This window comes from Auritidibacter ignavus (assembly GCF_003703835.1).
Taxonomy (GTDB): domain Bacteria; phylum Actinomycetota; class Actinomycetes; order Actinomycetales; family Micrococcaceae; genus Auritidibacter; species Auritidibacter ignavus.
This window is the reverse complement of sequence record NZ_RDQR01000003.1, coordinates 1-109,153: the sequence shown is the minus strand read 5'-3', so window position 1 is coordinate 109,153 and position 109,153 is coordinate 1. Positions and strand designations below refer to the sequence as shown.

Genomic DNA, 109,153 nt, shown 5'->3' with positions numbered 1-109,153 from the left:
GGCTTGTCGGTGGAGAGGTTGATGACGCAGTTGGAGATCACCACATCCACCGACCCGCCCGAAAGCGATATGTCCTCGATGGTGCCCTTGAGGAACTCGACGTTCTCCGCCCCGGCCTCGTTCTTGTTCTTCTCGGCCAGCGGGAGCATCTCGTCGGTCATGTCCACCCCATAGGCGAACCCCGACTTACCGACCCTGCGGGCGGGGAGCAGCACATCGAGGCCGCCACCGGAGCCGAGGTCGAGGACGCGCTCACCCTTGTGGAGTTCGGCGACCGCCGTGGGATTGCCGCAGCCCAGGCTGGCCTCGACCGCCTCCAATGGGAGTCCGGCGGCGGTCGCCTCGTCGTAGAGGCCCGCGCCGAAGCTCCGCTCGGTCGGAGCACAGCACGAACCCGAATCCGGCTCAGTGCCCTCGGCGGCAGTCGTGCTGGAACAGCACGAGGAGACGGGGGTCTCCTCGGTGAGGAGGTCGGCGTTGCAGGTGCCGGTGGTGACCGCGGTCGCGGCCTGGGCGTAGCGGGCGCGGACCTGCTCACGCAGCTCGGTATTCTCGTTCTCGCTCATTGCCTGCTCCATTTCCCGCGGGTACCCCGACTACATATTGATGCTCGTCGATGTATCGACAGTTGTCAATGCATGGCGTAGGGTCGAGGGCATGCCGATCTCACTGTCGCTGGTCGCGACCGACACGGGAGGATGTTGCGCCCCCGTCACGGGTGGGGTGCTCGCGGTCGAGGATGCGCAGCAGTTGGCGCGGATGTTCAAGGCCCTCGGTGATCCCACGAGGGTGCGGTTGGTGTCGATGATCGCTGCGCAGTCCGGCGGGGAGGCGTGTGTGTGCGATCTGACCGAGCCTGTCGGCCTCTCCCAGCCCACGGTCTCGCATCACATGAAGCAGCTCGTCGACGCCGGCCTGGTCACGCGTGAGCAGCGCGGCAAGTGGGCCTACTACGCGGTCGTTCCCGAGATCCTGGGGATGCTCTCGGCCGCGCTCGACCCGCAGACACTGAGCACTGACACTCCCGCGTGCTCCTGCTGAGGAGATTCGGGGTTCAGCGGCGCAGGGCGGCGTAGCGGTTCCACGCTGCTCCCGCGAGGGTTCCAGTTCGTCGGCCTCATGCTCAAGGCAGGGCTACTGGTGCTGCCGGAGGATGACGGCCCGACTTCCGCGAGACGAAGGGTGCCCTGCGCACGGCATGGCGCGAGTTCCAGGCGTTCCAGGCCCGCTCGCCCATCTGGCGGCTCGCGCTCATGGCGGCGCTCTACACCGTCGGCTTCATGGTCGTGCGGCTGCTGTTGACGCAGGCGATGGGGATCTTCGAGAACGTCTGGATCGCAGGCGGCATCTCGGCGCTCGTCGCCTCGGTGATCGTCGCCCCGACGCTCATCAGCAACCTCATCAAGGGGGTCGGCTCCAAGATGGGCGTGAAGGTCACAAGGGACAAGAGCTGTGGATGTGATGGCTTGGTGGCGGGTTTCTGTGATCTCTCAGTGGCGGTGCAGGCGCGATCAGGTGGCGGCCGTGGTGCGGCGCAGCTCGCGGTAGATGGTGGTGCGGGAGACGTTGAACAGCTCGGCGAGCTCGGCTTGGGTGTGTTCGCCGGCGGCGTGCAGCGTCAGCAGGTGCTTGCGCTGAGAGGGCGAGAGCTTGGGCTTCTTGCCTTTGAGTTTGCCCTTGGATCTGGCGATGGCCATGCCCTCGCGGGTGCACAGGCGGATGAGGTCCGCCTCAAACTCGGCCACCATGCCGAGCACGTTGAACAGCAACCGGCCGACGGCATCGTTGGGGTCGTAGACGCTGCCTCCGAGACTGAGCGCCACTCCCTTGATGGTGAGCTCGTCGGCGGTGTCCCTCGCGTCCGGGAGCGAGCGCGCCAGTCGACGTACGGTGAAGGATCCCCTTACGGGCATGCGATCTGGGCTGACGCCTGTGACCGAGTGTTCAGTACCTGCTGTATAGTTAAGTTCATGCTGACTATTGCTTCGCGTCTCGACGTGATGAACCGCCTGGGTCGTGCACTGGCCGACCCCACTCGATCCCGGATCATCTTGACCCTGCTCGACCATCCCGCTTACCCGGCGGAACTGGCCCGAGATCTGGACCTGACACGCCCGAACGTGTCCAACCATCTGGCATGCCTGCGCGATTGCGGGATCGTCGTCTCCGAGCCCGAGGGTCGTCGGACACGATATGAGATCGCCGATTCGCACCTGGCGCAGGCGCTAACGGCACTGGTCGATGCCACCCTGGCAGTGGACGAAGACGCCCCGTGCATCGATCCCGCCTGCTCGCTTCCCGGATGCGACGCAGCTGGGGAGGGCGCATGATCCTCACCTCGGTCTTGCAGGCGATGGGCCTGTTCGCAGCGACCAACATCGACGACATCATCGTGCTCTCCCTCTTCTTCGCGCGAGGGGCAGGCCAGCGCGGCACTACCGCCCGCATTTTGGCCGGCCAGTACCTCGGATTCGCCGGCATCCTCGGTGCCTCGGTCCTGGTGACCATCGGCGCCGGAGCATTCCTGCCCTCGGCAGCCATCCCGTACTTCGGTCTCATTCCTCTGGGCCTCGGCCTCTGGGCCGCATGGCAGGCCTGGCGCGGAGACGATGACGACGATGACGACGAGGCCAAGGTTGCCGGCAAGAAGGTCGGCGTGTGGACAGTCGCAGGCGTCACCTTTGCCAACGGCGGCGACAACATCGGCGTCTACACCCCTGTCTTCCTCAGCGTGGAACCTCTCGCAGTAGTCGCCTACTGCATCGTCTTCCTCGCGCTCGTCGCGGTCCTGGTGGCCCTGGCAAAGTTCGTCGCCACCCGCCCCCCGATCGCCGAAGTGCTCGAACGCTGGGAGCACATCCTCTTCCCCATCGTTCTCATCGGCCTCGGCATCGTGATCCTCGTCAGCGGCGGAGCCTTCGGACTCTGACGTAGCGGCAGCGCTCCAAACGGCCCCGACCGGGCGCACCCCTCTCGGTTCAGACCGCGACACCTACCTGCAGCCAGTCCTGGGTGATCGCGGCAACAAGACCGCCACGGAGCGTTGCAAAAACCCCGCCACGAAGCGAACGAAGCCACAACCACACCTCCCGATGCCCGGTGATCCGACGGAGGAGGATCGACGGGCGCCCCGGTCTGCGTGGAGGACCTCAGCCCTCCTCGAGTCGACGCAAGATGTTCGCCAGCAGGATCACGGCATCCGCGGTGATGCCGGTCGTGGTCCGGTCGGCCTTCGGTGAGTGCTTCATCTTGTGGGCGAGAGCCGACGCCTTCTTGGTCAGCCCCCGCAGCTCCTCATTGGACTTGCCGGGCAGACGGTGGTCGATGTACGCGCCGATGCGGATGTCGGTCTTGTCGACCGGAGGCTCTGAGAGTACCGGAGGGCAGTGCACCTCAGGATCGTAGACGTGGGCGCTGAGCGCCTCGAGGACGCCGACGCAACGGTTGCCCACATCCTTGTAGTCGACAGGCGTGGAGGCTGACCTGAAGCGCTGCCGTAGCTGTGAGATGTGATCGTCGACGTCAGTCCAGCCGAGATCGCCGTGCGGCGAGATGCCTTCGGCCAGTTCGCCAAGGAACTGCCACTCTTCGGCCTCCTCAAGCTGATCCTGGATTGGCCGAAACACCTTCTCGATGATGTCGCGGCGGGCTTGCCACTTCCCATAGGCACCTTCAGCGATCCAGTGACTGTGGAAGGACGAGAAGTCACGCCATGGAGGGTCGAAGACGATGCCCCTCCGCTTGAGGAGCATGCGGAGCGCCTTGAGTGCGGCCCTCGCCTCGTCCTCGTCGGTCCGCAGGTGCGACTTCTCGGTGCCGTAGGACTCGTACTCTGCTCGGACGAGCCTGGTGAGCTCGAGCGCGGTCTCCAGCGGGTTCGGGTCGTAAGCGGTGCCCTGTGCGAGCTGGGTGATCAGGTCGGCGTTGAGAACCGGCTTCGATGAATCCCAGGGGTTGTCAGTCCCCGCTGGCTCCTCGAAGAAGTCTTTGATGCGCATGCTTCATTATCCCACGACTCCTGCATTCACGCAGATCAAGAAAGAGACCCTCGAGGAGCGAGCGGATGCTCCCCGGGGGTCTCGTGATCACGCTCAGCTCTCCTGCTTCTGCAGTAGCTTCGAGCTGACGTGGTTCTGGTGCGGGATGGTGATCGAGCCGTCGTCGTTGACCGTGCCGTAGACGTTGTAGCTCATGAGTCCGACGAAGGTCAGCTCATCGCCGTTGCGGGTCCAGGAACAGTCATCGTCGATCTCGGCCTGCGGGTTGGTCCGCTCCTGGTGGCCGCAGGTGCTGTCCTCGCCGAGGACGAGCATGTATCGGCCCTCCTTGGCGTCGAGGTAGGTGCCCTCGAGGCTGTCGCCACTACAGCCGGTGAGCAGGGCGCTGGCGGCGATGGCGAGCGTGGTGGCGGTGATCAGGTGGCATCGCATGGTGGGGCTCCTATGGGAGGCAGAGATCTGTCAGACATGCTATGCCCGATTAGATGCTGCGTACGTGTGCGCAACTATGCTGCCAAGACAGGTTGAAATGCAGTCCATAATAAAAGGACAAGGCGAGCAAGACCCCGCTCCGGACCGAAGAAGGTCACCGTGATAGACCGTGCTGAGATCACCGTTGGATATCTGCACGCCTGTGGCGATCTGGAAACCTTCCTCGCGCTGGCTGGTGACGCCGAGTTGCGTAGCCGAAGCGCCGGTACGCGCTGGACCAACGAAGAATTGTTGTTTCACATGGTGTTCGGTTACATGGTGACCCGACGCCTGCTGCCCCTCGTCAAGTGTTTCGGTCGGTTGCCACCGTCCGTGGGGAATGCCTTTGCTGGGTTGCTCGATGCCGGGACCAAGCCCTTTGATTGGGTCAATTACTGGGGGTCTTGGGCGGCATCGCGCGTGTACAATCGTCACCGGATGGCCCGGAAGTTGCGTCGGGTCACGACCACGCTGGCCGCCAACCTGGAAACCGAGTCCCACGCCTCCTTGGGGCTGCAGATGGCGTTTCCCACCCGGTGGGATCCATTTTTTCGGCCGGTGATGACCGTGGCCGACCTCTACGCCTACCCCACGAAACATTTCGCCTTCCACGCCCAGCAACTGAGTTTCCTGCCCCACACCCCCGAATAACAAAGGGTCAGGCACAACAAGACGTGGGCAGCTCGTCATGGAAGGTGCCTGCCACCAGGCGCAGTGCTTCGGAGGTGGTCAGATAGGGTGCCCAGGTGTCGGCGAGGTGGCGGGTGGTCATCCCCGCGGTGATCGCATAAGTTGCCGGGAGCAGGAGCTCTGCTGCGTGATCGCCGATAGCGCTGATGCCCAGGATTTTGTCGGTTCTTGTTTCGGCGACCATCTTCAGCGCCCCGCAAGTGTCGTGATTGACTAAGGCGCGCGGCAGGTCTTGGAAGCTCAGCACCCGGGAGTGACACCGGTACCCGGCTCTCCGGGCCGCGGCTTCGGTCAGTCCGGCCGTGGCCAGTTGGGGGCGCGAGAAGATCACGGCAGGTAGGCCGGTGTAATCGACTTTCGTGGCCGGCACTTGCGGATCGGTGCGCAGGGCATTGGCCGCGGCAGCTTTGCCGGTGGCCGCGGCGACGTAGACATATTGCGGGGCCGCCGTAACGTCACCGGCAGCAAAGACCCGCGCATTGGTGGTGCGCTGGTGGTCATCGACGAGGATGAATCCCTCCTGGTCGGTGGTGATACCTGCGGCGGGCAGGTTGAGATGCTCGGTGGACGGGCGGCGGCCGGTGGCCACCAGCAGGCGCTCAGCACACAGGCTGCGTCCCGAGGCGGTGGCCACCTGGATCTGGTCATGCTCCTGGGTCACCCCGGTGGCGTGCTCTTCGAGCACCGTAATCCCATCGAGGGTCAGGGTTTGTCGGAGGATGGCGGTCATTTCTGGCTCGGCGGTGGGGGCTATCCGGCCGATGATCGTCACCCGGGTGCCCAAGTCGGCAAAAAGCTGGGCTTGTTCGATGCCGACGTAGCCGCCGCCGATAATAATCATGGACTCGGGCAGCTCGGTCAGTGCCATGGCCGTGGTCGAGGTCAGATAGTCCACCTCGTCCAACCCGGTCACGTCCTGTGGTAAGGCTGGCACCGCGCCGGTGGCCAGCACAATCGAACCGGCTGTCACCGGGGTCCCATCCACCACCAGGGTGTCGGGATCAACAAAGGAGGCCTCCCCGGTGCGGATCTGGAACCCATGCGCGGCCGCGACCTCAGCGTATTTGGTGTCTCGCAGCCGGGTGATTAGCTGGTCTTTTTGTCCGACCAGCGACCCCAGATCCACGCCCGCGGCGGAGGTGGGGACCCCGGGGAACGGGTTGGTCAGGGCGGCTTGCCGGGTGCCGGCCGCGGCCAACAGCGTTTTGGACGGGACGCATCCGATGTTCACGCAGGTGCCACCGAGGGTGTCCCGCTCGATCACCAACACCTCTTTGCCGGCCCGCCGGGCTGTAATGGCTGCCGCCATGCCAGCGCCACCGGAGCCCACCACCACCAGATCAACGTCGAAACCTTGTACCATCTGTTTGCCTCTTTCTTTGGTCTGCACCCAGTATGAACCTTCCAGTACACTGGAAGGTCAAGTCCGACGATCATAAAGGAGCCTTGAGTTCAATGAGGATTGGCGAATTGGCAGACGCTGCCGACACCACCACCAAAACGCTGCGCTATTACGAAGCCATCGGGCTGCTGCCACCCCCGGATCGGGCCCCGAACGGCTACCGAGACTACCCCGAAGCGATGCTCTGGCGACTCGATTTCATCCGTCGAGGCCAACGCGCGGGACTGTCCCTGGCCCACATCGGTGAGATTCTGCGGATGCGCGATACCGGCCAGCCGCCTTGCGCCCACGTCGACGCGCTGCTGGCCAACCGTCTGACCGAGCTCGACCAGCAGATCGCTGACCTCATCCAATTACGCCAGACCGTCACTGCCCTGCACCACACCAGCCGCGCAGCGGACCCCGCCACGTGCCACGCCGAGGCCATCTGCACCAACCTCTGACCGCCAGAGCTGATGACTGCAAGAACTGTTCAACCGCTGTGGCTTAGAGACCGAAGGCTCCGCCGCTGATGAGGATCACAATGCCCAGCCCAATGAGGACTGCTGGAAACAGAATGTGTTCCCACCGTTCCAGGGCTTCGGCGATAGGTTTCCTGGACGTAATCCATCGAGCCACAAACACCAGGACGGCGACGAGGAGTAAGAAGACGATGCAGTAGGCCAGGATTGTGCTCCAGCTAACACTGACGAACACTGGCACATAGACCCCGATATTGTCGCCACCATTGGCGAAGGTCACCGCGGCCACGGTCCAGACCGAGACTCGCTTGCCTTCCAGCTGTGCTGCGTCGTCATCGTCGTCGTCGCGATTGCGCCACGCCTGCCATGTTGCCCATAGGCCTAGCCCCAGTGGGATCAGGCCAAAATAAGGCAGCACTTGGTCAGGTAGCAGCGCTTGGGCGCCCAGGGCCGCAAGCACGGCAGCCCCGAGAATGCCGAGGAATCCGAGATATTGTCCCAGCAGGATACGGCGGGTGGTGCCGGGTTGTCCTTGGCCTCGGCCGAAGAACAACGACAAGATAATGATGTCGTCGATATTGGTGGCGATGAACAGCCCAACTGCTTGCGCAATGGAGGACAGGATCACGCACTCACCTCCGCAACGTCACTACAGTCCCCCACAGTGCAGGCCGGGTCGATGCACGGTGCGGCCTCATCGACGGCCAGGGTCGTGTCCACCAGCGCCGTCAGTGCCCGAGTCAGGTGTGGGTCGGCGATCTCATAGCGCGTCTGGCGTCCCTGGTGGTGCGCCACCACAATCCCACAGTCCCGCAGACAGGCCAGATGGTTTGACACGTTCGACCGCGTCAGCTCAAGGTTCTGGGCGAGTACCGCCGGATACTCTGGCCCACGCAACAGGGTCAACAGGATGCGGGACCGCGTGGGGTCAGCCATGGCTCGACCCAAGCGGTTCATCACATCAATACGTGCATCATTCGTCAGCATGCGCTGAACTATACAGCAGTGACTGAATAGTTCTTCTGGGTTTTACGAGAAGTGGAGTAGATCGATGCTCACCCTAAAGAATTTCCACCACGACAACAGTTGAGTACTGTCAAAGAGGGTATAGGCGCGTTTACGTGACAGTGCAGTAAACGCGCCTATAGCTCAGAGGTTGCGGAAGACGAGGACGCCGCCGTCCTCGGCGACGTAGCTGCCGGACCGCACCCAGGCGAAGAGGGCCTCCTGCTGGTGCTCCGGCACCGAGGTGAGGACGCGGCCCTACTGGGCCGCGGTCATGGGGTCCATCTCGCCGGTGACAGGGATGCCCTCGTGGTCCATCACCCAGAGTTCCTCGTGGTCGGTCGCGTGACCGTGCAGCTGGGCAGGCGTGACCTCGTCGCAGTCCTCGGCGTCGTACCACCTGCCGACGAGATCGCCGTCGTTGTAGCAGGCCAGACAGCCAAGCCACGCGCGGGGCTCGGTGTGACGGATGATCTTGTGCATGATGGCCATGTGGGTCCTCCTCGTCCGCGAGCAGGCTGATCACCTACTCCTCAGGAGGTCTCCCGGCCACGCCTCGCGTGGCGTGTCAGCGGCCGCTGTGCCGCCTCGACGTCACGACCGTCATGAAGCTAAGTGCTCGTAGCGCAAGTCGATCACGCCGGTCCCGAGTTCAATGGTCGAGGTCCGCGCCGCCATCGCAGCCAGCGTGGGGAACGGCGCTGAAAACATCGACTGAAAATGATGCGAGCGAATCCAGGCGGCATCCAGCCCAACCTGCTCGCCAGCGACAGTCATCTGAATCTGGTCGTGCAGGGCTTGGCGCGCGCCACCAGTCCCGTTTTGTCCTTGGGTCCAGTGTCCAAAGTTCAGAAACCCGAGTTTCTTCTTCATGCTCGGTTCAACAATTGATCATCGGGCTTCATTCCTGGTGATTATTCCAGGTGATGTTGCTTGCTTTACGCGCTGTGGACCGCCTGCGGTGGTCCCTGCCGGCCAGGATCTGGGATAATTGAGCAATCATGACAACTACTGTGACTTCTTCTGTGCGAGAACAGCGCATCGCGACTGGTACCGGAGATCAAGGCCGTCCGCACCACACCACGGAGAAAACCACCCTGACGTTGCCCCCATTGCAGATCGGACCGTTGACCATTCCGGTCCCGGTGGTGTTGGCACCGATGGCCGGGATCACCAATACCGCGTTTCGTCGTCTGTGCCGCGAGTACGGTGGCGGGCTCTACGTCAACGAAATGGTGACCGCCCGTGCCTTGGTAGAACGCAAACCGGAGTCGATGCGGATTATCTCCCACGACCCCGATGAGGTACCGCGGTCCGTGCAACTGTACTCCGTGGACCCGGTCACCACTCGCGCTGCTGTGCGCATGCTGGTCGAAGAAGATCACACCGACCATATCGATTTGAACTTTGGCTGCCCCGTCCCGAAGGTCACCCGCAACGGCGGGGGATCGGCGCTACCGTGGAAGATCGATCTGTTCACCTCCATCGTCAAGGGCGCCGTGGACGAAGCCGGCGATATTCCGGTCACGATCAAAATGCGTCGCGGGATCGACGAGGAGCACCTCACCGCCCTGGAAGCGGCCCGTCGGGCTGTGGATCTGGGGGTCTCGGCGATTGCACTCCACGGGCGCACCATGCGCCAGCACTACTCCGGTCAGGCCAACTGGGACTCCATTGCCGAACTGAAAGCAACCGTCAGCGAGGTTCCGGTGCTGGGCAATGGTGATATCTGGTCTGCCGAAGATGCCATCGCGATGGTCGAATACACCGGTGTCGACGGGGTGGTCGTCGGTCGCGGGTGCCAGGGCCGCCCCTGGTTGTTTGGGGATTTGCAGAATGCCTTCACCGGATCGGAAGAGCGCTTCCGGCCCGGACTGGGCACCGTTGCCGATGCGCTCTACCGCCACGGCGAACTACTGGTCGACACCTACGGCGATGAGCTCAAAGCCATGCGCGATATTCGCAAACACGTCTCCTGGTATTTCAAGGGCTACCCGGTCGGCGGAGAAATTCGACGCTCGATGGTTACCGTGGAGACCCTGGACCAGTTGCGTGAGCTCCTGGACACCCTGGACCGGTCGATCCCGTACCCCGGTGCGGTCGCTGAGGGCCCCCGCGGTCGAGCCGGTGGCCCGAAGAAGCCCCACTTGCCTGAGGGTTGGCTGGACTCGCAAGAACTCAATACCGAACAGCAGGCGATGATCCACGCTGCAGAACTGGATATCTCCGGTGGTTAGACAGCAACCCCTCTTCGGCCCCGAAGACCGTCCACCCTATGCCGGCCAAGCGGTACAGACACCCGGGTATACCGATTGGGACCGACAACGCTGGTTAGCTGAACCGCCGAAGTCCTCCTACCGCTCCGACTATGAGCGTGACCGGGCTCGCGTGGTGCACTCGGCGGCACTGCGTCGGCTGTCGGCCAAAACCCAGGTGCTCTCACCCGGAGATGATGATTTCACTCGCACCCGGTTGACGCACTCACTGGAGGTTTCACAAGTGGGACGCGAGCTAGGCCGCTCGTTGGGATGTGATCCTGATGTGGTCGATACCGCCTGTCTGTCACATGATCTCGGGCACCCACCGTTCGGACACAACGGCGAAAAGGCCCTGGACACACTGTCTCAGCACATCGGCGGATTCGAAGGCAACGCTCAAACCCTACGGTTGCTGGCCCGATTGGAGCCCAAAAAATCCTTCGCAGACGGTACCTCTGCCGGGCTGAACCTCACCCGGGCCAGCCTGGATGCCGCTTGCAAATACCCCTGGACCCGTCAACCCGGTGTGCGGAAATTTGGGGTCTATGAAGACGATCTGCCAGTGTTCACCTGGTTCCGACAAGGTCTGACCGGCACCAGGAAATCCATGGAAGCCCAAGTCATGGATCTCGCCGATGATATTTCCTACTCGGTGCACGACATCGAAGACGGGGTGGTCTCCGGGCACTTCCAACTGCATTGGCTCAAAGACCCCGAACAGCGCGCCCGTGCGGTGTCCACAATCCAGGCCTGGTACCTGCCCGACACCGATGAAGCCACCATCGAGGCCGGGCTCGACCGGCTGGAACACGCACCAGAATGGGTCGGTCGGATCGACGGGTCCCGCCAAGCCCGCTCACAGCTCAAGGACATGACCTCCCAACTCATTGGGCGATTCTGCACCTCAGCGTTCAACGCCACCCGTGAGGTCTACGGCAATGACCATCTCACCCGACACAACGCCAACGTGGTGGTTCCCGAAGACACCGAGGTCGAAATCGCGGTCATGAAAGGAATCGCGGCCACCTACGTGATGGAATCCGAAGAACGGCAACCGTTTTACGCCCGACAACGCGAGATCCTGAGTGAATTGGTCGAGCTCTTGGCTGAGAACGACGACCGCTATCTGGAGCCGATCTATGCCCGCGACTGGCAGCGGGCCGACGATGCCGGCAAATTCCGAGCTGTCATCGATCAGGTGGCATCACTGAGCGACTACGCGGCGCTACAGTGGCACGGCAATCTGGTGGCGGGTAACGCCGAACCCACTCGCATTAACTAGTGGTCTCCTGAAACTACTCGGCTACGCAGCATGGTCTAGTCGTGGGCCGGAACCAGCTGTGGCATGACCTCAGCTGCTGGCGCTCGCAGAATAATATCGGCCATTTCCGACAGCTCGGTTGGGGCCGGGTTGATCTCGATCAGCGTCGCCCTTGAGGCCGCCAACGGCAAAGACGCTGCTGGTTGCACCACCGAGGATGTTCCCACAGAGATGACGGCGTCGGCCTGTTGCATGGCGGTCAGAGCGTTCGCGAAATCTTGCTGGGGGAGCACCTCGCCGAACATCACAATGTCGGGACGCAAATACCCGGTACAGATCTCACACTCGAGAGGCTGGGCGAGTCGCTCGGGATCAGTTGGTGCCTGGGTGATTTGCTGTTGGGCCAGGATCTGCTCTAACGAAAACGGCGAGGGACGCTGACAGTCATGGCACCGGAATGTGGCGATTTGGCCGTGTAAGTGCGACAGAACCGTGGCACCCCCGCGTTCGTGGAGGTCATCAACGTTTTGGGTGATGACCCGAACATCGTGGAGCCGGCGTTGCATTTCGGCCACGGCTTCGTGGGCGGGATTCGGAGTAGCCTGGCGCATGGTCACTGCCTGATGCATCATCCAGGTCCATACCAGCTCCGGGTTGTAGTACATGGCCTCAACGGTGGCTAATTCTTGGGGGTCCCACTTCTCCCACAGGCCTTCCAATGGCTCACGGTAGGTGGACAGGCCGGATTCCTTGGAGATACCGGCACCGGAGAAAACGACGATGTGCTCGGCATCGGCCAGGACTTCACGTGTTTTTTCCATGACTAATTCTTGCACCTCTCCATGCTATCCACAGATGCTCAGCCGGTGGAGAACGCTGTCGGTCGTTGCTCCTAGACTGGTGCTATGGCAGGACTGATTAAGCGCGACACCATCGATGCGGTACGGCAAGCCACGGACTTGAAAGCCGTGGTGGAAGACTATGTCACGCTCAAGTCCGCCGGTGTGGGATCCTTCAAAGGCTTGTGTCCTTTCCATGACGAGCGGACTCCGTCATTCCACGTGCGGCCATCGGTGGGTACCTACCATTGTTTCGGATGTGAAGCCTCCGGGGATGTCTTTAGTTTCCTCATGGAGTTGGAACACACCTCATTTACCGAAACGGTGGAAGCGTTAGCGGCTAAAGCTGGCATCGAAGTCGCCTATCAGGACGGTCAGGGTCCAGACCGTCGCGAGGTCGGACAGCGCCAGCGTCTATTGGAAGCCCACAAGATTGCCGACGAGTTCTATCAGAAAACCCTGCAAACATCCCAGGCAACATTGGGACAGCAATTCCTCCAATCCCGGGAATTCACGGCTGAGGATGCCCAACGTTTCGGGGTTGGCTACGCCCCGGCCGGGTGGTCGAATCTGCTCGACCACTTGCACCGCCACGGATTTACCGACCAGGAATTGAAAGCCACCGGGCTGTTCTCAGAAGGACGTCGCGGTCTGTATGACCGGTTCAGAGATCGGCTGACCTGGCCGATCCGGGATCTGACCGGCGCCACCATTGGATTCGGGGCGAGGAAAATGTCAGACGAAGACCCCGGACCGAAATATCTGAATACCCCGGAGACTGCGTTGTATAAGAAGTCCCAAGTCCTCTACGGGCTGGATATCGCCAAACGCCAGATCTCTCAGCACCGTCAGCTCGTGGTGGTGGAGGGCTACACCGATGTGATGGCAGCTCACCTTGCCGGCGTGGACACCGCTGTCGCCACCTGTGGAACCGCATTCGGGTCGGGCCATACCAAAATTGTGCGCCGGCTGATCAGCGATGACCGCAGTGGTGCCGAAGTGATCTTCACGTTTGACGGCGATGAAGCCGGTCAGAAAGCAGCGTTGCGGGCCTTTGAAGAAGACCAACAGTTTCAAGCCCGCACTTTCGTGGCCGTAGAACCCTCGGGTATGGATCCTTGTGACCTGCGTGTTAACAAAGGAGACCACGCTCTGCGGGAGCTCATTGACTCGAAGCGGCCATTATTCGAATTTGCCCTCAACACGACGCTGAAGCGGTTTGATCTTCAGAGCGTGGAGGGTCGTTCCCAAGCATTGCGAGCCACAGCCCCCATTCTGGCTGGCATTAAAGATCCCATCATGAAAAAGGAGTACGCTCGAGATCTTGCTGGAAAACTGGGGCTAGAACTCACCGATGTCGACCAAGCGGTTCGTACCGAAGAACGTCGCCTCCAACAACACCAAAAAGAACACTCGGCCAGAGTATCCCAGCCGGGGCAACAACGGCAGGTAGGTGCGAACCTCCCGGTAGCAAGTCACCCCGATCTTAGGGATCCTGTGGCCAGAATGGAAAAAGGCGCGCTAGAGGTCTTGCTCCAGTACCCGGAGATGCTCTCCCAAGAGCAATGGGAAGCGTTCTACTCCTCTGTCTTTAGAGTGCCGGTCTTCGCAGCGATCCAGGCGGCCATCATTACCACAGGATCAACGACCGAGAGTTTGAACGGCTGGGTTGAAAAAGTCTCTGAGGAAGTGCCCGCTGCCTTGCGTCCCATGGTCGCTGAGCTGGCCGTGACAGCCTTACCTGCAACGAATGAACACGATGTCGTTCTCTACTGCCGCGACATCATGAACAGTCTGTTTGAATTACAGATCACCCGTCGCAAAGCTGACCTGCTAGCCCAGCTAAATCGAGTGGGCGACAATGACGACGAGTTCCTGAAAATCAATCAGGAACTGATGCAACTCGAACAGCGTCGCCGGGCCATCAGAGGCCACTAAGACCCCCAGCCTCACAGATTAGCCGATGTCACCTCGATTTCACACTTCGGATTTCTTCTGCTAAAGTGATTATCCGTTGCTTTCCTCCATAGCTCAACGGCAGAGCATTCGACTGTTAATCGAAGGGTTGCTGGTTCGAATCCAGCTGGGGGAGCTGTGAGGAAACGTCCCCGTTCGGAACTCCCGGGCGGGGACGTTTTGCGTTAAAGGTTCCCTCCCCCAGTAACTGGGCACAACCAATGCCGTAAGCAACTACTAGCACCCTGCAACCGTCTGAGACGCTATCTTGAGACCGAACAAGGTGGGCTAGTGCGCCTTAACTGTTTATATCTCGAGTTCTCAGGGGGCGGGCTAGGTATTCGGCCACCGACGATGGCGTGCCTTCTCACGAGGTCGTTATCGGGGTGCGGACGCCTCTGGCCCCAGGCCAAGCCAGATCGATTTGAGTAGTACCTCACAGTGCTGGCAGTAATTATCCGTACCACGGTAGCAGGAACTAGAATCAGACGTCGTCGAGGTCCGTGGAATCGTGTGGTTCAGTGCCCCTGATTCTTCAGGACCTCGAAGTCTCTCAGGATACAAATACACCCACTGCGAAACCCGATCTCGCCTCACACCCATTCCGAAGAGCGGCGTTTCGTCATGGCATAGAGGAGTTATATGATGACGCGTCGATATGCGAAACCGTGGAAGGCGGGACCGTTTGACGTTCGGCTACCCTTCTTGCACTACCGATTTGAATGGCGAGACTACACGCAGGGTCTCGTAATGTGTGCGGTTGACCTCTCCGCCATTCCGTTGATGACCGAGCTGCTCGAAATGCCGTTTGAGGCTGCGCTTGCGATCGTGATTCTCAACGGCTTGCTCTACCTCACCCATCACATGCTCGGTGACCCGGTCGTCCCTGGCTGGATCACCCCAGCGATTCCACTGTTGGCGCTATATCTTGAATCGTTCCCAGTGGAACAGCGGGTCCATGCGCTGGTTTCGTTCCAGCTGGTGTTGGGGGTGCTGTCGCTGACGCTGGGTGTCACGGGGCTCGCCTCAAAGGTGGTGCGATTCGTGCCGAACGCACTGCGCGCCGGCATCGTCGTCGGTGCTGGACTAGCAGCCGTGCAGGGAGTCTTCTCCGCGGGCGGGCAATTTGAGGACTTCCCTTGGACGATCACTATCTGCGTCGGTATCGCATTTTTCTTGTTGTACTCAAAACACTTCCAGATGTGGCAACGTAAATCCGGGGTCCTGGCTTTCATCGGTAGCCTCGGCATTCTGCCCGCCATGCTCCTGGCTGTGGTTATCGCTCCGCTGTTTAACGAAGTACCTTGGCCTGAAGTCGAGTGGGGTTTCAGCACCCCTGATTTCAACACGCTATTCACTGAATACACGGTGTTTGGTCTGGGTATGCCACCGATCGGGATGTTCCTCACTGCAATTCCCACGGTGCTGGCTGCCTACATCGTCGTCTTCGGCGATGTCCTGCAGGCACGCGCTGTGCTGGACGAAGCAAACGTGGTGCGTACCGATGAGAACGTTCGCTATAACCCCAACCGTGGGCACCTGATTTTCGGTGGTCGAAACGTTTTGATGAGTATCTTCGGGCCCGACACCGCGATGTGTGGTCCGCTTTGGGCTGCCATGCACGTGACAACTTCGGAGCGGTACAAGAAGGGCCCGAAGGCGATGCAATCGATTTTCAGCGGGGCGGGTTCGTTCCGGTTGGGAACGAATACGGGTCTTTGGCTCTTGCCGATCGTGACGTTGATGGAGCCGGTGCTCGGGGTCGCACTGGTACTGACCCTGCTGGTGCAGGGCTTTGTGTCAATTCGAGTTGGTATTACCGAGGCACGCTCGAAAACCGACCTTGGTATCGCTGGGGTGACCGCAGCAATTCTTGCCACCATGGGAGCAAGCTGGGGCTTTGTGGCAGGTATCATTCTGTGCCTGCTCATCTACACGAAGGACTTCTTCAAGGGAGAAGATGACGGTCTCTTTGCGGAGCCTTCGCCCCATGATGCCTCGGACGAGTTTGCTGCTGAACAGCAGCAGGCCAGCACTGAGGGAGGGGAACCTGGCCAGACTGAGACTAAGCGGGCACCGGAGGATGGTTCGGAACCGGGCGGCCGTTAGATGAGCACGGAGAAAGCGCCCGCCCGTTAGTGGTGGGCGCTTTCTCGTGCGTCGAACCTGCGTCTGCTTCAGCCGGAGGCCAATACAACGACAATGAAACGTCCTCGTCCGGAGCACTGGAACGAGGACGTTTCAGGTTGAAATTTTCTGGTGCTTGCTTCGTGGCGATCTCGGACGTGGACTGTGCAGTGTCATCGGTCTCTCATCAGGGCCCCGATCAGTCCGGAACGGCACGCTGTGATCAAGATCCATCCGGCTGAGTAGAGGACAGCATGGCCCCATGCCGGATATTCAGCACCGGTTGAATAGATGATGGTGAATCCTGCCAAGAAAAACAATCCCAGCTGAAGCAGAGTCAACAGCGTCGAGATAGGGCGAGTCCCCAACAGTGCAAAGAGCGTGATGGCACCCAAAATGACCAACGCGATGAACGGTCCCATGGTGATCACTTCCTTGTGGTAGCGGTCGGTATCGGTAATGAACCGTTGGTCCTTTCATTCGTACGGAAAACCACGGACAACATAAAGTTGTGGTCGACATCTCACCCTGAAATTTTGAGATCGGTGTCGATCATGGCGACATTCGCCTCACAATGGGGCCGGTCCTGACGGCATCATGCCTCGGGCCCCTCCTGACTACCGAGGACAGGCCCGACGAGAAACAGACAGGGCGGGTGCTTCAGGTGCTTGAGGAAGGCCGCGTCAGTCTTGTTGCGACTGTCGCTCGTCCACCATATCGCTCAAGGTTTCTTCCAGTGGACGAGGCTCGAACCCCAGCTCACGGCGGGCCTTGGCATTTTTGAAACGGTTTCCTGAGCTCAGGGTATAGAGAGAATACTTGGTAAATAGCGGGGGCCGTCCGAAGAGACGCGCGACACCTTTGACCGGCACCGCTGTTGCCCGAGCCACCCACAACGGCAATGTCAGGGGGTCACGTCGATCGACCAAGTTGGTGACAATCCGTCCGAGTTGACGCAGGCTCATGTAGCCACCGGTTGCCAGATAGGGTCCCGAACCGGTGCGACAGGCTTTGACCACGCAAGCGGCCACGTCACGCACGTCGACCATGTCATAGCCACCTTTGACCACCACTCCCAGTTCTCCATCCACCAGGCGTTGCACCAGTGTCGTCAGGTTTGTTGCCCCGGGATCGTTCGGGCCTAACAGCCCTGAAGGATGAATGATGACCCGATCGACGTCATCAGCTTCCATGACAAGGGCCGCTGCCTCGGCTTTGGTTTTGGCATACCCACCGAAGACGGTGTCGGGGTCGAACGACTCCGGTTCTTCCATCACGACGCCGGTCGGAGCCTCGGTGAGGGCATGAACGGACGACACATACACCAGACGAGCCTGGTGACGACGCGCCGCTTCCAGGATATTGGCGGTGCCTTCGACGTTGACGGCTCGTACCTGCGGTTTCACCTGGTCTTCAATAGTCACCATCGCTGCGCAGTGGATGATGACATCGCAGGGCCCGATGGTTTGCTCCACGTCCTGGGCATCGGTGATATCGCAATCGTTGGCATCCGCTAGCGCGGTGACTTTTTCCCCGGCTGTTTCCAGCTGGGAAACGACGTGGCTACCGAGGAAACCCCCGGCGCCGGTAACAGTAACGTGGAGAGGCTGATTCATAAGTTGAAGCTGACCTGATACTCGCTCTGACTATGATTTTTCCCGTCACATATCGGCATTTTTCGCGCCAAACATACCGCCGAGTAGTCAGGTCGTCCGAGATAATGCTTGGGGATAGATAGCTTGTGAGGTGATACCACCGGCGCTGATGTCTCGTGTGCCGGGCGATTCAGCCCGAGACTCCTCCGGGAAGGTTGATCAGTGTGACCCCGTGTGCTTGTGCGAGTGATGCGTAGGCCTCAACAAACCGCTGACTGCGTTTGCCAGAAGCGCAGTACGCGACGATGTCTGCTTCGCCGTGACGGGAGAATAGATCTCGGACCTGCGGGGCATCTTGTTCAAGTGTGCCGTCTGGCAAAGTCAACTCCGACATTGCCAGGCGGCTGGAGCGACTGTGTGGTCCTAGCGCTGCGAGATTGTCCAGCAAGGTTTCGTGGTATTCGCGCACGTCCAGCGCGACAGCGTCTCCTTGCGAAATGCGGTCCAACAGTCGCCGGCGTTCAGAGGGGGTACGGGTGTGGGCATCGCCGTCCGGGCACACAGTTTTTGATCTGCAGGTGCTTGGGGTCGTACCAAGCTGTTCTGCCGTGACTGGGTTGCGTTGCGGATCTGCCATCACGTTAAAGGTGCTGGTGGTGGCGTTCAATGCGTCATAGGACAGTACGGAGCCGAGCAGTGGGCGACCGATGCCGGTGAGCACCTTAATGACCTCGGTTGCGGCTAAAGAACCCATGACTGCTGTGGTTGCTCCTAAGACACCTGCAGAAGCACAATCCGGTATGGCGTCTCCACTTGGTTGGTTTGGAAAGAGATCCCTCAGACCTACTTTTCCCGTCTGAAAGACGGAAAGCTGTCCGCTGTATCGCAGTACTGTCGCCCAGACCAGCGGGGTGCCGGTGATCTCGGCTGCATCGGCGACCAAGTACTTGGTGGCAAAAGTATCGGAACCATCCAGTACGACATCGACGTGCGCCAAAGCATCGAGAATATTCTCCGCAGTGAGACGCTCGCGATGTTCTTCGACTCTGATGTCCGGTTGCAAACGACGGAGCTGTTCGGCAGCGACGGTGACTTTTGGTCGGCCCGTGTCGGCTGTGCTGAACAATATCTGCCGGTGCAAGTTGGTGATATCGACGGTGTCGTCGTCATACAGCACGATGGTGCCGACCCCGACTGCTGCCAGCGATTGCATAGCGGGGCTACCGAGTCCGCCAGCACCTACAACGAGCACCTTAGCGTCATGAAGGCGTTGTTGCTCGGCGGGCCCGAAATCGGGAAGATTCAGGTGGCGAGCGGTGCGTCGTTGCTCCTGAACTGGCAGACTACGAAAAGGCTGGGGACTGTGCTCGGTCATCACACTAGAGCATCTCTTGTGCCCAGTTCTCATCCCACCGGGCAAGGCCTTCGAAGGTCGAACTAGCCAGAGCGCCTTCGGCATGGTTGCGGAGGGGGATCCGGCCGGCCTCCCGGGCCAGGCGGCCGGATTCCACCGCACGTTTCATAGCTTGTGCCATCGTCACCGGATCTTGGGAACGATTGATAGCGCTGGCTAAGAGCACACCGCTACAGCCAAGTTCCATGGCCAGCGTTGCATCTGAGGCGGTGCCCACACCTGCATCCAGAATGATCGGAACCTGGGCGCGGGCACAGATCAGCTCAATATTATGGGGGTTAAGAATTCCCAGCCCTGTTCCAATGGGAGACCCGAGCGGCATTACCGCAGCGGCTCCGGCGTCCTCGAGTCGTTTGGCCGCCACGGGGTCATCACTGGTGTAGGCCAGAACCTCAAACCCATCAGCCACGAGCATCTCGCAGGTGTCGACCAGTTCGACAACATCCGGTAGCAACGTGCGATCATCGGCAATCACTTCGAGCTTTACCCAGTTCGTCCCTAAAGCCTCACGTGCCAGCTGAGCGGTAAGGATTGCGTCTTTAGCCGTGCGACATCCGGCAGTATTGGGCAACACCGCAATGCCGAGTCGTTCCAATAACGTAAAGACGCTCTCGCCGCGGTTGCTTGACGGAGTATCGGCGCTGTGTGACGTGCGATAACGACGCATAGCAACTGTGGTCAGCTCTGTGCCACTGGCGACCAAGGATTTTTCTAACAGCTCGTGGCTCGTCGCACCGCCGGTCCCCATGATCAACCGGGAGTTAAAAGACCGTCCTGCAATCTCCAACATGTGCTTAACCACCTTGCACGGCAACGAGTAGGTCGATGTCGTCACCATCGCTGACTTGCTGTGATTCCCATTGGCTCCGCGGGACAACAGTGCGATTAAGTGCGACCGCGATGCCTTGTGCATCCGCTGTAGCTGCGGCAGTTGCCCCGGATGAAGATGTTTCGTGGTGCACAATATCCGCGATGCTCAGCGGAGTAGTGCTGGTGCGTTGTTCCTCGTTGACCGTATACAACACGGGCATATTCTCCTTTACAGGTACCGTTCCAAGGCACAGGCACTGATGTCAATGCCTACCTTATCCGTTGCGTCGTTCCGTGCAAATTTTGAAGTGTCTTGGGTTAACCCTAGGGCCACGTTGGCCTGTCCGGCGAGCGCAGAGAGTAAAATCCCGTGGCGGAAATAACCGGTCGAGATGATCACGTTGGACCCGACCGTGCCCAGCAGCGGGAGATCGTCCGGGGTGGCCGGTCGAGCCCCAGCGAGGGCCTCGATAAATTCGCACTCCTCCAGCCCCGGTACGATACGAATCGCATCCCGCAACAGCGCATACACCCCATCGACGCCGGCACGGGTGCGGTGATCTTCTCGGCTGGTGGCGCCCACGGCAACCGTGTGATCGGTGCGCGGAATGACGTAAATAGGGCGGTCCTCGACGAAACCGCGAATGACGCGATCAACTGGGGCCGGCTGGTCGTTTGGAACCGCCAAACGCACTAGGTCGCCCCAAACCGGGCGCAACGGCAAGACGGGCACACCGGCGATATGCTGGGCGCCTAGGCCATTGCAGACATAGACGCTCCCACTGACCTCGACGACATCATTGGTGGACAGGCGCACCGCGGTACAGCGCGCCGAGTCAAAGGTCAGTGCCGTTGCCCGTTGCTTTATCAGTCGCACCCCGGCTTCTTGGAGTACCTGAAGCGATGCCACACAAAACAATCGTGGATTGACCTGGTGATCTCCCGGGATTTCCACTGCCCCCGCCAACTGCGGGGAAAGTCCCGGCTCTAAGGTCCGGGCCTGGCGTGTGGTGATGCGGCGGACGTCCATGCCGTGGTGGGTCTGATGCGCTTGGAGCTCAGATACGTGGGCCGCATCGGCCCGATCAGCGGCGACAACTATCGTGGATTCGGACCGATATCCTGTCGGCAGTGTGGTGCGTTCCCGGATCCAGTCCACCACCTGTGGCCAGAGTTCAGCCGAACGCGCCATGAGCGGATACAGCTTTTCTTGTCCATATTGGACCTCCGCCACCGGGGCGAGCATGCCTCCAGCCACGCGGGAGGCACCACTGATGGGGTGGGCGTCGACGAGCGCGATGTCTTGAGCGGGAACCCCGTGGCGTAACAACTCGATTGCGGTTGTCAGCCCAATAATGCCGGCACCAATGATGAGGTGCCCAACGGGGGAGAGAAGGCGGGTAGCGGAGGCGTTCGTCGTCATCGGGTGATCCCCCGGGTTGCAAAGGCCTGGTTGACTTCCTGGGCAACGGCCGCGGGGTCTTCAGCCTGCATGAAGCCTCGTACAATAGCGACACCGGCGACCCCCGTGGCGGCCAAATCGCCCGCATCCTCGGCGCGCACGCTACCGATGGCTACCACCGGAACTCGGCAGGCCTCGACGAGTGCGGGATAACCCTGTAGCCCTAAGGGTTCGCGTCCGGAGTCCTTGGTAGGTGTTGGGTGAAAGGGCCCAGCGCCCACATAGTCAATGACATCGGCATACTCGTTGGCCTGTTCAACCAGTGGCAGTGTGCCGGTGGTTAGTCCGATGATGGCTTGAGGCCCCAAGACCCGCCGGGCGAGTCTGGGGTCCAAATCATCTTGGCCTAGGTGTACTCCGTGAACATGGTGGTCTGGCATCAGCGCGACTGCGATATCGACGCGATCATCGATGACCACTTTGGTCTGCGGGTTGACCTCTTCGACCGCAACTGCAATGTTGACCGAAAGCCGGGTCAGGGCACGGACGCTAATCGGCTTACTCCGAACCTGTACGATGCCCGCGCCACCAGCAACCGCGCGCCGAGCAATATCCACGATCGCTTCTATTTCAGCTTCATCTGGCTCGGGAGTGGGGTGGGGCACGGTTCGTCCGGTCACGAAGTAGCACTCCAGGAAGCTCTCGTTCGGGTGTTTGCTTTGATCCAACCGCTCGTTCCTTCAGATCGATCCGGATGTCGCTACCCCATACGACTGTGGTCTCAGACACTTTAAAGACTACCGCAACGGATCAGCGCGGAACAAGGGACGGACTGGCTGATGACGATACGGTGTCGCCTCGAGGTACTACTCTACGCTGAGCCCGGCACACGAGAGCACTCTGTGATGAACCCGGCTCGAACTGAAGAAGAGATTCGAGGGGTTGACATCAAACGATCCCTGTGGCGTTATGTCAACCAAGAAGTTATTCAGATATGTCATGTTTTTGAGATGACAGAGAACTCGGAGAGGAAGTGATGATGAACCGACCCGAGATTGAACCAGAACCGAGGATGAACCAACCCAGGATCGAACCAGAACTGCTGTGGGAGGAACGGTTCGGGGATCCGATCGTGATGCAACGCAAACACGATCGGTGGCAGGCCCAACAGGACGCATGGGACGAGGATCCCAACGTGTGGCAGAACCCGTTGGAGGAGACCCCGTATCTGCAGTCTCTGGTGGAGATGTACCACGAGGAGACAGTGGACGGGGAGTTTCCGTCGGTGCTGGATCGGGCACTGGAACTTCCGAGGTTTCAGGACGTGACCGAGGAATTCAGGAACTATCTGAAGGCGATCGTGATCAGCCACGAAGTACAGTTGCGTCGGGAACGAGTGCGACCGTTCAAGCTGGAAGAGATGGAGAGACAGAGCTTGAAGTGGCAGAAGGAGACGATGATGCAGTTGGACGTGTTGATGCGTCGGGCGTTCGACTGGATGAAGTCTCAGGGGATGGACCCGATGCCAGGCCACGAGACGATGCCAGTAGTGATGAACGAGCAGATGTATCAGAGAGCACTACAGCGTCAGAAGGAACACCAACAGGTCTCACCGAGTAACAGAGTCAGAGAGCAGAAGAACACTGCCGACGAAACCTGGGGGATGGTAGGTAATGAACTCGGTATCGCGTGAGTCCTGTACCCGGAGCTCGTTCTGAACTGTTCCGCTGACCTGATTGGTATATTCGCCCTTGATGTTGCTCCTCGTGATTGGTGGCCTCGCGCTCTTAGACTCCACGGCTTTCGGGACACTGCTCATTCCGGTGTGGTTGACGATGGCACCGGGACAGTTCCGCTTTGGTCGTATTGCGACCTACCTAGCTGTCGTGGCGCTGAGTTACTACGCGATTGGTCTGGCCCTCCTATTAGGTGCTGACGCTCTGTTTGCTCGGTACCGGTCAGTATTTGAATCGGAGGGGTTCTCTTGGATTCTGGTGTTCATCGGGGCCCTGGCTGTCATGATTGGGGTGTTTCTGATGTGGCGTGATCGCCGAAGAAACCGCGTCCGGAAGGCGCCGAAGCGAGGCCCAGGCGTCTTGCGGAGAATCAGAGACCACATCATGCAGTCCGAGAGTTCGGGGTTGAAATCGGCGTCCTTAATGACAAGCCTCGCTCTGACAGCAGTGGTTTTGGAGGTGGCCACCATGCTTCCCTATCTGGCGGCGATCGGCATCTTGGTCGCTCAGGAGCTGAGTCTGTGGCAATCGGCTAGTCTGCTGGCCCTGTATTGTGTGGTGATGATTATGCCAGCCTTACTGCTGGCGCTGGGGCGGTGTTTTTTCCCGAAGACAGTCTCCGGGCCCCTGACGACGCTCGACGAGTTACTTTCTGAACAGGCGACATCCTCCAGCGCGGGATTTACCGCAATTTTCGGTGTCGTTATCGCAGGAATTGGTATCTTTGAGCTGCTTTAGCGCCAGATTTCGCCACAGGTGAGCGGTGGAGGCAAGCGTGCCGTTTGTGTGAGGAGGTTGACATTTCCTGAACAGTGTTCAAGGATTGAACAGTGTTCAACTACGGATTACTCGCAGACCGCGTTGAAAACGGTGAAGTCATTTCCGCTGACGACGCGATGGAAATTTTGACCAGTCCAGATACTGACTTGATGGAGCTCGTCAGCGCTACGAGTCGCTTGCGCAGAAAGTACTTTGGCAACCAGGTCAAGGTCAACTACCTAGTGAACCTGAAGTCTGGTCTGTGCCCTGAAGACTGTGGTTATTGCTCACAGCGTTTGGGGTCAGATACCGAGATTCTCAAGTACTCCTGGCTTGATGCTGATGAAGCACGGCGACAAGCTGAATTCGGGCTCGCCGGTGGAGCATCGCGCGTGTGCTTGGTGGCCTCCGGACGCGGGCCTTCGAATCGAGACATTAAGAAGGTCTCTGGGATGGTAGAGGACATCAAATCGGCCAATCCCGGTGTTGAGGTGTGTGCCTGCTTGGGCTTCCTCAAAGACGGGCAGGCGGAACGATTGAAAGAAGCAGGAGTAGATGCCTATAACCACAACCTCAATACCGCTGAGTCACATTACGGCAATATCTGCACCACTCATACCTTTGCTGACCGCGTTGATACTGTCGGTAAGGCCCGAAATGCTGGATTGTCACCGTGCTCGGGTCTGATTGTGGGTATGGGCGAAACCAATGAGCAGATCATCGAAACCATTGAGTCGCTCCGGGACGTCGACTCAGACTCGATTCCGGTCAACTTCCTGATCCCCTTTGAAGGCACCCCTCTTGCAGGGACCAATTATCTCACCCCACAGCAATGCATGCGCATCCTGTGCGCGGTGCGGTTTATGTGTCCTGACCGCGAACTGCGGATCGCGGGTGGTCGAGAAATGCACTTGCGCTCGCTACAGCCACTATCGCTCCATGTGGCTAACTCATTATTCTTGGGAGACTATCTCACCTCAGAGGGGCAACCGGCTGAAGAAGATCTTGACATGATCGTCGATGGCGGATTCTCTATCGTGGGCACTGAAGATGCACAACAATTACGTGACGAGCTCAAAGCACACCGTGCTGCGCATCTGGCTGCTGTATCAACCGATCCCCAGCCGGCTCAGAAGGTCAACGAATCTGTGGCTACGGCGGCGTCGGAGTCCTTGCCTTGCGGTAAACCGCGTCCCACGGTCACAGGCCACGAGACAGACCCCGACGGTGTGTTGATTCCGTCGATCCGGTTGCGGGGAGCTGGGACTGACTACGCGCCGAATGCCTAATTTACGCCTCTGGCCGGTTGGAATCCTGCGAAGTTCCGTACGATTGGAGTGCGGGGCCATCGAGCCGGAAGACGTGCCAGCCATCCATGGGGTAGGCCCCGAGGTGGCGGTAGAAATCAATGGAGGGTTGGTTCCAGTCCAGCACTGACCACTCGACCCGGCGGTAACCGCGCGCTACGGCAATACTGGCCAGATGCTGTAGTAGCGCCTTGCCGTATCCCTGGCCACGGTGTTGTGCACGCACGTAGAGGTCCTCGAGATAGATTCCGTGCGTCCCCTCCCACGTGGAATAGTTCAAAAACCATAATGCGAATCCAGCTAGCCGGCCGTCGCTGGGACCGGGCGCGTCAACGACGTGGGCGAAAATGGCAGGGTGCGGGCCGAAAAGATGGACTTGCAACTGCTCGGCAGTATTGCGGACGGCATCAGGCTCTTTCTCGTACACGGCAAGGGCCTGGATCATCTGAAGGATTTCGGCGGTATCTTGCGGACGCGCGGGGCGAATCGTTGGGCTCATGAGTGTCAGTTTAGGCCTCATACGCATCAATTCTCATAGCCTTCTCACAAACTCTCGATACGTTCAGACTCATCAGCCGGGGGAATAGCATCCTCGGGTCAAAACAGAATCACGACGAGATGTAATCCCGCAAGGAGGAGATTCTGATGATGACAACTACCACTACCCGCCATGTCACCACTGTTCTGGGGCTTAGCGTTCTGGGACTGGCCACGCTGACAGGTTGCTCGACCGAAGAACAAGGTACCGACACTTCAGCAAATGCCCCCGCTGAGCAGAGCGCAGACTCTGGGACCGAGGCGAACAACCAGAATGCTGGTGCCGACGCTGATGGCCAGGTGGAAGAAAACGACCAGTCAGACAGCGATGATCAGGATGATGACGCTAGTAGTGCCAACGACTCAAACGGTACCGCGGAAAGCGAGGACGCGGTCTTCGGCGTGATTGATGCGGCACTGAATGAATATAGTGATGGGGTGGTCATTGCAGTGGATCGCGAGGACTCTGGTGCAAGCTATGAAGTTGACGTAGTTTCTTCGGGTGCTCTTTATGAGTTGGTGATCACTCCAGAAGGTCAGGTCACCGAGACCGAGCAAGACGACGGCGATGACGACGATACGCAGAAAGCCGAACAAGCCACGGTCACCGCGGCTGAAGCAGCTCAGCAAGTCCTTCAGGGACGCGATGATGAAGCGATCGTCGACGAGCTGGAATTGGATGAGGACGATGACCAATTGCGGTGGGACGTTGACCTCGACGACACCAATGGCCAGGATCTTGCTGAAGAGACGGTGCCCGCTAACTAATCTGGTCATTGTGTGAATTCCCCCAGGCATTCAAGCCCAAGGTGTGAAATACTGAGAGAAACACGCTGAGTAGACGTTTGGTGCACCGACGAGGGCCCGATGGTTCTCGTCGGTGCACCGGTCATGATAGTTTGTTGCTGGTACTGAACACCTCCCGTGGAGAGTAGGAATTTTCGAATGGCTCAGAAGAGTGCCCCGACCGTCTCAGATCAGACTCGGTCCAGCTCGCTGATGGATCTGGCCACAACTGGCTCGCGCCTGGTGCCGAAACAGTTAAAGGACAACCTCCAACTACTAAAATCTCATGCCACTTCCAAAGGTGTGACCATCGGGGTAGGGGCCGGATTTGCGGTTGTCGGCCTCTTGTTCCTGTTTATCACCATCGTGGCCTTGATCGTGGCAATGATCGGAGGCTTTGCTACTCAAACCAATATCTGGGTTGCGGCACTCTGGACCGCTCTGGGAGCCTTCGTTCTGACTCTGATCCTGATCGGTATTGGCGCTTGGCGAATCATGGCTGCGATGCCTCTTGTTCCCGCTGACCTGATTCGCGGGGTCAAGCACGACATTGGATACCTCACGGAAGGTAACGCATTCGACCCAGTGGAGTTCGATCGCCTCGAGGCCGAAAAGGCCGAGCAGAAGAAGATCGATAAAGAGCGCGAGAAAGAACTCATCAAGCAGGCGCAGAAGGAACAAAAAGCCGCGATCAAGCGCGGTGAGGCACCTGAGGGCATTCCTGATATCAAGCCCAGCGATGACGAAATCCGCCACCGCATGGACTTGCGTCGCCGTCACCTCGGTGACATTCGCTCCGGCCTGAATGAGAAGACTGACGTCAAAGCCCAGCTGGCGACCTTCACCGACCACGCCCTGGGGCGCGTCGATTCGGCTACCCGTGCAGAACAGTTGCGTCCGGTTTCTTCCTACTCGACCGCGGCAGCAGCAGGCGAGAAAGTCAACGACGCAGGTGAATTCGTCAAAGACCGCTGGGCTCCATTGACTCTGCTGGGTGCTTCGGTGACTACTTTCGCTGTCTTAGTCCGTCGTCTGAACAAAAAGAAGGACTAACCCTGTGGCTCTTACCACCCGATGGAGCTCAGGACCGTCCTGATGCGACTGATTGGTGCAGGTACCCGCGACGATATTGACTATGTTGTCACCGACCGGTGGCTGACCATACCCAATATCATCACCTTTGTCCGGTTTTTGCTGGTGCCGGTCTTTGTCTGGTTGCTGGTCATTGATGAGTATGTCTGGGCATTCATCACTTTGGTGGTGTTGTTCTCCACCGACTGGATTGACGGATATTTAGCACGGCGACTGAACCAAATTTCCACGGTTGGAAAGTGGCTGGATCCGGTGGCCGACCGCATCGGGATTATCATCGTCGTGGTGTCGGTGGCACTGTCTGGTTTCGCTCCGTGGTGGTTAGCACTCAGCCTGATTGTGCCAGACCTGTTGCTGGCTATCCTGATGGCGTTCTTATTTCTGGGTAGCCCAGAACTTGAGGTCACAGTGCTGGGCAAGGTTCGCACCGCGTTGCTGATGATTGGTATCCCGGCCCTGGTCCTGGCCCAGGGAGTCGCTGAGTCTAACTGGTTGAACCTGATTGCTTACGTCTTTTTGATCCCTGGTAGTGCCGGTCACGTGTTGGCCGCGGTTGACTACGCCTGGCGAGGTATTCAAAAGTACAACTCGTTACGCTCCCAGAACATTAATCCGCGCCACCGTCGAAGCTGGTCCATGGCTTATACTCACGAGCCGAGTGAAGACCTCAGCCACGGACTGCACGAACGAGGTAGCTCGGCATCCGACTAAAAAAGGCGATTCGGTTGAGAACCGCCTTGTTGTCTGCTTCCATGACAGTCGTGCAACGAGTTGATATGTTAGCTAGCAAATATTCCCGTTGCCTATCCCGCATACCAAAGGAAGCTTGTGCCCGTACCTGAATCCGGCCCGCTGACCCTCCTGATCGCTGCCGATACCTATCCGCCAGACGTCAACGGGGCCGCAACCGTATGTTTCCGTCTTGCCACTGAACTGCATCGGCGCGGTCATCATGTCCACGTGGTCTCGGCCCGCAACGAGGCGGGGCCTGACACGGTCCAGTACCGCGACGAGGCAACCGTGCACCGTCTGAAGTCGTGTCCGGCGCCGACCCACGAAACCTATCGGCTGGTTTCGCGATCGCATGCGGGACAGGCGATTGGGGCGCTTTTGGATGAGATCAAACCTGATGTTGTACATGCGCAGTGCCACTACATGATCGGTGAGGCAGCGATCTTACAAGCTGAGAAGCGGCGGATTCGTACCGTGTGCACCAATCACTTTATGCCGGAGAATTTGGACCCCTTCCTTCCGTTTCCGCAGTGGTTCCGTAATATTGTGTCGAAGAATTCCTGGCGCGATATGGGACGACTAATGGGTAAAGCCGTCGCCGTGACAACACCGACCCCGCTGTCAGCTCAAACGATGCGCGAGCGAGCGGGCCTAGATTTGGTGCTACCGGTTTCTAACGGCATTAATGCGGCAAAATATCAGCTTGCCGAGGGCGAAGAAATCCCCAAAAACCCATACCCGACGGTGTTGTTTGTCGGCCGGCTGGCCGTGGAGAAGAATATTGATGTGCTCCTGCGTGCGCTGAGCCATACTGGACCGGAGATTCATGCAGAAATCGTCGGTGACGGTGAGCAGCGGTACCGGTTGTGGGATCTGGCTGAGTCCCTGGGGGTCGATGATCGGGTCCGGTTTTTGGGTCATCTTAGTGATGAGGAACTGCGAGTCGCTTATTTGCGGGCCGATGCGTTCTGCCAACCAGGAACAGCTGAATTGCAGTCTTTGGTCTCTCTGGAGGCGATGAGCGCACAGAAGCCGGTGATCCTGGCCAACGCGTTGGCGCTCCCACATTTGGTCAATGAAGGAGAGAATGGGTATCTGTTCACTCCTGGCGACGCTGGAGACTTAGCGGATAAGTTGCAACGGGTTTTACTGGCAGCTCCGGCCGAACGCCAGAAGATGGGCGAGCGCTCGTATCAGATCGCATTGCGGCACTCTGAGTCCGCTAGCGTTGATGTGTTGGAAGCACTGTACCGTGGCGCCACCCTTGAAGAAGCAACTCAGTTGCTCCCCGAAGCTACGCTACGATAGATTCTTGAGCCTTGGGGCGTTAGCTCAGTTGGTCAGAGCAGAGGACTCATAATCCTTTTGTCGTGGGTTCAAGTCCCACACGCCCTACAGTGGCTACTCCCGCGGGGTAGCAGGGAACCCGCCAGATTTTGGGTCTGGCGGGTTCTGTGTTTTCGGGGTACTGGGTGGAACCACAGGTGGAACAAGCAATTTGGACGGCTGTTCTGGACGGGGAAAAAGGGGGCAGGATGCGGTGTCCAAACAGACTAACTCTCGACCGCGAGCACACACGGTTATATGTTCGCTGGCATAACCCTTTTTAAGACAAAAAAAGGGGGCCGCCCCACCTACCCAATGAGTAAGCGAGGCGGCCTAAACCGTTGTCGCAGGATCACCCGAGCCTATACACCACGGCCAGAGTCCAGCGACGCATCTTTCGCGGTGTTGTCAGCATTACCCACAGCGGTAGCAATGGACAGGAACGTTGCTAGGGCTGAGACGCTCAGCGCGGCCAGCCACGGCGCGTCAAGAATACCGGCCGAGATACCGACAGCGTCAGCGCCGACCCCGGCAACCAGGACCGCAACAAAGGTTTGAAAAAACGTTTTAATTGCCCGGTCCAGGGCGCCCTTCCAGAAAGCTTTAGTCCAAATAGTCACGTTGTGCTACTCCTTTCGCTCTTCCTGTTCGCGCTCTTCGTCCTGGCCAGCGCTAACAGTAAGGGTGACGTCAGCCTCTAAACTGCCAAGCGCGTCCGAGACACCCTTCTCGGCGGCCTCACGGACTTCTTCAAGGTTGATTTTCTTACCCGCCGCGAGCGCCTCAACCGCTTTCAGCAACCCTTCACGTTCACCCTGTGCGGCCATCACTTGCCGATGGGTTGCCCGAACGAACGCGTAAATATCAGTGTCGGTGAGATGGTTTTTGTAGGACCAGACTTTACGGCCAACCGTGTCAGACAGGTTCTCTAACAGGCGGTGGGTCTTGCGCAAGTATGCGTAGGTGTCCCAATCCTCGTTTTTGCCCTTGTACAGCCATGCTTGCTTACGCTCTTCACGCAGGACTTGTCTCAGGTCATCTTTAGTTGCCATGTCGAACCATGATCCCTTCTTCGTCGATGGTGTTGCTGTTGGGGTAGTTGTTGGTGTTTTCCAGTAGCCACGTTTGACTGCGTTACGGAACGTGGTCATGTTGAAGGTCGGGTCCACTTTACGGCCACGCGGGACCGCCGCCTCCTTATGGCCAATGACCCGTGACATGTCCAAACGGAATTCTTTGCACAGCTCAGCACAGAGTTTCACGTAAGCGTCCATTTGCGCCGAGCCCCATTGTTCGCCGCGACCGGTATTCTCAGCCTCAATACCGATACTGTAAGAGTTCGTGTAATTCGTGTGGCTGACTTTGCCCGCGTGATTTGCCCGGCCGGCGGCAATCACATAAATTGTTCCGTCACGACCAAGCCCATAGTGAGCCAACGGCCCTGGGATGCCCGGCCGACCATCCCGGACCACACCCAGGGACGGATAGTTCCCGTTTCGTGGCCCGGCCGTGTGGTGGCACATGACCGAGCGGGCACCGGACATTTGCCCGTACCCTCGTCGCTTCCAACCCTTGACCTCGACCACCGGGTAGCCAGTCTTTCTGGCGACCCGCGCAAGGCCCGTGTACATGACCATTTTTGTCTCCTTCGTTCGGCAGAAAAAAACGACCACCACACAGGATGGTCAGAATGAATCGTTGATGTACCGCATGTCACGTCCAGGAACAGGCAAACCCGCGCATCATTCAATCAACGAGGGTCCCGTGGTGGCCGGTTCGGAGGCGGCGGCGGCTTCCCCAACCAAATGTGCTCCTGGAGTAGACTGATCCAAGCCGCGTCAACAGCACGATCAGCTTCCAGATGTTTCACTTTCGCTTCGAGCGCGTCCACGCGGGCCAGGATTTTCGTTGTGAATGCGTCCCAGTTCGCTGTTGCCGCTTTCGCGGCTTCGACCTCATTCCCAGATTGACCGGTCCTAGCGGAGGCTCTGGCCGAGTAGATGCCAGCGACTGTCCCACCGAGACCGGTCCCTCCAAGAAGAGTGATGAGGAGAGTCAACCAGCCTGAGTCCACAGTCACCTCCGATGTTGTGCAGCGTGTTTCTTTGCGAGCGCTCTGAGCGAAAGGAGCCGAGTGCCTAGCCCGACCGCGAACGCCGTGAGAATACACGCTTGTGGCCCACGCGTGATTGTTTCGGGCACGTCGGCCCAGACAGCGGCCGCGTAAATGCCAACTCCTGCGATGAGCAGTGGGAGTACCGTTAGCTCGACGCGCCATTTCATCAGCAACGCCGCGACGGCCGCGACGGACGCAAGGAGTAGGAGGGCTCCCCAAACGAAGGTTGATGTTGTTCCGATGATGCCCTCAATCGTCCTCGGCGGTGTGAGGATCACCCATGTGCCTGCGGTGAACATGAGGACGTAGGTTGCCACGCGGGAGAGTGCTTCACCGCGTGTTGGTGCGCCTTCTGACATTGGTTCCGGCCTCCTCTCCGGCCGTGGTGGTGACTTTCCCCGCCGCGCATCATGGTGTGTCGGGGTCGTGTTTTTTCCAGGCAGTCTTGCAGTGTCCAGGCGTGCACACGTTGATGGGGAGCTGCGACACGAATGTTTCCCCGTCCTTCACAGTGGTTTCTCCGAGCGCGAACGCCTCATCAATGGGCGGGGTGTGGGTCCATTCGTCTGCTGGCTCGCGCGCGGCCCCGTTCAGTCGTGCTGTGAGCAGCACGTCATTGATGTCGCGTGCGAGCGCTTCCCGGTTTTGACGTGTCACAAGTTCGTTTTCCAATTGGTGCATGAGTTCGTACATTTCCTCATTAGTCAAATCAGAAAAATCCATGAAAATGTGCTCCTTACGCGCCGAGCGGGTAGCTGACACCATCAAACGTCAGAAACGAAGGGTTACCGATCCTGCCGGTCCCGTTGATGAAAATTTCCCCATCGGCGTTAATGCGAATGTCAGGACGGTTAGTTGAGCTTGCTGACCTGACGTCCAGGAAGCAGGTTTTAGCTGGCGCGGCCCTTCTGTGCACGGTTGCGATATTGCGGCCAGCGATCCAAACACCACGCCGGACCGTGCCCTGCAAGTGAACGACCCCACGAGAAATAGTGCCCTTGAGATTCCCAAATTCACGATAGTTTTCCCAGTTGTTCTGCAAATAGGTGACATCGAACTTATCGTCTTGAAGAATTGATATCCATCCATGACCACTGCGGTTGGTGTACAGGTCTGGGACACCGCCGTTGCCCTTCTGGTGGTTGATGACCACCGCGAACGTCCCGTACTCCACGCTTGTCGGTTCTGGCAGATCGTTGTACCGCCACACGTTGATTACATGCCCTAGCCAGGGCTTGTGCTGCTGAGTGGTGGCCTGCGTCAAGAGCTGGTTTGGTTCGCGTCGCAGCGTGTACAGGACAATGTGTTTCCTGCCGTGCGTTGTTGGTAGTTTGTTGGCGTGTACTTCGACGCTGATTGGGCCGGCTTCTTCTTCCTCACGACGGGGATCATACGTCAGCGCCAGATAGTAGGTTGTCGGTGTGGTCACGGGCGGAAAACTCACCGGCATGTCTTCGAGTTGCGTATGGAAGAATCCCTCGATGGCGGCTTCTGACCTGCCTGTGGCATTTGAAGTTCGGAGCATCATCTGGTTCTTGGCATTGGTTTCAGCGTCACCGCCTGGCAGCCTGGTGAGCCGGTATGGTGATTGTGCCCCTTCTGCGTCATGCTGGACAAACACGCCTGTCCCAGCTGCGCGGCTGATTTGTTGGAACATCTCAGATGACACTCCCTGCCCAACGACCGGGAATGAATATTCCTGTTCACCAGGCGGCTTATAGTAGGGGGTGACAAGCTCTGAAAGTCCATCGATTCGTTCGTCTTGAATGATGTCATATGGGGATGGCATTTCAGTCATAGGTGCTCCTTGTTTAAACAAATAACCCGCCCAAGTGAGCGGCTAGGGGAGTAAACGCGGTTAGTTGTTTTGTGTGCGGCGTAGTTCGGCGCGTAACTCTTTGATCAGCTCACGGACTTTGCCATCGTTCGCGTCGGGTTCTTCCATGACCGGACCAACAGATACCTTGTATGTGGTGCCGCCTTTGTCCCAGTTGAGCTCCACCCGCTGTAACGTGTCCTGGATGTTAGTCTTATCCGTCAACTGCACGGTGATCAGATCGCCCCTGGTGAAGTCCCGCCCGTATTTGAGATTGCCCATCATGGACGTGTCAATGGTGATCGACTGCTTCTCCACATGATCAGCTAGGGTGTCTTCCCCGGCCTTGATGAGTTCTTTGGCTTCTTCGGTGTCGCGCCGGTCTTGGAATAAGAGTGTTTTGACTTCCCAATCGGTCTGATCGGATTCGACCAGTCTCAGCATGCGGCCTGTGCCTTCACCTTGGCCTGCGACCAGCACGCGTGACGCCGTGGGAGCTTCGAGAGAATACGAGTATTGCTCGACGCTGCCATTGGCCTCACGCAACCTGATGGATCGGCGGTAGTCGTTGGGTTTGCGTACACCAAACCGGATCTGCGAGGTCTCATGGTCCAAGTACGAGAAAAACACGACACCGGAGTTCTTGCTGACCGCTTGCAATTCCTCAAGCAGATTCTGGAAGCGGGAATTGATCGTGACCCTCTTACCGCGACCCTCAGGCAGGTCCACGATGATCGGGTTCCGATTCTCAGCACGCGGCGCGTTTTGGCTCACATGCAGTCTCACGGCGTCTTTGATGACCGTTTCGGCTGGCCCGGTTTCACGGTAGTAAGGTCGCACAGTCTGTGACTCCGGTGCACGGTTCGGACTCGGTAGTGTGATCATCCCGTGCACGTAGGACAGGTGGCACTCGAAATGCAGCTCAATATCTTTCAACCCGCTGGTATTCGTTTCAACATATTGTTTGAGCTTACCCGCGATCAACTGATCTTTGCCGTCGTAGACGGCCACGTGCCCGCCCTCTAACCGGTAGCGGGGGTCAGTCTCAAACCGCCGCCACAATGGGCTATTGCCGTTCACGTCAAGCACACCGGTAGACACCGCGTTATTGCGGATCACCGCGCTACCACCCAGGATCGGGATCCGCCCAAGACGCTGCAAATCCCGGTTATAAAAGTCAGCGTGGATCACTAGCTGCCACCACCGATCGCATGAAAAAACGCCTCACGATACCGGATCAAAATCTCCGACTGCTGATTAGCGCCAACCATCGACACGTGAATATGGTTCCGGCCAGGATGCAACGGGAAGAAGTCATCATCTCCAGGGTCGATACGATCCCAAATTGGCGTCCCATCAGCCAACGTTATGTCTTGTTCTTGCGGTCTGGTTTGAATCAGGATTGGTTCATCAACCCTGCCATGCACAAAAATGCGTTCCCCCTGCGCGTTCTGGATCAACAAATCCTCACCAAGTGGGGTAACAACAGCAGACCAATACGCCGGCGCATCACCAGCCACCTGGAGTTCATATTCGCCTTGGACAACTGAGCCACCGATACGCACCGGGAAAAACGGGAACTCATACCCGTTCGGATCAGGCTTCGCCGTAATGAACTTCTTCTCAATGTTGCCCAGACGACGCCGCAACTCACGCACCTGCCCATACCAAAACGGGTCAAAAAACTGCGCCGTGATCCCGACCGTCCACCACCAATAATTATGACGCGTAGGATCAGTGATCTCCGTGGCCATCAACTTCCGGGTGCGCGTCCCCTGCGAGTACGGGTCAAACACGATCACATCAAAAAACCGTTTCTGACCAGGCTGCACAATCTGGACTAGCCGGTCAAACATCTGAGGCAACGTCGAAGGCACCGGCGTGTGTAGGTGGATCGGCAAAAACATGTCACCAGCCTCCAACCGGGCATGCCTGAACACCGACCCACCAGACGCCAACTCAGCGGCCTCCACCGACACCGGCGCAACACCAAGGCCCTCAACATCCTTCTTAAGGAAATACCCCTCACGCCGCTGGTTGTGGTGCAACCGGATACCAGACTCCATCGGCTCACCAGACGGCTTGATCGACACCACAGGCGGCTTATGATCCCTGCGATCACCCCGCGGCGACTGGAACACCGGAGGCATCAACGCGCTCTCACGAAACGGCATAACGAATAACCTCCCTAGAATGGCACAGCCAACGAAGCTTTACGACGAGCTTCCTTATGAACTTCCTGCGCAAACTCGGCAGGCGACTGAGTCAACACATCACCATAGAAATTCATGGTCGAACCATGCTGAGCACCACGACGGGACTGCAAAGCACGCTCCAAATCATGCAAATTCCGCTGATTCATCACATACTCATTCCGGCCAGTGTTATTCAGCACCATCGACAAACCAGGAGGAAGAACACCACCCTGATCACGCAAGATCGGTTTCGGGTCAACCAAACCACCAGTATCATAATGGTTATGCCGTTTGTGGAAGTTCAACGCTGAAACAGGGCTACCATAACGGCCCTTAATGTAATTCAAACCCCAATTAGCCTGACCAGCCGCAGTAGACTCAACCGGACCGTGCAAGGATGTCATCTTCTGGAACAACCCCCTCGCACTTGAGGACGGGTTCGCGGCGTTCGGGTTCCACGACGATTCACGCTGAATCAAATCCGACAAAGCGGACCACTGCTGACCGGTGTGCCAGCCGAACCGTTTGGCAACGTCCCTGACCTGATCCACAACAGAACCAGATGGTTCAGCGTCACCGCCCTCATTGTCACCAGAGGAAAGACCGATTTTGCTTTTCGCCCATTCCAGCATGGAATCAAACGCCTGTTTGGCCAGACCGATTGACGCGTCCAAAATGTATTCCGCGTGAGGGAACTTATCGGTTATCCATTTGGTGATTTTCTTGCCAAGCGCTTTGAATGGTGCTAACGGGTCAAACCAGTCAAACCAGCCGCCGCCGCCGTCGTCGTCACCTTCGGGGATTCCACCCATGTGTTTCAGCGGATCAACAGGTTTCCCACCAGACCAGGTTTCAAAGTGCAAGTGAGGGCCAGTACTGTTACCGGTGTTACCTGATAACGCAATAGTCTGGCCTTTAGAAACGTCATCACCTGCGGCTACTTTAGCTTTCTGCAAGTGGCCGTAATACGTGTTCCTGTTTCCTGGGTGGTTCAACAGAACGCCGATCCCGGTACGGCCTGTGACGATGTTCCACCCTGTGCGTGCCACCGTGCCAGCCAGCGCGGCCCGAACAGGTGTCCCAGTTGGGACGGCCCAGTCAACACCCGAGTGGTGGCCACCCCACCGTGGACCAAACTTCGACGTGACAGGACCATTCACAGGTTTAACGAGCCCGCCAGACGCGTACCCTTCAAGGTCCCCGTGCTCGTTGATGTGCGACAACAGGCCAGGGTGCAAACGTTCAAACCGGCGACGCGACGACTTGCGGATCACGAACTCATCGGCGTGAACAACACCAGCAGGCTGGAACTTGCCACCAGGACCAGTCCAACCACCGGTCGCGTACTCGTTAATCCAACCCGGCTCCGGAATGTCCGGAATGTTAACCCCAGGAACCTTATTCAGTGCGTTGATCAGGCCGTCGTTGAAGACATCCTGGATGACGAACTTAATCGGTTTAGCCGCGATCCCTTTCAGCCGGTCCCACTGCTTTTGGATGTTCTCCACGGCTGTTTTGAACCGGGATTTAAGGTTCTCCATCTTGTCCCCAAACCAGTCAATAACCGGTTTGATGCCATTGTGGTAAACGTCGGACATGAGGCCTGACATTGACGACCATTTGTCACCGATCCACGTGAAAACCGGGGACAGTACAGCGTTCCATAACCAGAAAGCGATGTCAGCAAGATAATCCCACGTCGGCTTCAAAACATTCTGCCAAGCCCAAACCATGCTGTCGACCATGGATTGCCAGTGGTTACCAATCCACGAGAACACGGGCGACAAGACAGCGTTCCATAACCAGAAAGCGATGTCGGCAAGATAATCCCACGTCGGCTTCAAAACATTCTGCCAAGCCCAAACCATGCTGTCGACCATGGATTGCCAGTGGTTACCAATCCACGAGAACACGGGGGACAAAACACTGTTCCACAACCATTGAGCGATAGTGGCCAGATAATCCCAAGCGGGTTTTAGAATATTCTGCCACGCCAACGACATCCCGGTAACCATCACAGACCACTTGTCACCGATCCATGAGAACACGGGCGACAAAACATTATTCCACAACCATTGAGCAACAAAAGCAACAGCATCGAAAACGGGTTTCCAAACAGTTTCCCAATAAAATTGAAGCGCGAGAACCACGTACTGCCACTTATCAGCAATCCACGAAAACACTGGGCTGAGAATGTTTTCCCACAACCAAGTAGCGACCGCAGCGACCGCGTCCCAGACCGGTTTAAGTATGTACTCCCAAGCGGCCTGCATTGTCGTGGACATGACTTGCCAGTACGTCCAGATCGCCGTAAAAACCACGAAGACCACGGCATCCCACAGCCACTGCAAAACGGTTGCTACCGCATCCCACACTGGCTTCAGAACGTTTTCCCAGGCAGCTTGAATGAATCCGACCGTTGCATTCCAGGCGTCAGCAATCCACGAGGTGACTGGCTGGATGACTGATTCCCAGAGCCACGAGAAAGCGGAGCCGATACCGTCTACCGTGGTGCCGATCCCGCCGCTGATGGCAGTGAAAACCTCACCGAGCCACTGCCAGGCCGCAACAATCCAATCGACAACCGGTGAGATCACAGACTCCCACAACCATGTGAACGCATCACCCATCCAAGTGATGACCGGCTGCACCACGGTCTCCCATAACCAGGTCAAAGCAGTGCCTAGTGCCTCAGTGAAGGTCGCCCAGAGTTTGCGACCTATCTCGGTTTGTGTGAAAAACCAGGTCAAACCAGCAACCAGGGCGGCTATACCAGAGATCACCAACCCGACAGGGTTTGCTTTCATGACTGTGTTGAGCGCACCGAATGAAGTTTTGACCGAATCAATCGCGGACTTGACTCCAAGCACGCCAAGGAACGTTGTGATGAACGTTCCGACCGCGAGCGTGAGTGGGATGATCCACTCGCGGTTCTGTACAATCCATTTCCCAATATCCATGAGCGCGCCAACAACATTGCTAGCGATTGGGAGGAACGTAGTTTGGAACCAGTTCGCCAATCCTGCCACCGCGTCTGCGATGATCGGCTCCATGGACTTAGCCCAATCCTCAACCGGCTCCAAAGCTTCCATAGCCCAGTTCAGGAATGCTTTACCGGCCTCGTACAATGGGCCAAGCAGTGACGCGCCAATGCGACCCAGAGACGCAATAGTGTTCTTCCAAGCGCCAAGAAACGTATCCCCGGATTCCTGGGCGGCCCCGCCAACACCAGTCTCCATGGCTGCGGCAAAGTCCTCAAAGCTGACTTTTCCCTCCGACACCATGTCGGACACTTCCGCAGCCGTCACATTATAATGGTCAGCAAGCAAGTCCAAGATAGGGATTTGCCGCTCAAGCATCTGATTGACAATCTGGCCGTCAATCTTGCCCTTCGCCGCAGCTTTACCCCAGATGAGGCCCATATCATTCAGGTCAGTGCCTGCAACCGTGGCAGCGTCGCCCACCAACGTCAGCACACGCTCTAGATCTTCACCAGGCTGAATACCAGCAGCGACCATCGTGGCAGCCAGGGATGCAGCCTCACCCATGCCAAAGGCTGTGCCTTTGACCGCGTTGAGTGCGTTGTCCATGATGGCTTCGACTTCTTCACCACTATGACCAAGACCTTTAAGCTTTGCGCGGGCTTCTTCGATGTCCTGAAGGCGTTGGAATCCTTTGGCGAGCGCTGTTGCGACAACACCAGCACCCACAGCGACCGTGCCCGCAGCCCCCACCTTGAGCGCCTTACCGAGACCAGAAATGACCTTGTCGCCAATTCGTTTCCCGGGATCAGCGGCTCCCACGCCTTTTTCTAGAGGCTTGACGAAGCCCCTCCCAATAGCTGACTGCAAGCCAGAGAAAGTAGGCGTGACAAGTACCTGGGCGTTACCGATAACCGAAATTTGGATCACCCTACCTTCTGGGAACAAAAAAGGAGCCATACAGAATGTGACTCCCGACGTGATGAAGTGGCCCGCTAATCAGCTGCTAAAGAACGCCTTCAGGTCCTCATAGTCAGTCTTCTTAGCGCGCGACTGGGCCTCCCTGACCAGCGGCATACTCGTCTCAGGGGGCATCTCAATAGGCTTTTTCGACTGCGCTGCAAGACGATTCGCAATGCGCAGCTCAATCAGCAGGTCATTGATCGCAGACAAAAGCGGCGTGTCCTCAGAAATACGTGTCGTACGCTTCTGATCAGACTCTTTGAATAATCCCTGCTCCGCCATCGCATCGACTTCTTCAGGATCATTCATGATCGCCTCGTTCGTCAGCGAATACGACGGCAACATGTAGAAAAAGTCCAGGACGGCTTGATACCGGTTCTCGGCAACCAGCAGTGCTAAGTCCACCCCGTACTTCGACGCGAAATCTGCGCGAAGCTGCGGGGTGTACTTAGCTACCAGTTGTCCGACTACTTGTCTTTTGGGTCATCCGCCCCATGCTGATTATTGAAATACTGTCCAGCTTGCGCAGAAATCTGTGCACGTTCAACAATCGTGGTTTTGGCCTTGAGCTTCTCGTAAACCTCTTCGCCAATCCACTCTTCAAAGAGCTGATCATTTGCTAAGACAAGCTCCTTGTACGAATCAGCAGTGTTGCCATGTGCCTTGTCCATCAGATCCATCATGCGCAAGTACCGCTCATCATCAAAGTAGTTGAAGTCCTCAAAAATGAGTTCCAAGTCTTTGTCAACGGTGAACGTAAACGCTTTCGCGGGCTTGTGCTCCTTGCGCAGCGCGGCGAGAGATTTGATAGGTTTTGTCTGGTCAGACTTTGCCATGGTGGCCTCCTGATAATGTGGGGATATGCTATTTAAGACAAAAAAGGTCGCCTTACGTGACGACTTACAAAACGTGTTGGATACAAACAAGATCAAACGGAACACCAAGAATAAGGCGCTTCTGAATGATCTGCTTAAAGACGCTGAGACGGTCGAGTACGCGCTGACATGCCGCAAGGGAAAAAGGTTCGGCGTCATGGTGACAACCGATCAACGCCTACTATGGGTTTCCACGATCGCTGGAATGCCAGACGTGTACACGATCGACCGCTCAGAAATAACCGGGCTAGATAGTTCCACAAACTCTGCGAATCTCACAACGTTTACGATTAATCAGGCCGGTCAGAAAACAGTGTTCGATTATGGTCAGAAGAAAGCTGTGGTTGAGCTAGTGAAGCAGCTCAGTTAGTCTTTCTTCTCCTTCTTCTGTGACTGCCCGGTAGCAGGTTTTGTCTTCTGCTCGGACCAGCCATGCAGTTTCAGGTTGTTATATTCGGCTTTCGTGCCAGGCTTGGTGGTTACCGTACCGAGCTGGTCATCCTTTTTGGTCAAGATCACGCCGGGTTTGAAATTCGACATTGTGTCTCCTCAAACTATTTGGTGGGGGGGTGAGGTGGCCGTGGCAATCCCCCGAGGCCACACCACAGCCACCGGTATTGTGAGGCTAGCCTGCTGCGAGGGCTTTGAGTGCTGCGACTTCTTCCTCAGTGAATTGAGGTTCAGCATCCTTGCCAGGCTCGCCCTTGTCACCCTTCGCGCCTTTCGGGCCAGGGGTCAGTTCGATCGCATCAACGTTGGTGCGGACTTCCTTAATCGCGTCGTACACCGCGTTGTGATCCTGAACATGCGTATCCGCGCCCTCGACCGCCTTGGCAGGCAGGTCTACATTCCATTCAGCCATCACAGGCTCCTTTCAAAATGATTAGAAAACAGATCATCCCGTTACCAAGCATTTAGTAGCTTGGAAGGTAACGGGCTGTTATTCCCCCGACTCGTCGCCACCACCAGCAGCAATATCAAAACCCAATGCTTTCGCATGACGAAGCGGCCCAGTGCCAGCAATAATCTCACGCGACGGGATGCCTTCAACCGCATCATCGAGTGCAGTAAAGCTCACCGGCCGGTCCATCGTGACGCCCTTCGCCCACGAATACGCATCACGGGAGGACAGCTGCAACGCGAAATACAGTTTGCCCATAATCCACTGATCCTCAGGCGGACCATCCACGGACAAAACCAGGCCACGGTACTCAGTCAGAATGGGCAACGACGGGTCATCAAAAACCACTTCACCATTCTCTGACATCTCCAGGCCAGAGTAGTCAGCACCCCGGACCACGCCTTCAACAAACTTGTTGTACGATTCCTGCAACGTGACTGAAATGCCACGCTCAGTCTCGCCGGGATCTTCACGCGTGTTCGATGTGTACCCGACAGATGAAGATCCTTCAACCTCAAAACTGTCGTTGAATTCCACACCATCATCAGTCAGCAGACCGACCGGATGGAACCCAATCCTGACAGGATCGATCAGCTCGTTACCGGAACTAAAAAGTGAGGTCGGAACTTCGACAGACTGAGGCGCAAGATACACGATCTGCTTCAGCCCACCATGCCGGCGAAGCTTACGATTATGGCCCTCGGCCATCAACGCTTCAATAGTAGCCATAATATTTTCTCCTTATTAATTGATGGACCGTGACACGGCCACAAGGTCGAACACAAACACGATGCTTGTTAGACCGGGTGATTCTTGTAGGAAGGGTGCCTGCTCAGATTCGATATGATCAAAAAACGCAAGCTCTGGATTCATGATGTTTGGCTCAATCGTGACGCCATCATCTAGCAGTGATGAATGGATGACCTCAGCAATTGACTCAGCAGTCCAGTAGTCATGCCCATACAGTGAGAACCTGGTGCGTTGATTTCGCATACCATTCGCGTCTCGCTTCTGCATGTTGCGACCATGCAAGATCACTTCACCAGAGGCAGGGTCAATCGTGGTTAAAATCAGTGATGTCACCACCTTGTGGCCCAGGATTTCCTGGCCATCGAAATGACCAAGAAACGAAGCCACGAAATTCGGGAATACCATCGGGTCAGTCATTTCTGAGACACCTGCCTCATAGCTGACAACAGGGCCGCTGTCGTCGTGCCTGGATACCATTGCCCCTCGACAACAGCGCCATTACGCGGTTCGTTTTCCCACCCCGCATACAGGCCGACACCTCGCGCCGCGTATTTCCCTTTCGGGTCCAACGCATTCGCAGCAGACACCAACCTTGACGCGCCCAGTCCAGCAGCCTTAGACGCCACCTTTGAAACACCAAGAGCACGCATACCAGCCGGTTTCGACTCGTAATACACATTCTTTGTTCTCTTGCTATACCCCCTCGCCATGCTGATTCACCCGCCTGAGTATCGTCTCAGTACCAAACGGCCACTGATTCGACGGCGCCTGAACCTCCCACCTGCCAGCATTCATCAGACCATCACCAACGATGATCAAATCGTTCTGCTGAAACATTTGGGTTTCGTGGTACAAGGCCGCATCAGAATCAGACCATGCGCCATACTGGTCTTCGTTATTCATCGACTTCGGGCCCAAAAGGCAGTTAGTCACTTCAAACTCTTCGACCGGCAACGGCCTACCAAACCGGTCGAGCCCACCGCCGCCACGCTCAACTTTGACCGTGATGAACCAGGATCTCGGGAAAGGCCACACCATTAGTCATCACCTCTCATAGATCGGTTCGCCCGCAATATCAGCCCCACAGGAACAACGGGTGGCCCCAAACATCAACGAGCACCAAGGCCGATGTTGTTCTAACCCTGCTACCTGGCCTGTGACTTGGACACTGAACGCTTTCTGCTGTCCGTCACCCAGTGATCGTTTCTCATTCTTTGTCAGATAGAAGTCTCCGTGCGGATTCGCAGGTGACCCTCCCATGCTGAATGGGCCAGTGCCAACGCTGAATTGAGAGAAACCAGAAAGGTCAGCCGTAGACGCTTCCATTGAGCGACGAACCACGGCGCACACCACACGACGGCGCGTGGACTCTTTCGCGTCAGCAGACGATGGAACCATGTCCAGAATGAACTGCGACGCATCCTCTAGCAGAGTCGCTGCGTGATCCTCCGAACCAGCGGGCATGTCCGGCCAGCGGGCCTTGAGCTCTTTTACCGTTGCGAATGGAAACGGTTTAACCGTGTCAGCCATGACCGGACCTCCCAACTAGTTGTTGTCTGACCAGCCCGTTATCAAGCAGCTAGTAGCTTGGAAGATAACGGGCCGTCATTCCCCCGAATCGCCACCGCCGGTCTCAATGACCGCGAACCGGTCAGTGAACACGTACCAGCCGTAGACGATCTCAAGACGCAGTGCGATCTGGTTCTTGCGTTTCAAGTCGCCTTGACCATCAGGGTCACCGAAACGAATCAGCTCAACTGGAAGGTCCCGCTGGACACCCCAACGAATACCGGACTGGAAATCACCAACAATGCCACGAACACCTGTATCAGCCGCTTCAGGGGTACCAGAGACGGTGTTTCCCTGAGCGGTGTTGACGCCCATGAATGAGGTGATGTCGGTGCCGAATCCAAGATTCGGGTACCGCTGGATACCAGACGGGTCACCATTGGCGAGCTTGGTCTGCAGGTTCGACAGCTCCCAAGAGAACCGTGGATCAACCGCGAAACCATTCACACCCCAGGAAGTGTCCTGCTGCAGCAACAACCCAACGGCCTCACGGACAACCTGGTCCGCCTCAACAGTGCCGTCATAGGTGACACGCTTATCGGTAGCGTCCAGGTAGTTATCCCATCCGGTGATGGTATTACCAGTCAGCGGGTTAATACGGTGAATCAGGCCAAGATCCAGGGCGCGAGCCAGGGAGACCTGACCAGCATTCGCAAGGTCCTGGAAGATGGACAACTGGTGATCCTCAGACGCCCACTGCACTTCCTGGTTGAACCGCATCGTGACCTGAGCCTTACGAGGCTTCGCAGTCACCGAGCTGTACCCGCCAGAAGTAGACGACTTATCGTCACCTTCTTCAACAAATTCCGCTTTCGGGAAGTCATTGAAGATCATGTAATCAGTTTCACCAAAAAGCTGCGGTTCACGACCAGACAGCTGCGCGACAGTGGACAGAGTGCGAGACTCGGTGATCATGCCATCCGCAATATTGCGAGGCATCAGCACCTGAGCATCACTAGTACCGAAAACGGCCATGATAGATGCCTTTCTATAAGTCAGTTACCGAATAGCCCATGAACGGCTTTCCGCTCTTCGCTATCCTCAACGTTGTTTGGTCTTTTCTCCTGGCCGGGAATCACAGGGCCAGTGGATTGCACAAGAGACTTCAGCACTTCCGCGTGAGCTTCCAACTCATCTTTGGTCGTGCCACGCAAAGCATTAGCCGGTACACCAGTCGCTTCAGACACCTCAGCAATCAACTTGGATTGCTCTTCCTTGGCCTCAAACTCGGCTACCCGATCTGCTAATGATTGGTTCTCTGATTCAAGTTCCTGAGCACGCTGGGCAGCGGCCTTCAGATCCTCATAGTCAGCAAACTTGTCTCTCTCTCGTTGCAACCGTTCCTGAACAATCCGGTTCACGTCCTCCTGCGAGAACGTAGACTCAGTCTGCTCTTGGTTTGGTTGCTGTTCTCCCGCTTCTGCGGTGTTCTTCCCAGTGTTTTCAGACAACGCTGATCACACCCTTTCTCCGTAGCTCGTCAGCATTGATAAACCCCGAAATAACGGTCGGGTGCCGTTCACCAGCGGGAGTCCACTGGAAGATCTATTTGATACCGAGTTCGGCGCGCATCGAGGCCAGGATGTCACTGGTCTTATCCGCGGCAGTGTGTTTTTGGCCGTCTTTCACCCAGTGATGCGTCCGCTTCGTCGTGCCGTCTTTCAGCGTGGTCTCTTTCCATGCCAACGACCTGCCCTCGTCTGCGTTCTGAGCGGCATTCTCATACGCTGCGAGATGCTGTTCTTGGATCGCCAAAAGCTCAGCCTGGTTGTCCTGGGTCAGGATCACAACCTCACAACGACAGTAATCGTGGAACTGCTCACCAAGTTTCCGTGATCCACGAGGACGAATCCCTTTCGCCAACCGGTGCGACCCAATAGGCGTACCCCGCCCCACAACGCCAGTAGCCGACCGCTCAGTATAAACAGCACCACGAGACGCCAACATGCTGCAAAATGCACAGCAGCCAGGTTGTGGGACACGCTGCGCGCTATAGAAGTTATCGAGTTGTTGTTCAGCGTTCCCGATCATCGTGTCCGCCGCAGCTTCCGTGAGTATCTTCGTCAACCCGCCCGCAAGACGGGAAAACACCGCATCAGCACCCAGCCGCTCAAACACGTAATCAGCAGCAGACCAATCCACCAACGACCGCCACCGGTTCGGGTCCTCCACGAGCAACGTGTCAGCACGAACCGGTTTCGCCACATCCTGCAACGACATCAGCTCATCAAAAAACTCAGCTGCCACCATCGACGTCGCACCAACATACCGGTCACCCAAATCAGGCATAACATCCCGCAACGCCTCACGCTGCACACGTGGCGACTCCGGCAACACCGACACCATCAACGAGTCCAGGTCATCCATCGCAGCGTCACTAATAACCTTCCGCAACGACGAATACGACCCCAACACGCTAGACGGAATCATCATCAGCATTCACCACGCCCGCTTCAGCAGCAGCACGAGCACGCACAGAACGCGGCTCAAGACTCGATATGCGATTCAAGAACGAACCCACAGTCGCACTACGTCGGTCCGCATTAACCCGCTGAATCTGACCCTCATCAAAGATTTCTTCGAGCAGTACGGTTGAATCAGCAAGTGTCGGAATAGAAGCCAGCTTGACCGCAGCGTCAGCACGAGCAGACATCGAACGGAACTCAGGATCAAGGAATACAGTAGACAACTTGTGCGACTCAGCAGGCGGCTCTGACAAGCCATCACGAACCATCACCGCATACTGAGCAATCTGCTTCACCGCAGACGACAACACGAACTTATTCTGATACTGGACATCAATCAACAAATCGTGCTCATTCGCGCGAATCGCCTCAGCAGACGACGGCTGATCATGAATAATGCCCAACGATGACGGCGGTATGCCCGTCTCCCCGCTAAAAGCCATAGCCACGGTGCGCAACATGTCAGAATGCGGCGTCATCGTGGCCTGCTGCATCTGCTTGATAGTCGGAGCGTTGCCGTCCTCATCACGAGTCAACGCAACAAGCCGGTCCATCGCCAGCTTGAACTTTTTCTGCTCCGAAACATTCCCAAACGCTTCAGGATCGATACCCTCAATCGCCAACTGCGGCGAGCTATATAACTCGGCGTTACCTTCCATCCGGACATAGGCGCGCACAGCCATATCCGTTAGCGACATCACCGGATTCGTAATCCGCGACCGACCAAACGGCTTATTCGTCTGCGGATCATAAGTAACCGGCACCATCAACGCACGGCCAACAGGATTAGCAGACCGCTCAGCAGCCCACTTACCAGAATCGTTGCGCTCACAAATCAGCACAACATCATCCAGGTACACAACAAACCGGGACGGCCCCTTTTCGTCGAGCTCTGAAATCGTGATGCCAGCCTTGATGCGACGGTTCCGGTAATCCCACAACGCCGCAGCAGATTCAGCTTCATGCGACTGAATCTGAACATCCGGCTCACCGGGAGCGCCCCTAGCAACCGTCACGAATGACACGCCATGCTTGTACGCCGAAACAACCGACTGCGAAAACTCCAAACCAAAACTGTTCTGACCCAGAATCTCAGACAACTCAAAAGGGTCATCTTCCCCAGGCAACCTGAGACCATCAAACTGCGAACGGATAGCGGCCTTCCGGACCGCCATATTCGCCCACCCAATATAAAACTTCGCATTCTTCAACTGCGGCGGCAACATCAGATTCAAATCCTTGAATGCCTGCTCAGCATCATAATAAACAGTGCGGACCAAGTTCCGAGACAAACGATCCTGCCACACTCGAATCAGGGCACGAATCGTGTCCATCTCATCATCGGTGACATTCACAATCGACAAGTTAGCGATGTCCCGCACGCTCAAATCGCTCACAACATCACCGCCTTCCTCCCTGGTCTACGCCTGGTCACACGAGCACCCCAGTGCGCTAATGTCACAGCCTCAAATGAAGCCACACTGCCACCATCCGGAGCTTCCCAACCAAAGCCGCCAGCAGTACCAATCTTTCGTTTCAAAGCCGCAACCACCTGGCCATCAAGTGCCTCCTGGCCCGTATGTATCAGGCCACCATCACGAATAGCGGCCTCCATCATCGAATGAGCCGCTGTCACATCATCAGTAGTCGGCGTCAAAATCGTTTTCGCAGAGACACCCTCAGCCCTGAGAGCGTTCACAAGATACCCGACACCAGACTTCCCATCAATCACAATCTGCGCCAAATCCGTATGCCGCTCAACCAGGAAATCAACCAGCCACTGAGTGCCCCCGCTCGTAGACCGCTGATCAATCGCTTCAACCACAAATGGTAACGACTCATCATCCGGTTTCACCGCGCCAGCCACAGCAACCGTCGAACCATCAGGAGTGAACCTGACACCAACAACACGACGACCCTCAGACGCCAACTCAACCTGATCTGACGACCCATGACGTGCTGCCCACACCTCAGACTGAACAGCCTTCTTGCCTAACTGCTCTTCATCCCAAATCCCTAAAGCCTCACGGAGGAAAGACTCAACAGACCCGAGCAACTTCTTGACGCGAAGAATCGCTGTCTCCGTGGTGCGACCAGGGAACGACGGATTAGCTTTCTTCCACTGCTCCCGGTCATCAGGGTTCGCCTTCTTATCAGCAGAGAACTCCACATACAACGTGTCAGTGTCGTCACCAGACAGCGCATCAACACGCCGACTCGTAAACACCTCACCAGGATCACCAGGCCGAGGCGGAGTGCCCATCATCAACACAAGCCCATTCGGAGCCGCGTTCGTCGCAGGAACCATATCTTCCATGGCTTTCTCAGTCAGGATCTGAGCCTCATCAAGCACAAGCACATCGACCTTGGCAAAACCACGACCGAAACCATTCTCACGAGCACCAAACAAAACCCGTGAACCATTCGCAAATTCAACAGCCTCCGTACCAGCCCCGGTCAACACCCGTTTGACATACGCGGCGACACCAGACCGTTTCGACATCGTGTCCATCGATTTGAAAGTCTCCTGGTGCGTCCTAGCCCTGTGAGCAGACCACAACACCAGCATGTCCGGATTCATCGCACACAGTGCAAAAATCAAAACACCAATCGTGTACGTCTTCCCAACCTGACGCGGAATGCTGACCACTGCCCCACCGATACCGCAGGCGTACATCCCATTCTCACGCTTCGCCAGAATCGCCTGACACAACCCCTGCTGCCAACGATCCAACGGTGTCCCCATACGCTCGATCTGTGGACCGAGCAAAGGGAAATCAGACGACACAATTCCGTCCGGCATGATAAGATGCCGAGCTACCTCAGATAGCTTCGGAGTTCCAGATGGTGCTAATGTTCCCATCCTTCACCTCCGCATCCTTAGCCCGCTCAGCTTCTTGCGCCTGCAACTGCTCAATCTCCTTAGAGACCTCCATCATCCGCTTCGACAAAGACGCCAAATCACGCGCCAAAGTCGTATCAGCATCCAAGGTGGCAGCAATCCGACGACGCAGAGCAATCAACTGGTCCAACTGCGAACCAGACTCAGCAGCCTCGTAAATCGTCTTAGGAGCCTCCCTCAACCCGTCAGGCACCGATGCGCCGTCAACGGCTTTCAAAAGCTTCTTATCCGCCATACAGCACCTCCTAAGTGTAATTCCCCGTGAGGTTGTGAACGCGTTGGGCGGGCGTTGAGCCTCCGATGCCGGTGTGGGGTCGGTGGTGATTATAGTAGTGCAACCAGTCAGCATAGGTCTCGGCTCGGGCTTCGTCGCTGTAGTAGGTTTCAGCGTAGGCCCATTCTTGGGCTAGGGTGCGGTTGAAGCGTTCAACTTTGCCATTGGTTTGCGGCCGATAGGGTCTGGTGTACCGGTGTTTGATCTCTGGGCCGAGCGTGTCGTTGAACAGGCGTGAGCGGTAGCAGGAGCCATTATCGGTCATCACCGCGGTGACGGTGATGCCAGCATCGGTGAAGAACGCTTGGGCGCGTTGCCAGAAGGCGGCGGCGGTGTCTTGGCGTTCATTGGGCAGGATCTCGGAATAGGCCAGCCGGGAGTGGTCATCCACCGCGTGATGCAGGTAGGCGTAGCCGCGGCCTGTGTTGCCATACCCGTTGTTCTTGCGTCCAGCTGCCCCGAGTTTCCGGTGGCCGCCACCATCAGGGATCCGGCCGAGTTTTTTGATGTCGACATGCACCAGCTCCCCGGCGGTGGCCTTCTCGTAACGCACTGGCGAAAGTTTGCGCATCGGTAGTCCGGTGGCCTGATCCAACCAGGCCAGTGGTGGCATGTTGTACCGTGCTAACACCCGCCCCACCGTCGATCGAGCGATCCCCAGGTGGTAACTGATCCGATGTGGGCCCCACCGCCGGGTAAACCGAAGCGCAATAATGCGGCGTTCTCGCCGGGGTGACAGTCGGTTGGGACAGCGCCGGGGTCGAGACGAGCGGTCGGTCAACGGGTCTCCGGCCCGATACCGTGTCGCCCATTTCGACGCGGTAGCGGGTGACACTTGGAATCGCTCGGCAGCTCGACGAATCCTCCACCCCTCCTCGACGATGAGCACGGCCAGGCGTCGGCGACCTTCGGGCGTCAGGGGTGCATTAGGGTGGGACATGAAGACCTCCGGATTGATGAGTGTTGTGGTAAACCCCATCTGTACCGGAGGTCTTCTTCCTACCGCGAGTGTTCACAACCTCCCGAGGAACTACACCTAAGCGGTGTCCTGTCGCCCAGGGCCGTGTGGAAAACGCTGAAAATATATCACTATGCCCGGGGCGCTAGATTTGGTGTGACGGGGACCGGGTGCCCCCTGGGCCGGGGCGCGGGCTTCTAACACACCCGAATCCAGAAGGCAACCCAGAACCTATCTTTTTTCGAAAAACTTTCAAAATCTTTTTACCAGTCGAGGGCGGTCTGGTACTCCACTTTTCGTACTGCGATTACCCCGTGTTTCGCGCCGAGTTTGCCGCCTGACCGCTGGTTGCAGTTGCGGCATATGGTCCGCGTGTTTTCGAACGCGTCTGGCCCGCCTTGGCTGTGCGGGATGATGTGGTCTGGTTCGGCGCTGTTTGGTCGTCGACTGTATTCCCAGTCAAGGAACGTTCCGCAGTCTGGACAGTGTGTTAGTCCGTTGTTGAAGTCATGATCGAGTCGCTGTTGCCTGACTCGTCGCCATCGTGCTGTTCCTGTTCGTGATGAGTTTTGTTTCATACTCATCACTTCCTGTGGTCAGCTGTGGTTCTCGGCGTTGAATGTTTTGCCTTGCGCTATGAGCTGCTCGATGACTGTTCGTGCGTGGTGTCCGCAGAGTGTGAGTTGTTTGCCGCTGCGCAGGGTGATGGTTGTGGTGGCTCGTTCTGCTGGGTGGGCGTCACATACGAGCATGGGGTCCCCTTTCGCAGGGTGGGGGTGGCATGCCTGTGGTGGGGTACCACGTCAGGTAGAGGGGGCCTTTTAAATGGGGTGGACCCCGCCCATAAGGAGGGGTCCTGCTGGAAGGGTCGGGTCGTATTAGTTGGTGGGGGCTTCGAAGTCTAAGTCAAACTCTGCCATCTCGACTGGGAGTGCGTCTGTGCCGCCCATATAGCTACTACCTCCGTTGATTCCGAGGCGTGTGAGCTCGTCTGGGAGGCTTGTTTCTTGGGAGATAAGCCATACGTCTTTGATGGCTCCGGGTTCAATATCGTTATCATATTTGTCTACGAGAGCTTCAAGTTCATCGTACTCTTGCATTGCTGCGTCATCTGAGATGTCGATGTCTTCCCATACTGACCAGAGCGGTCCTGACATTGCGTAGTGCCTCATGTCAAACTGAGCGCGAAGGGTAAGTCGTGCCTCACAGATCGTGAGCGCGAGAGGTCGCGTGGCTGCAGTGTCGTGCCTCAGCTAGTTTGAGCGCGAAAACTTGGGTTAGCTGGCTTTGGTGCGGATGCCGGTGGTGCGGCGTTTTTGCCGGGCCTGGTGCTTGCTGTCGAGGTCGGCGGCGATGGTGAGGGTTTTGTCTTTGGCCAGGCTGATCAGCCGGTCTGGGTAGGACGCTGAAGAAAAGGGCGGCAGACATCCTGGCCTACTTCGACCGCCCCGGAACCTCCAACGGACCCACCGAGGCCATCAACGGACGACTCGAACACCTGCGCGGATCCGCCCTGGGCTTCCGGAACCCAACCAACTACATCGCCAGGTCCTTGCTCGAGAGCGGAGGATTCAAGCCCCGTCTACACCCTCGATTGTGAAGAGCCAGTTTAGCCCAGGGTTTTCTCAGGTTGCAGGTTTTGTGCCCGGCCCTTGTGGTTTGCGTATCCGGTGGGGCCGGGCTTAAACAAAAAACCCCCTGACCAAAACGGTCGGGGTTTCTGTGTTGCTCTCGGAAAATCAGACACTTCACCGGGGCACTCACTACTATAGCAGATTTTTATTCGGTTTGCGATGTGTGTGCTGGTGTCCCGTTGATGGGGGCGTCGTGGTTGATGATGCGTGCGAGGTTGGCCATTGATGCTTTGCCTTCCCAGGTGGTTTTGCAGTTGATGCAGGTGGCCCGGTGTTTGTTGAAGGTGAGGCAGCGTTTCCTGATGTTTTCGCCGGCTTCGTGTCTCCAGACGTAGGTTTCGTGGCATTCGGGGCATGGCGCGCTGAGTTCGACGCTTGGTTCGAAGAGTGCTTGGATCTCTCGGACCCATCTGGCTAGGTGCTTGTTGAGGGTGGCTTCGTCGTGTTCGTCGTTGGAGTTCAGTGCGACGGATGCCCATTGCTGGATGCGCCTGTGTAGTGGGGTTCTGGCGAGGTGTGGGCGCCCGTAGCCTGGCCAGTGTTGCAGCGTGGTTTCTGCGATTTCGTGCCAGAGGTCGAGTGCGTTTGTGCTGAGTGGTGCGCTGGTTTGGTTGCCGCCTCTTCCGCGTGATTTGCCGGTGATGGCGTCTTGGAGTTGGGCGAGGTAGGAGTGTACTTCGACGTATTGGCGTGTTCCGTCGTCGTTCTCGATGGTGGTTTTGTGTGTTCTGGTGAGTTGGTGGAGAAGGTCGAGAGTGTCAGTAGTCACTGTTTAGAATCCTCCGTTGGTGTGGTGGCTGTTTCTTCGGCGACTTGGTGGATGAGGTCTACGCAGGCTGGGCTGTGTCAAGGATTGTGGACAGGTCCTCGGTGATTTCCTGTGTGTCAGGCCGCCCCGGGTAGGTCCTCGGCGGCGTCGGCCTGAGCGTCGGCCCAGGTGAAGCAGAGTTCGCCGTAGTAGGTGCTGCCAACGTCGCGGGGGTTCATGTGGTGGTCGCATAGTTTGCATTGCCAATACCAGGTTGAGAATGTTTGCCCAGTGATGGGGTTTGGTCCGCGCCAGATGCGTCGCACTTTGACGATGGGCCGACGTTTATGTTTGAGCAGTCTCATGAATGGTCCTGGCGGGCTGAGTAGGTTGTGGAAGTAGTCGAGTCCTGCCGGGAGTTTCCCGCCGTTGTCGCGAAAAGTGGTCATTAGAATCCTCCATGTGGTTCTCTGAGTTTGCTGTAGTGGCCTGCGAAGTCGAGTGTGAGTCCTCCTGGTGCGCCGTGGCGGTTTTTGGCGACGATCATTTGGAGTTCGTGAGCTTTCCCCTCGTCTACGATGTCGCGGTGGAGGAGCAGTACCACGTCGCTGTCTTGTTCGATCGACCCCGACTCGCGCAAATCGGAGAGTTTCGGCATGCCGTTATTTCTACCTTCAAGTTCACGGTTGAGCTGGCTGAGCATGACCACGGGCACATCGAGTTCCATAGCTAGCAATTTCAGGTTCCGGGACATGTCGGAAACAAACTCCTGCCTGGCCCGCTTGTCGTTCGGCGCTTGCCCCATCAGTTGCAGATAGTCCACCACGACACCGGCCAGAGGGTCACGACGATCCACATTCCTGGCAAACCGGCGTATCTCCCCGATGGTGACCTGCGGCGACTTATTCACCGCGAAAGGCCGCCTGAACTCGTTACGCCATTCCGCGATCTTCCGATAATCGACGTCCGTGAGCTCAGACGGCGACATGAGCCGGTTCATCGGTATCTGCTTCTGATTAGCCAGAATCCGCTTGTTTACGTCATCCTGGGACATCTCAAGACTGAACAGCGCAACACCGCCGTGTTGTGCCATCACTAACCCTAGTTCGATACCCAACACGGATTTGCCGACACCTGGCCTTGAGCCGACCGTGTATACCGCTCCTGGCCTTAGCCCGCCGATGATCCGGTTCAAGGACGGCCACGGGGTCTCAATGAACGTGTCACCCTCCGTGAACGTTGCTACCGTGTCGCCCATCGTTTCCCACACGTACTGAACCGGGCTAGTGATGTTCACGCGGGTCGTGTTGTCGAGTTTTTTTCTCGCCTCATCGATGAGCGCGTCCACGCTACCGGGCTGGCCTGCTAGGTCGATGATCGACCGGCCCACGGTTGCTAGCCTCCTACGGGCCGCGTGCTCAGCGACGATGCCCGCGTAGTAGTTCGCTGAAGCAGGGGATGGTGCGACCTCTACAGCCTTGTGGATCAGCGATGGCTCTACCGGCATGTCACTGTTCGCTAGAGCGTGTATGAGTGTCACCTGGTCTACTGGTTTCCCGTCTTGGACCATTTTCTGCATGACCCGCCAGACTTGTTCCATGACGGGGTGACGGAAGTCTGTCGGGTCAAAGTCCAGTTCGGTGAACGCTCGTCCAGCACTGTTGAGTGTTGCCCCGATCAGGCCGAGTTCTGCTTGTTCCAGTTCATCAGTTTGTGCCATGAGTCATCCCCTGAAGATCTTGAGGGTTGAGGTCGTGCGTTGATCAGCCAGTTACTAAACGCCCGGTTCCAGTCCACGTATTTACGGTCATTGGCTATTGCCCAGTTCTTGAACTTCTCAGCTTCTTCTGCGAGGTTCAGGTTCTTCTCTGCCCCACGCTTCTTGTGAGAGTCGGTAGGTTCCCAGTCGTCTGGGATGCGGGTTTTGCGGGAAGGCTTGGACTGCGCGCCTCTCTCACCTTCACCTTCACCTTCACCTTCACCTTCATCGACGAGTGCACGACGAGCGCCCGACGAGCGGGTGTCTTTACCTTCGTCTTCCGCCTTGCTTGCACGTCGTTTGCTCGGTGAGCGTGCCAGCTTGTCTTTTGGGTAGAACTTCACATCAGGGTCGAACTCACACGCTTCACAGAAAACTAAGAATCTGCGGTCGATCTTCTGATGATGAGGAAGGTTCGGGATCGACAAGTGTCCTTCAATCCGCTTCACCAGCCCGATATTGACTAGCTCATCAACAAGCTCTTTCACGTCGCAGTTATCCATTGGAAGTAACCGGACTTTGAGTTGCACCGGGTTATCTTCGACGTGCCCGTTATCGCACGCTTGAGTCCACATGCCGATGAATAGCCAGCGTGCTAATGGTGAGATTTGCAGGATCTTGTCGTCAGTGAAAGTCTCCGGCTTGATCCCGCGCATCTTAGCCATTGCTGAGTCCTTCCTGCGCTTGGTCTAGGTATCCGAGTAGTTCTGGTCCTTCGTTTGACATTTCGTTTGCGAAGAATGTGGGCATGTCGTCTGGCATTCCCTTGAGTGCTTCTACGAATTTCCTGATGTCTCCAAATGTGGTGTTGTCGTCTAGGTCAACGCTGAGTTTTAGGTTGTACTTTTCGCGGCTCATGTTGGCTCCTCACCGGTAGGTGAGCTGTTTGAGTTGGTGTAGAACACTGGCAGGTATATGGCTGTTTTCTGGGGTGACGCCCAGGTGGTCGAGGGCAAGCAACAAGACGTTCAGACTGACCCCGAGCTCTTTCCTCGCGGTGTTCACGTGAACATAACCCCGATCAACCATGCCCCGGTATTCGTCGCGGGTTTTCGCTGCCTTGTACCTGCCGAGGTGAAAAAGTCCACAGTGTCGGCACTTGTAGGGGTTACCGTGGACGTGACCACTGCCTTGTCTGGCTCGGCGTGCTTGTTTGCGGCTGGTGTACCCGCGTTTGCCAGTCACAGGACAGGTCCCGAAGTAATCGCCAGCGCGGGAGTGGAATGATTCGTGAGACATAAACGCCTCTTAGGTAAGGTAGCTGGGGCCAACGTGTGCTGACCCCAGCTGTTAAACAAAACAACCGCCTCATTGGGCGGTCAGCTTGAATATGGTGTGTGCTTATTTCCGTTTGGCGAATCTGCCAAGGTGGTCACGGGGTGGGAAGGACTCGCAGTGCAAGGCGATGCCGATTGAATTGCCGGTTGACTTCGAGTCGTTCACTGGCGTGTGCGCTTCCACAGCGTCATCAACTAGCTGAATGATCTGGTCATCGTCCAGGTGTTCCAACGATTTGACGTACTCCCGAAGCTCTGACAGACGCACTGTCTTCGTTGCTGATAGGGCGCCTTTGAATTTCAGGCGGTAAATAAAGTTGATCATGTCGTCTCCTTGATGGTGATGGTGATTCCTGCGATGGGTCGTGGATCGCCTTCTCGCATGTCTGGTCCGGTCAGGTGAGCATTCGTGTCATCTGGCAGGACGCCGTAGTCAATGAGCCCGTCAATGGCGGCTTTTGCTGTTCCGTAGAGGTTGTGTACGTCGTAGGTGCGCCTGTTGCTCTTGTGGACGTGCACGGTGATGTGAGCGCGTTTTAGCCCTGTTGGGAGTTTCATTTGACGCGCTCTAAGTGCTGTTGCTTGGCGCCATAGCTTCGTGTTTTTTGCTTTCACGGCCCAGTGTTGGCGTTGATTCGCGTTTATCCATAACGGCTTGCCTCCTTCATGTGGGGCCGTCACAAACAGCTCGTATTCAGTCATCTTGTCATTTGAAGTTGTCACCCGGTCCATGCTGAGTTCATTGACCTGTTGACCCAAAACCGGCACCCCCTCTGTCTGTGCCACTCATCGAGTAGGTTTCGACCACAAGGGCGTGAACGTATTCTTGGATTACGAGTTGGCAGAATCGTTCACCGTCGTGGATGGTGTACGGTTGCATGCCAGTGTTATGGACGACTGCCATAATTTCGCCACGGTAGTCTGCGTCCACAACGCCGGTTCCGTTAGCGAGGGACAACCCGTGTTTTAGTGCGTGTCCTGACCGGATAAACAGCATCCCAACGTGCCCGTGAGGTATTGATGCTGCAATACCTGTTGGGACAGCTACGCGTGCTCCTGACGCGATCCTGGTGGACCCTAGCGCATATAAATCAAGCCCAGCTGAATCGGCTGAGCCACGTGTTGGAAGTTTCGCGTCCGGGTTTAACTTTTTAATTGGTAACTGCATGGGCTCTCCTCGAAGGCGTGTGGGTCATGGCTGGTTTTCTTCTTCGATGTGGTTTGCGATGTCTCTGAGTTGTTGAGCCAAAAGTTCGGGGTTTGTGTTGGTGAATACGGCGTATTCGCCCATCCCGTCGATGGCGATCTGAGACACGTGTTCCCCGATAGTTTCAGCAGATTTCAGGCTGTACGCAGGGTCAATAGGTTTCTGCGGGTTGGTCATTTGTTGTCCTTAAGTTGTGAAAAGATTTCTGTTTGCCAGTGGTAGTCTTCGCATAAAATACAAACCCCGTCCTTCATGAGAAGGCGGGGATGAATTCAACATTCATGCCAGCTCCTTTTCTTCGGAGGTCGAGAATTTCACGAGGGGCTCACAAGCTGGCCCGCAGTACCAGATCATTTGAGCACCGCAATCTGATGGCATCGGCACTGGTATCGGGCGTAACAAACGTTGTAGATTGTTTTGCAGCAACCGCGCTGACAGTCTGCTGAGTCTCTGCTGGGCTGCTCCCGCCATTCAAGGGTGGTATTCGTCATTGGTCTCCTAGGTGCAAGTGAGGCCCGGCCAAACAATGCGTCTGACCGGGCCTTGGGTAATAAAAAAGACACCCGAAAAGGTGTCTTGACTAATTCGTAGTGCTACGGGTCAGAAAGGAGGGTTGCCACCTTGCTGTTGTCCGCCACCTGCCCATGCGTTTTCTGGCGCGTTGTTCCAGTTAGCAGCAGGGGACGACTGAGGCTGGTTAGCCCGGTGGACTAACCCAACATGATCAGCCGCAACGTCTAATGATTCGCGCTGCTCACCGTTGTGCTCGTACCGTCGAGTTTGCGAGCGCCCAGTAACCACGACTTGTTGCTTCTGGCCTTCCTGGATAATGTCTGCCAGGTTCTCGGACTGTTTCCCGAATACGGTCACGTTCCACCATGTCGTTCCAGTGTCTTGCCATTGATTGTGCTGGTCGAACCGGCCATGACTTTCCGCAACGCTGAACTGGAAGCGCGGTTTGCCGTCTTGGGAACGCTTGAGGCCGAACACCTTGCCGACATTGCCTCGAAAACTGACGTTCGCCATTACTGTTGGTCTCCTTGTTGTGCTACTGCTTGAATCTTGTTGAGGACTTCTTGTGGGGCGCCGGTTTCTTGTGCTTGCGTCCATAAGGCCCGCAGATCGTCAGTGTTGCCCTGGCAGTCAGAGATCGCCTCATCCCAATCAGGGGCAGCCTGTGGGGACTGCTGAGGCTGTTGCTGCGGTTGTTGGGGGAGTGGTTCAACATAGAAGTCTTTCCACTTGCCGCGCCCCTCAGGCAGAGCCAATACTTCGGGCTTATCTATGTGACTCATGCGCGAGACACGAATGCCACCGACTTCTTGGCCTCCCCATTTCACGGTTGAATCGTTGTAGATTTCGATTTGCCGGCCAATATATGCCGCCCCGTCGTTTCCCCACAGGTGGGCAAGAATCCGGCGAACAGTCAGCCCTGGTTTGAAATAGCGTTTAGGGTATTCAGCCACGGTGATCCAAACCGGCTGATCGTCACCCTTTTTCACCTTAACATCGGTGATAGTGATGATCGTCGGCTGAGTAATGTCGGAAGCATTGATTTGGTCAGATTTGGCAACTATCGTGCCACTCATATCCAAATTCATGCTGCACCTCCTACAAAGATTTCGTCATCCAGCAGGGACTCATTTTTCATGGACTCCCAGGGCGTGAGTTCTTGGGTGAATATTTCCTCATAACCAGTCCACCCGCGCTCTTGTGCGGCCTTGTAGCGGTCGATGGCATGACCAATACGGATAGCTCCTTCAGTGAGTGCATCTGGGCTCAACCGATGAACTGACACAACACATGGTTCAGACTTGCTGACTGCCACGAATAACCAGTCGTACTTGTCTCCGGTGACAGTCTCTAATCCGTTGAGGTAGTGGGATGCTTGAATGTAGTAGGCGAGGTCGGAGATTTGTCGTTTGAAGTCATTTGGTCTTGCTGAGCGAACCGTTTTCAAATCCACTGCGAGTTTCCGACCCTCATGGAGCGCGTCGATGCGGGCTTTCATTGGCATACCTTCTTGTTCCCAAAACAAGCTCACCTCTGGCGAGTGCCCTGTCAGCAAGTCTTTAGCGATGTCGTGTCCCATGACGGCTTGCTGCATCTGGACAATAGGATCTATGATCGTGGCCCATTCCGAATTGTTCACTGGGATCTTATTTGCGGCGTAGGCTGCGTTGCGTGCTTCTCGTGCCGCTTTTGTCCGGTAGTCGTCGGCATCGACCTCGACGATGAGGTGATCCATTGAGCCTTCCAAAATGAGTGCGTGAGCCAACGTGCCGACGTCATACTCTTTCTTGTGCTCATCCTGTTCGAGTAGATGTTTGACTTCTTGGAGGCTGATTTCTGGGTCAGATAAATATCGTATTGAGGTGCTGCCGAATGCTGGGTTAGCGAAGTATTCTTCTGCCGGCAAGTTATGAATTATCTCGGTCATATCCGTGCTCGTTTCTGGGATCGTCGTCTGCTTCGACTTGTTGGTTGCGGTTACGAATGCTGGGGTCGAGGATTCTGTCCATTGGCTCATTGTGTTTCCTGGTCGAATAGTTTGGGTGAGCGTTGTTGGCGCCGTCTTGCCCGGTCAACGGTTGTGTCTATCCGGCGCCGTAACAAGTGGAGTTCAGTCGCACTCCACAACACTGAGATAGTAAGAATGGAGAGGATGATGTAAAAGAACAGTTCCATTTATGCGATTCCTTCCCGGCGTCGTCTAGCGTCGTCTTCACGTTCTTGTGCGAAAAGGATCAGCTCTTCCGCCGTCGCGTGGCTGATCTCCCCTTGCTCCATGCGCTCGATGATCTGGTCAATCTCACCCATTAGGTTGTTTCCTTTCATGCTGCCTTCTTTCTCTCCACAAGACGTGCAATAGCAGACGCGCCAGCCGGAGTGATCTTCAACGTGTGCATCACCTCGCCACGGAAACGCGGCACATCATGATGCAGCACGGCTTGGAAGCAGTTCTTCTTCTCCGCATACGCGCTATACCGGGTAATCGGGATCTTTTTCTGCTTCGACTGCGACCAACGTGAAGTGTGCTGAGCATAAATCCATCCAGCACCCATCAACATCTGCCGTAATTGCTGCTCACCGATCTTCAAATCACTCGCCACAGTGCGGAAAGACAGCAGGTCCTCATCAGCAACAAACGTGTCGTGATAATCAACTTTCGGGGCGTCCTGCTCAACCTTCGCTTCCAGAGCCTTCACCCGGCCAGCAGAGATCTCTAATGCCCGATGCAAGATCTCATCCTCAGACATCTCAATCTGCTGAGGAATCTGAGTCTCAGCAACACGAGTCTGAATCGCGAAATACGACTGAGCGCCAGCAACTTCTGGTTTTCGCGGGTCGCCGTTCATGGCGACCAGATAGCAAGCGAACCGTGACATCAAATAGTCTTCACGTGGACGGCCACCAGACTTTTCACGGTTGACCTTGAAAAGGGTTTCGGGGGTGTGACCTTGATTCGCTGATGCGCTCATAGCACGTTCAATCACTGGACGGAAGTGTTGCCAGGTGGGGTAACCCATGACTTCCATCAGGTCACGTGCTGACCACCACTCATTACCGTGTTCGTCGGTCTGCTTGATCGCATCAAATGGTGATTCGTTAGTATGCGGTATAATATGTTGCATCTTGGTTTTCCTTTCTTAAACCAAAATGCCCGGTGTTCCCGAACCGGGCTTCTTCTTTTTTCTGTGGTAGTTATTTTTCGTTAATTGCTCCATGTGGTGCTCACAGACCGGGTTGTCCGTGTCCCAACCAGGAACGTGGACGGCGGGCTGGTCACACCGGACGATGCCTTTATCCGTGACCATTGCCGCGCTACAGATCGACGCACGTATTGCCTGGGTGACTAAACTTCTAGCCATCAACCGGAACCAATGCTTGACGGCCGCATCACCAGTCGGATCCTTATACGTCGTCGGATCAAAATCGCATTGCAATTCCTCATCCTCTTTAACGGCATCCTCAAGTAACCGCATGTAATAGTTGCTGATATTGAAAACCTTCTTGGACGACAGCTTCAGACCCTCTTGTTTAGCGGTCTTTTTTATGGTTCGGTAAACATCCCAGAACCCAGTTGAACTATTTTTGGACATGCCAATAGACGCTCCTTTCAGCATTTGCTTGCCGAGAAACCACCCCAGTAGTGGCACGGACTTAGAACCTGGGTACGCCAAAAGGCGGCGTGAAATAATGAGAGAGAGTTTTGCCTAAGTGTTAGGCGGGGAAGTTACCGCCGAGTTGACGGTTCATCATGTTGAACGCGGTCTGAAAGTCCACGCCCTGTTTCTGAAACCGTTCAAGCATCTCGGCCAGACCATCAGTAGGTATAGGTTCAGTCATGGTGGTGCTCCTCTTAATGGGCATGGGAATCGAGATATTCGATGAGGTCGCAGTGGCGAACACGGAACTTGCTACCGGTCCCAAGATTCACGGCGGTGAGACGTCCAGCGTGGATCTCCTTATAAACAAACCCGGGGGAGGTCCCGAGGTGTTCGGCTACCTCACGAACCGTGTAGCAACGAACCTCAAGCAGATCAGGGGAGAGGGTGGCGGTCATCAGTCGTCCTCTTCGTCAGGCAGGGGCGCTACCGGGGAGGCGTCACCAGACACTGCACGCCGCAACGGCTCAACAATCCGGTCGTTGGCTTTGCGTTCCTCGTTGGCCTCAAGCCAGAGCTTGGATTCATAGAACGCGGAGACCTTCCATACCGTCTCAAATGCGGATTGGACCTCCTCGGTCGTCACGCCCGAGGAGGCAAGCGCGGCCGGGTCACGACGCACATCGTTGAGCTGGTGAAGCACAACAGTCCGAGCCCGTGCGCTTCGGATGTACGTATCTCTGGCTTCGGTGGCATATTCAAGTGGTAAAGTAGACATCAGATACTCCTTTTTCGAGTTGACTGTTTTGGCCCCTACCCGGCACGGTGGGGGTCAATCTTTTGATAGGCGACAGCGACAACCGACTCAAAGTCGGTCACCAGTCCGCTGCCAAACGTGGCCTTATATGCGGAAGCTAGAAGCCCTAGGCCGCTTTTCGGTGTTGTCATGCTGCTGGCTCCGCTTTACGGTGACGAGTGCGGCGTGTATCAATTTTCACTTTGACCGCAGCAACTTCACGGTCGTCGAACTCGTCAAAAAGTTCACGCGGACGACGCCCCAACCAGTAAGCCAGGTGAGTGCCAAGGTCCACACTGATCGTCGTGAGGTTTTCGTTCTCGATGGCGCTAATCGTGGCCTGACTGCATTTCGAGAGAACCGCTAGCTGGGTTTGCGTTAGGCCCTGCTCTTCTCTGAGCTCTCTCATGAGCTCATAGTCGCGTACTTTCATGTAGGTGTGCCCTGCAATTCTTTCCTTTGGTCGGCTCCACTTCTTCTTCAGTGGAGTAACTCTTGGTTGCTGTGTATAAACCATTGTGCCCTCTTTCTTCGGTGAAAACAACTGTAGCATGCCGCAATTGGCACTGCAAGTATTACTAATGGCCGTGGATGCCATACAATGCAAGGGAAGTAGCCGACCTGGTAATAATTACTTTTCACTTTGCGCTGGTATTACTAGTACCAGTACCGGGAAAGTTGAGGACATGAGCACGAGCCAAAACGAATCACTGCGAGACATCGCGCTGATCGCCCAGCAACGCCACGACGGCGTCGGCGGACGACAGATGCAACGAATCGCTGAGCGCGCTGGCAAGACCATGTCACCAACTACCTTTGACCGAATCGTGGCAGGGATCTACCGGTCCAAGCCGCAGGCAAAAACTCTCGAAGCGCTGGCCTTCCTGGCCGGCCTCTCCGAAGAGCGGGTGTATGAAGCTGCAGGCCGTAAATATGTGGCCGCGAAATTCGCAGACCAACTCCCACCAGATGTTGATGAACTGGACCAAGACCAGCGTGAAGCTCTGATTTATGCGGCACGTGCCTTTCTGAAAACCAATCGTGAGATTGAAAGGCTACGAAATGAACTCCGCAAACGAGCCCAAGAACCCAACCGCCCAGACCTCCGTGCTGTCGATAGCCCGGACAATGACACCCAAAGTTCTGAGTCTGAACAGAAGATCCCGTCGCTGGATCCAGAATTCTTAGCGGCACACCCAAACATGCCGATCCAAGCTGATCAGGACGATGAGTTCTTTGATGGGCTCGGCGAAGAAAACCAGGACGGCGGGGACTAGCCTGTGCACGTTTTTATCGACGACTCCGGCGACGGCGGTTTCAAGTTCGAGCATGGAGCATCAAGCCATCTAGTTATGGCTGCTGCTGTATTCCGTGACCCATTCCAGATCGAAGCGCTCAAACGGGCGATAGAAGAATGTTTGGCGCATAATCGGCACAAGCCTGAGTTCAAATATGCGAAGACCAAAGAACGCGTCAAGGACTGCTTCTTTAACTGCACGGATCATATTGATTACCACCTTCGGGTGATCTTCTTTGACAAGAGCAAGATCTATAGCCATAAGTTGCGTAGCAGCCCAGCCGCACTCAAAAGCTATGCGATCAGGATGTTGTTGACGAAGAACTACGACCAGATCCGCGACGCAAAGATCGTTATTGATGGTCACGACACGAAAGGGTTCGGTATCGAAGACGAGGCGTACTTGATGCGAATGGTCAACCGGGAGAGTCCTGGAACGATCCGGGCGGTGAAGTTCGATGATTCAAAATTCAACGCTGGGATCCAGTTGGCAGATATGGCTGCTGGTGCGGTGAATCGGTGTATCCGAACGAATAAACCCAGTGACGACAAGCATTTGTTGCGGATTCGACCTCGGACGTATCAGCCGCAGGGCACGTACTGGAATTTCACGAGATAAAAAGTCGGCCCTTGGTGCTATCCCACGATTGTGGGAACGCCAACCATACGGCGACTATTCGCGTCAAGGGCCTCGGTGATCCCAGTATAACACTTTGGGCCCCGCGCGGTCACACGCTTTTGGTTGCTGCTTCATTTTATCGTGTCCTAGCTAACAGCCAGCATGGTGGGCATGGTTGAACGAATTCTTCAGTCCTTCGCGCCCCATGTCAGAGTGATCCACCGTAGACCAGCCGACCATATCCCCGCCGCCACCGATGGCACTCACATCTGGGTTGACCCCCGGATGAATCAAACCGAGTACCGGTGTGCGGTGATGCACGAACTCGTCCACATCGCCTGCGGGCACACCACCTGCCAGCCATCCTTAGTCGAAGCCCGCGTCCGTGCTGTGACCGCGAAACTGCTCATCCCGTTCGAGACCTTGGAGGAGTCTTGGCGGTGGGCTGCCACGATTGATGAGCTCGCCGACGAACTGGGGGTGACTCGGTTGGTGTTGGCGGACCGGTTGGACGGGCTGACCTTCAAACAACAGCAACGGTTAGGCAGCATTAACGCGGAGATAGGGAAAACACTATGAGCAAGGATGCACAGAAGAAACGTAAACGGCTCGATGGGGAGGGGTCCGAGCCGAAAGAGGTTCGGCCCGGGATGTGGAGGTCCACGGTCATGCTTGGGTACAAGGCCGACGGCACCCGGAACCGGCGAACCGTGACAGCGGAGTCTGCTGCAGCGTGTCGGCGGGAGATTGCCCGGCTGGTGCGGGATTATGAGGCCGGGCGGGTCACCACCGTGGACGCGAACATGACCTTGTCGGCGTGGATGGAGCATTATCTGCAGAAACGTGAGTTGGCGGAAGATCTGGAAGCGCTGACGCTGAAGGGGTACCGGTCCAAGGTCCGCACCTACGTGGACAAGCCCAGGGTCGGCAAGATCGTGTTGTCCAAGCTGAAACCGGAGGACCTGGAGCGTCAGTACCGGTCCATGCGGGATGCTGGACTCACGATCTCTACGGTGCGCCAGTTTCACAACATCCTGCGCAAGGGGCTGGGTGAGGCGGTCCGGCGTGGGGTTCTGGGGCACAACCCAGCAGATTTAGCGACCGTACCGAAGGCGATGAAGTCGCAGAACATGTCGAGGTCGGGGGAGTCGTTGACTGTACCCCAGGCCAAGAGGCTACTGGCGGTGATCCAGGATAGTGAGAATCCGGCCAGGTGGCTGATTGGCACCCTGTTGGGTCCACGCCAGTCAGAGGTGCTGGGGTTGGCCTGGGACCGGGTGTTTTTGGAGCAGAAGCGGATCAGGGTGGACCGGAAGTTGTTCCGGTTGTCGTGGCAACACGGGTGCAACCAAACCAAGGATGGCCCGTCGTGCAGGAAGCGGCGTGGCGCGGACTGCCCACAACGGTTTGGTGGTGGGCTGTTTTTGGGGGAGCCGAAGACCGAAACAAGTATTCGTGGGTTGCCGATGCCAGAGGTGATCTATCGGGCGTTGGTGGCTCAGTGGGAGCGTCACCGGTTGTGGGAGGTCCAAGACGGCCACCGGGCGACCTGGACTGCCCCAGACGGCCAAGAGTACGACCTGGTGTTCAAACAGCGGAATGGGCGGCCGCCGAATAGTCGCCAGGATTGGGCGTTGTTCAAGGACCTGTTGAAGCAGGCCGGGGTGACAACGGGGACGGTGAAAGATTTACGGCACACCGCTGCGACCATGCTGCTGGTCCAAGGCGTGGACCCCAGGGTGGTCATGGAGATCATGGGGTGGTCGCAAGTGTCGATGTTGAAGCGGTATCAGCACGTGTTGGATGAGCTGCGGGTGGATGCAGTGGACCGGGTGGCCGACTCGTTGTTGGCACCTGATCCTGCGCCGTCCTCGCCACCACCGTCTGAGGGGAATGTGGTGGGGTTGGATGCGTGGCGTGAAGCTCGGGGGTTGTAGGTGGAACCACAGGTGGAACAAGCCCGAACACGCCTGCATGTCAGTGAAACAAATTTCGCGGAATGGTGCGGTTTTGGGTGGTAGTGTAACCACGTGAAATGGGTTGACACGGACTCATAATCCTTTTGTCGTGGGTTCAAGTCCCACACGCCCCACCAATTGCCATCTCACCAGGCAACCAATCTGATCAGGTGTGAGCCAGGTACCTTTTCGTGGGGAGAACGTCATCGAGGGAAGGAAGCCCATGACCACAACGTTGAGGCTGGTGATGGACGCTCGATACACCCGCACCGATTTCCACGACGGGATTTCTCGGTACGGGTCCTCCCTGATCGAAGCGGTGGCCGCCCAGCATCCTGTTTCCATGCTCATCAGCGATACCGCACAGCTCAAGCTCCTGCCCAATAATGTCCCGTGGGAGCTCATGCCCGCACCGACGTCTCCGGCCGAACCATTCATTGCTCGACGGATCAACGCATTAGAACCCGATGTGGTGTTTTCCCCTATGCAGACCATGGGGTCGTGGGGGAGGAACTACGGGCTGATTCTCACCCTGCACGACCTGATTTATTATCAACACCGCACCCCGCCACATGATTTGCCCGCCCCGGTGCGTGGACTGTGGCGACTCTATCACCTGGCCTACTGGCCGCAACGGCTGGTGCTGAACAGAGCGGATGCCGTGGCGACGGTGTCGCGTACCACGCAACGGCTCATGCGCAAACACCGGCTAACCACTCGTCCCATCACCGTGATCTCCAATGCGGCCCATGAGGTTTCCCAGCCCCGTGATCCACACCAGCAACCGGATAAATCATTGGTCTATATGGGCTCGTTCATGGACTACAAAAATGTCAACGAGCTCGTCCGGGCCATGGCAGAACTCCCTGAGTATCAGCTACATCTATTGTCAAAAATTTCACCACAACGGGAAGAAGAATTGGCTGCTGTCGCTGCTGAGGCCGGGGTTGGGTCCGAACAGGTGATCCTGCATCACGGTACATCCGAAGAGGAATATCACCAGCTCTTGCGCACTGCCACCGCCCTCGTGACATTGTCTCGTACCGAGGGTTTCGGCTTGCCACTGGCCGAAGCAATGGAAGAAGGAACCCCGGTGATTGTTTCCGATATCGAGATATTCCGGGATATCGCTGGGGAAGGACCGCACGCCCACTTTATCGATCTGCAGGACTCGGACTGGCTCTCTGACTTTGCACAGGCCGCTATCACGCTCAACCAGCCCGAACACTTCGCGCGGGCCTCGGTTGCAGCGCGAGAGCAATCGCAGTGCTACCGCTGGGAGGATTCGGCCCGTCGACTCATCGATCTGGCTTACCGCGTTCATGACCAGCGTCGCCGCGGTGCGTGACTCAGTGTTCCGGCGCGACCGGCGGATCATGGTCGAGTGGCCATAACACCGACGGCCGTTGCCATCCCAGCAACAATGACGGATCGATATAGCGATCTCGAAGCGTCGAGCCAATGCGCCATCCATCGGGAACTCGCACCCCCCAGTGCACGCACGAAACATCACAGTGGTCCACGCCCGGTTCAATCTCCCCGATGACATCCCCGGTCTGCACCGTTTCTCCGACCTCGAGCTCGGTCACCACCGGTTCGAACGATGACAACAGACCATTGGGGTGCTCAACTGTCACGACATGTCGGTCCACCACTTTCTGAGCCACCGTCACCCGCCCGTGAGCGGGAGCGACCACGGTGCCCGATGGAGCAACGAGATCTATCCCACGGTGGCCAGCGGACCACGGGGCAGTCGGTGGATCAAAACTGGTGACAATGTCCTGCGGACTCGCGCCGGGAACCGGTGGGTCCCATTGAGTGTCTGCTGGCAACACAGTCAGAGGCGATCTCGACACAGGGGAGTAGTGGGGAGTGGCGAGCACCGTCGCAGCCGGAAACAACCCCATCAGCCAGATCATCGCGAGTAGCCCAAGGAGTCGTCTGCCGATTTCACGACGCCCGGGAGCACGTTGGTCTCGCCGTGGAACTTCGGAACAAAAACGTTGTGTCGTCGTCATATCCGTAGCATCGTCCGCCACCAGTACTTGGATCCAGCAAGAAAGGGAACTGTGGATGAGGAAAGTCTTGTTCCCCGGGAGAGTGTAGATATGTCATGATGAGGACACGGTGAGCGCACATTCTCATTGAGGTCTCACGAAAAAACGACAGAATAGGCATCATGTCAACAGGTGGAAGGACAGCCCTGCTATGGGGTGGGTCGGCGGTAGCGCTGGCCGCCGTGATCATCGGTTTGGGCATGCTCTGGGTCAATCTCTCTGGTGGCTCGGATGAGGTGGAACTCAGTCCTCCGATTTCCGTGAATCAGACCCCCACCTCCTCTCAACACCGCCCATCCCAAGCCGTCGCCGACGAATCATCTGGACCCGTGCCCGCGACCTCATCTAAGATCACCGGTTCTTCTCAGAACCTCTCGTCCGAAGCTCAGCCAACAGAAACACCCGGCAATACCGAAGTAAACGAAGTGAGCCCGAAGAACGTTGGCCCACCGGCACCTTCGCCCTACCAGCCAGACGATGATGATGACGATGATGATGACGATGAAGACGGGGATGATGAGGACGATGATGACGACGACTAGGCCAGCGTGAACAAAGAGCAGCAAGCACCAGCTTGGAAACGGCTCTCGGTCCGCACCCGAGTGGTGCTGTTTTTGATCGCCATGACCCTACTAGCGCTGAGCCTGACGGGGGCATTGTCCTATCTCTTGCAGCGTGGCGCCTATCTTCAGCGCATGGACGACGGGCTGACCCGAACCGTTCACGAAGTGCGTATCTTGGCCGAACAGGGTGTAGACCCTGAAACGGGAGAGCCCTTTAACGAGTCAGACCAGCTGATCTACGTAGCCATGGCTCGGCACATGCCCGAAGCCCATGAAGGCATGCTGGGCCTGAACCGGAACGGGGTGGTCTGGACCGCTCATGAATCTGTGCCCACCCGCCTGGAACACGACCCAGAACTCGTGTCCTTGCTCGAACGTCGCGTTCAATCAGCAGAATTCACCGCGGTAACGTTGGAAACCGTGCGGACCGAGCTGACTACGTACCGGGTGGTCTCCATTCCGGTGTCTTTTTCTGAAGACCCCGAGCCGTCAGTATTGGTGGTTGCACAAGACCAGCGAGCAAGCCTGCAGGAAGTCAACCGAACTTTTATGACTTTCGGCATTACCGCTGGCGTGGTGGTCGTATTGATCGCTGTTGCCGGTTGGGTGCTGATTGGCAGACTTCTTGCACCACTCCGGCAACTTCAAGCCACCGCGGCCAAGATCTCGTCCGACGAGGACCTTGATCGCCGAGCGCCGGTGACTGGTGACGATGACGTTGCTCGTCTCTCTCAAGACGTCAATGCCATGCTCGATCGTCTTCAAGACAGTTTCTCGTCCCAACGACAGCTACTCGACGATGTGGGTCACGAAATTCGTACCCCGATGACCATCATTCAGGGAAATTTGGAACTGATGAAAAGTGACAATCCCGACGACGTGGAGAGAGTACGCGACATTTCTCTGCACGAGCTTGAACGAGCCACCCGGCTCACTGAAGACCTAATGACGCTAGCTACCTCAAACCGCCCAGATTTCGTGCAACCGATACCCGTAGACGTAGCCACGCTGACTCATGATGTCGCCCGAAAATCCGAACAGCTGGGCACGCGTACCTGGAGCGTAGCCGAAACCGCCGACGTGATCTATCCCTTAGATGAACACCGCATCACTCAAGCGTGGTTACAACTCGCCGAGAATGCCGTCAAACACTCTGAACCCGATAGTGAAATCACGCTGGGCTCGCGCCTGGTCGAGCGCTTAGACAGTGGCGAGGTTCTCGACCGTAGCCTCGATCTCTGGATTACTGACTATGGTGCGGGGATCGCCGTCGACGATCTGAGCACGATCTTCGAACGTTTCGGTCGAGCCCGTAACGCTTCCGGCACCGAAGGGCCCGGGCTCGGACTGACCATTGTTCAAGAGATAGTTCGTGCACACCGTGGCGTGGTCTCTGTCCGGTCTCAGCTCGATGTCGGATCGACTTTTACGATGTCATTGCCCTATCCCTCCGGCTCAGGCAAAACCTTGTTCACCACCAGTTCCTCGCGTCAGGAGAGCACCGAATGACAGTAGCCCGTATTCTCGTGATTGAAGATGAGCCACGTATTTCGGATTTTGTATTCAACGGTCTGTCGGCTGAGGGATTTGACCCGGTAGTCGCTGCCACCGGCGCCAAGGGTCTCGCGCTGGTGCGCACCGAAGAGTGGGATTTGATCATCCTCGATCTGGGACTGCCCGATATGGATGGCTTCGAGGTTCTTGAACAAATTCGACTCAGATTTTCGGATCTTCCTGTCATTATTCTCACAGCACGAACCTCTGGGGCAGCGACCGTCCAGGGATTGACGTCCGGGGCCGACGATTATGTTCCCAAACCGTTCCGTTTCCCCGAACTGGTGGCTCGCATCCGGTTGCGACTTCGAGACCGGGAGAATCGTGAGCAAGCAGCGGGCGCCCCGCACGATCAGCCAACCGCCTCGCCCCATGCCGGCAACACCGTCCACGACGCACAAGGTCACGACGTGGTCAGTCACGCCGAAGTCGTTATCGATTCCACCCGACATTTGGTCACTGTGGACGGCAAGCCGGTTGATCTCTCACCGCGCGAGTTCGCCCTGGCAGAATTATTCTTCCGCAACCCCGGGCAGGCGCTCACCAGAGATGTGTTACTAAGTAGAGTCTGGGGCGAGGGCTTTACAGGTAGCTCCAACGTGGTCGACGTCTACGTTCGGTACTTACGCAATAAACTCGGTGCGGACCGCTTCGAAACGGTGCGGGGAATCGGCTATCGGCTCGTGGAGGAAAAACACTGGCATGGTCGCTCCTGACGCGGTTAGGGCCACGGGAAAATACGGTATGCTGATACAAGCAGTAGTATCCAGGCCGGCAAATCAGCCTGCGATGGTACTGACTTCGCGCACGATGTGAGTGTCTAGTCAGACAACATAACCCCTTCGGTCCCCATCACGGGGTGCTGGTGTTGTGTCGGGAAACCGCCGTCGTGCCAGGAGCGCCGACCAACCGGTTGTGGTGCTAAGTAACCGATAGACAAGAAAAATGTCAGCCTCGGCGCAGGCCGCGAAGGCTGACGGTAAAGGAGCGACATGCCCGTCGTTACGATGCGTGAAATGCTGGACTCTGGTGTTCACTTTGGACACCAAACTCGCCGTTGGAACCCGAAGATGAAGCGTTTCATCTTCACCGAGCGCAACGGCATCTACATCATTGATCTGCAGCAATCGCTGTCTTACATCGACCGCGCCTACGACTTCGTTAAAGAAACCGTGGCACACGGCGGTTCCATCCTGTTTGTAGGAACCAAGAAGCAGGCCCAGGAGGCCATTGCTGAGCAGGCAACCCGGGTCGGGATGCCCTACGTCAACCACCGCTGGCTTGGCGGTATGCTGACGAACTTCCAGACCGTTTCTAAGCGTGTCAATCGCATGAAGGAACTGGAAGAAATCGACTACGAAGATGTTGCCGGGTCCGGCCACACCAAGAAGGAACTGTTGCTGCTACAGCGCGAAATGCAGAAGTTGCAGGCTAACCTTGGTGGTATCCGCAACATGAGTCGCACCCCTTCTGCGGTCTGGATCGTTGACACTAAGAAAGAACACCTGGCTGTGGACGAGGCCAAGAAACTTGGCATTCCCGTGGTCGCAATCCTCGACACCAACTGCGATCCGGACGAAGTCACCTACCCGATTCCGGGCAACGACGACGCGATCCGCTCAGTGGCATTGCTGACCCGCGTGGTTGCAGACGCTGTGGCCGATGGTCTACTGGCACGCAATCAGGGCAAGCAGGGAGAGGCCGGCGGTGAAGAGCCGATGGCTGAGTGGGAACGTGACCTGCTCCTCGGTGAACAGACTGAGACCAAACAGAAGGCACAGGCCGAGCAACCCGCCGAGACCGCAACGCAGCCGGCCACGACTGAGGATCAGGCTACCGCGCCAGCACCTCAGTCTCAGACTGACTCCGAGTGAGATTGACCTTTCGACCTACTCACCACCAATAACTCAGAAACCTAAGGATGGGATTACTGAATGGCCAACTACACTGCCGCTGATATCAAGGACCTGCGCGAACGTACCGGTGCAGGCATGATGGATGTCAAGAAGGCCCTGGATGAAGCCGAAGGCGACGCCCAGAAAGCCATGGAAATCATTCGGATCAAGGGTTTGAAGGGCGCGACCAAGCGTGAAGGTCGTTCCGCTGCTGAAGGTCTGATCGTCGCTACTGTCAACGACGGCGAAGGCGTGATGGTCGAGATCAACTGCGAGACCGACTTTGTGGCCAAGAACCAGAAGTTCATCGATCTGGCTAACAACGTCCTCGAGGTCGCCGTTTCCAGTGGAGCCGATGACGCTGAGGCATTGCTGGCCGCTGAGTACGATGGTAAGACCCTGGGCGAATACGTCACCGAGGAGGCTGCCACCCTGGGTGAAAAGGTCGCGGTTCGTCGTGTCGCCCGGGTTTCCGGTGCGTACGTTGACGCATACTTGCACAAGACCAGTAAAGACCTGCCAGCCCAGGTCGGTGTGCTCATGGCTGTCTCCACCGATGACGAGAAGGCTCAGGAAGCAGCTCACGACGTTGCAGTTCACATTGCAGCTCTGTCTCCGACTTACCTGACCCGTGACGAAGTTCCGGCCGAAACCGTTGAGAATGAGCGTCGCGTGGCTAAGGACACCGCTCGTGCTGAGAACAAGCCGGAAAAGGCCATGGAGCAGATCGTCAATGGTCGATTGAACGGCTATTACAAGGATGTCGTGCTGGTGGATCAGCCATTCGCTAAAGATTCCAAGACCACTGTGGGTAAGGTACTGGAAGAAGCCGGCACCGAAGCCGTGCAGTTCGCACGCTTCCGCGTCGGCGCCTAAGCATGAACAGCAGAAGGGGTGAACACTTATAACTAAGTGTTCACCCCTTCTGACTGCCCCAAACTTTTTCATTAATATCGCTGACTTCGTTCAGATCCGGTGAACCATTGCAGGAGGAGACCATGACCGAACCCACCCCGGCTATTAATATTCCCGGAGGCCTCCAAGATGGGCCGAGATCTGCAGAATCTGACCCTTCGACCCGGAGGCGTCGGGTGCTCTTGAAACTCTCCGGTGAAGTCTTCGGCGGTGGCTCCGTGGGGGTTGATCCCACAACGGTTCGGTTCGTGGCCGAACAAATTGCGGCGGCCTCTGACCAGGTCCAGATTGCCATCGTTGTCGGAGGCGGTAATTTCTTCCGTGGAGCCGAACTATCCGAGAACGGCATGGAACGCCGGCGTGCCGACTACATGGGTATGCTCGGCACTGTGATGAATGCCCTGGCCTTACAGGATTTCTTGTTGCAAACTGGCGTGGATTGCCGGGTTCAGTCTGCGATTCACATGTCACAGGTTGCTGAACCGTACATTCCTCAGCGCGCGGTGCGACACATGGAAAAAGGCCGTGTGGTAATTTTCGGCGCCGGTACCGGTCTGCCGTACTTTTCCACCGACACTGTCGCGGCCCAACGGGCCCTAGAAGTCGGTGCTGACGAGGTGCTCATGGCCAAGTCCGGTGTGGACGGTGTCTACACGGCCGATCCCAAGACGAACCCCGATGCTCAGCTCTTTGACCACCTCAGCTACGACGAAGCCATCATGAGAAATATCCGAGTGATGGATCTCACCGCAATGACGATGTGCAAAGATAATAATTTGCCAATGATGGTTTTTGGCATGGAGCAAAAGGGTAACGTCACCAAAGCACTGCTCGGTGAACGCATCGGTACTACGGTGGAGTCATAACCGCCCCGCCGTATCAACACGACGGTGACTGCACCTAAGCTGTCCTAAGATGGTAATCAGGCGATTAAGTTCGCCCAACCGGAGCCGGTTGGGCAAGTTCATAATGTTGAAGGAGATTCCGTGACCAGCGAAGTACTCAATGACGCCAAGGCCGCGATGGAACGAACCCTGGAGGCCACCTCCGAGGACTTTGCCTCGGTGCGCACCGGTCGAGCCACACCTGGTCTTTTTGCCAAGGTTCTGGTCGACTACTACGGTACTCCCACCCCCTTGCAACAACTTGCCTCCTTCACCGCACAGGATGCCCGTACCCTGCTGATTGCACCTTATGACGTATCCGCCCTGCGTGAGATCGAAAAAGCCCTGTCTGACTCCGAGGTGGGAGCTAATCCCTCCAATGACGGCAAAGTGATCCGGATTGTCATGCCGGAGTTGACCGCTGAGCGTCGAGCCGAATATGTGAAGCTGGTTAAATCAAAGGCCGAAGATCACAAGGTCTCGATACGTAATTCCCGTCGCAAAGCCAAAGAAACCCTCGAGAAGATGGTTAACGACGGCGAAATCGGCGAAGACGAAGGCAAACGTGGTGAGAAAGAACTTGATGACCTGACCCGTAAGTACGTGGACCAGGTTGAAGAGATGGCCAAGAACAAAGAACAGGACCTCATGGAGGTCTAAGCACCTCTAACGTGCACCACATGAGCCAACAAGACCCCACAGGCAACACCGGATCCTCACCAGGTGAGGAGCCGGTTATTACCGAGCTTGAGGGCTTCGAGAATTTGGTCCGGGACCCGGAAACCGGCCGGATCATTCCCCAAACCCGGAAAGAACGCAAGGCTCTGGAAGCCGCCCAAGCCGAAATCGAGCACCAACGGGCTCTTCCCGAGACGGTTGGTGCTGAACGCGGTGAGTCCAATGACACAGACCCCGAGACAGCCGAGCCCGCCACCTACGTTGACAACGATCCCATGGTGGCACCTACCACCGTCTCGGAACGTCCAGCCGAGCTAGAAGAACCCAAACAATCGACGGCTGGTCGTAACCTTCCGGCAGCGATTGCCGTCGGTGCGGTTCTGCTCGTCGCAGCCATCATCGGGATCTTCTGGGTTCCCGTGGTGGTGATGGTGCTCATCTCACTCCTGTTGCTGGTGGGCACTTGGGAAATGTCCCGGTTGTATCGCCCCTACAAGATTGAGGTACCTTTGGTACCGCTCTGGGTCGGGGCCCTTGCGATGCCCATTTCGGCGTATTTTGGTGGCATCGACGCTATGGTGTTCGCCCTGTTCGGGACGATGATCCTTGCGGTGTTTTGGACTGTAGTCAGTGATCCCTACCGGCCCCTAGCCGCGGCAATGACCACCGGATTCATCGTGCTTTGGGTCCCCTTTATGCTCTCGTTCGGGGTCGTGTTGATGCAGGAGCCCGAGGGCAACTATATGGTCGCATTGTTCCTATTGGCCGTCGTTGCCAATGACACCTTCGGGTACATCGTCGGAGCCTTGTTTGGCAAACACCCGATGGCGCCACAGATCTCACCGAAAAAATCCTGGGAAGGTTTCGCGGGTTCTTTGGTCGGAGCCGTCCTGGTCTCGATTGGGGCTGGCTGGTTCATGCTTGACTTGGAAGTCTGGCGGTCGGTGATTGTCGGCCTCGTCATGGTCGTGGTAGCCACTACTGGCGATTTTGCGGCCTCGATGGTCAAACGCGATCTCGGTGTCAAAGACATGGGCAACACGTTGCCCGGGCACGGGGGAGTGATGGACCGGTTGGACTCCCTCGTTTTTGGTGCTCCAGTGGCGTTCGCGCTGTTCGTGGTTCTTTTGCCCTAGGCTACGAGTAGATGACCGAGCAACTCACATCCGTCAGGAAGGATACAACCATGGGCCGACGGGCTGCACGAACCGAGCACGAGAGTTCTCCTTTTACTCGGGTGGAGAAAAAAGCCTATGGTTACCAGCCGAACCAGGTTGATGAATTTATCGCGCGGGCGCGTTCTGCTTATGACGGGAATGAATTCATGGCGGCCAACGACGTGCGTGATGTCTCCTTCGCCGCGGTCAAAGGCGGGTATGCACCCCATCAGGTCGACAAGGTCTTGGACCGTCTCGAGGACGCATTCCGACGGGCCGAACGAGATGAATTTATTGAGAGCCATGGCCTGGAAGCGTGGAACAGCTACCTTGATGACTCCATCCGGGAACTGATGGGTCGCCTTCAGCGCCCAGCCGGGGAACGTTTCCGTCGCCCCAAGAAATCAAAGGCCATCAGCTACCGTGTTGAAGATGTCGACGCGGTATGTGAGACCCTTTTTGCTCACTTTACCGATCGCGATACGGTCACTGCCCAACAGCTTCGAGCCACGACCTTCCGCGCCGCTAAAGGTAAGAAGGGTTACGAAGAGGCCGAGGTTGATGCCTTTGTGCAAGCTGGAATCGAATTGCTGATCAACCTCAGCTAGAAGGTTGATCAAGGCATGACCCAGTCCCAGCTGATCGCCAGGCAACCACCAGGCGCAAGGACTGGTTAGGGTTGGTTGAGCTCTAGCACGTCCTCCGTGATAATCTCAGCGCGAGCATTTGAGAAGGACTGCTCTTCACCAATCTTTTCGAAACCACGTCGGGTGAGTACCTTCTGTGACCCGGCGTTGTCAGCCGGAACCATGGCGCGGATGGGGCGCTGTTGGAAATCCTCCAGGAACTGGTCCACCGCCGCAGTGGTGATGCCCTGGTCCCAGAACTCCCGGGCTGTCCAGAACGACAGCTCCGGAATCTCGTCGATGTTCAAACAGATCAACGCACCGGCCACCTGACCGTTCTCCTCGATGGTGCGAACGATGGTGTTCTCATCGTGAAGCAAGCTATTCCAGTGGAAATCGAAGACGCCACGATCCTGGGGATTGCGAGGCGCAAAGGCGGCCATCAGATTGGCCAAGGTATCCTGCTGGTGGACAAAGAACTCATCGAGGTCCTCGGTCCGTACCTCACGAAGAATCATGCAACTGCCTCCTGGTCTCTGGTAGTCCCACCACTCTACATTCTTCCACCGTGGGATGTGCCGATCCTGCAAACCGCACAGCACTCACGTTGGGCGCGAGCTCTTGGGCCAATGCGGTACAACTGTCTTCTGGTAGCACAGCCGGGCACGCATCAGATGGTGTTCGCTTGCCTCGTCTGAGGAACTCAACGTGGTCGGCCCGGCCGGGTGGACGGCGATGTTCCGCTAGGGGGTGTGTGGTCGCGGAGTTGGCGGCTGTGCTAGCTGATGACATTGTGCCTCTAGCACTGCCTCGACGAGGATTCAACCGTTCATCCGAGCCCACTTCACAGGTTTGACCGGCATAATAGGCCGGTGAACTATCCCTTGGATAGCGCGTGCAGACAACCTTGTGAGAAACAACCCAATGAGAAATGAGAGGAGTACTCCGTGGAGATTTTGGCTTTCACCCTCGGTGTTTTGGCCATTGCCGTGGGGATTATCCTCTCTATTGCGTTGCACGAGATCGGGCACCTGGTTCCGGCCAAACTCTTCGGAGTACGTGTCACCCAGTACATGGTGGGTTTTGGAAAGACACTGTTCTCCATCCGCCGTGGCGAGACCGAATATGGGGTCAAAGCCATTCCCCTGGGTGGCTACGTGGCCATGATCGGGATGTACCCGCCCCAAGCCCCGGGCGAGAAGCCGAAAACCTCGTCGACCGGCGTCTTCCAACAAATGTCCCAACAGGCCCGGGAGATCTCCGCGGCTGAGATTCGCCCCGGAGATGAGAACCGGTTGTTCGTCCAGCTACCGGTATGGAAACGGATCATCATCATGTTGGGCGGTCCGGCGATGAATTTGTTGATTGCGGTGGTTCTGACCGGGATTTTAATCACTAGCTTCGGGGTGAACACCGCCACCACCACGGTTTCTGAGGTCTACCGGTGTGTGCAGGCAGTACAAGTCGCGGCCACCCAGGACGAGATCGCCGAATGCGACGACAATGACCCAGATGGGCCGGCCTACGCCGCCGGACTACAACCCGGTGACACGATTACCTCCTTCAACGGGGTCGCGGTGGAATCCTGGGACGAACTCACCGGCTTGATCCGACAACGAGCCGGAGACTCCACGCCCATGACCTACGAGCGCGAGGGACAACAACATGACACCGAGATTACCCCGGTGCTGACCGAACGCCCGGTGGTCGACGACCTAGGACGCACCGAAACCGACGAATCCGGCGACCTTGTCACGCACCAGGTCGGATTCGTGGGAATGGGATCGCAGGTAGAACGAGTGCAACAACCGGTCACCCAGACCTTCCCGGTCATTGGACAGCAATTGGAAGCCACCTTCCGCGTGATCGTAGTCTTGCCGGTTCGGCTATGGGATACCGCCCAAGTGCTGATTACCGACGGGGAACGTGACCCCAACGGTCCGATGTCGGTGGTGGGAGTCGGTCGCATTGCCGGCGAGGCGGCAGCCATGGACGAGATACCCCTGCAGGACCGGGTGGCCATGCTGGTCTCGCTGATCGCCGGGGTTAATATTGCCCTCATGGCCTTCAACCTGATTCCGCTCTTGCCCTTGGACGGTGGCCATGTGGTGGGTGCGCTTTGGGATGGTGGGCGCAAACTCTGGGCCAAGCTCCGGGGTAGACCACGCCCGCCTACCTTCGACATTTCACGACTATTGCCCCTGACTTACGTCGTTGCGGTGGCCCTGTTAGGCATGGGCGTACTGTTGATAGTGGCCGATATCTTCAAACCGGTGACGCTCAACTAGCGCCTGCCTGAACCACCTTGAGCCGTTCGTATCAGTCGAAGGGATACCAGAGATGAGATTTGCCCGGCAGATGCGTTGGCTATTGGACACCGAAGACCAGCTGTCTCGGACCACCGGCGATATGGTTCGGATCCTTTCCGACGACGACACCGAGGCCTTATCCCGACTGGTTGCCAGCGACCCGGTGGCTCACTGCTATGTCCAATCGTTGCTCGACGGCGGCCGTGGTGCTGGGCCTGGACGTGACCTGCATCGCGGGCTATTTCTGGGTATCGATGACGAGCACGACCCGAATGAGCTCCGGTGTGCGGTGTGGGTTGGGTCCAATATCGTCCCGGTCGCGGTCAATGAATTTTATGGAGAAATCCTGGGCACGGCCATCCGGTGCTTGGGCCGACGCTATGGGTCGATCTTCGGGCCGCGGGACGCGGTGCACGGAATCTGGTCTAGCCTGTCGTATGGGTTGCAACAACCCCGCGCCATTCGAACGTCACAACCGCTGATGACCACCCGGAGCCTCTCTGCGGTACCGGTCGACCCCGACGTGCGGGTCGCCCAAGCTGGTGACTTCAACACGGTCTTTCCCGCTGCCGTGGAGATGTTCACAGAAGAGCTCGGATACTCACCGATGAAGGACAGCCCCAACTCCTACCGAGCCCGGGTCCGACAATTGATCGAATCCGGATGGTGCCTGGTGAAGACCCCCGGTCGCCGAATCGGTGGAGAGGTTCTGTTCAAAGCAGACCTGGGGGTGGTCACCAACGACTGCATTCAAATTCAAGGTGTGTGGATCCCCGAGCATTTGCGTGGTCGCGGTGAGGCCAGCACTCTGATGTCAGCGGTGGTCGCTCACAGCCTGACCCTAGCCCCGGTCGTCTCGCTCTACGTCAACGATTTCAATGTGGCGGCGCTGAAGACCTACCGTAACGTCGGGTTCGAGGTTACCGGAGAGTTCGCCACGGTGTTGTTCTGATCGTTTCGGCGCCCTGCACTGTTCTCCATACCGGACAAACTCGGCTACAGTGAGAGAAGTATGTGCTTCGACCTGAGAACTCCAAAACAGGTCAAAAACAGCGTGCAAACAGCTCGTGACAGAACGTGAAGAGGAAGGCAGTGGTGTGGCCCTAGGCAGAGCGGGACACCTAACGTTATGGGCGGTGTGTGCGCTAGCGCTGGCCGGTTGCGCCGGCGGTGACGACGAGGCTGAACGTGCGCAGGCCACACCGTCTGACACTGCCAGTGCCAGTCAGTCACCGTCTGCTGAATCCGATTCAGACGCGTCGCTGCAGGTCATTCGTCACGCCCTGGGAGATCAGGCGGTGACGCTCGACGGGGACCAGGCTCGGCAGGCGCTGATTGAGGAAGAACGCGCCTTGGAAGAACACGAGATTTCGCCTGCTTCTTGCCAGACCACCTTTGACGAACAGCTGTTGGCCAACACCACCGCTACCTTAGGCGTGGTTACCGAACAAGACGCTGAGACCCTCTCCACGTCGGCGTCCATCATCGAATTTGAATCCGAGGCTGAGGCCGAAGATTATCTGACAGCTCGTCGCCAGGTTGCCAAGGAGTGTCCCACCTATCTCGTGGACCTTGACGAGGACATCGAAGCGGAGGTCACGACCGCGGTCAGCGATTTCTCCAACCCCGAGCTCGCCGGCGAGCAGGTCGAGGACGAACCCACCGAGGACCAAACCGCCACCGGTGGAGACGGAGGCGAATCGGTAGCACCGTCGCCCACCGCCGATCCCGCCCAGGTGGGTGAGGAACTTCAACAGCTGGCCACTGAATTCGATGAAACTCTGTTGATCAACAGCACGACCGTGGTTGATCTTGACGAAGCCCAAGACCAGGCAGATACTGCCGACGCCGTCGAAACGCTTCCCACACCGGCCGAGGAAATGCCCAGCGCCGCCCCGCAACTACAACCTCGGTTGGAAGCACAAACCACGACCACCACAGCCCTGGGACAAGAAAATCATCACGTACTGGTGGTCACGGTCGATCATCCTGTGGAACAGTCTCGTCTGGTGGAGATCTTGACTAAGATCGTAGATCAGCTGCCCGAAATCGCGACGGAGCAGGAGAACCATGCACCATAGCTCGGAACACAGGCCCCGGTTACAGCGCGCTACCTGGATTCTTGCGCTGACGATGGTTGGCATCTTGACGTTGTCCGGGTGCCGAGACGACTTTCAGCCCGAAGACGGTCCGTCGCCGACAGACACCGCTGAGGTTGCGATTACCGAGGACCAGATCGCCGAAACCCTGAACGAGGTGCTGGGACCCGGCGCCGAGGTGGTCGATGGGGAAGCCGCCATTGATTACGTGAATGTGCTGGGCACCACAGGTGAGTGCGTCAGCGGGGGAAGCGATGAAAGCCCCGTCCCTAAGCCTGACTTGCCCTCAGCCGAGGACGTCGTGGCGGTGACCGGGACACACGTCGATGCCTCCGAGCCCGGTAATTTTGACTTTCGGCAACTCGCGGTCATCGAGTTCGACGATGCCGATGAAGCCAAGCGGTACACCGACCAGGTCCGAGAATTCGCCAGCTCGTGCCAGAGAGCCCTTTTTGAGCCCCAAGGGAGCCCGGCCTTAGAACGCGAGATCACCTTCGAAGAACTCACCCATCACACTGACCAGGCGTTTGCGGTGTATCTGGAAGATTATGGCCAGGGTGAGTCCGCTGCGGGGGAGTCTGTCACCGATGAGGCATCCGAGGACGAGTCTGAATCTGCCACGGACGATGAAAACACCCCTGAACCCGAGTACACACTCAGCCCTGCGGGCCAGAGCTCGGAAGATTCCCCAGCAGCGGTCCCGCTCAGCGGTGACGATCAGGAAGTCCTCGGTCACGTGGGTACCTCTACGGTCTGGGTCCAGGACGGTAGCCGTCTCACCGTTGCTCTCAGCGTGCCACCGCGCGCCTACGCTGAGGAACTGAGTGCTATTGACCAGCTGGCCGAGGAACTCAAGGCCCCCGCTGACTAGACTCCGCTGGGGTAGACTTTCCCCAGATCTCAGAATGTCCTGACGCTCTCACCGTGATTGGAGCCGTGCTGTGCCCTTGCGCATGTCCCACTTGTTCTTGCGTACCTTGCGTGACGACCCGGCTGATGCCGAAGTCGCCAGCCACAAGCTACTCGTCCGGGCCGGTTTTATCCGCCGGGCTGCACCTGGTGGTTACACCTGGTTGCCGTTGGGTGTGCGCGTCAAGACTAAAGTCGAACAGATCATTCGCGACGAAATGAACGCCATTGGCGCTCAGGAAGTCTTCTTCCCAGCTTTGCTACCCAAAGAGCCGTATGAAGCGACCGGTCGCTGGGACGACTACGGCGACAATATCTTCCGGGTCAAAGACCGCAAGGACGCCGACTACCTGTTGGCTCCCACCCACGAAGAGCTGTTCACTCTGCTGGTTAAGGATCACTACGCCTCATATAAGGATCTGCCGGTCTACCTGTACCAGATCCAAACCAAATATCGCGACGAAGCTCGCCCGCGAGCTGGTCTCCTGCGGGTGCGGGAGTTCGTGATGAAAGATTCCTACTCCTTCACCATTGATGAAGCTGGGCTCGATGAGGCCTATGAAGCCCACCGCGGTGCCTACTTTCGGATCTTCCAGCGACTCGGTCTGCCCGTCGTAGCAGTTCAAGCCACCGCCGGTGCCATGGGCGGTTCTCGGTCTGAGGAATTCCTGCACCCTTCCCCCATCGGTGAGGACACTTTTGTGGAATCCGACGGGGGCTACCGGGCCAACGTGGAAGCGGTAACTACCGTGGCTCCTGAGCCTGAAGACTACTCGGATGTGCCGGCAGCTGAGGTGAAAGAGACCCCGGAGTCCACCACCATCGAGGCTCTGGTCGAGGTCGCTAATCATCTGGTGCCGCGCGAGTCCGGTGCCTGGGACGCCTCCGATACACTGAAATGTGTGGTATTGGTTGCCATCGATGGTGATCAACGTCTACCCTTCGTCGTCGCTGTTCCTGGCGACCGCGACGTCGACGTCAAGCGTTTGGAATCCACGATTGCCGAGGCTCTTCCGCTCACTGGTGAACCTCAACTGGAACCGGCCACTGCAGATGATTTGGCCAAGAACCCCCATCTGGTGCCCGGATACATCGGCCCCGCCACCGTGGCAGGCGAGACCGTGACCCAGCTGTTGGGTGCAGAGGCACCCTCCGGGGTGCCGTTCTTCGTCGACCCCCGCATTGTCCCCGGGACCCGCTGGATTACTGGCGCTAATCAGACGCAGCACCACGTCTTCGACCTGGTCGCAGGACGCGACTTCACCTGGGACGCGGTCGTGGAAGCCACTGTGGTTCAAGATGGAGACGAGGCCCCGGATGGATCCGGACCATTACACACTCGTCGCGGTATGGAAATGGGCCACATTTTCCAGCTGGGTCGTAAATACACTGAAGCCCTGGACCTGAAAGTGCTGGACGAGAACGGCAAACAGGTCGTGGTCACGATGGGCTCTTATGGCATCGGTGTCACCCGCGCGGTGGCAGCGATCGCCGAAGCACACCACGATGACCGTGGCCTGATCTGGCCACTGAATGTTGCCCCCGCCCACGTCCATGTGGTGGCCACCGGCAAGGACCAAGACATCTTCGATACCGCCGAAAAACTCGTCGCCGACCTCGAAGCCTCAGGCATCGAGGTACTCTACGACGATCGCAAGAAAGTTTCGGCCGGCGTGAAATTCTCCGACTCTGAGTTGGTCGGTGTACCACTCATCCTGGTGGTCGGACGCGGTCTTGCCCAAGGCACGGTTGAGTTCAAAGACCGTCGTGACGACACCCGTCAGGACCTGCCGGTTGATCAAGCGGTTTCTGCTGTCGTCGACATCGTCGCGCAGGGGCTCTCGACGCGGTCGGACAACCAGAACAAGCAGTAAAGAGATCACTCTCTCGGCCCGGAGAGTAACTGCCGGTCGGTCCTGTGCCCCTGTGCCCCCTAGGCGGTGAGTTCGGCCAGCTCCGATAGCTTCTGTTCGAACACCATTGATTCCCAGAGCCCGGCCTCAGCAAGTTGTTCCTGAGCCGGGGTGCTGGCCTCCTCCCAGGCGCGCGTCCACTGCGCCTTGAGGCTTTCCGCCGGCTCGTGCAGGACTGTCATCGTCGGCGAGGAGTCTTCCCGTAGCTGTTGGTCAACTACCTCTGGGTGTTCTGGGTAAGCCACGCATTCAGTTGGTAGACCGGCGGTCATCGCCATACTGGAAGATTCGGCAGTTAAATCAAGATCAATCACCGCGTTAGTCCAGTCTTGTTGCTCATCCTCCGTAGAGGCGCTCTCAGGTGCCTCGACGCGGGCGGAGAGAAATTCTGTCAGACGAGCGAGTGCTCGGTGCTCTCGGCCGAGGTCTTGAACTTGCTCGACCCAATCACCGTCGCATTCTTCACCGGTCACGGTGGAAGCGGTGTCCCACAGAGCACGATAGTCCTCCGGTTCTTCGCCTTGCTCGGCGAGACGCTGGTACTTCTCCACGATTTCGGTGGCATCCCGCGGTGGCGCAAACAGCGGGAAAGAGAATGGCCCGGGCGCGAAGAGGCTACGAATGCCCCACCATCCCAGAATCAGGATCACCAAGGTGGCTGCCACGGTGAGGGGGATTACCACGTAACGCCAACGAGACGATTGTGTCGATGCGGAGGATTTCACAGCTCAGATTCTTCCACGTTTACCACTCAACTGTGCGTATTGCTGTCCCAGAGGGCTAAGGTTTAAGATTGCGCACGATATTGAGCACGCCACAGACGACACCACAGATAACAGCCGACAACCTTTCGGAGGTCCATCCCTGATGGCATCACGGTTCTTTGCTCGCACGCATGCTGAGTCCTCGGAAGACGTTTCAGAAAAAACGGTCGAGATGCGAAGCCCACTTGAACAGCTGATCGCCACGGCGCTGACCGATCAACAGGTCTGGGTGGAAGATGTGGAGGTCACCGGGACCCCGGGGTCCAAAGTTCTCACTGTCGTGATTGATGCTCGGACCGGCACCGAGGGTCTTAGCCTGGATGAGATCGCTACCTCCTCGCAAGTAGTCTCAGACGCTTTGGACGCCTATACCGGCCCGTTGCCGGAGATCGGTGACGACGCCTACCAGCTGGAAGTTTCCACTCCCGGGGTGGGGCGACCGCTGGTGCGTCCTCACCACTGGCAGCGCAATCTCGGTCGCACGGTGGAAGCCGAGTTAACAGGCCAGCCGGGTCGGCAACGCGCGCGTATTGATGATGTGGACGACACCGGAGTCGAACTGACTTTGATCATTCCGGGCGCCAAGAAAGGTATGCCGGAGAAGGTGGGGGAGCGTGCTCACTACTCATTCGACGACATTACCGACGCTCAGGTCCAGGTAAAGTTAAAACAGGCCTAGGCATGCTGGTGGTCTGTGGGACGTCGCATCCCAGGCACGAGATAAGTGAATGATCGAGAAGACCGGAGGCAGAGATGGACATCGATATAAGCGCACTGCGGATGTTGGAGAAGGAACGCGATATTCCGCTTGAACAGCTGGTGCCAACCATCGAACAGGCCCTCTATCTGGCCTATCAGAAGTCTCCGGGGGCGATCTCGAAATCCCGTGCTGAAATTGATCTGAAGACCGGCAAGGTGACGATCTGGGCCACCGAGTTCGATGAAAACAACAACGCCATCGGGGAATTCGACGACACCCCCAATGACTTTGGTCGCGTCGCGGCCTCAACTGCCCGCCAGGTCATCCTGCAACGGTTGCGCGATGCAGAAGACACCCAAATTTTAGGTGAGTTCAAAGACAAACAAGACCAGCTGGTATCCGGCGTCATCCAACAGGGTAAAAACCCCCATATGATTCAGGTCGATCTCGGGTCGATTGAAGCAGTGTTGCCGCCAGCAGAACAGGTTCCCGGGGAAGAGTACGTGCACGGCAAACGCCTACGGTGCTATGTTGTTTCGGTCACCCGTGGTACCAAAGGACCGTCGGTGACGGTTTCGCGCTCGCATCCGCAGCTGGTGGCCAAGCTGTTTGAGCTAGAAGTTCCCGAAATCGCTGACGGGTCAGTAGAGATCGTTGCTCTTGCTCGTGAAGCCGGGCACCGCTCCAAGATAGCAGTGCGGGCCAAGCAGGCCGGGTTGAACGCTAAAGGCGCGTGCATTGGTGAACTCGGCTCGCGCGTCAGAGCGGTCATGACCGAACTGAACGACGAAAAAATCGACATCATTGACGCCTCAGAGGAACCAGCCAAGTTCGTTGCGAACGCGCTGAGCCCCGCCAAGGTTTCCTCGGTGCCGATGGTTGATGAAGCCACCCGCTCAGCACGTGTGATCGTTCCGGATTACCAACTGTCTTTAGCTATTGGCAAAGAAGGACAAAATGCTCGTCTGGCGGCCAAATTGACTGGATGGCGCATTGATATTATGGGGGAGTCGGGAACCACTGACCCTTTGGCGGTGACCCCGGACTAGAAACCGGCGACAAAATATTTTCAAAACCGCTAAACTATAGTATGTCTTTTTGTGCTCCATGAGATGGGAGAACCATGGGTTCACGTCTTCCGGTGCGAACGTGCATCGGATGCCGAGCACAACAAGAGACTCCTAACCTGGTGCGTTGCGCCTGCGACATGACCGCGGATACCCGATTCGTGGTGGTGGACTGGCAACGAAAACTCCCGGGACGTGGGGCGTGGATACACCCCAACACACAGTGCGTGCGACGTGCTGTAAAATCCGGTGCTTTTCACCGCGCTTTTCGGACTCGCGTCAATGCCGAGTCACTGCGTGCGGTCGAAGCGGAGTTTTCCAAGGTGCTGGGTGAACTAAACCAAGGACAAGAAAGCGGGTCGAAGATCTGATGGATACCCGGTGAGCACACGATGAGTGCCCAACCATGACCAAAAAGACATGCTCACACAGCATGCTACGACACCAAACTGTCGTGGCGTGCCCAAGATTAGAGCCCCACACAACGATGGTACGAATCCGGACGCGCTGAGCACCCGCCCGCCGCCGCGATTCGTCCAGAACAGGAGAGTCGTGGCGAAACTACGCGTCCACGAAGTTGCCAAGCAACTTGGGATCACCTCGAAAGAGGCCCTTGCCAAATTGGAAGACATGGGGGAGTTCGTCTCCTCCGCATCGTCAACCATTGAACCCCCAGTCGTGAAACGGCTGAAGGCCGAATTCAAAGACGACGCTTCGTCCGAGGACAAGCCTAAGCCTGCCCAGAAGCCCGCGCCCAAAAAGCCGGCCGCCAAGCCATCTGCTCCGGCGAAGAAGCCGGCCACCAAGCCAGGCCAGAAGAAGACCACCACTGCGGGACCGAGCACTGAGCCGACCGCGCAGAAGTCAAAGGAGCAGGCATCCCAGGCTCCCGAGGCTCCCAAGCCGTCCCAATCCAAACCGAAGCCGGCCGCGCCGACTCCGCGTCCTGGGGCAGCCCCCAAACCCGGAAAGCCGGGGGGTTCTGGGAAGAAACCGGCACCGCGTCCGGGCAATAATCCGTTTAGCCCGAAGGGTGCCGCCACCCCGCGCCCCGCACCGCGTCCGGCACCTCGGCCCGGAGCGCCGCGTCCGGGCAATAACCCCTTCGCACCCCAGCAAGGAATGCGGTCTTCCGAAGAACGTCCGGGTGGGCCACGTCCCCGTCCTCGTGGCGGAGCTGCCCCCAAGCCCGGTATGCCCCGTGGTAATAAACCGCGGTCTGCACCCAAGCCAAGTCGCCAGGATTCGCCGGCGCCGAAGCCGTCGAATTTGCGTCCCTCACCGGCGATGATGCCCGGACACATTGATCGTCCGGCCCCGCCGAGTCAACACAAGGGCCCGGGACATCCGGGGGGCCGTCGTTCTGGTGGCGGCGGTGGCCGTCGTCCAGGCGGTCACGGCAACGCTCAGGGCGCATTCGGTCGAGGAGGCCGGGCAGGACGTCGTCGGGCGAAGAAGCGTCAAAAGCGTCAAGAAGTAGAGCAACAAGCACCAGTGATCGGTGGTGTCAAAGTCCCCAAAGGCGATGGCAACACCGTCATTCGGCTACGTCGCGGCTCTTCCATTGCCGATTTGGCCGAGAAAATTGGTGCCGATCCGGCAGCACTGGTGACCGTGATGTTCCACCTAGGCGAGATGGCGACCGCCAACCAGTCTCTGGACGAGGACACCTTCGGTGTGCTCGGTGACGAACTGGGGTACAAGGTCCAGATCGTCTCGCCCGAGGACGAAGACAAGGAAATCCTCGAGTCCTTTGACATCAATCTAGAAGCGGAAGAGGCCGCAGAAGATGAGGAGGACCAGGATCCTCGTCCGCCGGTGGTGACCGTGATGGGTCACGTCGACCATGGTAAGACTCGGCTGCTGGATGCCATCCGTTCCTCGAGGGTTCGGGAAGGCGAAGCCGGTGGTATTACTCAGCACATTGGTGCGTACCAGATCGATGTGGAGCTTGAAGGCGACCAGCGTGCCATCACCTTCATCGACACCCCGGGTCACGAGGCGTTTACGGCCATGCGTGCTCGCGGTGCTGAAGTCACCGACATCGCCGTGCTCGTCGTCGCCGCTGACGATGGTGTGATGCCGCAAACCGTTGAAGCGCTCAACCACGCTCAGGCAGCTGATGTGCCCATTGTGGTGGCCATCAACAAGGTGGATAAGCCCGAGGCCAACCCCGACCGGATCCGTGGTGAGCTGTCGGAGTACGGGCTGGTGCCCGAGGAATACGGTGGCGAAACCATGTTCGTTGAGGTTTCGGCGTTGCAGAAGATGGGTATCGACCAGCTACTCGAAGCTGTGTTGCTGACCGCAGATGCGACTCTGGAGCTCAAGGCAAACCCGGATAAGGACGCCCGCGGTGTGGCTATTGAAGCCAACCTGGATAAGGGCCGTGGTGCGGTGGCCACCGTCCTGGTTGAGTCCGGTACCTTGCGGGTGGGAGACAACATGGTTTGCGGTGACGCCTACGGGCGTGTGCGTGCCATGTTTGGCGATGACGGTCAGAATGTCTCCGAAGCCAAGCCGTCGACTCCGGTCCAGGTGTTGGGCTTGTCGAACGTGCCACGGGCCGGTGACAACTTCTTGGTTACCGACGAAGAGCGCACCGCCCGTCAAATCGCTGAGAAGCGCGAAGCTGCCAAGCGTAACGCCCAGTTGGCACGTCGTCGCAAGCGGATCACCTTGGAAGAATTCGACCAGGCGGTCGCCGAGGGCAAGTTGGATACCTTGAACCTGATCATCAAGTCCGACGCCTCCGGTCCAGTGGAAGCGCTGGAAGACTCGTTGATGAAGATCGACGTGGGTGGCGAAGACGAGGTCCAGTTGCGAGTGATCCACCGCGGCGTGGGTGCGATTACCCAGAACGACGTCAACCTGGCCACCGTCGACAACGCGATCATCATTGGTTTCAACGTTCGCCCTGCCGAGCGGGTGACCGAACTGGCCGATGCCGAAGGCGTGGATATGCGCTTTTACACGGTCATTTACGACGCGATTGATGATATTGAAAATGCTTTGCGCGGTATGCTCAAGCCCGAGTACGAAGAAGTCGTGCTGGGTCGTGCCGAGGTCCGCGAGATCTTCCGTTCCTCCAAGGCCGGTACCATTGCCGGTTCTCTGGTGCAGTCCGGTGTCATTAAGCGCAACGCATCGGCACGTTTGGTCCGCGACGGCGCGGTGGTCACCGACAATATCAGTATCGAGTCGTTGCGCCGGTTCACCGATGACGTGACCGAGGTTCGTGACGGCTACGAATGCGGTATCGGCCTGGGCAAATTCAACGACATCAAGGTCGATGACGTGATTGAAAACTACGAAATGCAGGAAAAGCCACGGAGCTAGTCCTGCCGATCTCCTCCCCGACCCGGAGACTGTGAGCGCACAATGGCAGTGGCCGGGTCGGAGGGGGGATCCCTAGACAACACAGCATGAGAGAGGTTGTCGCCGATGGCAAATAACAACCGTCCGGCACGTTTGGCTCAGCGGATCAAAGTCATTTTGGCTGAAGCCCTGCAAAAAACTGTGAAAGATGATCGCGTGGAAAACGTGACCATTACTGACGCCAAAGTCACCAATGACCTGCAACAAGCCACTGTCTACTACACCGTTTACGGCGACGAGGACACGGTCGCTGCCGGTCACGCGGCGATGACCGAACACCGGGGCATGCTACGCCGAGAAATGGGTCGAGGACTCAACATCCGTTTGGTCCCGACCCTGGAATTGGTGCCGGATACGGTGCCGGAGGCCGCAGCACACCTGGAAGATATCCTGCGTGCTGCGCGCGCTCGTGATGAAGAACTGGCCGCTAACCGAGACGAGTCGCAGTACGCTGGCGAGGCGAATCCGTACCGCACGTCGGACCACCACCGGTCAGGAGACTGACGGGTGGTGAGCTTCTCCACCTCCGCTTCCAACACCTCCCAGGCCCCGGGACGAAGCGTCTCGGGTCTGGTGCTGGTGGACAAACCGACCGGCTGGACCTCTCATGATGTGGTGGCCAAGCTACGCAAACTCGCTGGGACGCGGAAAGTCGGTCACGCAGGAACCTTGGACCCGATGGCTACAGGCTTACTGGTCGTGGGGTTCAATAAAGCCACCCGCCTTTTGACCCACATCACCGGTACGAACAAGACCTATGCCGCAACCATCCGGCTCGGTGTCAATACCACGACCGATGATGCTGACGGTGAGGTCATTCATCGCAGATACGCCAACGCGGTCACTCGAGACCGTCTTGAGGTCGCCATCGCAGAACTGACGGGGGAAATCGATCAGATCCCTTCGGCAGTGTCTGCCATCAAGGTTGGTGGCAAACGAGCCTATCAGCGCGTGCGTGACGGTGAAAAGATCGAGCTACCGGCACGTCGGGTCACCGTATCTCGGTTCAAGGTCACCGGAGTTCATCGTCTCGACAAGGGAAAGATTCTTGATATCGAGGTCGCTATAGATTGCTCTTCGGGTACCTATATCCGGGCTCTCGCCAGGGACTTGGGCGAGTCTTTGAACACTGGCGGGCACCTGATCGCGCTGCGCCGCACCCGGGTGGGACCCTTTACTATCGATAAGGCCCACACCATAGAACAGCTGGGAAGTCGGTTTGACTACTGTGAGCTATCACAGGCCTGTTCCGAGCTGTTCCCGGTCCGTGAAGTCTGCGACCACGAGGCGGAAGCGCTGAGTTTCGGGCGACTGGTTAGCCCCAATGACGACGACCGATGCTACGCAGCTCGCCATGGTGGCGACACCGTGATCGCGCTGATCGAAAACGCTCGTACCAAAACCGGTTACGGGGCCAAGCCTCAGGTAGTGTTCGTCACCGATTATCGCATCCACACAGAAGGTGAGGCCTGATGGTCCTGGACGCTTGGTTCTGGGTAGCGACAGCGATCTGTCTGGGCTCCCTAGCGATCTGTGTTGTGATGACAATAATCCGCACGTTTCCGGATGATTTGTCGATCCTCTCGGTCGGCGCCGTCGAAATTTTCTTGGTCATTTACGGCATTTATGCGGCGATCTCACCGGTGGAGATCCAAGGTCCACTCTGGGAATTCTGGGGCTATCTCGTGGTCGCCCTTATACTGCCAGTGGTGGCCTTTTTCTGGGCCATTACCGATAAGTCACGATGGTCTAACCTGGTGCTGGGAGCCATGGGCCCCACCGTTTTGGTGATGATTCATCGCATGCAGGTCATCTGGCACGCATGGTATGGAGATTGATGCACGTGGATTCAATTGCAAACACAGTCGGGAACCGTTCAACGGCCCCCAAGTCGCCCCGATGGGACCGCCGTCATAAAGGGATCGGTCGTTTGATCATCGCTGTCTACGGTGTGTTTGCCTTCTCTGCCATGGCCCGTGCCAGCTACCAGATCATCACCAAGTTCGACGAAGCCCCGATCTCTTATGCGTTGTCAGGTTTTTCCGCACTGGTCTATGTCGTGGCGACCATTGCTCTGGCGATTCCCGGCAAAAAAGCCTGGATCGTGGCTATGGTGGCAGTAACCGTGGAACTGGTGGGCGTGATCGGCGTGGGGATTTGGTCCTACGTACAGCCGGAACTATTTCAACATGCTTCCATCTGGAGCCACTTCGGTGAGGGTTACGGCTATATTCCGTTGATCCTGCCTTTCGTGGGGCTGTTCTGGCTGGTCAAGCACGCACCGAAAAACGCAGACTCGCACCAGGCTGACACCGTCCAGACCACTGAGGCGGTAGTCTCAGCACAACGGCGATAGGGGGCGCTCAAATAGTGGAGGCTTGGCAAGGACTGGCAGCGGTGCCGGCCGAACAACCGCCCTCGGCGGTGACCATGGGCAACTTCGACGGGGTACACCGGGGTCACCAAGAGGTGCTCACAGCAACCGTTGACACCGCCCGTGACCGCGGACTCCAAGCGGTGGTGCTGACCTTTGATCCGCACCCCAGACTGGTGCACCATCCCGAAGAACCCCTGGTGCCTATTGTTTCGTTGCCGCAACGGCTGAACCTGATTCAACGGGCCGGTGCCGACGCCACGTGCGTGGTGCACTACACGCTGAACTTCGCGAGCCAATCGCCAGAGGAATACGTGCGCACCACCCTGGTCGAAACCTTTAACGCCCAGGTTGTCGTGGTGGGATCCGATTGTCGCTTCGGCAAGGCTAACGCCGGTGATATCACGACGTTGCGAGAGCTCGGGGCGACGTACGGATTTGAGGTGGTAGAAGTCCCCGAAGTCGGCACTGACTCGCGGTGGTCCTCCACCAGTGTCCGCCAGGCCCTGTCTGAAGGCAGAGTTGCCGACGCCGCCACCATCCTGGGGCGACCGCATGAAGTCTGTGGCGAAGTTGTTCACGGCGAAGCACGCGGCCGCGAACTGGGTTTTCCCACCGCCAACCTCAGCGATGAGGCACAGGGTATGATTCCAGCCGATGGCGTCTACGCGGGATGGTTTATTGATCAAGATCACCACCGCTGGCCCACCGCGATCTCCGTGGGTTCGAACCCGACTTTTGAAGGGGTCCAACGGACCGTGGAAGCCCACATCATGAACCGGCCCGAAGAAGAGCGCGTAGAAGACTTCGACCTGTACGGACAAATCGTCACCGTGGAATTCGTCGCCCGGCTTCGGGGCATGGTCGCCTTCGAAGGTGTGGAGAAGCTCATCGCCCAAATGGGTCAGGACGTGGCTCAAGCCCAAGCTGTTTTGGAAGGCCGGTCCCTAGCCGTTGATGCCGTCGATGGCTGATACACCGTCTCGCCCGCAGTCAGCGCCACGCATCGACACCAACAGGCGACACGCCTTCGGTACCTCCTACCATTCCACCAGCGCCCAGACCTACCACTCGGTGCGACCCGGATATTTCCCAGAGATCATTGATTTTCTCCTGGAGGAGCAGGACCAGCCCTTACAGGTTTCTGCCTCAGCTCTTGACCTCGGTGCCGGAACCGGACTGTTCACCCAGGTGCTGGTCGACTATGGTTTCACCGTCACCGCTGTGGAACCGGCCGAGTCGATGGCAGCGTTTCTCTCCCAACGACTACCCCAGGCGCAGGTGTTGCAACTCAGCGTCGAAGACCTGGACCACCGGGTCCGTCATGACCCGGACCTCGCTCGACGGCTCGGCGATCAAACACTGATCGTGGCCGCCCAGTCATGGCACTGGTTCGACCCGGACCAACTCTGCACAATGGTAGCGTCCCTGTTGAAACCCACCGGCGTACTGGGTATCGTCCACCACCAGCTGGATACCTCCATTCCCTGGGTCCACCGCTTGACCCGGATCATGCACGCCGGAGATGTTCACCCGGTTGAGCTCAGCCCTGCACTGGTCCCGCCGTTTCGTCCCGCTGAAGGGCGATGGTGGCACTGGAACGACGTCTTAGGACCACAAGAACTTCACCAGCTGATGCAGACCCGATCCTTTTATATGCGCACCACCGACACACAGCGCCAACGTATGCACCACAACCTCGACTGGTATCTGCATCAGCATCTGGGCTACCGGCCTGAGGAATCTATCGCCGTCCCGTATGTGACCAGCGCTTGGCGCACCCAAGTACACCGGAGATCGCCTGCTAGCGACTGATCACAGGACGTACTATAGTCGTGATGTCGATCAACCCGGATACCAGCAGGATCAGTGCATGACACACACCAGTAACTCCTCGGAACACGCCTCGGAGACTGCTCAACCAGCCGCGGAGACCTCAACGCGAATCCCCAGATTCTCCCTGAAACAGCTTTGGACCGACGTCTTTGGACGCACCAGTATCCGGCAGCCCAAATCCTGCTGATCGGTATTGTCGCCATCGCGGTGATCTTCGCGATGCTCCAGCTGACCCTGATCGTCATCCCGACCTTGCTAGCCCTGATCATCGCCTGCGCGCTGTGGCCACTGGTGCGACTCTGTCGCACGGTGATGAATAGCATGCTGGCCGCCTGGTCCGTGTTCTTAGGCTCGTTGCTAGTGCTCGGCGGTGTCGGAACCGCTTTGGTGTTCTCGGTGATGAGCGAGTGGGAAACCCTGGTCAATCAGGCCATCAACGGTTTCAATCAGTTGCGTGCCTGGGCTGATGAGCTGCTTGGCGATGTCGATCTGGAACTCCGACAGGAACAGGTCGATAGCCTGCTGAACTCCATTCAGAGCTTCTTAACCTCCCCACAATTCGGCACCGGTGCCGTCAACACGATCAGTGCGGCCGGAAGTTTTGTCACCGGGCTGGTGCTCTTCCTGGTGATCCTGTTCTTCTTCCTAAAAGACGGCGACCGGATTTGGGCCTTCTTCGTCTCCTGGACGCCCGAGCACTTCCGCGATAAGTGGATCGCCTCCGGTGACCGCGCCCAGCGGACATTCGGCGGATACATCCGTGGCACCGCGATCGTGGCGGCCGTGGACGCCGTTGGTATTACTATCGCGCTGTTGATCTTGCAGGTTCCACTGGCTATCCCGCTGGGTGTGGTGGTCTTCCTGGGCTCGTTCATCCCCATGGTTGGTGCTACGCTGGCGGGCATTTTGGCCACCCTGATTGCCCTGGTCGCCAACGGCCCGGTGGTGGCGATCATCGTGTTGGCCGCGGTTATTTTGGTCAACCAGCTCGAAGGCAACTTCCTGCAACCGGTAGTGATGTCGCAGACTCTGAAACTGCACGCATTGATCATCTTGATGGCCCTGACCGGTGGTACGGTGCTGGCCGGTATTATCGGCGCAATTCTAGCGGTTCCTCTGGTGGCGGTGATTTGGGCAGTCATCAAGGTCTGGACCGGACGTGACGGAGAAAATGACAAAGTCGACCAGGCCCAGCATCAGATCCGCCGCGTCGCCGAAGAAAATAAGGAACGCGAGCGACAGGCGAAAAAAGAGCGCAAGAAAGAGCATGACAAGCGCAAAGCCGCCAAGGACGCTGAAACGGTGAACAAAGAGGATTCACTCATTTAATAAGTAGCCACGGCAACGGGGTGGCTCCGCTGGACACCGTAGCCCGCCCTCAGATCCAGTCTGGCCCGTCAGCTTCTGGCGTCAATAGCCAAGAGTAGACCCACGCGCGGATGTGTGGTTATTCAGGGGGCACACACCATCGAACCATCACCACGGCTGTTTACTCCCGCCTACGTGCTGACCATTGGCGTTCAGCTGTTCGTCTCTTTGGTTTTCATCTCGTTGATGACCTTCATGGCGGTCTATGCGATTCGCATGTTCGCCGTTGAGGAGACCGCTGCCGGCTTCGCAGCGGGCGCCTACGTCCTGGGAGCAGCGCTGGCCCGGCTGGCCTTCGGGAAATACATTGACGTGATCGGTAGACGGCGCGTGCTGATAGTGGGACTGATCGTCTTTGGAGCCTGCTCGGGGCTCTACTTGCTGGCGATAAACTACCCTCTACTGATTACGGTGCGACTGATCCACGGGCTGGCCTTCGGCCTGATTAATACCGCCATTACAGCCGTGGCGATTTCGTTGATTCCCGCCCACCGTCTCGCGGAAGGAATCGGCTACTTTGGGATTTCGGGGACCATCGCCAATGGGATTGGTCCGTTGCTCGCGGTGCCGATGAGCCTGTCGGTTGACCCGGTGTGGATGTTTACTTATACCGGGGCGTTGTCGGTCTTGTCGTTGGTCGCGGTCTTGATCCTTAAGGTCCCCGAACCGGAGATCTCAGCCACCGAGCGAGAGACGTTGCGCGGTGTCCGGTTCGATACCATCGTCGACCTGGATGCGTTACCTGTTGCCGGGGTGGTGTTGTTGTGCGGACTTGGATACTCGGTGGTGATGACCTATCTGACACCGTTTATGATCTCCACCGGTGAACCGGCCAGCGCCTCGATCTTCTTCGCAGTGTTCTCCGTGGCGATGTTGCTGGTCCGGCTCTTTGCTGGGCGCTTACAAGACCGGCGTGGTGAAAACTCGGTCATACCAGCTCTGTTGCTGTGTTTTGCGGCAGGCCTAGGACTCCTTGCCCTCACCCAAGACCTCTGGGCCGTAGTGCTCGCCGGGACTCTGGTCGGATGCGGATTTGGCGGTGCTGTGCCTTGTTTGCAAGTGGTCGGAGTCCAACGGGCCACACCAGAACGCGTCTCGATGGCCACCTCAACCCACTTTCTCGCGCTGGACTCCGGGGTGGCGCTCGCTCCAGTGTTGCTGGGATCGTTGATTACCTACTCGGGGTATCGTCTGCTGTATGCAACCGGCGTCGGTCTGATGCTGGCCAGCCTGGGGATCTATTGGTTCGTGCACGGCCGGTACCACCGTGGCAGGATACCGCGTGGGGGAATGTAACACAAACCTGTTAGACTGATTCCGGTGCTTGCTGCGGTCCGCGGTGGCGGGCACTGGCTGGCAACCCACGGGTTGGCAGTGTTGTCCTTGAACGCGGCACACTCCAAGGAGTTTTTATCATGGCATTAGCCCCTGAAGTTAAACAGCAGATCATCCAAGAATACGCGACTCACGAAGGTGACACCGGTTCTCCTGAAGTTCAGGTTGCCGTGCTGACCCGTCGTATCTCGGATCTGACTGAGCACTTGAAAGAGCACAAGCACGACCACCACACTCGCCGTGGCCTGATGGCTCTGGTGGGTCGGCGTCGTCGCATGTTGCAGTACCTGCAGAAAGTCGACATTGAGCGCTACCGCTCCTTGATCGAGCGACTGGGACTGCGTAAGTGATCTATCTGACCGAAGGCGGCGAACTTGGGATCAAGTCGCCGCTTTCGTTGTGTCAGGCCACAGTAGGCCGATGCTGATAAGTCAATAACCCTGAAACTCCACTGATAGGTCAGCCACGTTCGTGTGCGGTCCTCGACAGTGGCTTTCGGAACCGCGGTGTCCTACCGGTATCGTACCGGTGGGTTATCCCACAGCATCCGAGGGCTTCGATCGAAGACCGACTGGGGTAGGCCTTGAGGTGGAAAACCACGAAAGGAGACCCATGGAGGGTCCTGAAATTAAGTTTTCCGAAGCCGTGATTGACAACGGCGCCTACGGCAAGCGCACGGTGCGCTTTGAAACCGGCCGGTTGGCCCAGCAGGCTGCTGGGTCGGCCATGGTCTACATCGATGATGAGACGTCGATGCTCTCGGCCACCGCGGTGGGCAATAGCCCGCGCGAAGGTTTCGACTTCTTCCCGCTGACCGTCGACGTCGAGGAGCGTCAATACGCCAAGGGCGAGATCCCCGGCTCGTTTTTCCGTCGTGAGGGTCGTCCCTCCACCGATGCGATTCTGACCTGCCGTCTCATTGACCGCCCGTTACGACCGGCCTTTAAGAAGGGCATCCGCAACGAGGTCCAGGTCGTGGTCACCGTGACCTCCATCGCCCCCGATGAGCTCTACGACACCGTGGCCATCAACGCGGCCTCGATGTCCACCAGCCTGTCCGGCATGCCCTTCTCCGGCCCGATCGGTGGCGTGCGTATGGCGCTGATGGACAACGGCTCCGGAGAGCGCCAGTGGATTGCCTTCCCGAAGCACTCCCAACTGGACGACGCCGTGTTCAACATGGCGGTCGCCGGTCGTCTGGTCGATGACGACATTGCGATCATGATGGTCGAAGCCGAAGCCACCGACCACGTGTGGAAATTGGTCAAAGAACAGGGCGCTCAGGCCCCCACCGAAGAGGTCGTCGCTGACGGTCTGGAAGCTGCCAAACCCTTCATCCGCGCCCTGTGTGAGGCGCAGGCCGACCTGCGCGAACGGGCTCAGAAAGATCCCGTTGATGTGCCACTGTTCATTGACTACCAAGAAGACGCCTACCAGGCTGTGGAGAAACTGGCCTCCACGCGATTGGGTGAGATCTACACCATTGCCGATAAGCACGAGCGTGAGTCGGCCGACAACGCTTACCGCGAGGAAGTCGTGGAAGAACTGACCGGTGAAGGCCGGGAGTTCGAAGAGCGTGCCGATGAAATCGCTAAGGCCTACGGTGCAGTCACCAAACAGGTAGTACGCCAGCGCATCCTGAAGGACCAGGTCCGGATCGACGGTCGTGGTCTGACCGACATCCGCAAGCTGACTGCCGAGGTGGAGGTCCTGCCACGCGTGCACGGCTCGGCCATTTTCGAACGTGGCGAAACCCAGATCATGGGCGTGACGACCCTGAATATGCTCAAGATGGAGCAACAGATTGATTCGCTGAACCCGGTCACCAATAAGCGCTACATCCACCACTACAACTTCCCGCCCTACTCCACCGGTGAAACCGGCCGTGTGGGTTCGCCCAAGCGTCGCGAGATTGGGCACGGCGCCCTGGCCGAACGCGCTCTGGTGCCGGTCATCCCCTCCCGCGAAGAGTTCCCCTATGCGATCCGTCAGGTCTCCGAGGCACTGGGCTCCAACGGCTCGACCTCTATGGGCTCGGTGTGTGCCTCGACCCTGGCGTTGTACAACGCCGGCGTGCCACTGAAAGCTCCCGTGGCCGGTATCGCCATGGGGCTGGTCTCCGACACCGTCGACGGTGAAACGCGCTATGCTGCCCTGACCGACATCCTCGGCGCTGAAGATGCGTTCGGTGACATGGACTTCAAGGTTGCCGGTACCTCCGAGTTCGTTACCGCCATCCAGCTGGACACCAAGCTGGACGGTATTCCCGCCTCGGTGCTGGCTGCCGCCCTGACCCAGGCTCGCGAGGCGCGGTTGCACATCCTGTCGGTGATCGACTCGGCCATCGACGGCCCCGACGAGATGAGTCCCTACGCTCCGCGGATCCTCACCGTACAGATCCCGGTCGATAAAATCGGTGAGGTCATCGGGCCGAAGGGCAAGATGATCAACACCATCCAGGAAGACACCGGCGCTGAAATCAGTATCGAAGATGACGGTACGGTGCTGATCGGTGCCACCGAGGGCGCTGCCGCAGAAGCGGCCCGGGGTGCGATCAACAGCATCGCTAACCCGCAGGTTCCCGAGGTCGGGGAACGCTACCTGGGTACGGTCGTGAAGACCACCAGCTTCGGCGCGTTCATCTCGCTGACCCCCGGTAAGGACGGTCTGCTACACATCTCCGAGTTGCGCAAGCTCAACGACGGCAAGCGTGTCGCAGATGTTGAAGACGTCGTAGGTGTTGGCCAAAAGATTCAGGTCGAAATCACCAAAGTCGATGACCGTGGCAAGCTGTCACTGATCCCGGTTACCGAAGAGTCCGATGAGGACTAATTCCCGGCTTTGACCGACACGATGACGGCCCCGCACCCGGTATGGGTGGGGGCCGTTGTCGCGCACGGACTAGATGAGGACGAATCCCCGATGATCGTAGCCGGCGAACAACTTGGCCACCGGTTCCAGGTGGTGAACTGGGATAACGCACACGTCGACTGGTGCACTTCGACGTGGTGGTGTTGGGTTCAACCTGGGACTACAGTGACCGACGAGAGGACTTCCTCGCCTGGCCGGATCACGTTAGCCAGGCCAGCACCCTGGCCAATCCGACCGAGATGATCCGGTGGACGACGGGGTGGCTATAATCCCCACCACGGTGATCGAGCCCGGGGAAACACTCGGTGGCCATCCGCAGTCTGTCGTGGTGATTAAACCTGCCATGGGCGCGGGGAGTCGGTACGTCTCACGGTTCCACCACACCAGCCCTTGAGCCGGTAGCCACCGAGGGAGAATGGCTACTGGTATTCATCATTGGAGAATTTAGCCACGTTGCCAATAAGCGGGTCAGCATTCCCGAAACGGGAGCGATCATCGGCACGCTGTTTGCCGAGGAAACCAACACGCCGTGGCAGGCTACCGCAGATCAGGTGCGCTTGGGGCAGGATGCTATCGCGAGCGTCACTGATCGGTGGGGCACCATCCCGACCTATGCCCGGGTGGATGCAGTCATCGATGACGCCGGATTCTACCGGGTGCTCGAACTTGAACTGCCGGCTGGAGTCAGGCACTAAACTACCCAGCATGGCCACCATCGATATTGACCCGCAGTACTCCGGTGTGATCTATAACGGTGGGGGAGGTAACCTCGTTGAACGCACCGTCCTCGACAACGGTGTGCGTATCCTGACCGAAGTGATGCCCGGACAAAAAGCCGTTTCCATCGGATTTTGGATCGGGGTGGGCTCGCGGGATGAACAGCCATCAGGATACGGGTCAACCCACTTTCTTGAGCACCTGCTGTTCAAGGGCAGTGCGAATTACACCGGGTGGGATATTTCCGAAGCTTTCGACCGGGTCGGTGGAGATGTCAATGCTGCGACCGCGAAAGAGTCCACCTGTTACCACGCCCGGGTGATCAACACCAACCTCGCTATGGCGGTAGACATTCTCACAGATATGGTGACCGCACCACTGCTCGAGTCAGAGCAGATGGATACCGAGCGCGGAGTCATCCTCGAAGAACTCGCCGTCGACAGCGACGACCCGGCTTATGTGGTCCACGAATCCCTGGCCGAACAGGTCTTGCCCGGACACCCGCTCGGCCGGTCCATCGGTGGCACCCCCGAGGTGATCAACTCCATCAGTCGCGAGGACATGGTAAGCCACTACAACCGGTGGTACCGCCCCGAGCAACTCGTGATTACCGCAGCCGGAGGGCTTGACCACAAAGAACTGGTGCAAACGGTTTCTGCCGCACTGAGCCGTAGTGGATGGATGAGTCCGGAAAGCAACCTGATCCAGACCCCGGCACCGCGTCGCGACCACCACGCTGAATTCCCGGTCATGAACACCGAACGCCTCACGCTTACCCGTCCAGTAGAACAAACCGCGGTGATGGTCGGTGGCCGGGGCCTGAATACCGTGGATCCACGCCGGTTCGCGATGACGGTGATGAACGTCATTCTCGGTGGCGGGATGACCTCTCGGTTGTTCCAAGAAATCCGAGAACGGCGTGGCCTGGCCTACTCGACCTATTCTTTTGCTGCCAGCTACTCTGATCTGGGCTACTTCGGAATGTATGCCGGATGCCATCCAGCTAAAGCCGACGAGGTCATTGAGGTCATGAGCACAGAACTCGACACGCTCGCGCAGAAAGGCGTCACCGCCGATGAGCTCGAACGAGCCCACGGTCAAATCGCAGGAAACGTGGTGTTGGGACTAGAAAACACCGAAGCACGGATGTCACGACTCGGACGCGCCGAACTCGTCACGGGTCAATACATTGACTTAGACGGTTCTGTGGCTAGAATCACAGGTGTCTCAGCGGACGAAGTCGTTGGGATGGCCCGGCTGCTGGCGGACTCGCCCAGAACACAGATCAGTGTCGGGCCGGACAACCGATAAACAGTTAAACACTCACACTAAAGGACCGGCATGGACGCTCTGATCAATTCCATCCATGAAGTGATCGTGGCGATTCGAGACTTTGTCTGGGGACCATTTTTTCTGATGCCCTTACTTTTGCTCTCGGGTCTCTACCTGACCGTACGTTACGGCGGTCTTCAATTCCGAACGCTGGGACGCGCCCTGAAGCTGGGATTCGTCCAGCGTAAAGACGACTCTGATGACGGAGATATCTCCCAGTTCCAGGCGCTCACCACAGCGCTAGCAGCGACAGTGGGGACCGGAAATATCGTCGGGGTGGCCACGGCGTTATCAATCGGTGGACCCGGCGCCTTGTTTTGGATGTGGGTCACCGCACTATTGGGTATGGCAACTAAGTACTCCGAAGCCTTTTTGGGTGTGCTCTACCGCACCAATGATGCGAAGGGCGAAAAGTCCGGTGGCCCGGCCTACTACCTGGAACGGGGACTGGGAAGCTGGTACGGCAAAGTCTTGGGCTTGCTGTTCGCGATCTTTGCGTTCTTCGCGTCCTTCGGCATTGGCAATATGACTCAGGGCAATTCCATTGCCTCCAACGTGGAGAACTCGTTCAACGTTGAACCGTGGATCACCGGACTGATCCTGACGGTTCTGACGCTAGTGGTCTTGCTAGGCGGTATTAAATCCATTGGGAATGTCACCTCCGCCCTGGTGCCGGTGATGATTGTCTTCTACGTGCTGGGCTCACTGTGGCTGCTGATCGCTAACGTCGGTCAGCTTCCCGAGGCCCTTGGCATGGTGTTCACCGATGCCTTCACCGGAACCTCTGCGGTGGGTGGTTTCGCCGGCTCGGCGATGATTATTGCCATCCAGTACGGTGTGGCTCGCGGTATTTTCTCGAACGAGTCGGGGATGGGCTCGGCCGCGATTGCCGCGGCAGCTGCCAAGACCACTCACCCGGTCCGCCAGGGCCTGGTCTCGATGACCCAGACCTTTATCGACACCATCATTGTGGTGACCTGCACCGGTCTGGTGCTGATTACCACCGGAGCCTGGCAGGCCGGAGAACGCCAAGAAGCCGCCATCATGACCGCTAACGCCTTCACCGAAGGGCTTCCCGGTAACTGGGGCCACCTGATCGTCACCATCGGTCTGATCCTGTTCGCCTATTCCACCATGCTGGCCTGGTCCTATTACGGCGAGCGCAATGTGGAACGCCTGCTGGGTCGCGCTTGGGTGATGCCCTACCGCGTGCTGTTCTGCATCGTGATTTATCTGGGGTGTACTTTGCCACTGGAAATCGTGTGGGATTTCTCGGACCTGACCAACGGTTTGATGGCTGTGCCGAACATCATCGGCCTGCTGGCGATGTCGGGACTGATTGCACGAGAAACCAAGCGCTACCTGCAGATCGACCCGCGCATGGACTCCTCGGCCGAAGACATCGACCGGCAGATGAGCCATGTGTCGTGGTGGCAGGCATGGCGTCACGACAACCTCACCGAGCCGTTCTACCAGCTCGGGGCTGAGGAATCCCCAACCCACTCTTATTCTGCAGGCCAGTCTGACGGCCGCGGAAGCTTCAGCGAGACTGACCGCTTCTAAACAGTGTCTGTCAGCGCCCATCCAGTCCCGGCCACTAGAGTGGGGGACATGACCTCACAGACAGATATTCACGTGGCCCTGGTGGGCGCGACCGGAAAAATGGGCCAGCATGCCGGGGCTGCCATCGAGGCAGCCCCGGACATGCGCCTGGTGGCTCAACTGAACTCAAAGTCTCAGCTGGAAGAAATTCTTGACTCCGAGGCCACCCACGTGTTGGACCTCACGGTCCCGTCGGTGTCTGAATCAGTGGTTCAGTTCGCTGTCGAACACGACCTGCACACCGTCGTGGGAACCTCCGGGTGGTCCGATGAGAAGCGGGACCGTCTCCAACAACAGTTGGGGGACCACCCCGATGTGGGAGTGCTGATTGCTCCGAATTTTTCGATCGGCTCAGTGCTGGCCACCCAGTTTGCCACTCAAGCTGCACGGTACTTCGACTCGGTTGAAATTATCGAAATGCATCACCCTCATAAAGTTGATGCTCCCTCCGGAACTGCCACCCGCACGGCGTCAATGATTGCCCAGGCCCGCGCCGAGCACGAGCTTCCACCCAGCCCCGATGCCACCGAACAGGATCCCCACGGTGCTCGCGGGGCGACCATTGACGACATTCACGTCCACGCGGTCCGGCTGGCGGGGCTTGAAGCCCACCAAGAGGTGCTGCTGGGTAGTCCCGGGCAACAGCTGGTCTTGCGACACGATGCCTTCGACCGTAGCTCCTATATGCCCGGTGTTTTGCTCGGCTTGCGACAGGTAGCAGATAACCCGGGGCTGAGCTACGGGTTGGATGCGTATTTAGATCTGCACTAAAACCTGAGTCAGTTGAGGTAAAAGTAGTCTCGATGAAGAATAAGATTGCGGCCATCGCACTGATTGTGTTGGCCTTGCTTTTCATTTTCCTGGGATTGACGTCTGCGATCGGGTTCATCAGTTCCCAGTCCACCCTGGCCAACCTGATCGGCTGGGCCGTGATCGTCATGCTCCTGTTCGGGATCTGGGCGTTGATGAGAGAATGGCGTTTTGGGGTCGGGACCGAACGGTTGGCGAAAATTCTCGACCAGGAAGGTGGCTTGCCGGTCGATGACCTCCCGCGGGGAAAATACAACAAGATCGATCAGGCTGCTGCCGATGAGGATTTCGAGATCTACCGAATAGAAACCCAGAACGATCCGGAGAACTGGCGGAGCTGGTTCCGCCTGGGACTGGCCTATGATGCCGCCGGTGACCGACGTCGTGCCCGACAAGCGCTGAATAAGGCCATCAAGATGGAAGCCGGGCACGACTGAGCCATGGGGGCACTGTGCCGTGAGAAGGTCTAGCGGGAGTCTTTAGCCGGCGGGTTGAGCACAATTAAATGCGTGGACACCGCGTGTATGAGGAATTCCAACGGGCCACGCCAGCCCACGATCCGAAGTGCAGTGCCCAGAATCAAGCACGCGCCCCATTGGATCAGCAACACGGTCCATTCGGAGCCGGCCTCATCGCCCAACACCGCCATGACCAGCACGTGAGCGACGTACAGGGTCAGGGGAATGGCTCCGGCGCCGATCAGCGGATAGAGGACCTTATCGCCCAGACCCGCTGTGTGCTGGGTGAGGATGAGACACAACCCGATCACCGCCACGGCAATCCCGGCCGTGGAGATCACATCGAGGGGAGCCGTGGAATGCGGAGCGACCATCACATACCAGGAAGGATCACCGACAAGGTACTGAGTGACCATACCCGACCCGGTCAGTGCGGCAGCCGGGGCCTCGGCCGGGTCGGTGAAGCTCAGCTCGCTCCACCGCCGGAGCCGCTCCGGATTCGATGCGAGCCCATAGCCGGCGGCACGTGTCAGACCAGCCACCAGCAATCCCGCGCCGAAGAGCAACAGATGCACCGGAAAGGACCGCAGGTCCATCTTGGCGATAAACATGCCCAGCAGTAAGAAACCGGTCCACACGAGCACCGGATAGTAGCCCGAGACCAGCACGTCCCAGAGCGTGACACCCGGTTGCTCCAACAACGTGATGAAATTCGGGTTGGACCATAGCCGAAAGTTGTTGACGTACTCCACTCGGCCCATAGCCGCCTGGAGGAACCGGTTGAGCACTCCGAACAGCAGTGGCATCAGCACCAACCAGCTGACCGCCAGCACACCCAAGACCTTGGCCGAGAGCTTCAGGAAGGCGATGGCAATGACGAAAAGCACCCCGTAGTGCACCAGGATCACGGCAACCCCGGAATCCAGCTGGCCCAGGGTCAAACCCAGCAATACCAACACGGTGGCTCGTAACAGCAAACGAATCACGATCTGTCCGAAACCCACCGTCGACGCGTTGCGACTGAGCAACACCACCGAAACACCCGCCACAACGCAGAACAGCACCGAAGACGACCCCGCCGCGATCCACCCGACCCAACTGGGGACGATACGGCCGGTGGCTGCATCCGTGACGTTCAGCGGGTAGACGTGAACGGCAATCATGCCAAGAATCGCCAGTGCGCGGGCGACATCGATACCGGTCAGTCGTTGCCGGAGCCCAAAGGGCGAACCCGTGGTTGAGGAAGAAGAAGCCATAGTTGGGTGCTCATCCTGTGTCTAGATCGTCACCTCTTAAGGTCCGCCTGGATGCTGGGACAGCGTGACGATGAAATACCTGATGCCGTGAACAACTTTACAGAGTGACGGTACGGCAATGATGTACCCCGCGTGCGTCACAGGTAAGCTATGTCCATGAGCGATTTGAGTCAGCAAGCAGAAGACGTTTTCGGTACCACCCTGGTTGCTATGGTGACACCATTCACCGCCGACGGTCAGGTGGATGCCGACTCCGCTCAAAAACTTGCCACGCATTTGGTGGATTCTGGAGTCAACGGACTCGTGGTGACCGGAACCACCGGTGAGATTTCGACGCTGACGGATGATGAAAACGTGCTGATGTACCAGGTAGTCAAAGAAGCTGTCGGCGACAGGTGCAAAATTATCGCCGGAACCGGGATGAACGACACGGCTCATTCAGCCGAACTTTCTCGACGTGCTGCGGCCACCGGCGTTGACGGGTTGTTGCTGGTGACTCCCTACTACAACAAGCCAGTGCAGGCCGGTATCAAAGCACACTTTGAAACCGTGGCCTCGGCGACTGACGTGCCAGTGATCCTCTACGACATTCCCGGACGTTCGGTGCGTCCCATTGCCGCTGAGACCATCGTCGCTCTGGCCGATCACCCCAATATTTTGGCGCTTAAAGATGCCAAGGGCGACTACCAATCGACCACCACAATACTGGCTGAAACAGACCTGTTTGTCTATTCCGGCGACGATTTGATGACTTTCCCGCTGATGGCTGCCGGTGCTGTTGGCGTGATCTCGGTCAGCGCTCACATTGCCCCGGGGACTTACCGTGCGATGGTGGACGCCTTGAACGAGGGCGACCTGCTTACTGCCCGAGCACTGCATTTTCAACTCGACCCGGTCCAGCGCGCGGTGATGTCCCACCACCAGGGCGCCGTCGCCTCGAAGGCCATCCTGGCCGGTCAGGGCTTGATTTCATCGGCGACCGTGCGCCTGCCTCTTACCGAGGCCACCGAAGAAGACCTCAAGGCCATCCGTACAGACCTGGCCGAAACAAATATTTCATTCTGATATTTTTCCGAAAGGACCTTCATGCCCCACGAACAGCAAGTAGTGCTGTCTCATCCTCCTCAACTGCCTGGCGGAACCATGCGCATTGTGCCACTGGGCGGGCTCGGCGATGTTGGCCGCAACATGACCGTCTTCGAGCTCAACGGAAAACTACTCATCGTTGACTGTGGTGTGCTCTTTCCTGAAGAAGTACAACCCGGTGTTGACCTGATCCTGCCAGATTTTGACTACATCCGCGATCGTCTTGACGATGTGGTCGGCATCGTCCTCACCCACGGCCACGAAGATCACATCGGCGCGGTACCCTACCTGTTGCGGATGAAAGACGATATCCCCCTGGTGGGCTCGCAATTGACCCTGGCCCTGATTGAAGCCAAACTCGAAGAGCACCGCATCACTCCTTACACGCTGGCTGTCACGGAAGGTCAGCTCGAACAGCTCGGGCCCTTCGAACTCGAATTCGTCGCCGTCAATCACTCGATTCCCGACGCCTTGGCGCTGTTTATCCGCTCGGAGGCGGGCACCGTGTTGCACACCGGTGACTTTAAGATGGACCAGTTGCCCCTTGACGGTCGCATCACCGACCTGCGCGCTTTCGCTCGATTGGGTGAAGAAGGCGTGGACTTGTTCATGACTGATTCCACCAACGCCGAAGTTCCCGGCTTTACCACCACCGAAAAAGACATCGGCCCGGTGCTAGAATCGCTGTTCGGACGCGCACAACGACGCATTATTGTCGCTAGCTTCTCCTCCCACGTCCACCGTGTCCAACAGGTCCTTGATGCCGCGGCGATGCACCAGCGCAAAGTGGCCTTCGTCGGTCGCTCGATGGTGCGGAATATGGGAATCGCTGCCCACTTGGGCTACCTCAACATCCCAGACAACACCGTTATCGACATGAAGAAGGTCGATGACTACCCCGACAACCGCATTGTGTTGATGTCGACCGGCTCCCAGGGCGAGCCCATGGCTGCCCTATCCCGGATGGCGAACGGCGACCACCAGGTCCAAATCCAGCCCGAGGACTTGGTCGTGCTGGCGTCCTCGCTGATCCCTGGTAACGAAAACTCCGTATTCCGGGTGATCAACGGCCTGATGAAACTCGGTGCCGAAGTGGTGCACAAGGGCAACGCCCAGGTGCACGTCTCTGGCCACGCTTCACAAGGGGAACTACTCTATAGCTACAACATTGTTCGACCCCGCAACGTGATGCCGATCCACGGGGAAGTCCGCCACCTGATCGCCAACGGTCGGATCGCCGAAGCCACCGGGGTTCCCACCGAGAAGGTGATTCTGGCCGAAGACGGTTCTGTGGTCGACCTCAAAGACGGTCATGCCGAGATTGTGGGCGAAATCGACTGCAGCTATGTCTACGTCGACGGTAAGTCCATTGGCGAAATCACCGACGCAGATCTCAAGGACCGTCGGGTGTTGGGCGAAGAAGGCTTTATCTCGGTGATTGCGGTGATCAACCGGCAAACCGGAAAGATTGTCTCCGGACCCGACATTCACGCCCGAGGTGTGGCCGAAGATGACACCGTCTTTGAATCGGTCAAACCCAAGATCATCAAAGCCCTGGAAGAGGCAGCCGCTTCCGATAAGAAGCACACCAATCACCAGCTACAGCAAGTCATGCGTCGAGCGATCGGATCGTGGGTGAACCGCAAACTACGCCGTCGTCCAATGATCGTGCCGATCATTATTGAGGCCTAACCAGATCCCACGTACCCGTTGCCCATCTCAACGGGTACGTGCTGAATGCAGGCTGTGTGGTTTTAAACAGTGTCTGAAACACGTCGTTCAGATACTGACACCACGTGAACCGGCCCCTAACGTGAGAAAGAGAAGCGTTCGCTCCGGGCCGGACCTGTCGCCCGGGGCGACGACAACGGAAGGAGAATAATGTTTACTCGTAGCCGTGACGACGTCGAAAAAGTTGAATGGGGTGGCGGAACCTCCGAGCGTCTGCTTGTGGACAAAGACAACATGGGATTTGCTGTGGCCCATACCGTTGTGCGGGCCGGCAGTTCCTCCAAACTGCAGTACCGCAACCACCTGGAGGCCTGCTACTGCATCGGCGGTTCCGGTTCCGTGGTGGAGCCTGACGGTACCGAGCACAAGATCACTGAAGGGACCATTTACGTGCTCGACGAGCACGATGCCCACACCCTGAAGGGCGGCGACAACGAGGACTTGATCCTGGTGTCGATCTTCAACCCGGCCATCACCGGTAACGAGAAGCACGAGCTGACCGAGGACGGTTACTCCTCCTACTAAACCGCTCACTGATACGTCATCGACTGTCAGTGAGCCAAGGGGTCTGCTGGTCATGTGAGTAGCAGACCCCGTGCTTGTCTGCGGTACCAAAGAGCACGATGACGTGCCCGAACCGCGTTCATCCCGTAGTGCCTCATGTCAAACTGAGCGCGAAGGGTAAGTCGTGCCTCACAGATCGTGAGCGCGAGAGGTCGCGTGGCTGCAGTGTCGTGCCTCAGCTAGTTTGAGCGCGAAAACTTGGGTTAGCTGGC

At 57.6% G+C, this 109,153-nt stretch carries 125 protein-coding genes, 2 tRNA genes and 2 pseudogenes (1 of these 129 cut by a window edge); 60 read left to right on the top strand and 69 right to left on the bottom strand.

The window, feature by feature from the left end; translation table 11 throughout:
- On the bottom strand, positions 1 to 566 hold the 5' portion of the coding sequence (locus DYI20_RS03070; protein ID WP_122548845.1) for a methyltransferase domain-containing protein. Its footprint begins 265 nt before the window's first position; the window shows 566 of its 831 coding nt (coding positions 1-566); its start codon is at positions 564 to 566; its stop codon lies off the left edge, out of view.
- A gap of 91 nt (positions 567 to 657) precedes the next feature.
- Here DYI20_RS03070 and DYI20_RS03065 point away from each other — a divergent pair, with 91 nt between their 5' ends.
- Positions 658 to 1,041: an ArsR/SmtB family transcription factor gene (locus DYI20_RS03065; RefSeq protein ID WP_110098825.1), complete on the top strand. Its 384-nt coding sequence runs from the start codon at positions 658 to 660 to the stop codon at positions 1,039 to 1,041.
- 223 nt (positions 1,042 to 1,264) lie between these two features.
- Here DYI20_RS03065 and DYI20_RS12760 read toward each other — a convergent pair whose 3' ends face one another.
- Positions 1,265 to 1,390 carry a hypothetical protein gene (locus DYI20_RS12760; RefSeq protein ID WP_255410796.1) on the bottom strand — a complete coding sequence of 42 codons (126 nt, stop codon included), beginning with the start codon at positions 1,388 to 1,390 and terminating at the stop codon, positions 1,265 to 1,267.
- 121 nt (positions 1,391 to 1,511) lie between these two features.
- Positions 1,512 to 1,949 (bottom strand): annotated as a pseudogene (locus DYI20_RS03055) (recombinase family protein); the annotation flags it as partial.
- Positions 1,950 to 1,970: 21 nt separating this feature from the next.
- Between DYI20_RS03055 and cmtR (DYI20_RS03050) the strand changes: the two are divergent.
- Positions 1,971 to 2,330, top strand: coding sequence for a Cd(II)/Pb(II)-sensing metalloregulatory transcriptional regulator CmtR (cmtR, locus tag DYI20_RS03050; RefSeq protein WP_006590980.1), 360 nt, complete (start codon positions 1,971 to 1,973; stop codon positions 2,328 to 2,330).
- Positions 2,327 to 2,929, top strand: a complete 603-nt coding sequence (locus DYI20_RS03045; protein WP_110101663.1) for a cadmium resistance transporter — start codon at positions 2,327 to 2,329, stop codon at positions 2,927 to 2,929. Before cmtR (DYI20_RS03050) ends, DYI20_RS03045 begins: the two co-directional genes overlap by 4 nt.
- A 220-nt stretch (positions 2,930 to 3,149) precedes the next feature.
- On the opposite strand, the gene DYI20_RS03040 is transcribed toward DYI20_RS03045, so the two are convergent.
- Together DYI20_RS03040 and DYI20_RS03035 are read right to left on the bottom strand one after the other, a co-directional pair.
- The gene (locus tag DYI20_RS03040) at positions 3,150 to 3,998 is read right to left on the bottom strand and encodes a hypothetical protein (protein ID WP_122548843.1); all 849 of its coding nucleotides are present in this window, start codon (positions 3,996 to 3,998) and stop codon (positions 3,150 to 3,152) included.
- A gap of 93 nt (positions 3,999 to 4,091) precedes the next feature.
- Positions 4,092 to 4,430 carry a hypothetical protein gene (locus tag DYI20_RS03035; RefSeq protein WP_110098749.1) on the bottom strand — a complete coding sequence of 113 codons (339 nt, stop codon included), beginning with the start codon at positions 4,428 to 4,430 and terminating at the stop codon, positions 4,092 to 4,094.
- 159 nt (positions 4,431 to 4,589) lie between these two features.
- Here DYI20_RS03035 and DYI20_RS03030 point away from each other — a divergent pair, with 159 nt between their 5' ends.
- Complete coding sequence (locus tag DYI20_RS03030; RefSeq protein WP_043057151.1) at positions 4,590 to 5,120, top strand: DinB family protein; 531 nt, start codon at positions 4,590 to 4,592, stop codon at positions 5,118 to 5,120.
- A gap of 7 nt (positions 5,121 to 5,127) precedes the next feature.
- Here DYI20_RS03030 and merA read toward each other — a convergent pair whose 3' ends face one another.
- Positions 5,128 to 6,522 (bottom strand): mercury(II) reductase, encoded by a 1,395-nt coding sequence (merA, locus tag DYI20_RS03025; RefSeq protein WP_110110351.1) that lies wholly within the window; start codon positions 6,520 to 6,522, stop codon positions 5,128 to 5,130.
- 92 nt (positions 6,523 to 6,614) lie between these two features.
- Between merA and DYI20_RS03020 the strand changes: the two genes are divergently transcribed.
- Positions 6,615 to 7,004, top strand: coding sequence for a heavy metal-responsive transcriptional regulator (locus DYI20_RS03020; protein ID WP_043057152.1), 390 nt, complete (start codon positions 6,615 to 6,617; stop codon positions 7,002 to 7,004).
- A gap of 43 nt (positions 7,005 to 7,047) precedes the next feature.
- Here DYI20_RS03020 and DYI20_RS03015 read toward each other — a convergent pair whose 3' ends face one another.
- The 4 genes from DYI20_RS03015 to DYI20_RS03000 form a co-directional block, all read right to left on the bottom strand.
- Complete coding sequence (locus tag DYI20_RS03015) at positions 7,048 to 7,650, bottom strand: cadmium resistance transporter (RefSeq protein WP_110110350.1); 603 nt, start codon at positions 7,648 to 7,650, stop codon at positions 7,048 to 7,050.
- A complete protein-coding gene (gene cmtR / locus DYI20_RS03010; RefSeq protein ID WP_043057154.1) occupies positions 7,647 to 8,009 on the bottom strand; it encodes a Cd(II)/Pb(II)-sensing metalloregulatory transcriptional regulator CmtR in 363 nt (120 codons plus the stop codon). The genes DYI20_RS03015 and cmtR (DYI20_RS03010) overlap by 4 nt, the downstream gene beginning before the upstream one ends.
- 276 nt (positions 8,010 to 8,285) lie before the next feature.
- The gene (locus tag DYI20_RS03005; protein ID WP_233242821.1) at positions 8,286 to 8,519 is read right to left on the bottom strand and encodes an antirestriction protein ArdA; all 234 of its coding nucleotides are present in this window, start codon (positions 8,517 to 8,519) and stop codon (positions 8,286 to 8,288) included.
- 111 nt (positions 8,520 to 8,630) lie between these two features.
- The gene (locus tag DYI20_RS03000) at positions 8,631 to 8,900 is read right to left on the bottom strand and encodes an LLM class flavin-dependent oxidoreductase (protein ID WP_122548842.1); all 270 of its coding nucleotides are present in this window, start codon (positions 8,898 to 8,900) and stop codon (positions 8,631 to 8,633) included.
- Positions 8,901 to 9,028: 128 nt separating this feature from the next.
- Between DYI20_RS03000 and dusB the strand changes: the two genes are divergently transcribed.
- Together dusB and DYI20_RS02990 are read left to right on the top strand one after the other, a co-directional pair.
- Entirely contained in the window at positions 9,029 to 10,264 is a 1,236-nt protein-coding gene (gene dusB / locus DYI20_RS02995; RefSeq protein ID WP_122548841.1) for a tRNA dihydrouridine synthase DusB, read from the top strand.
- Positions 10,257 to 11,567, top strand: a complete 1,311-nt coding sequence (locus DYI20_RS02990; RefSeq protein WP_110098742.1) for a deoxyguanosinetriphosphate triphosphohydrolase — start codon at positions 10,257 to 10,259, stop codon at positions 11,565 to 11,567. Before dusB ends, DYI20_RS02990 begins: the two co-directional genes overlap by 8 nt.
- Before the next feature lie 35 nt (positions 11,568 to 11,602).
- Here DYI20_RS02990 and DYI20_RS02985 read toward each other — a convergent pair whose 3' ends face one another.
- Positions 11,603 to 12,367, bottom strand: coding sequence for an SIR2 family NAD-dependent protein deacylase (locus tag DYI20_RS02985; protein ID WP_122548840.1), 765 nt, complete (start codon positions 12,365 to 12,367; stop codon positions 11,603 to 11,605).
- Positions 12,368 to 12,451: 84 nt separating this feature from the next.
- Here DYI20_RS02985 and dnaG point away from each other — a divergent pair, with 84 nt between their 5' ends.
- The 3 genes from dnaG (at position 12,452) to DYI20_RS02970 (ending at position 16,450) form a co-directional block, all read left to right on the top strand.
- The gene (gene dnaG, locus DYI20_RS02980) at positions 12,452 to 14,323 is read left to right on the top strand and encodes a DNA primase (protein WP_122548839.1); all 1,872 of its coding nucleotides are present in this window, start codon (positions 12,452 to 12,454) and stop codon (positions 14,321 to 14,323) included.
- Between the two features lie 82 nt (positions 14,324 to 14,405).
- A tRNA-Asn gene (locus tag DYI20_RS02975) sits at positions 14,406 to 14,477 on the top strand.
- A gap of 506 nt (positions 14,478 to 14,983) precedes the next feature.
- Positions 14,984 to 16,450, top strand: coding sequence for a permease family protein (locus DYI20_RS02970; protein ID WP_208392243.1), 1,467 nt, complete (start codon positions 14,984 to 14,986; stop codon positions 16,448 to 16,450).
- A 191-nt stretch (positions 16,451 to 16,641) separates the two neighbouring features.
- Here the strand turns inward: DYI20_RS02970 and DYI20_RS02965 are convergent, their stop codons facing one another.
- From DYI20_RS02965 to DYI20_RS02935, 7 genes are all read right to left on the bottom strand, one after another.
- Positions 16,642 to 16,890 (bottom strand): hypothetical protein, encoded by a 249-nt coding sequence (locus DYI20_RS02965; RefSeq protein ID WP_147472508.1) that lies wholly within the window; start codon positions 16,888 to 16,890, stop codon positions 16,642 to 16,644.
- Between the two features lie 261 nt (positions 16,891 to 17,151).
- Positions 17,152 to 18,084, bottom strand: coding sequence for an NAD-dependent epimerase/dehydratase family protein (locus DYI20_RS02960; protein WP_122548836.1), 933 nt, complete (start codon positions 18,082 to 18,084; stop codon positions 17,152 to 17,154).
- 169 nt (positions 18,085 to 18,253) lie between these two features.
- Positions 18,254 to 19,438 carry a ThiF family adenylyltransferase gene (locus tag DYI20_RS02955; RefSeq protein WP_183145585.1) on the bottom strand — a complete coding sequence of 395 codons (1,185 nt, stop codon included), beginning with the start codon at positions 19,436 to 19,438 and terminating at the stop codon, positions 18,254 to 18,256.
- A 4-nt stretch (positions 19,439 to 19,442) separates the two neighbouring features.
- On the bottom strand, positions 19,443 to 20,267 hold the full coding sequence (locus tag DYI20_RS02950; protein ID WP_122548834.1) for a thiazole synthase: 825 nt from the start codon (positions 20,265 to 20,267) through the stop codon (positions 19,443 to 19,445).
- A 4-nt stretch (positions 20,268 to 20,271) separates the two neighbouring features.
- A complete protein-coding gene (gene thiS, locus DYI20_RS02945; protein WP_199446204.1) occupies positions 20,272 to 20,508 on the bottom strand; it encodes a sulfur carrier protein ThiS in 237 nt (78 codons plus the stop codon).
- A gap of 8 nt (positions 20,509 to 20,516) precedes the next feature.
- The gene (gene thiO / locus DYI20_RS02940; RefSeq protein WP_122548833.1) at positions 20,517 to 21,710 is read right to left on the bottom strand and encodes a glycine oxidase ThiO; all 1,194 of its coding nucleotides are present in this window, start codon (positions 21,708 to 21,710) and stop codon (positions 20,517 to 20,519) included.
- Positions 21,707 to 22,417 (bottom strand): thiamine phosphate synthase, encoded by a 711-nt coding sequence (locus DYI20_RS02935; protein WP_208392244.1) that lies wholly within the window; start codon positions 22,415 to 22,417, stop codon positions 21,707 to 21,709. The genes thiO and DYI20_RS02935 overlap by 4 nt, the downstream gene beginning before the upstream one ends.
- Positions 22,418 to 22,761: 344 nt before the next feature.
- On the opposite strand from DYI20_RS02935, the gene DYI20_RS02930 reads away from it, so the two are divergent.
- The 3 genes from DYI20_RS02930 (at position 22,762) to bioB (ending at position 25,473) form a co-directional block, all read left to right on the top strand.
- Positions 22,762 to 23,382, top strand: a complete 621-nt coding sequence (locus tag DYI20_RS02930; RefSeq protein ID WP_146206459.1) for a hypothetical protein — start codon at positions 22,762 to 22,764, stop codon at positions 23,380 to 23,382.
- Positions 23,383 to 23,443: 61 nt separating this feature from the next.
- A complete protein-coding gene (locus tag DYI20_RS02925; RefSeq protein ID WP_110098732.1) occupies positions 23,444 to 24,163 on the top strand; it encodes a GAP family protein in 720 nt (239 codons plus the stop codon).
- A 158-nt stretch (positions 24,164 to 24,321) separates the two neighbouring features.
- Positions 24,322 to 25,473 (top strand): biotin synthase BioB, encoded by a 1,152-nt coding sequence (bioB, locus tag DYI20_RS02920; protein ID WP_243857746.1) that lies wholly within the window; start codon positions 24,322 to 24,324, stop codon positions 25,471 to 25,473.
- Position 25,474: 1 nt separating this feature from the next.
- On the opposite strand, the gene DYI20_RS02915 is transcribed toward bioB, so the two are convergent.
- Complete coding sequence (locus DYI20_RS02915; protein WP_110098730.1) at positions 25,475 to 25,990, bottom strand: GNAT family N-acetyltransferase; 516 nt, start codon at positions 25,988 to 25,990, stop codon at positions 25,475 to 25,477.
- 146 nt (positions 25,991 to 26,136) lie between these two features.
- Between DYI20_RS02915 and DYI20_RS02910 the strand changes: the two genes are divergently transcribed.
- From DYI20_RS02910 to DYI20_RS02890, 5 genes are all read left to right on the top strand, one after another.
- Positions 26,137 to 26,796, top strand: a complete 660-nt coding sequence (locus tag DYI20_RS02910) for a hypothetical protein (protein WP_110098729.1) — start codon at positions 26,137 to 26,139, stop codon at positions 26,794 to 26,796.
- 177 nt (positions 26,797 to 26,973) lie between these two features.
- Positions 26,974 to 27,867, top strand: coding sequence for a phage holin family protein (locus tag DYI20_RS02905; RefSeq protein WP_110098728.1), 894 nt, complete (start codon positions 26,974 to 26,976; stop codon positions 27,865 to 27,867).
- 42 nt (positions 27,868 to 27,909) lie between these two features.
- Positions 27,910 to 28,617 (top strand): CDP-alcohol phosphatidyltransferase family protein, encoded by a 708-nt coding sequence (locus DYI20_RS02900; RefSeq protein ID WP_110101686.1) that lies wholly within the window; start codon positions 27,910 to 27,912, stop codon positions 28,615 to 28,617.
- Positions 28,618 to 28,734: 117 nt separating this feature from the next.
- Positions 28,735 to 29,946 (top strand): glycosyltransferase, encoded by a 1,212-nt coding sequence (locus DYI20_RS02895; RefSeq protein ID WP_110098727.1) that lies wholly within the window; start codon positions 28,735 to 28,737, stop codon positions 29,944 to 29,946.
- Between the two features lie 13 nt (positions 29,947 to 29,959).
- Positions 29,960 to 30,033: transfer RNA gene (locus tag DYI20_RS02890), tRNA-Ile, on the top strand.
- Positions 30,034 to 30,326: 293 nt separating this feature from the next.
- On the opposite strand, the gene DYI20_RS02885 is transcribed toward DYI20_RS02890, so the two are convergent.
- From DYI20_RS02885 to DYI20_RS02835, 10 genes are all read right to left on the bottom strand, one after another.
- On the bottom strand, positions 30,327 to 30,584 hold the full coding sequence (locus DYI20_RS02885; RefSeq protein WP_208392245.1) for a holin: 258 nt from the start codon (positions 30,582 to 30,584) through the stop codon (positions 30,327 to 30,329).
- Between the two features lie 6 nt (positions 30,585 to 30,590).
- Entirely contained in the window at positions 30,591 to 31,601 is a 1,011-nt protein-coding gene (locus tag DYI20_RS02880) for an N-acetylmuramoyl-L-alanine amidase (RefSeq protein ID WP_122548832.1), read from the bottom strand.
- Between the two features lie 439 nt (positions 31,602 to 32,040).
- The gene (locus DYI20_RS02870) at positions 32,041 to 32,397 is read right to left on the bottom strand and encodes a hypothetical protein (protein ID WP_166769913.1); all 357 of its coding nucleotides are present in this window, start codon (positions 32,395 to 32,397) and stop codon (positions 32,041 to 32,043) included.
- Positions 32,398 to 32,488: 91 nt separating this feature from the next.
- On the bottom strand, positions 32,489 to 32,803 hold the full coding sequence (locus DYI20_RS02865) for a hypothetical protein (protein ID WP_122548829.1): 315 nt from the start codon (positions 32,801 to 32,803) through the stop codon (positions 32,489 to 32,491).
- A gap of 13 nt (positions 32,804 to 32,816) precedes the next feature.
- Positions 32,817 to 33,878, bottom strand: coding sequence for a hypothetical protein (locus DYI20_RS02860; RefSeq protein ID WP_122548828.1), 1,062 nt, complete (start codon positions 33,876 to 33,878; stop codon positions 32,817 to 32,819).
- A 60-nt stretch (positions 33,879 to 33,938) separates the two neighbouring features.
- Positions 33,939 to 35,087 (bottom strand): Gp37-like protein, encoded by a 1,149-nt coding sequence (locus tag DYI20_RS02855; RefSeq protein ID WP_122548827.1) that lies wholly within the window; start codon positions 35,085 to 35,087, stop codon positions 33,939 to 33,941.
- On the bottom strand, positions 35,087 to 36,070 hold the full coding sequence (locus tag DYI20_RS02850) for a hypothetical protein (protein WP_122548826.1): 984 nt from the start codon (positions 36,068 to 36,070) through the stop codon (positions 35,087 to 35,089). Before DYI20_RS02850 ends, DYI20_RS02855 begins: the two co-directional genes overlap by 1 nt.
- A 14-nt stretch (positions 36,071 to 36,084) precedes the next feature.
- The gene (locus DYI20_RS02845; protein ID WP_122548825.1) at positions 36,085 to 40,032 is read right to left on the bottom strand and encodes an aggregation-promoting factor C-terminal-like domain-containing protein; all 3,948 of its coding nucleotides are present in this window, start codon (positions 40,030 to 40,032) and stop codon (positions 36,085 to 36,087) included.
- 39 nt (positions 40,033 to 40,071) lie between these two features.
- Entirely contained in the window at positions 40,072 to 40,440 is a 369-nt protein-coding gene (locus DYI20_RS02840) for a hypothetical protein (RefSeq protein WP_122548824.1), read from the bottom strand.
- 62 nt (positions 40,441 to 40,502) lie between these two features.
- Positions 40,503 to 40,871 (bottom strand): hypothetical protein, encoded by a 369-nt coding sequence (locus DYI20_RS02835; RefSeq protein WP_122548823.1) that lies wholly within the window; start codon positions 40,869 to 40,871, stop codon positions 40,503 to 40,505.
- Positions 40,872 to 40,896: 25 nt separating this feature from the next.
- On the opposite strand from DYI20_RS02835, the gene DYI20_RS02830 reads away from it, so the two are divergent.
- Positions 40,897 to 41,280, top strand: coding sequence for a PH domain-containing protein (locus DYI20_RS02830; protein WP_122548822.1), 384 nt, complete (start codon positions 40,897 to 40,899; stop codon positions 41,278 to 41,280).
- On the opposite strand, the gene DYI20_RS12265 is transcribed toward DYI20_RS02830, so the two are convergent.
- The 15 genes from DYI20_RS12265 to DYI20_RS02755 form a co-directional block, all read right to left on the bottom strand.
- Positions 41,277 to 41,450, bottom strand: coding sequence for a hypothetical protein (locus DYI20_RS12265; RefSeq protein WP_166769916.1), 174 nt, complete (start codon positions 41,448 to 41,450; stop codon positions 41,277 to 41,279). The genes DYI20_RS02830 and DYI20_RS12265 overlap by 4 nt on opposite strands.
- 85 nt (positions 41,451 to 41,535) lie before the next feature.
- Positions 41,536 to 41,772 carry a hypothetical protein gene (locus DYI20_RS02825; protein ID WP_122548821.1) on the bottom strand — a complete coding sequence of 79 codons (237 nt, stop codon included), beginning with the start codon at positions 41,770 to 41,772 and terminating at the stop codon, positions 41,536 to 41,538.
- A 78-nt stretch (positions 41,773 to 41,850) separates the two neighbouring features.
- Positions 41,851 to 42,540, bottom strand: a complete 690-nt coding sequence (locus DYI20_RS02820) for a hypothetical protein (RefSeq protein ID WP_122548820.1) — start codon at positions 42,538 to 42,540, stop codon at positions 41,851 to 41,853.
- Between the two features lie 15 nt (positions 42,541 to 42,555).
- Positions 42,556 to 42,978 carry a hypothetical protein gene (locus tag DYI20_RS02815; RefSeq protein WP_122548819.1) on the bottom strand — a complete coding sequence of 141 codons (423 nt, stop codon included), beginning with the start codon at positions 42,976 to 42,978 and terminating at the stop codon, positions 42,556 to 42,558.
- A 276-nt stretch (positions 42,979 to 43,254) separates the two neighbouring features.
- Complete coding sequence (locus DYI20_RS02805; RefSeq protein ID WP_122548817.1) at positions 43,255 to 43,599, bottom strand: hypothetical protein; 345 nt, start codon at positions 43,597 to 43,599, stop codon at positions 43,255 to 43,257.
- A gap of 567 nt (positions 43,600 to 44,166) precedes the next feature.
- Positions 44,167 to 45,105 carry a phage major capsid protein gene (locus tag DYI20_RS02795; RefSeq protein WP_122548815.1) on the bottom strand — a complete coding sequence of 313 codons (939 nt, stop codon included), beginning with the start codon at positions 45,103 to 45,105 and terminating at the stop codon, positions 44,167 to 44,169.
- A gap of 20 nt (positions 45,106 to 45,125) precedes the next feature.
- Positions 45,126 to 45,581, bottom strand: coding sequence for a hypothetical protein (locus tag DYI20_RS02790; RefSeq protein ID WP_122548814.1), 456 nt, complete (start codon positions 45,579 to 45,581; stop codon positions 45,126 to 45,128).
- Positions 45,582 to 45,675: 94 nt separating this feature from the next.
- Complete coding sequence (locus DYI20_RS02785) at positions 45,676 to 46,563, bottom strand: VG15 protein (RefSeq protein WP_147472507.1); 888 nt, start codon at positions 46,561 to 46,563, stop codon at positions 45,676 to 45,678.
- A complete protein-coding gene (locus DYI20_RS02780; RefSeq protein ID WP_122548812.1) occupies positions 46,547 to 47,992 on the bottom strand; it encodes a phage portal protein in 1,446 nt (481 codons plus the stop codon). The genes DYI20_RS02785 and DYI20_RS02780 overlap by 17 nt, the downstream gene beginning before the upstream one ends.
- Positions 47,989 to 49,398: a terminase large subunit domain-containing protein gene (locus DYI20_RS02775; RefSeq protein ID WP_221040943.1), complete on the bottom strand. Its 1,410-nt coding sequence runs from the start codon at positions 49,396 to 49,398 to the stop codon at positions 47,989 to 47,991. The genes DYI20_RS02780 and DYI20_RS02775 overlap by 4 nt, the downstream gene beginning before the upstream one ends.
- A gap of 19 nt (positions 49,399 to 49,417) precedes the next feature.
- Complete coding sequence (locus DYI20_RS02770; RefSeq protein WP_208392247.1) at positions 49,418 to 49,732, bottom strand: hypothetical protein; 315 nt, start codon at positions 49,730 to 49,732, stop codon at positions 49,418 to 49,420.
- 10 nt (positions 49,733 to 49,742) lie between these two features.
- Entirely contained in the window at positions 49,743 to 50,711 is a 969-nt protein-coding gene (locus tag DYI20_RS02765; RefSeq protein WP_122548871.1) for an IS481 family transposase, read from the bottom strand.
- A gap of 281 nt (positions 50,712 to 50,992) precedes the next feature.
- Positions 50,993 to 51,307 carry an HNH endonuclease gene (locus DYI20_RS12870; protein ID WP_183145584.1) on the bottom strand — a complete coding sequence of 105 codons (315 nt, stop codon included), beginning with the start codon at positions 51,305 to 51,307 and terminating at the stop codon, positions 50,993 to 50,995.
- Between the two features lie 18 nt (positions 51,308 to 51,325).
- Complete coding sequence (locus DYI20_RS12865) at positions 51,326 to 51,481, bottom strand: DUF7455 domain-containing protein (protein WP_424923554.1); 156 nt, start codon at positions 51,479 to 51,481, stop codon at positions 51,326 to 51,328.
- A gap of 126 nt (positions 51,482 to 51,607) precedes the next feature.
- Complete coding sequence (locus DYI20_RS02755) at positions 51,608 to 51,886, bottom strand: hypothetical protein (RefSeq protein ID WP_122548809.1); 279 nt, start codon at positions 51,884 to 51,886, stop codon at positions 51,608 to 51,610.
- Between the two features lie 236 nt (positions 51,887 to 52,122).
- On the opposite strand from DYI20_RS02755, the pseudogene DYI20_RS02750 reads away from it, so the two are divergent.
- Positions 52,123 to 52,329: pseudogene (locus DYI20_RS02750) on the top strand (transposase); the annotation flags it as partial.
- A gap of 179 nt (positions 52,330 to 52,508) precedes the next feature.
- Here DYI20_RS02750 and DYI20_RS02745 read toward each other — a convergent pair.
- The 20 genes from DYI20_RS02745 to DYI20_RS02665 form a co-directional block, all read right to left on the bottom strand.
- Positions 52,509 to 53,132, bottom strand: a complete 624-nt coding sequence (locus tag DYI20_RS02745; RefSeq protein WP_122548808.1) for a DUF7341 domain-containing protein — start codon at positions 53,130 to 53,132, stop codon at positions 52,509 to 52,511.
- Between the two features lie 116 nt (positions 53,133 to 53,248).
- On the bottom strand, positions 53,249 to 53,560 hold the full coding sequence (locus tag DYI20_RS02740; protein ID WP_122548807.1) for a hypothetical protein: 312 nt from the start codon (positions 53,558 to 53,560) through the stop codon (positions 53,249 to 53,251).
- Entirely contained in the window at positions 53,560 to 54,831 is a 1,272-nt protein-coding gene (locus tag DYI20_RS02735; RefSeq protein ID WP_122548806.1) for a replicative DNA helicase, read from the bottom strand. Before DYI20_RS02735 ends, DYI20_RS02740 begins: the two co-directional genes overlap by 1 nt.
- Positions 54,789 to 55,535: a hypothetical protein gene (locus DYI20_RS02730; RefSeq protein ID WP_122548805.1), complete on the bottom strand. Its 747-nt coding sequence runs from the start codon at positions 55,533 to 55,535 to the stop codon at positions 54,789 to 54,791. The genes DYI20_RS02735 and DYI20_RS02730 overlap by 43 nt, the downstream gene beginning before the upstream one ends.
- On the bottom strand, positions 55,528 to 55,728 hold the full coding sequence (locus DYI20_RS02725; protein ID WP_122548804.1) for a hypothetical protein: 201 nt from the start codon (positions 55,726 to 55,728) through the stop codon (positions 55,528 to 55,530). Before DYI20_RS02725 ends, DYI20_RS02730 begins: the two co-directional genes overlap by 8 nt.
- Before the next feature lie 483 nt (positions 55,729 to 56,211).
- The gene (locus DYI20_RS02715; RefSeq protein ID WP_122548802.1) at positions 56,212 to 56,472 is read right to left on the bottom strand and encodes a hypothetical protein; all 261 of its coding nucleotides are present in this window, start codon (positions 56,470 to 56,472) and stop codon (positions 56,212 to 56,214) included.
- Entirely contained in the window at positions 56,469 to 56,915 is a 447-nt protein-coding gene (locus DYI20_RS02710) for a RusA family crossover junction endodeoxyribonuclease (RefSeq protein WP_147472506.1), read from the bottom strand. The genes DYI20_RS02715 and DYI20_RS02710 overlap by 4 nt, the downstream gene beginning before the upstream one ends.
- Positions 56,887 to 57,315: a dUTP diphosphatase gene (gene dut / locus DYI20_RS12860; RefSeq protein ID WP_122548800.1), complete on the bottom strand. Its 429-nt coding sequence runs from the start codon at positions 57,313 to 57,315 to the stop codon at positions 56,887 to 56,889. The genes DYI20_RS02710 and dut overlap by 29 nt, the downstream gene beginning before the upstream one ends.
- Before the next feature lie 24 nt (positions 57,316 to 57,339).
- Entirely contained in the window at positions 57,340 to 57,531 is a 192-nt protein-coding gene (locus DYI20_RS02700) for a hypothetical protein (RefSeq protein ID WP_122548799.1), read from the bottom strand.
- 423 nt (positions 57,532 to 57,954) lie between these two features.
- Entirely contained in the window at positions 57,955 to 58,380 is a 426-nt protein-coding gene (locus DYI20_RS02695) for a single-stranded DNA-binding protein (protein WP_166769919.1), read from the bottom strand.
- The gene (locus DYI20_RS12160; protein WP_147472505.1) at positions 58,380 to 58,955 is read right to left on the bottom strand and encodes a hypothetical protein; all 576 of its coding nucleotides are present in this window, start codon (positions 58,953 to 58,955) and stop codon (positions 58,380 to 58,382) included. Before DYI20_RS12160 ends, DYI20_RS02695 begins: the two co-directional genes overlap by 1 nt.
- Positions 58,952 to 59,884 (bottom strand): PD-(D/E)XK nuclease-like domain-containing protein, encoded by a 933-nt coding sequence (locus tag DYI20_RS02690; RefSeq protein ID WP_122548797.1) that lies wholly within the window; start codon positions 59,882 to 59,884, stop codon positions 58,952 to 58,954. Before DYI20_RS02690 ends, DYI20_RS12160 begins: the two co-directional genes overlap by 4 nt.
- A 158-nt stretch (positions 59,885 to 60,042) precedes the next feature.
- Positions 60,043 to 60,174 (bottom strand): hypothetical protein, encoded by a 132-nt coding sequence (locus tag DYI20_RS12755; RefSeq protein WP_279587222.1) that lies wholly within the window; start codon positions 60,172 to 60,174, stop codon positions 60,043 to 60,045.
- A 14-nt stretch (positions 60,175 to 60,188) separates the two neighbouring features.
- Positions 60,189 to 60,989 (bottom strand): phage antirepressor KilAC domain-containing protein, encoded by an 801-nt coding sequence (locus DYI20_RS02685; RefSeq protein ID WP_122548796.1) that lies wholly within the window; start codon positions 60,987 to 60,989, stop codon positions 60,189 to 60,191.
- 15 nt (positions 60,990 to 61,004) lie between these two features.
- Positions 61,005 to 61,457 (bottom strand): hypothetical protein, encoded by a 453-nt coding sequence (locus DYI20_RS02680; protein ID WP_122548795.1) that lies wholly within the window; start codon positions 61,455 to 61,457, stop codon positions 61,005 to 61,007.
- Positions 61,458 to 61,578: 121 nt separating this feature from the next.
- Positions 61,579 to 61,704, bottom strand: a complete 126-nt coding sequence (locus DYI20_RS12750) for a hypothetical protein (protein WP_279587223.1) — start codon at positions 61,702 to 61,704, stop codon at positions 61,579 to 61,581.
- A 13-nt stretch (positions 61,705 to 61,717) separates the two neighbouring features.
- Entirely contained in the window at positions 61,718 to 61,921 is a 204-nt protein-coding gene (locus tag DYI20_RS02675) for a helix-turn-helix domain-containing protein (protein ID WP_122548794.1), read from the bottom strand.
- Positions 61,921 to 62,241 carry a hypothetical protein gene (locus DYI20_RS02670; RefSeq protein WP_122548793.1) on the bottom strand — a complete coding sequence of 107 codons (321 nt, stop codon included), beginning with the start codon at positions 62,239 to 62,241 and terminating at the stop codon, positions 61,921 to 61,923. Before DYI20_RS02670 ends, DYI20_RS02675 begins: the two co-directional genes overlap by 1 nt.
- Before the next feature lie 35 nt (positions 62,242 to 62,276).
- Positions 62,277 to 62,411 carry a hypothetical protein gene (locus tag DYI20_RS12745; RefSeq protein WP_279675276.1) on the bottom strand — a complete coding sequence of 45 codons (135 nt, stop codon included), beginning with the start codon at positions 62,409 to 62,411 and terminating at the stop codon, positions 62,277 to 62,279.
- Positions 62,408 to 62,776: a helix-turn-helix transcriptional regulator gene (locus DYI20_RS02665; protein ID WP_166769920.1), complete on the bottom strand. Its 369-nt coding sequence runs from the start codon at positions 62,774 to 62,776 to the stop codon at positions 62,408 to 62,410. Before DYI20_RS02665 ends, DYI20_RS12745 begins: the two co-directional genes overlap by 4 nt.
- A 169-nt stretch (positions 62,777 to 62,945) precedes the next feature.
- Between DYI20_RS02665 and DYI20_RS02660 the strand changes: the two genes are divergently transcribed.
- The 5 genes from DYI20_RS02660 (at position 62,946) to DYI20_RS02635 (ending at position 67,481) form a co-directional block, all read left to right on the top strand.
- Positions 62,946 to 63,536 (top strand): hypothetical protein, encoded by a 591-nt coding sequence (locus DYI20_RS02660; protein WP_122548791.1) that lies wholly within the window; start codon positions 62,946 to 62,948, stop codon positions 63,534 to 63,536.
- A gap of 3 nt (positions 63,537 to 63,539) precedes the next feature.
- The gene (locus tag DYI20_RS02655; protein WP_122548790.1) at positions 63,540 to 64,175 is read left to right on the top strand and encodes a DUF3800 domain-containing protein; all 636 of its coding nucleotides are present in this window, start codon (positions 63,540 to 63,542) and stop codon (positions 64,173 to 64,175) included.
- A 171-nt stretch (positions 64,176 to 64,346) separates the two neighbouring features.
- Complete coding sequence (locus DYI20_RS02650; protein WP_166769921.1) at positions 64,347 to 64,754, top strand: ImmA/IrrE family metallo-endopeptidase; 408 nt, start codon at positions 64,347 to 64,349, stop codon at positions 64,752 to 64,754.
- On the top strand, positions 64,751 to 66,112 hold the full coding sequence (locus DYI20_RS02645; RefSeq protein WP_122548788.1) for a tyrosine-type recombinase/integrase: 1,362 nt from the start codon (positions 64,751 to 64,753) through the stop codon (positions 66,110 to 66,112). Before DYI20_RS02650 ends, DYI20_RS02645 begins: the two co-directional genes overlap by 4 nt.
- Before the next feature lie 244 nt (positions 66,113 to 66,356).
- Positions 66,357 to 67,481 (top strand): glycosyltransferase family 4 protein, encoded by a 1,125-nt coding sequence (locus DYI20_RS02635; RefSeq protein WP_233488076.1) that lies wholly within the window; start codon positions 66,357 to 66,359, stop codon positions 67,479 to 67,481.
- A 1-nt stretch (position 67,482) separates the two neighbouring features.
- On the opposite strand, the gene DYI20_RS02630 is transcribed toward DYI20_RS02635, so the two are convergent.
- On the bottom strand, positions 67,483 to 68,151 hold the full coding sequence (locus tag DYI20_RS02630; protein ID WP_146206460.1) for a M23 family metallopeptidase: 669 nt from the start codon (positions 68,149 to 68,151) through the stop codon (positions 67,483 to 67,485).
- 161 nt (positions 68,152 to 68,312) lie between these two features.
- Between DYI20_RS02630 and DYI20_RS02625 the strand changes: the two genes are divergently transcribed.
- The 9 genes from DYI20_RS02625 (at position 68,313) to DYI20_RS02585 (ending at position 76,444) form a co-directional block, all read left to right on the top strand.
- Positions 68,313 to 68,732, top strand: a complete 420-nt coding sequence (locus tag DYI20_RS02625) for a hypothetical protein (RefSeq protein WP_110101681.1) — start codon at positions 68,313 to 68,315, stop codon at positions 68,730 to 68,732.
- A gap of 6 nt (positions 68,733 to 68,738) precedes the next feature.
- Positions 68,739 to 70,262 (top strand): sensor histidine kinase, encoded by a 1,524-nt coding sequence (locus DYI20_RS02620; protein ID WP_122548787.1) that lies wholly within the window; start codon positions 68,739 to 68,741, stop codon positions 70,260 to 70,262.
- The gene (locus DYI20_RS02615) at positions 70,259 to 71,023 is read left to right on the top strand and encodes a response regulator transcription factor (protein ID WP_110101654.1); all 765 of its coding nucleotides are present in this window, start codon (positions 70,259 to 70,261) and stop codon (positions 71,021 to 71,023) included. The genes DYI20_RS02620 and DYI20_RS02615 overlap by 4 nt, the downstream gene beginning before the upstream one ends.
- Positions 71,024 to 71,299: 276 nt before the next feature.
- Complete coding sequence (gene rpsB / locus DYI20_RS02610) at positions 71,300 to 72,181, top strand: 30S ribosomal protein S2 (protein WP_110098723.1); 882 nt, start codon at positions 71,300 to 71,302, stop codon at positions 72,179 to 72,181.
- A 60-nt stretch (positions 72,182 to 72,241) separates the two neighbouring features.
- Positions 72,242 to 73,078: a translation elongation factor Ts gene (gene tsf / locus DYI20_RS02605; protein WP_122548786.1), complete on the top strand. Its 837-nt coding sequence runs from the start codon at positions 72,242 to 72,244 to the stop codon at positions 73,076 to 73,078.
- 122 nt (positions 73,079 to 73,200) lie between these two features.
- A complete protein-coding gene (gene pyrH, locus DYI20_RS02600; RefSeq protein WP_110098721.1) occupies positions 73,201 to 73,983 on the top strand; it encodes a UMP kinase in 783 nt (260 codons plus the stop codon).
- Positions 73,984 to 74,139: 156 nt separating this feature from the next.
- Positions 74,140 to 74,661 (top strand): ribosome recycling factor, encoded by a 522-nt coding sequence (gene frr, locus DYI20_RS02595; RefSeq protein WP_208392252.1) that lies wholly within the window; start codon positions 74,140 to 74,142, stop codon positions 74,659 to 74,661.
- A gap of 20 nt (positions 74,662 to 74,681) precedes the next feature.
- Positions 74,682 to 75,815: a phosphatidate cytidylyltransferase gene (locus DYI20_RS02590; RefSeq protein ID WP_110101651.1), complete on the top strand. Its 1,134-nt coding sequence runs from the start codon at positions 74,682 to 74,684 to the stop codon at positions 75,813 to 75,815.
- A gap of 50 nt (positions 75,816 to 75,865) precedes the next feature.
- Entirely contained in the window at positions 75,866 to 76,444 is a 579-nt protein-coding gene (locus DYI20_RS02585; protein WP_136088822.1) for a DivIVA domain-containing protein, read from the top strand.
- A gap of 65 nt (positions 76,445 to 76,509) precedes the next feature.
- On the opposite strand, the gene DYI20_RS02580 is transcribed toward DYI20_RS02585, so the two are convergent.
- Complete coding sequence (locus DYI20_RS02580; protein ID WP_110098717.1) at positions 76,510 to 76,980, bottom strand: GNAT family N-acetyltransferase; 471 nt, start codon at positions 76,978 to 76,980, stop codon at positions 76,510 to 76,512.
- A 429-nt stretch (positions 76,981 to 77,409) separates the two neighbouring features.
- Here DYI20_RS02580 and DYI20_RS02575 point away from each other — a divergent pair, with 429 nt between their 5' ends.
- The 5 genes from DYI20_RS02575 (at position 77,410) to DYI20_RS02555 (ending at position 83,653) form a co-directional block, all read left to right on the top strand.
- Positions 77,410 to 78,750, top strand: a complete 1,341-nt coding sequence (locus DYI20_RS02575; RefSeq protein ID WP_110101649.1) for a M50 family metallopeptidase — start codon at positions 77,410 to 77,412, stop codon at positions 78,748 to 78,750.
- 52 nt (positions 78,751 to 78,802) lie between these two features.
- Positions 78,803 to 79,723, top strand: a complete 921-nt coding sequence (locus tag DYI20_RS02570) for a GNAT family N-acetyltransferase (RefSeq protein ID WP_110101648.1) — start codon at positions 78,803 to 78,805, stop codon at positions 79,721 to 79,723.
- 115 nt (positions 79,724 to 79,838) lie between these two features.
- Positions 79,839 to 80,852, top strand: coding sequence for a hypothetical protein (locus tag DYI20_RS02565; protein ID WP_147472504.1), 1,014 nt, complete (start codon positions 79,839 to 79,841; stop codon positions 80,850 to 80,852).
- Positions 80,842 to 81,741, top strand: a complete 900-nt coding sequence (locus DYI20_RS02560; RefSeq protein ID WP_110101646.1) for a hypothetical protein — start codon at positions 80,842 to 80,844, stop codon at positions 81,739 to 81,741. Before DYI20_RS02565 ends, DYI20_RS02560 begins: the two co-directional genes overlap by 11 nt.
- Positions 81,742 to 81,811: 70 nt before the next feature.
- Complete coding sequence (locus DYI20_RS02555; RefSeq protein WP_110101645.1) at positions 81,812 to 83,653, top strand: proline--tRNA ligase; 1,842 nt, start codon at positions 81,812 to 81,814, stop codon at positions 83,651 to 83,653.
- Between the two features lie 59 nt (positions 83,654 to 83,712).
- Here DYI20_RS02555 and DYI20_RS02550 read toward each other — a convergent pair whose 3' ends face one another.
- Complete coding sequence (locus DYI20_RS02550) at positions 83,713 to 84,417, bottom strand: hypothetical protein (protein WP_110101644.1); 705 nt, start codon at positions 84,415 to 84,417, stop codon at positions 83,713 to 83,715.
- 142 nt (positions 84,418 to 84,559) lie between these two features.
- On the opposite strand from DYI20_RS02550, the gene DYI20_RS02545 reads away from it, so the two are divergent.
- From DYI20_RS02545 to DYI20_RS02480, 14 genes are all read left to right on the top strand, one after another.
- Entirely contained in the window at positions 84,560 to 85,135 is a 576-nt protein-coding gene (locus DYI20_RS02545; protein ID WP_110098710.1) for a ribosome maturation factor RimP, read from the top strand.
- Between the two features lie 74 nt (positions 85,136 to 85,209).
- Positions 85,210 to 86,205, top strand: coding sequence for a transcription termination factor NusA (nusA, locus tag DYI20_RS02540; protein WP_110098709.1), 996 nt, complete (start codon positions 85,210 to 85,212; stop codon positions 86,203 to 86,205).
- Between the two features lie 74 nt (positions 86,206 to 86,279).
- Positions 86,280 to 86,594 carry a YlxR family protein gene (locus tag DYI20_RS02535; RefSeq protein WP_110098708.1) on the top strand — a complete coding sequence of 105 codons (315 nt, stop codon included), beginning with the start codon at positions 86,280 to 86,282 and terminating at the stop codon, positions 86,592 to 86,594.
- Positions 86,595 to 86,775: 181 nt separating this feature from the next.
- Positions 86,776 to 89,562 carry a translation initiation factor IF-2 gene (gene infB, locus DYI20_RS02530; RefSeq protein ID WP_110101643.1) on the top strand — a complete coding sequence of 929 codons (2,787 nt, stop codon included), beginning with the start codon at positions 86,776 to 86,778 and terminating at the stop codon, positions 89,560 to 89,562.
- Positions 89,563 to 89,667: 105 nt separating this feature from the next.
- Positions 89,668 to 90,105: a 30S ribosome-binding factor RbfA gene (gene rbfA / locus DYI20_RS02525; protein WP_110101642.1), complete on the top strand. Its 438-nt coding sequence runs from the start codon at positions 89,668 to 89,670 to the stop codon at positions 90,103 to 90,105.
- A 6-nt stretch (positions 90,106 to 90,111) separates the two neighbouring features.
- Positions 90,112 to 91,074, top strand: coding sequence for a tRNA pseudouridine(55) synthase TruB (truB, locus tag DYI20_RS02520; protein WP_183145582.1), 963 nt, complete (start codon positions 90,112 to 90,114; stop codon positions 91,072 to 91,074).
- Positions 91,074 to 91,439 carry a hypothetical protein gene (locus tag DYI20_RS02515; protein WP_110101641.1) on the top strand — a complete coding sequence of 122 codons (366 nt, stop codon included), beginning with the start codon at positions 91,074 to 91,076 and terminating at the stop codon, positions 91,437 to 91,439. The genes truB and DYI20_RS02515 overlap by 1 nt, the downstream gene beginning before the upstream one ends.
- Positions 91,440 to 91,444: 5 nt before the next feature.
- Positions 91,445 to 91,957 (top strand): hypothetical protein, encoded by a 513-nt coding sequence (locus DYI20_RS02510; protein WP_320410268.1) that lies wholly within the window; start codon positions 91,445 to 91,447, stop codon positions 91,955 to 91,957.
- A 14-nt stretch (positions 91,958 to 91,971) separates the two neighbouring features.
- Positions 91,972 to 92,949, top strand: a complete 978-nt coding sequence (locus DYI20_RS02505; RefSeq protein ID WP_110101640.1) for a bifunctional riboflavin kinase/FAD synthetase — start codon at positions 91,972 to 91,974, stop codon at positions 92,947 to 92,949.
- The gene (locus DYI20_RS02500) at positions 92,942 to 93,790 is read left to right on the top strand and encodes a class I SAM-dependent methyltransferase (RefSeq protein WP_158524783.1); all 849 of its coding nucleotides are present in this window, start codon (positions 92,942 to 92,944) and stop codon (positions 93,788 to 93,790) included. The genes DYI20_RS02505 and DYI20_RS02500 overlap by 8 nt, the downstream gene beginning before the upstream one ends.
- 156 nt (positions 93,791 to 93,946) lie before the next feature.
- Positions 93,947 to 95,140, top strand: a complete 1,194-nt coding sequence (locus DYI20_RS02495) for an AI-2E family transporter (RefSeq protein WP_243857745.1) — start codon at positions 93,947 to 93,949, stop codon at positions 95,138 to 95,140.
- A gap of 114 nt (positions 95,141 to 95,254) precedes the next feature.
- On the top strand, positions 95,255 to 96,475 hold the full coding sequence (locus tag DYI20_RS02490; protein ID WP_110101637.1) for an MFS transporter: 1,221 nt from the start codon (positions 95,255 to 95,257) through the stop codon (positions 96,473 to 96,475).
- A 119-nt stretch (positions 96,476 to 96,594) separates the two neighbouring features.
- On the top strand, positions 96,595 to 96,864 hold the full coding sequence (gene rpsO, locus DYI20_RS02485) for a 30S ribosomal protein S15 (protein WP_110098700.1): 270 nt from the start codon (positions 96,595 to 96,597) through the stop codon (positions 96,862 to 96,864).
- A 262-nt stretch (positions 96,865 to 97,126) separates the two neighbouring features.
- On the top strand, positions 97,127 to 99,346 hold the full coding sequence (locus DYI20_RS02480; protein WP_122548784.1) for a polyribonucleotide nucleotidyltransferase: 2,220 nt from the start codon (positions 97,127 to 97,129) through the stop codon (positions 99,344 to 99,346).
- A 458-nt stretch (positions 99,347 to 99,804) separates the two neighbouring features.
- Here DYI20_RS02480 and DYI20_RS02475 read toward each other — a convergent pair whose 3' ends face one another.
- Complete coding sequence (locus DYI20_RS02475) at positions 99,805 to 100,092, bottom strand: hypothetical protein (RefSeq protein ID WP_110101635.1); 288 nt, start codon at positions 100,090 to 100,092, stop codon at positions 99,805 to 99,807.
- On the opposite strand from DYI20_RS02475, the gene DYI20_RS02470 reads away from it, so the two are divergent.
- From DYI20_RS02470 to DYI20_RS02455, 4 genes are read left to right on the top strand one after another with little or no spacing between them, the layout of a single operon-like run.
- Positions 100,091 to 101,413, top strand: coding sequence for a M16 family metallopeptidase (locus tag DYI20_RS02470; protein ID WP_110101634.1), 1,323 nt, complete (start codon positions 100,091 to 100,093; stop codon positions 101,411 to 101,413). The genes DYI20_RS02475 and DYI20_RS02470 overlap by 2 nt on opposite strands.
- A gap of 30 nt (positions 101,414 to 101,443) precedes the next feature.
- Positions 101,444 to 102,997 carry an alanine/glycine:cation symporter family protein gene (locus tag DYI20_RS02465; RefSeq protein WP_122548783.1) on the top strand — a complete coding sequence of 518 codons (1,554 nt, stop codon included), beginning with the start codon at positions 101,444 to 101,446 and terminating at the stop codon, positions 102,995 to 102,997.
- Between the two features lie 48 nt (positions 102,998 to 103,045).
- On the top strand, positions 103,046 to 103,807 hold the full coding sequence (gene dapB, locus DYI20_RS02460) for a 4-hydroxy-tetrahydrodipicolinate reductase (RefSeq protein WP_110110876.1): 762 nt from the start codon (positions 103,046 to 103,048) through the stop codon (positions 103,805 to 103,807).
- Positions 103,808 to 103,839: 32 nt separating this feature from the next.
- On the top strand, positions 103,840 to 104,283 hold the full coding sequence (locus DYI20_RS02455) for a tetratricopeptide repeat protein (RefSeq protein WP_110110877.1): 444 nt from the start codon (positions 103,840 to 103,842) through the stop codon (positions 104,281 to 104,283).
- Between the two features lie 29 nt (positions 104,284 to 104,312).
- Here the strand turns inward: DYI20_RS02455 and DYI20_RS02450 are convergent, their stop codons facing one another.
- Positions 104,313 to 105,560 carry a heparan-alpha-glucosaminide N-acetyltransferase domain-containing protein gene (locus DYI20_RS02450; RefSeq protein WP_122548782.1) on the bottom strand — a complete coding sequence of 416 codons (1,248 nt, stop codon included), beginning with the start codon at positions 105,558 to 105,560 and terminating at the stop codon, positions 104,313 to 104,315.
- Positions 105,561 to 105,716: 156 nt separating this feature from the next.
- Here DYI20_RS02450 and dapA point away from each other — a divergent pair, with 156 nt between their 5' ends.
- From dapA to DYI20_RS02435, 3 genes are all read left to right on the top strand, one after another.
- Positions 105,717 to 106,625, top strand: a complete 909-nt coding sequence (gene dapA, locus DYI20_RS02445) for a 4-hydroxy-tetrahydrodipicolinate synthase (RefSeq protein WP_122548870.1) — start codon at positions 105,717 to 105,719, stop codon at positions 106,623 to 106,625.
- A gap of 21 nt (positions 106,626 to 106,646) precedes the next feature.
- Positions 106,647 to 108,338: a ribonuclease J gene (locus DYI20_RS02440; RefSeq protein ID WP_110110879.1), complete on the top strand. Its 1,692-nt coding sequence runs from the start codon at positions 106,647 to 106,649 to the stop codon at positions 108,336 to 108,338.
- 189 nt (positions 108,339 to 108,527) lie between these two features.
- Positions 108,528 to 108,902 (top strand): ectoine synthase, encoded by a 375-nt coding sequence (locus tag DYI20_RS02435; protein ID WP_110099579.1) that lies wholly within the window; start codon positions 108,528 to 108,530, stop codon positions 108,900 to 108,902.
- The last annotated feature ends 251 nt before the right edge of the window (positions 108,903 to 109,153 follow it).

Excerpts from the sequence above, each read along its gene's own strand:
- DYI20_RS02535 (WP_110098708.1), top strand. The coding sequence starts at position 86,280 with ATGGGTTCACGTCTTCCGGTGCGAACGTGCATCGGATGCCGAGCACAA.
- DYI20_RS02985 (WP_122548840.1), bottom strand. The coding sequence starts at position 12,367 with ATGGAAAAAACACGTGAAGTCCTGGCCGATGCCGAGCACATCGTCGTT.
- DYI20_RS02675 (WP_122548794.1), bottom strand. The coding sequence starts at position 61,921 with ATGACCGCCACCCTCTCCCCTGATCTGCTTGAGGTTCGTTGCTACACG.
- tsf (WP_122548786.1), top strand. The coding sequence starts at position 72,242 with ATGGCCAACTACACTGCCGCTGATATCAAGGACCTGCGCGAACGTACC.
- DYI20_RS02910 (WP_110098729.1), top strand. The coding sequence starts at position 26,137 with ATGATGACAACTACCACTACCCGCCATGTCACCACTGTTCTGGGGCTT.
- DYI20_RS02570 (WP_110101648.1), top strand. The coding sequence starts at position 78,803 with ATGAGATTTGCCCGGCAGATGCGTTGGCTATTGGACACCGAAGACCAG.
- DYI20_RS03000 (WP_122548842.1), bottom strand. The coding sequence starts at position 8,900 with ATGAAGAAGAAACTCGGGTTTCTGAACTTTGGACACTGGACCCAAGGA.
- cmtR (WP_006590980.1), top strand. The coding sequence starts at position 1,971 with ATGCTGACTATTGCTTCGCGTCTCGACGTGATGAACCGCCTGGGTCGT.
- DYI20_RS12870 (WP_183145584.1), bottom strand. The coding sequence starts at position 51,307 with ATGAAACAAAACTCATCACGAACAGGAACAGCACGATGGCGACGAGTC.
- DYI20_RS03040 (WP_122548843.1), bottom strand. The coding sequence starts at position 3,998 with ATGCGCATCAAAGACTTCTTCGAGGAGCCAGCGGGGACTGACAACCCC.
- DYI20_RS02835 (WP_122548823.1), bottom strand. The coding sequence starts at position 40,871 with ATGGCAAAGTCTGACCAGACAAAACCTATCAAATCTCTCGCCGCGCTG.
- DYI20_RS02880 (WP_122548832.1), bottom strand. The coding sequence starts at position 31,601 with ATGGTCATGTACACGGGCCTTGCGCGGGTCGCCAGAAAGACTGGCTAC.
- DYI20_RS02820 (WP_122548820.1), bottom strand. The coding sequence starts at position 42,540 with ATGGCTACTATTGAAGCGTTGATGGCCGAGGGCCATAATCGTAAGCTT.
- DYI20_RS02930 (WP_146206459.1), top strand. The coding sequence starts at position 22,762 with ATGAACCAACCCAGGATCGAACCAGAACTGCTGTGGGAGGAACGGTTC.
- DYI20_RS02585 (WP_136088822.1), top strand. The coding sequence starts at position 75,866 with ATGGGCCGACGGGCTGCACGAACCGAGCACGAGAGTTCTCCTTTTACT.
- rpsB (WP_110098723.1), top strand. The coding sequence starts at position 71,300 with ATGCCCGTCGTTACGATGCGTGAAATGCTGGACTCTGGTGTTCACTTT.
- DYI20_RS12750 (WP_279587223.1), bottom strand. The coding sequence starts at position 61,704 with ATGACTGAACCTATACCTACTGATGGTCTGGCCGAGATGCTTGAACGG.
- DYI20_RS02795 (WP_122548815.1), bottom strand. The coding sequence starts at position 45,105 with ATGGCCGTTTTCGGTACTAGTGATGCTCAGGTGCTGATGCCTCGCAAT.
- DYI20_RS02650 (WP_166769921.1), top strand. The coding sequence starts at position 64,347 with ATGGTTGAACGAATTCTTCAGTCCTTCGCGCCCCATGTCAGAGTGATC.
- DYI20_RS02590 (WP_110101651.1), top strand. The coding sequence starts at position 74,682 with ATGAGCCAACAAGACCCCACAGGCAACACCGGATCCTCACCAGGTGAG.
- DYI20_RS02635 (WP_233488076.1), top strand. The coding sequence starts at position 66,357 with ATGACCACAACGTTGAGGCTGGTGATGGACGCTCGATACACCCGCACC.
- DYI20_RS02815 (WP_122548819.1), bottom strand. The coding sequence starts at position 42,978 with ATGACTGACCCGATGGTATTCCCGAATTTCGTGGCTTCGTTTCTTGGT.
- DYI20_RS02830 (WP_122548822.1), top strand. The coding sequence starts at position 40,897 with ATGCTATTTAAGACAAAAAAGGTCGCCTTACGTGACGACTTACAAAAC.
- DYI20_RS02700 (WP_122548799.1), bottom strand. The coding sequence starts at position 57,531 with ATGACCAACCCGCAGAAACCTATTGACCCTGCGTACAGCCTGAAATCT.
- DYI20_RS02770 (WP_208392247.1), bottom strand. The coding sequence starts at position 49,732 with ATGGCGGATAAGAAGCTTTTGAAAGCCGTTGACGGCGCATCGGTGCCT.
- DYI20_RS02845 (WP_122548825.1), bottom strand. The coding sequence starts at position 40,032 with ATGGCTCCTTTTTTGTTCCCAGAAGGTAGGGTGATCCAAATTTCGGTT.
- DYI20_RS02475 (WP_110101635.1), bottom strand. The coding sequence starts at position 100,092 with ATGCTGGGTAGTTTAGTGCCTGACTCCAGCCGGCAGTTCAAGTTCGAG.
- DYI20_RS02740 (WP_122548807.1), bottom strand. The coding sequence starts at position 53,560 with ATGACCACTTTTCGCGACAACGGCGGGAAACTCCCGGCAGGACTCGAC.
- DYI20_RS02825 (WP_122548821.1), bottom strand. The coding sequence starts at position 41,772 with ATGGCTGAATGGAATGTAGACCTGCCTGCCAAGGCGGTCGAGGGCGCG.
- DYI20_RS02450 (WP_122548782.1), bottom strand. The coding sequence starts at position 105,560 with ATGGCTTCTTCTTCCTCAACCACGGGTTCGCCCTTTGGGCTCCGGCAA.
- DYI20_RS03020 (WP_043057152.1), top strand. The coding sequence starts at position 6,615 with ATGAGGATTGGCGAATTGGCAGACGCTGCCGACACCACCACCAAAACG.
- thiS (WP_199446204.1), bottom strand. The coding sequence starts at position 20,508 with ATGCCCGTGTTGTATACGGTCAACGAGGAACAACGCACCAGCACTACT.
- DYI20_RS12865 (WP_424923554.1), bottom strand. The coding sequence starts at position 51,481 with ATGCTCGTATGTGACGCCCACCCAGCAGAACGAGCCACCACAACCATC.
- DYI20_RS02440 (WP_110110879.1), top strand. The coding sequence starts at position 106,647 with ATGCCCCACGAACAGCAAGTAGTGCTGTCTCATCCTCCTCAACTGCCT.
- DYI20_RS02915 (WP_110098730.1), bottom strand. The coding sequence starts at position 25,990 with ATGAGCCCAACGATTCGCCCCGCGCGTCCGCAAGATACCGCCGAAATC.
- merA (WP_110110351.1), bottom strand. The coding sequence starts at position 6,522 with ATGGTACAAGGTTTCGACGTTGATCTGGTGGTGGTGGGCTCCGGTGGC.
- dapA (WP_122548870.1), top strand. The coding sequence starts at position 105,717 with ATGAGCGATTTGAGTCAGCAAGCAGAAGACGTTTTCGGTACCACCCTG.
- dusB (WP_122548841.1), top strand. The coding sequence starts at position 9,029 with ATGACAACTACTGTGACTTCTTCTGTGCGAGAACAGCGCATCGCGACT.
- rbfA (WP_110101642.1), top strand. The coding sequence starts at position 89,668 with ATGGCAAATAACAACCGTCCGGCACGTTTGGCTCAGCGGATCAAAGTC.
- DYI20_RS12265 (WP_166769916.1), bottom strand. The coding sequence starts at position 41,450 with ATGTCGAATTTCAAACCCGGCGTGATCTTGACCAAAAAGGATGACCAG.
- DYI20_RS02515 (WP_110101641.1), top strand. The coding sequence starts at position 91,074 with ATGGTCCTGGACGCTTGGTTCTGGGTAGCGACAGCGATCTGTCTGGGC.
- nusA (WP_110098709.1), top strand. The coding sequence starts at position 85,210 with ATGGACATCGATATAAGCGCACTGCGGATGTTGGAGAAGGAACGCGAT.
- DYI20_RS02735 (WP_122548806.1), bottom strand. The coding sequence starts at position 54,831 with ATGGCACAAACTGATGAACTGGAACAAGCAGAACTCGGCCTGATCGGG.
- DYI20_RS02660 (WP_122548791.1), top strand. The coding sequence starts at position 62,946 with ATGAGCACGAGCCAAAACGAATCACTGCGAGACATCGCGCTGATCGCC.
- DYI20_RS02970 (WP_208392243.1), top strand. The coding sequence starts at position 14,984 with ATGATGACGCGTCGATATGCGAAACCGTGGAAGGCGGGACCGTTTGAC.
- DYI20_RS03065 (WP_110098825.1), top strand. The coding sequence starts at position 658 with ATGCCGATCTCACTGTCGCTGGTCGCGACCGACACGGGAGGATGTTGC.
- DYI20_RS02455 (WP_110110877.1), top strand. The coding sequence starts at position 103,840 with ATGAAGAATAAGATTGCGGCCATCGCACTGATTGTGTTGGCCTTGCTT.
- DYI20_RS03035 (WP_110098749.1), bottom strand. The coding sequence starts at position 4,430 with ATGCGATGCCACCTGATCACCGCCACCACGCTCGCCATCGCCGCCAGC.
- DYI20_RS02725 (WP_122548804.1), bottom strand. The coding sequence starts at position 55,728 with ATGAGCCGCGAAAAGTACAACCTAAAACTCAGCGTTGACCTAGACGAC.
- DYI20_RS02500 (WP_158524783.1), top strand. The coding sequence starts at position 92,942 with ATGGCTGATACACCGTCTCGCCCGCAGTCAGCGCCACGCATCGACACC.
- DYI20_RS12760 (WP_255410796.1), bottom strand. The coding sequence starts at position 1,390 with ATGAGCGTCGGGGCGACGATCACCGAGGCGACGAGCGCCGAGATGCCG.
- DYI20_RS03005 (WP_233242821.1), bottom strand. The coding sequence starts at position 8,519 with ATGGCCATCATGCACAAGATCATCCGTCACACCGAGCCCCGCGCGTGG.
- DYI20_RS02905 (WP_110098728.1), top strand. The coding sequence starts at position 26,974 with ATGGCTCAGAAGAGTGCCCCGACCGTCTCAGATCAGACTCGGTCCAGC.
- frr (WP_208392252.1), top strand. The coding sequence starts at position 74,140 with ATGGAACGAACCCTGGAGGCCACCTCCGAGGACTTTGCCTCGGTGCGC.
- DYI20_RS02545 (WP_110098710.1), top strand. The coding sequence starts at position 84,560 with ATGGCATCACGGTTCTTTGCTCGCACGCATGCTGAGTCCTCGGAAGAC.
- cmtR (WP_043057154.1), bottom strand. The coding sequence starts at position 8,009 with ATGCTGACGAATGATGCACGTATTGATGTGATGAACCGCTTGGGTCGA.
- DYI20_RS02630 (WP_146206460.1), bottom strand. The coding sequence starts at position 68,151 with ATGACGACGACACAACGTTTTTGTTCCGAAGTTCCACGGCGAGACCAA.
- DYI20_RS02625 (WP_110101681.1), top strand. The coding sequence starts at position 68,313 with ATGTCAACAGGTGGAAGGACAGCCCTGCTATGGGGTGGGTCGGCGGTA.
- DYI20_RS12755 (WP_279587222.1), bottom strand. The coding sequence starts at position 60,174 with ATGGGTGAGATTGACCAGATCATCGAGCGCATGGAGCAAGGGGAGATC.
- DYI20_RS02805 (WP_122548817.1), bottom strand. The coding sequence starts at position 43,599 with ATGGTGTGGCCTTTCCCGAGATCCTGGTTCATCACGGTCAAAGTTGAG.
- DYI20_RS02685 (WP_122548796.1), bottom strand. The coding sequence starts at position 60,989 with ATGCAACATATTATACCGCATACTAACGAATCACCATTTGATGCGATC.
- DYI20_RS02435 (WP_110099579.1), top strand. The coding sequence starts at position 108,528 with ATGTTTACTCGTAGCCGTGACGACGTCGAAAAAGTTGAATGGGGTGGC.
- pyrH (WP_110098721.1), top strand. The coding sequence starts at position 73,201 with ATGACCGAACCCACCCCGGCTATTAATATTCCCGGAGGCCTCCAAGAT.
- DYI20_RS12160 (WP_147472505.1), bottom strand. The coding sequence starts at position 58,955 with ATGAATTTGGATATGAGTGGCACGATAGTTGCCAAATCTGACCAAATC.
- DYI20_RS02480 (WP_122548784.1), top strand. The coding sequence starts at position 97,127 with ATGGAGGGTCCTGAAATTAAGTTTTCCGAAGCCGTGATTGACAACGGC.
- dut (WP_122548800.1), bottom strand. The coding sequence starts at position 57,315 with ATGCAGTTACCAATTAAAAAGTTAAACCCGGACGCGAAACTTCCAACA.
- DYI20_RS02665 (WP_166769920.1), bottom strand. The coding sequence starts at position 62,776 with ATGGTTTATACACAGCAACCAAGAGTTACTCCACTGAAGAAGAAGTGG.
- DYI20_RS02955 (WP_183145585.1), bottom strand. The coding sequence starts at position 19,438 with ATGACCGAGCACAGTCCCCAGCCTTTTCGTAGTCTGCCAGTTCAGGAG.
- DYI20_RS02865 (WP_122548829.1), bottom strand. The coding sequence starts at position 32,803 with ATGGATTTTTCTGATTTGACTAATGAGGAAATGTACGAACTCATGCAC.
- dapB (WP_110110876.1), top strand. The coding sequence starts at position 103,046 with ATGACCTCACAGACAGATATTCACGTGGCCCTGGTGGGCGCGACCGGA.
- DYI20_RS02645 (WP_122548788.1), top strand. The coding sequence starts at position 64,751 with ATGAGCAAGGATGCACAGAAGAAACGTAAACGGCTCGATGGGGAGGGG.
- DYI20_RS02715 (WP_122548802.1), bottom strand. The coding sequence starts at position 56,472 with ATGATCAACTTTATTTACCGCCTGAAATTCAAAGGCGCCCTATCAGCA.
- DYI20_RS02580 (WP_110098717.1), bottom strand. The coding sequence starts at position 76,980 with ATGATTCTTCGTGAGGTACGGACCGAGGACCTCGATGAGTTCTTTGTC.
- dnaG (WP_122548839.1), top strand. The coding sequence starts at position 12,452 with ATGGCAGGACTGATTAAGCGCGACACCATCGATGCGGTACGGCAAGCC.
- DYI20_RS02850 (WP_122548826.1), bottom strand. The coding sequence starts at position 36,070 with ATGCCGTTTCGTGAGAGCGCGTTGATGCCTCCGGTGTTCCAGTCGCCG.
- DYI20_RS02965 (WP_147472508.1), bottom strand. The coding sequence starts at position 16,890 with ATGGGACCGTTCATCGCGTTGGTCATTTTGGGTGCCATCACGCTCTTT.
- DYI20_RS02775 (WP_221040943.1), bottom strand. The coding sequence starts at position 49,398 with ATGCCGGACGGAATTGTGTCGTCTGATTTCCCTTTGCTCGGTCCACAG.
- DYI20_RS03045 (WP_110101663.1), top strand. The coding sequence starts at position 2,327 with ATGATCCTCACCTCGGTCTTGCAGGCGATGGGCCTGTTCGCAGCGACC.
- bioB (WP_243857746.1), top strand. The coding sequence starts at position 24,322 with ATGGAAATTTTGACCAGTCCAGATACTGACTTGATGGAGCTCGTCAGC.
- DYI20_RS02785 (WP_147472507.1), bottom strand. The coding sequence starts at position 46,563 with ATGATGATTCCGTCTAGCGTGTTGGGGTCGTATTCGTCGTTGCGGAAG.
- DYI20_RS02560 (WP_110101646.1), top strand. The coding sequence starts at position 80,842 with ATGCACCATAGCTCGGAACACAGGCCCCGGTTACAGCGCGCTACCTGG.
- DYI20_RS02470 (WP_110101634.1), top strand. The coding sequence starts at position 100,091 with ATGGCCACCATCGATATTGACCCGCAGTACTCCGGTGTGATCTATAAC.
- DYI20_RS02690 (WP_122548797.1), bottom strand. The coding sequence starts at position 59,884 with ATGAGCCAATGGACAGAATCCTCGACCCCAGCATTCGTAACCGCAACC.
- DYI20_RS02695 (WP_166769919.1), bottom strand. The coding sequence starts at position 58,380 with ATGGCGAACGTCAGTTTTCGAGGCAATGTCGGCAAGGTGTTCGGCCTC.
- DYI20_RS02465 (WP_122548783.1), top strand. The coding sequence starts at position 101,444 with ATGGACGCTCTGATCAATTCCATCCATGAAGTGATCGTGGCGATTCGA.
- rpsO (WP_110098700.1), top strand. The coding sequence starts at position 96,595 with ATGGCATTAGCCCCTGAAGTTAAACAGCAGATCATCCAAGAATACGCG.
- DYI20_RS02615 (WP_110101654.1), top strand. The coding sequence starts at position 70,259 with ATGACAGTAGCCCGTATTCTCGTGATTGAAGATGAGCCACGTATTTCG.
- DYI20_RS02730 (WP_122548805.1), bottom strand. The coding sequence starts at position 55,535 with ATGGCTAAGATGCGCGGGATCAAGCCGGAGACTTTCACTGACGACAAG.
- DYI20_RS02950 (WP_122548834.1), bottom strand. The coding sequence starts at position 20,267 with ATGTTGGAGATTGCAGGACGGTCTTTTAACTCCCGGTTGATCATGGGG.
- thiO (WP_122548833.1), bottom strand. The coding sequence starts at position 21,710 with ATGACGACGAACGCCTCCGCTACCCGCCTTCTCTCCCCCGTTGGGCAC.
- DYI20_RS02860 (WP_122548828.1), bottom strand. The coding sequence starts at position 33,878 with ATGACTGAAATGCCATCCCCATATGACATCATTCAAGACGAACGAATC.
- DYI20_RS02670 (WP_122548793.1), bottom strand. The coding sequence starts at position 62,241 with ATGTCTACTTTACCACTTGAATATGCCACCGAAGCCAGAGATACGTAC.
- DYI20_RS02680 (WP_122548795.1), bottom strand. The coding sequence starts at position 61,457 with ATGTCCAAAAATAGTTCAACTGGGTTCTGGGATGTTTACCGAACCATA.
- DYI20_RS02925 (WP_110098732.1), top strand. The coding sequence starts at position 23,444 with ATGTTGCTCCTCGTGATTGGTGGCCTCGCGCTCTTAGACTCCACGGCT.
- DYI20_RS12745 (WP_279675276.1), bottom strand. The coding sequence starts at position 62,411 with ATGACAACACCGAAAAGCGGCCTAGGGCTTCTAGCTTCCGCATATAAG.
- DYI20_RS02755 (WP_122548809.1), bottom strand. The coding sequence starts at position 51,886 with ATGTCAGGACCGCTCTGGTCAGTATGGGAAGACATCGACATCTCAGAT.
- DYI20_RS02765 (WP_122548871.1), bottom strand. The coding sequence starts at position 50,711 with ATGTCCCACCCTAATGCACCCCTGACGCCCGAAGGTCGCCGACGCCTG.
- DYI20_RS02960 (WP_122548836.1), bottom strand. The coding sequence starts at position 18,084 with ATGAATCAGCCTCTCCACGTTACTGTTACCGGCGCCGGGGGTTTCCTC.
- DYI20_RS02900 (WP_110101686.1), top strand. The coding sequence starts at position 27,910 with ATGCGACTGATTGGTGCAGGTACCCGCGACGATATTGACTATGTTGTC.